We start from the raw sequence: 115,343 nt of genomic DNA, 5'->3' as shown, positions 1-115,343 counted from the left end.
TTCTACCATTTTACCAACTTACCACTACCCTTCTGTTAAGCCCGATGCCCCTACCGTTGTGATCGTAGGGGCCGGACCTGCCGGTTTTTTTGCCGCGCTGCGGTGCCTTGAGTTGGGGCTGAAGCCGGTAGTGCTGGAGCGCGGCAAAGACGTGCGTAGCCGCCGCCGCGATTTGGCTGCTATCAACAAAGAGCATGTGGTGAACCCAGATTCAAATTACTGTTTTGGTGAAGGCGGAGCTGGCACTTATTCTGACGGAAAACTGTACACCCGCTCTAAAAAGAGGGGCGACGTGCAACGGGTATTGCAAATTCTGGTGCAGCATGGGGCAACTACAGACATTCTCTTTGATGCCCACCCGCATATTGGTACCAATAAATTACCTGTATTGATCTCTCAAATAAGAGAATCAATTTTGCAGGCTGGCGGTGAAATACACTTTGACACCCGCGTCACCGATTTTGTGCTGGACCGCCAGCACATGAAAGGGGTTGTTACGGCTTCTGGCAAAACATTTGAGGGCGAAGCGGTTATTTTAGCCACCGGCCACTCAGCCCGCGACATCTATGAACTGCTCAATGACAAGAAAATACTGATCGAAGCAAAACCCTTCGCCATGGGCGTGCGGGTAGAGCACCAACAAAGTTTGATAGATAGAATTCAATATCACTGCGCCGACGGCAACCGAGGCGATTATCTGCCTGCCGCCAGTTACGCGCTGGTGCAACAGGTGGCATACAAAGGCCATGAGCGCGGGGTTTTCTCTTTCTGCATGTGCCCCGGAGGGTTCATAGTGCCAGCTGCCACCGCCCCCGGTGAAGTGGTTGTGAACGGAATGTCTCCTAGCCGCCGTGACTCCCGTTTCGCCAACTCAGGGATTGTGGTGGCAGTAAACCTGGAAGATATGGATTTGAAGCAGCACGGGCCTTTGGCTGGGCTTAGGTTGCAACAGGCCATGGAGCAAAAAGCTTGTGCTGTGGCGGGCGGTACTCAGGTGGCACCAGCCCAGCGTCTACAAGATTTTGTGAAAGGCAAAGTATCTTCCAGCCTGCTGGAGACTTCTTATCAACCAGGTCTGGCCAGCGTAGACATGCAGGAGGTATTGCCTCCCATGATTGGGCAAAGGTTGCGCGGCGGATTTCAGGAATTCGGCTACAAAATGAGAGGCTACCTGACCAATGAGGCGCAGATTGTAGGGGTTGAAAGCCGGACCTCCTCTCCTGTTCGTATTCCCAGAGACAAAGAGACGTTGCAGCACCCACAGATTAAAAATCTGTTTCCATGTGCCGAAGGTGCGGGTTACGCTGGTGGAATTGTATCGGCGGCCATGGATGGCGAACGCTGTGCGGAGCAGGTGGCTTTGCTTATCAAACGTTAACTTATCTTCATCAAACAAGTATAAATACTTAGCAGGCATAACTGTTTTAGGCCTGTTTTAAGAAAAATAGCCCAAAAAGATGAAAAAGACAGTGGTAGTTGGGGCGTCTGATAACCCCACCCGTTATAGTTATAAAGCCGTGCACCAGCTTAAACGCTCGGGGCATGAGGTAATTCCGGTGGGTATAAAAAAAGGGGAAGTGGCTGGTTTACCTATAGAAACTGAAAAGCCAGAGGTAGAAGGCGTAGACACCGTTACTTTATACGTGGGGCCGCAGAATCAACCCAGCTGGTATGACTACATCCTTTCCCTGAAACCCAAGCGTATCATTTTCAACCCCGGCACAGAAAACATAGAGCTGGAGCGCAAGGCAAAGGAACAGAACATAGAGCCTGTGTACGGCTGCACCTTAGTTATGCTCTCTATCGGGAATTACTAAAGAATCACTAAAAAATATTAATAGAATCAGCTCTGCTGTTTTCGGTCTGTTTTAAGAAAATCAGGCTGAAAACAGCATTTTTTGTTTACCCTGTTTTCTCCCTTTTCTGCAGGCGCTGCTTGTTTTGCTAATGATAAGCTCTCTTATTAGATAGCAGTGTTCACTTTTTAAATTTATTTTATTTCTCTATTCCTATTGAGAATCTCAAAATCAACCTGCCTAAAATTTTGATTATTATATGAAATTTATATATTTGTGCAATCGATTGTACATTTTGCGCAAATAAACAATCGAAAATCGTAAACTTGGTCCTCCACTGGAAGAACTTAGTGGTGCTATGGTTTGCATGATATTGATTTATACCTCTAGATATTACATTCTAATTTTTACCTCTAACAAACAGTACCATGAAGAAAAACTTACCCGCAGTAAAAACAAGTTTCAGGATGATGCTCAGCAGAAGCGCCAAAACTTTGGCAGTGGCAGGCTTTTTAGGACTTGGATTCTCCAGTACAGCATCAGCACAATGGATGGTGTATAAAGCAAATGAATTGCCAAATGCTACCTCAGAAAATGTTTTCAAAACGGCAAGTGTAAATATTGCGGCAGGTCAGCCAAGTGACAGCCCTGTTATAGTAGAATCTGAGAATTCCATTGTAGCGGACCCAGATGACGCCACCAACAAACTTTTGAGGTTTAGAATAGAGAGCCTTCCGCACCATAGCTTTTTGTGGCGCCAAGATTTAACAGATCCCACCTCGGCGGCTACTGTAGTGGTGCGAGCCAAAGGTATGGCAGACATTGAAAGAGCTTTTGAGCTGGATTTAGACTTTGGCGGGCTTAGAGAAACCATCTACATCATCAATCCTACTGAGGAAAATGCTAACGGTAAGATTACCTTCAACGAAGCACGGAAGTCTAACTCAGAGTTGAGCAATATGGAATTAGCCATCAACCCCACCGAATGGCACACCTATCGCTTCACAAAAGATGGGAATGCGGTGAAAGTTTATATAGATGAAAACAATACGCCTGCTTTTGAAGTTACAACACCAACCTCTACTTCCGGTAGAAGCTATTTCAGAATTGGAGACGGGTCTAGCGGACAAGCCAATGGTTCTTTCATTGACTGGATTGTCTGGGATGTTTCTGGGGCTTATACTCCAGAGCAAAGAGCCGTTCCGGGCGCTGATGTACTTTTTGTTAAAGGAGACATGGAAAAAGCCGGCAGATTAACTGTTTTCCCTAACCCCACCACTGACCGTTTTGCAGTAAGCCACCCTGCGGCCCGTAAAGGTGCTACCATTGAAGTGTATGCCGCCAATGGTTTAAAAGTTGGAACCATTGCCACAGATCAAGGCGCTACTTCTACTAATTTAGATTTGGGTACTAAAGACAATGGCCTTTATACAATAGTATACACAGACGGTACTCAGCGCAGCTCTTCCAGAATCATTAAGAGATAAGCGTCTTTACATTGATTAGAAACTATCAAAAGCTACGTCACCACCCGGTGGCGTGGCTTTTTTATTTATTTTTTCGGCCTCTCAGAATCTAGCATGTTTCCTAACTGGGGGTTTGCTTAAAGAGCCGTAATACAAGTGGTTAAGATGGAGGAGAATGTAAACCTCTTAACATTTGCTTTTCTACCGGAACATTAAACTTCGCTGTTCGTTCTTTAAGTATTATAGTATTTACACTATGTTTGGGTAAAACGCCTGATATATTTAATATGGTTGTATGCTTCTAGCTATACTTTCTGGGTTTATTCTTGCCATTTTACTTCCTCTGCTTAAAAATATTCTGAGAGGAGGGCTGTTCATCCTGCTCTCTGCCTTGCCCCTCTCCCTTTTTGTTTATTTTCTATCATGGTTGCCAGAGGTGAAGGCAGGTGGTGATTTGCTTTTCTCTTACCAGTGGGTTCCTTCGGCCAATGTCAACCTTAGTTTCCAGCTTGACGGTTTGGCCATGTTGTTTTGCTTGCTCATTACAGGCATTGGCTCACTTGTATTTATTTACACGTCCTCCTATTTGAAAGGTCATCCGTACCTAGGCAGGTTTTATGGGTACCTTAGCATGTTTATGGCCTCTATGTTGGGTCTTGTGCTGTCTGACAACCTCCTTCTAATTTTCATTTTCTGGGAGTTAACCAGTATCAGCTCATTCTTTCTCATTGGTTTCAACAATGACAGCGAGGCATCTAGAAAATCAGCTTTATTAGCGCTGAGCATTACCGGTATTGGTGGCTTATTTTTACTTGTTGGTTTTGTGTTGTTAAACCAGGCTGGTGGGCATTACAGCTTCACCGCACTATTGAATTCATCTCCAGACCTGGCCTCTCACCCCATGTACGGCTGGATTCTTTTTTTCCTCTTCATAGGGGCATTCACGAAATCAGCACAGTTCCCGTTTCATTTCTGGCTTCCCGGAGCCATGAAGGCCCCCACCCCTGTTTCTACTTATCTGCATTCTGCCACCATGGTAAAGGCGGGTATTTATTTGTTGGCAAGGTTTACCCCTGTGTTAGGAGAAACTGTCTGGTGGAACGGAACACTTACCCTGGTAGGTGGCGTCACTATGCTCTATGCCGTGATACATGCTCTTTTCAGAATAGATCTGAAAGGAATTTTAGCATATTCAACTATTTCTGCTTTAGGTTTGATCGTGTTCCTGTTGGGTATTGGTACACCTGAGTCTTTGTTAGCGGCAACAGTATTTATTTTAGTACATGCTTTATATAAAGCCACCCTGTTCCTGGTTACCGGAATAATTGACCACGAAACCGGCACCCGTGATGTAACCCGATTGGCAGGACTTAATAAAGTGATGCTGCCAGTAGGCATAGCCGCTTTTATGGCTGCTCTTTCCAACGCTGGTATTCCGCCCACTTTCGGGTTTCTTGGTAAAGACCTTATCTATGACGCCACCCTGCGTAGTGGTAGTTTGTTTGTGCTGTTAACTGGCGCCGCAGTTGTGACTAATATCTGTCTATTGTTCACGGGTTTTAAGGCTGGTATAAGTCCGTTTGTTGGTCCGTTGCCCCAAGAGTTTAAGCAGGTGCATTTGCCGAGCCCACTCATGTGGATTCCGCCCTTATTGCTGGCTTCGTGCGGCATTGTTTTTGGCTTATTCCCTTTTCTTATTGAGGGGAGTTTATTGGTGCCAGCGGTCTCGTCTCTGCTCTCCACTGCCCCAGACTTTCATTTGCAGCTATGGCATGGGTTTAACATAATACTACTGCTAAGCACCATTACCATAGGGTCTGGAATATTCCTGTTCTACTACTTACAATCATCTGAAAGTAAATTAGCGTGGGTTTCTCGTTTTGAGCCTTTTTCTCCTAAATCGGTTTTGGTGGGGATGGCGAAAGGATTTGCTCTGTTTTCTGCGGCATGGACTAATTTATGGCAGAACGGTAAATTACGGCATTATGTATTTACGATCATGGCTTTTCTGACCGTCTTGCTGGCCGTGAGATTCTTACAAGGCATAAGGTTGAACCTTAACCTTCAATCTTTGTCTGATCTTGCTTTCTATGATGTAGCCGTTCTCCTTATCATGGCCACCTCTATTCTCTTCGCTGTCTTTACCAAGTCCAGGTTACAGGCCTTGGCCTCAGTTGGTGTTATGGGATTCTGCATCTGTCTTATATTCCTGTTCTACTCGGCCCCAGATTTGGCCATGACCCAATTCTCTATAGACACACTCACCGTTATTTTGTTTGTGTTGGTGTTGCAGAAACTTCCGGGGTACATTAAAGAAGAGTCTAAGGCTATTATGTGGCGCGACGGAATACTGGCTTTTTGCTTTGGTACCTTAATCTGTATACTGGCTCTGGAAGTGCTGCAGGAGCCATTACATCGTGAAATATCTAAATACTACGCAGAGAACGCGTATACCATGGCCAAAGGAAAAAATGTGGTAAATGTGATTCTGGTGGATTTCAGAGGATTTGACACCATGGTAGAAATTACTGTTTTAGCCATTGCGGCTTTAGGAGTGAGCGGACTGTTGAGGCTAAGTACAAGAAAACCTGAAAACAAATAGTATGAGATCATTGATATTTAGAACTGCTGCGGGTTATCTTCTTCCCATTTTGCTGCTGTTTTCAGTCTTCATCTTGCTGAGGGGACATTATTTGCCTGGCGGGGGGTTTGTGGGAGGCCTTATAGCTTCTATTGCGTTTGTGCTGCACTCTATTGCCAATGGCATTGAGAACACAAAGAAGATTTTTAAGTTTCACCCCAGAATTTTGATGCCGATGGGCTTATGCCTGTCTTTGTTCAGTGGTTTGTCACCCTTACTGGTGAACAAGCCTTTTATGACCGGGTTGTGGTTTAAAGAACCTTTCCCGGTGATAGGTATGGTAGGCTCAGCTCTTTTCTTTGATATAGGGGTATATTTAGTGGTGATAGGCGTGGTGCTAACAATCATCTTTACTATTCTGGAAAGTATCTGATATGGAAATTTTACTATCCTTTATCACTGGCTTTCTGTATGCTTCAGGCATTTACTTAATGCTCCGCCGAAGCCTTGTGAAGATGATTTTAGGGTTGATTTTACTGGGTAATGGTGCGAACATGCTTATCTTCCTTTTAGGGCGGATGGTGAAGGGAGAGCCACCCATCATTCCGGATGCGGCCAAAACCTTAGCCGGAATTTATGCAGACCCAGTGCCGCAGGCTCTTATTCTTACGGCTATTGTTATAAGTTTTGGTTTGCAGGCTTTTGCCATTATTCTGATGGAGCGTGCTTATAAATTTGTTCAGACAGATGACCTGGACCAAATGAATTCAACAGAAGAAGATATATGAACCCTTTGTACATCGTTTTACCGGTAGCCTTTCAGCTTTTTACCGCAGTAGTGCTCTTGTTCTTCTGGAACAAAACCAATCTGCAGCGGGGCTTGAGCGTGGCGGCCAGTATCACGGCACTGGCCCTGGCAGCTTGGTTGATGGCAGCTGTTTTACAAGACGGTATTTTGGTGATGCAGGCAGGGGCCTGGGAGGCTCAATTCGGTATCTCGTTTGTGGCCGATGCCTTCAGTTCTACCATGGTCTTGTTAACCTCTTTAGCTGGTTTGGCGGTATCTATCTTTTCAACAAGCGGTATTAGAAGTGCGCGGGTGCAACTGGGTTTCTACCCGGTGTTTCACCTTCTGCTCATGGGCTTGAACGGGGCGTTTCTTACCGGTGATATTTTCAACCTATATGTATGGTTTGAAATCATCATCATCGCTTCTTTTGTCTTGATAACATTGGGGGGGGCAAAAGACCAGCTGGAGGGATCAGTAAAGTACGTTACCATGAACCTGTTGGCCTCTGCTATCTTCCTAACGGCCATAGCTATTTTATATGGTCTGACAGGAAGTTTGAATATGGCTGACCTTTCTATACAGGTGGCTAATATTGAGAACCGGGGGCTCGTGAATATTACCGCTCTTCTGTTTCTGGTTGGCTTCGGAATAAAGTCTGCTATTTTCCCGCTGTATTTCTGGTTGCCCGCTTCCTACCACACTCCACCAGCAACAATCTCTGCCATTTTTGGTGGTTTACTGACCAAGGTCGGAGTCTATGCTATGATCAGGGTATTTACGCTTATCTTCATTCCAGACGAGTTTATGCTGAACCTGCTCATCTGGATTGGCGGACTAAGTATACTTTCAGGAGGGGCAGGCGCATTGCTTCAGAACAACATCAGGCGCGTGTTTTCATACCTTATTATTTGCCACATTGGTTATATGATAGCTGGTTTAGGACTATATACCGAAGTAGCTTTGGTGGGCGCTATTTTCTATCTGATTCATGATATTGTGGTGAAGACTAACCTGTTTTTAATAAGCGGCTTAATCTATAAAATAAAGGGCTCTTACAACATGAAGCTATTAGGAGGCATTTACTCCTCTTTTCCCCTACTGGCATTGATGTTCGCCATTTCTTTTTTTTCGTTAATAGGCATACCACCACTTTCTGGGTTCTGGGCAAAGCTTTTCCTGATTGAAGGAAGCCTAGACACCGGCCAATATATGGTGATTGCCTTTATTACTTTAGGTAGTTTCATTACGCTCTTTGTCATGGCTAAAATGTGGCTTGAGATAGTCTGGAAGAAAGAGGGCGCATTGCCAGATAAACAAAGTAGCACGGCTTATTTAGCGATGCCGTATGCAAAGCGGTTTGCACTGGTTTTCCCTATTGTGCTGCTATCGGGGGCGCTCTTGTTTATAGGCTTCGGGGCAGAATTCATTTTGGCAGTAGCCAAGCAAATTGCTGCTGAACTGAAAGATCCTTCTGCTTACCTGGGTGCTGTGTTGAAGAGAGGTACTATTTAGAAAATAGAAATGATAAGAACCAAGTTTTTAAACAACCTCTTACTCTCGTTTATCTGGCTAGCCCTGACGGGCAGCTTTAACTTGGGTAACTTCTTTTTTGGGTTTCTGCTGGGGTATGTTATTATCTGGATAATGTCTGAAACCCGCTGGGCCAATATGTACCTGCAAAGAGGTTTTTTGATTATTTCCTTCATTTTTTACTTTCTATACGAACTTGTAAAAGCCAACTTACAAGTTGCTTATGATGTGATCACCCCTAAGTTTTACATGAAACCTGGTATTATTCGGGTACCACTTACCGCTAAGTCTGATTTAGAAATAACTTTGTTGGCCAACCTTATTTCCCTTACCCCTGGCACCCTCAGCTTAGATGTGTCAGATGATCGGAAAGTTTTATATGTACATGCCATGTATGTGAAAGACAAGGAAAGCTTTATAGAAAGCATCAAAAACGGATTTGAGAAAAGGCTACTAGAGATATTAAGATGAACGTTCACGACTACCTGTACTACGTAATCCTTCCGGTGCTGATTTTATCTGTGCTGCTCATCTTTATTCGCTTTCTGAAAGGACCGTCTCTATCTGACCGGGTGGTCTCCTTAGACTTATTGATTACCACAGGCATTGGCATAATAGCTGTTTACAGCATTATAACAGACCAACCCACCTTTTTAGACATAGCTCTTATTTTAGCCTTGATCGCTTTTTTGGGTACGGTTGCCTTTGCCTTTTTTATAGAGAAAATTAAAAAATAATGACCGACGCCATCATTATCATCTTCAGTAGCCTAGGTGCTTTATTTATTTTATTAGCGGCCGTAGGAGTACTAAGGATGCCAGATTTGTACCTGCGCATTTCTGTTACTACCAAAGCGGCTACCTTGGGCATTGGTTTAGTTTTGATAGGCTGTGCCGTTTATTTCAATGACCTGTCTATTACTACAAGAGTCTCAGCTATTATTATCTTTTTGCTTTTAACGGCCCCAGTAGGTGCGCACATGATTGGCCGGGCCTCCTACTTTACTGGAATAAAGCTTTGGAACAAGTCTTTTTACGATGATTTAAAAGGAAAATACAGAGAAGACCACTGCCTGAAAAGTTTTGAAGAAGGCGAGCCGGATGATAGTATAGAAGGTTCAGTCAGAAACAAATAAATCTGTTGCGTTAGCTCCGGTTTAAATGGTAGTTATTTGAAAAGTATGCGAGACTTGTTTTCTGCTTGTCGTGTCGTTTGGAAGAAATCTTTCTGTACAATTATCCTCAATTAAGGCGATACGTTATCAAACTTAAGTTTTGTCTGCTAAAACATTAGAGTCATAAACAGTAGCTTGCGCGGGTAAAGTATCTCGCAGCACACCGATTCTAATTAAAGTACCTTATCGTACCAAAGCCCTTGTTCTGTAGGGAATCTACCACTTCCTCTTTAGTTACTTTGTATAGACAGTGGGCAGTTCAGGTAGATGTTCATTATTAAATATTTTAGAATCCCTCCTTTTCATTTAGTTATGGTTTGGTTATCATTACTTTGCCATCAAACCTTATAAAATGAAACGGTTACTACCTCTTCTTTTCGTTTTTCTGTGTTGCCTTGTTGTACAGGGGCAAACTTCCAGGCATTTAGTTACCCTAAATTTAGTACATGAGGAAAACAGGCCTTACACAAGGTATGTTAGCAGTATACAGCAGGTAGTATTGGACGGAATTGAATCCGGTGCTCTTTCACCTCTTGCCATAGACTATAATACAAATACTGTTAAAGCCATTTCAAAGGAGAGGATTGAAGAACTAATGATTACTCCATTGCCGCCAGAGCAACAGGAAGACGCTTGGACAGGAGAGAAACGAACGCACTACAGAAAAGCAGCGCATGATTTTCGGTTTCTCATATTGGATATATCTAAAAAAGAAGGTAAAACAGATAAGATAAATTATGCGGCCTTAGGTTACATGCACCCTGAATCTAGTGTACCTGTTATAGCCTTTTATGTAGCTTATCCAGATTTAGAAAAGTTACTTGACCAAAATAAAATTCTATGGTATAGTAATTCTGGCCCTTTCCTTCTAAAGGACCAGGTGCTTCACACCCCTGATACGTATATGTCAGCCACACTGGATAGTTATTTCCCTGAAGGTACTTTTGGATTCTACTTCCAAGTTACCAGAAACAAGAAGGGCTATCCAGACAAATTGCAACAGTACAGCCGCCAAGATTTTGCCCTTGTCAAGGAAGAGCCGATTGAACAATATTCTTTCTCTGGTAAAGAAGGAGAGGTTCTTTATATGACTACGGCGTTGGCCCAAGAAAAATATAGTGCAGAAGATATACTAGATATCAGAACAACTGTGGCAGAAGCCAGAACTCAAGCCAAATCATCTGCGCCACCCAAAAACTTGATGGTTTATTTAACGGATGAGATTATTTTGAATCATCCTGACAATGCACATTTACACAACAATGGACAGGAACTGCCTACCCTTTTGCTTAACGCTGCAAAAAATGGTCAATTGAATATTTATTCTAGCGATTCTCTCTCCAGAAAAATGACAATAGCAGAACTATCTAAAAGTTTAAAGCTAGAATCAGAGGGGCTGATACTAGGAGACGAAACTCAGGAAGAAGTTTCAGAAGAATTAGAATTACTGGGAGCACAATTAACCATTGTACCCATTACGTGGCAAGTCTACTTTAACAGAAAGGGAATAGAGACAAAGAGAGTACCTTACGCCATTGGTATTGTTGCCCCATCAAATCTTTTTCCTTATGGTTTAGAAAAAAGCATCGCTTATTTTTCTTTTGAAGAAGTTTATCATTTACTTAAACAAACCCCTCAAGCTAAATACTCAAATCCTGTTCCGGGTCATGTGCTCAATGATTTACTGCAGCAAAATTTTGTCTCCTTTTTCTATAAAGCCACTCCCCTGCGTGTTGCTTCCCCTAAAAAAAAGAAGTATCCCTTAATTAAAATTTAGCTAGAACAAGAGCATCAATATCTTCAGAGTTTTCGGGCTGATTTAAGAAAAACAGCCCGAAAACCATTTTACTCCTCCTCCACCAGTAAGCCTGCGGCTTTTAGCTCTTTGTAGCCGCCCAAATTGTAGACCTTTTTGAACCCGGCCTCTTTCATGAGCTGCATGGCTTGCCCGCTGCGATTTCCTGTGGCACAGTACAAATAATAGGTTTTCTCTTTATCCCATTGTTTTATATCTGTTACAAATTGCCCACTTCGCCAGTCTGAATTTTGGGCATTTGCCAGGTGGCCGGTATTAAATTCAGCTGGCGTTCTTACATCTACCACCACTCCTGTGTTCTGATGTTGCTGGTTCCTGTATTTCTGCGGTGACAAACTGGTGAACGGCTGTTGCTGACAACCTATGGTTAACAGCATGAAGCTAAAGACCCCTGCAACCACTATTTTCTTCATCTTGTTCTTCTTGTTATATGACAAGTTTTAAAATTACTTTATCTTGTGCATTACTCCCCTAGTTAAGAAGAAACAGTTCGGTAATGCCCTCTAAAGGTATTACGCACCAAGCCTAGTTGTACTACTGAATACAAATTTATTTTCACCAGCTTATTTTAAATTGTAGGATTAAAGTATTGTGTATCAGTGTGGTATTTTTTTTTGATAAAGGATTTACATCGATTAACAGTAGAGTTTTTTTCTTTTTTCACATGATCAGGCAACCGTTTTTAGACCCCGTGCATCTATCATTACAAACAGGCACAAATTATAGTTTTAATTTATACCACCCGTGAACGAGTTAGATCTGGTAAAAGCACTGCAGAAAGGTGATGCCAAAGCCCAGCGCTTCTTGTACGAACGTTATGCCGGCCCTATGTTGGGTGTGTGCATGCGCTACCTCAAGAACGAAATGGATGCGGAGGAGGTCATGATCAACGGGTTCATGAAGGTGTACCAGAACGTTGACCGATTTGAGCAGAAAGGCAGTTTTGAAGGGTGGGTACGCCGCATTATGGTGAATGAAGCCCTGCAGCACCTGCGCAAACAGGAAATCATGCACATGTCCATTGAAAAGGAGCATAATTACCTAGCTTCTGAAGACGCCACTGCAGACAGTGACATGTCTGCCGAGGAAATGATGGAAATGCTGCATGACCTGCCCGCCGGGTACAGAGCTGTTTTTAACTTGTATGCCATTGAAGGGTACTCGCATAAAGAGATAGCAGACATGCTCAACATCAGCGAAGGGACTTCAAAATCTCAGTTAAGTAAAGCAAGGGCAATGTTGCAGCGCATGCTGGCCCAGCAAGGAGTAATGATTGCCATCTAAAACAGACAAAGACATGAGCGCAGAAGACTTAGATAAATTATTCAGAGACAAACTGAACAACAGACCGGTTGCCCCTAGCAATGATGCCTGGGAACGTCTGCAGGCCCGTATGCAACCACCAGTACAGCAAGAGGAGAAAAAGCCAGTGATGTGGTATTACTCTGCCGCGGCTGCAGTGACTTTGTTACTTGGCGTGGGCTTCTGGACGATGAACCAGGGTACCGATGGATTACAGTCGCAAGGTACAGTCGCCACCGTGCAGGAAAAACCATCACATTCAACGGCCCCAGTACAGACTCCTGCTATGCCTGAAATGACTGAAGAGAAAAAAAATTCAGATACTCAGGCAACCGTCAACTTCCCTGCTGCATCTTCATCACAAACGGCCATAGCTGCTAACAGTGGTAATGCTACTAGAAGAACCAAAACAGTTTCTTCTGCTGCTAATGGTCAAGAAGAGGTAAGCTCTATGAAGAAAGCAGAAAATATGGTAGTAATGCAGCCACAGCCGGCACAAGAAATGGTAGCCTCTGCTGTTACTCCTTCAAAAGGACAGGAAGTAACTGCTGACTCAGGTGCCCCACTGGAGATCATAGTAAAACTAGACAACTCACAGGCATATGCCGTAGCACAGGCCTCTCCGGCTGAATTTGAAGAAACAGAAGCAGAGAAAGGAACAGGCCGTGTCTTGAAAGGAATTTTAAAGCAGGTGAAAAACCTGAGAGACGGTGAGAAAATCAGCCTCTCTGAATTAGGAATAGCCAAACACACTTATGCGCTTGAAACCAGAATAGGTAACAAGACCATCTCCAAATCAATAGAACTGTAAAAAGACCAAAGAACCCTTAAAATCCAATTTCCATGAAACGTTTGTTTGCCCCGCTAACGGCCATCATAATGGCTGCTGGAATCGCTTTGCCTTCTCGTGCTGAAACGAAAGTCAATTTTACTCCTCCAGTACAGGATACTCTTATTGTCAAGCTTAAAAACGACGCCAGGGTACTGGTAGTGGTGAAAGACTTGAAAGATGTGAAAAGTCTAAAATCGCAGAGCATCGACTCTATCATTACCATACTGGAAAAACACGTAGATCAGATAGAAAGAGCAGGGCAAAGTGCCGCCAACAACCCTGTCACTGTCACTATAGATAGACAACAGTCTCAGACTGGTGAAGATGTCAATATCACCATCACTCAGGCGAACAGCGATAAAAAGCAGATCATTAATAAAGAGATCAAAAATGTACGCGTAGGTGTTGACATTGAAGAGGAAGAGGACAAAACCACCATTGGTGTTAAAATAGGAAAAGACACCACCATGATCGCTGAAAAGAAAGAAAAGAAGGAGAAGGAACGCTACAGCAAAAATTCTCATGACATTCAGCTGGACTATGGTGCTGACAGATGGGTAAACACCTCTACCCCCGAAGGCGGAGTAGGTGTAAAGTTCAGACCTATTGCCTCTCGTTACTTCAGCATCAACAACAAATGGCATCACCGATTAGGAGGTAAAGGCAGCCCAGCCCGTGTTTCTTACGGATTTAGCTTTGAGTTCCACAACTATATGTTCGATGACAACCAAATGCTGGTTGATGATGGTGACGGTGCCAGAATAATTACCGCTGAACCTTTGAACCTGGAGAAAAGCAAGTTGGCCACTACCACGTTTAGCATTCCGCTGGAGCTTTCATTTAACGTGAAAAACAAAGATGGCAATACAGCCTTCAGAATTGGCGGCGGTGGCTACCTTGGCTACATGATTGGCAGCAAAACAAAAGTTGTTTACCCAGAAGGTGGAGACACTAAAACTGTGAAAGTGAAAGATGACTTCCACCTCACCGATGTTCAGTATGGCGTTTCTGGATTCATTGGGGTGAGAAGCATGGACATCTTCGCCAAATACAACCTGAATGACATGTTTGAATCAGGCTTCGGCCCTTCAGGAAATGCTCTGGCCGTAGGTATCAGATGGAACCTATAAGTAGCATAAGAATTCTTTAGTTGGTTTGTTAGGTAAAGGGAGCTTCAGCTGAGGCTCCCTTTCCTTTTACACCTTGCAGAAATTGTCCTGAAAATCAGTGAATACAATCAGGTTGAATTTCTCTTTTAGGGCTGATTTTTAAAAATTAGCCTTAAAAGCGAAATAGCGAGGCTCATTGAAGAACCCCGCTACTTTTATTTCATTGTTCTAGTCAAACAATTCACTCAGGAAAGACTTCTTCTTATGGTGTTTGTGCTGACCTTTACCATATTCACCGTACCCATACTTTTTATAATCAGAGTCGTAGTTTTCCTTCTTTGAATAATGGTCGGCAGAGCGTTCAATGATTTTTTCCAGCTCGCCTCGGTCTAACCAGATGCCACGGCAGTTGGGGCAGTAATCAATTTCTATTCCTTGCTTCTCGCTCATGAGAAGGGTTTCTTGGCAGGCGGGGCATTTCATAGTTCCGTATGTTTAGTAGGTTGAACAATTATCAGGAGATTAATCCTTTACTAGAAACGCCCTCTAAAAGAGACTTAGTATAAATGAATTGAATGGTTACAGACTTCTGTAAAAGTTATCTAGCAAAATGGCGGTTGCGGTACCCACATTCAATGACTCGGCCCCACCCCTGCCTGGTATGTGTACTGGTTTTGTCACCAGTTCCATTATTTCTTGTCTAATGCCATGAGCCTCATTGCCCATAATTAACACACCTTGCGGTAATAATGACAACCGGTGAACGTTTTCACCTTGCAATGCTGCTCCGTACACCTGAGTGTTTTGGGGCCTTTTTTCTAAAAACTGCAGTAAATCAACATAATGAGGCGTTATGCGGGTAAAAGAACCCATGGTAGCCGCAATAACTTTTTGATTGTAGAAATCAGCGCTGTTTTCCGAAAGAAAGATGTCTTTAAGACCATACCAATCTGCTATGCGAATAATAGTACCTAAATTGCCCGGGTCCCTTACTTCATCCAGAGCCAGTACCAAATCATTTTCTGGCCAGGAATAAGCATGGGATGGTCGCATTTTAGCCACAGCCAAAGCCGCGTTGTTACTTTCCATGCTTCCGGCTTTAGCCAGATCTTCGGCGGTAACTATATGAAGGGTAAAACCTTTCTGCAACAGGTGGGTATGCTTTTGTTGAAATGACTCCGTAACAAGAACTGTCTCTACCTCAAAACCTGACTGCAGCAGTTCTACTACGCTCTTTTCACCTTCTACCGTGAACGCTTGGTGAAGCAGCCGATATTTCTTTATTTGCAGTGACCTAATGTACTTCAAAAGTCCTTTTGAGATCATAATCTTACTACGTTTGACGCCACGATTTTACGTATTCGGCGCGGTATTAACAATGCTGTGCCTGGGTATGGGCTGCTCGCCTACCCGCCACTTAGCAGAAAAAGAGCGGCTTCTGTGGAAAATTGACCTGGAGGGAGTAGACCAAACCAATAAATCTGAAATTGTTCCCCTATACCAGCAAACTCCCAACCGAAAGGTCTTGGGTTATCCTTTGTACCTGAACCTGTACTACTTAGGCAAGCGCTTCTATAACCCAGAAAAGATCAGGGAGAAAATAGCAGAGATAAATAATGAATACAACCTTAAGCTTCAGAAAGCCGGAAGCGACTCTGTAGAGGTTGACCGCTTGATTGAAAAAAAAGAAAGAAAATTAGCCAAAAAGCAAGTGAAACTGGAAGACGGCAACTGGCTAATGCGTACTGTTGGGGAACCACCAGCCATTTTCGACTCTCTAAAACTGGTTCATACTGAAGAACAGATAAAAATTTATTTAAATGCGGAAGGCTTTTTCCGGAGTACGGTGACTTCCTCAACTGAGACCAAGAAAAAGAAAGTCTTTGCCACCATCACCATTCAGGAAGATAAACCCTATATTATTTCCCAGCACACCTATGAGTTAGCTGACACGGCACTACTAAAACTTCTGAAGGCACCGGAAAACCCAAGTCTGATACAAGTAAACAAACGCTATGACGAAAGCGTGATTACGATGGAGCGTGCCCGCATAGAGCAGCTCTTGAAAAATAGCGGCTTTTATGATTTTCGGCAACAGTTTGTCACCTTCACCGCAGACACCAGTTACACCGACTATACCGTTAGATTAAAAACATTAGTCGCCAATCCCACTGATACTTCTCTACACAAGATCTATTCTTTGCGCAACGTGTATTTTTATTCTGATGCAGGATTGAACAGGTTTGGATTGACCAGAGACACAGTGACCTTGGGTGATGTGCATTATTTAGCTTACAACCAGCGGGTGAAGCCAAGGATATTGAACCGGAAGATCATACTTAGGCCGGGTCAAACCTATTCCGCCACCAGAACTTTGAACAACCAGCGTATTCTCTCCAACATGGACATGTTCAAGTTCACCACCATCAGCTATACCAAGGTGGCAGATTCAGTGGCACTGGACAATCCTAGGTTTGGCTTGCTTGATGCTCAGATCAATACGTTTCCCCTACCTCGGTACCAGGAGACCACTGAAATAGGTGGTACTTTTACAGAAGGAATTCCTGGCCCTTACGCCAGTATTAGGTTTAGGGTACGAAACATTTTTGGGGGCGCTGAAATTTTTGACATAGGCGGCAGGGCTGGTTATGAAGGGCAGTACCAGGCAGGTGAAGCGAGAGCAGGTAGACGTACAGAGATTGGTGCGGACATGGGGGTAACTTTCCCGCAAATTCTGATTCCTTTCCGCACAAATGACATCCTGATCCGCTATAACCCCAGAACTCGCTTTGGGGTTGGCTATACGTATGTAGACCGGAATGAATATACGCGTACCAATTTAGATTTTACCTATGATTATATCTGGCAAAGGCTGAACATTCACCAGTTTATCTTCTCTCCTATTGATATCAACATAATCAGTACCCCGCGTATATCACAAAGCTTTCAGCAGGAACTGGATCGATTGGCTTCTTTGGGAAACCCGCTACGGCAAAGTTTTAACAATGCCTTCGTCTCTTCCATTAATTTCACCAGCCTATACAATACCGCCAATTACAACCAAACAAATGATGCCAAGCTTGTGCGCATATTTTTGGAGTCTGGTGGTTTTCTGGGGCAATATTTAGCAGAAGCTTTCAACAACCTGGCAAGTTATAAATTTGCCAAAGCCAGCCTTGACTACCGCCGGTACCACCCCGTGGGGCTGACCAGCATGTTTGTGTACAGAGCCAACGGCGGGGTAGCAAAACCTATTGGCGGATCATTGGTTTTGCCGTATGACAAGCATTTTTTTGCCGGTGGTTCCTCAAGTGTGAGAGCATGGCTTCCACGCCGCCTGGGCCCGGGTTCAAGCGCCCGCATCAACAGAGAAACAGGTGAATATATTCATAGCTTTGAGCAGCCAGGCGAGATTTTACTTGAGTTAAATTCAGAACTGAGGTTTAGGATGTTCCGGTTTGGTAATACTAACGTTAATGGCGCCCTATTTCTAGATGCCGGTAACATTTGGTTATTTGAGGAAGGGCAGCAAGACACCAATTCCTCTGAAATAATATATCAGCCCGGAGGGGAGTTTGCTTTTGACCGCTTCTATAAAGAGTTGGCAGTGGGCACTGGTTTTGGGGTAAGATTAGACTTTACTTTTGCCATATTACGTTTTGATATTGCTACCAAAGTTTATGACCCTGCCCGTCCGGAGGGCAACCGCTATATCTTGACCACCTTTGAGCCAGGTAAACTGTTCAGCACCAACTCACAAACTACCTTCAACTTAGGTATTGGGTATCCGTTTTAAGCCTTTATTTATAGTTGTTCGTTATTAGTTGTTCGTTATTCGAGATCAAAAATCAACGATCAATAAACCAATTAGAAAACGAGTAACGAATAACGAACAACGAAACTAGTACTCCAGCAATTCTGTAAGGGCAGCCAGCACTTTGTCTGCATTTGGGAGCATCATTTTCTCCAGTTCTACATTCAAAGGCACAGCCGGCAGGTTTTCAGCACCAAGCGTGAATACAGGGGCATCTAGTTTGGTAAAACAAGTGCGGTTTATTCTTCCGGCTAATGACTCTGCAAACGAATTAAGTAAAGGTTCTTCGGTGAGGACTAACACTTTCCCGTGCCGTTCTACAGCCTGCTGCACCATTTCAAAATCCAGAGGGTTCAGAGTACGTAAGTCCACTATTTCTACTGAGCCGGGCAATTGCTTGCTTGCTGATTTTGCCCAATATACGCCCATTCCGTAGGTAATGACAGCCAGTGAATTCCCTCTTCTCACCTGCTCTTCGCTTGCCTGCTGCACAACGTTTCCTTTGCCGAGCGGTAGCACATAATCCGCGTCAGGTTCAATTGTTTTGGCTTCCTCGGTACCAGGTACTTTTGACCAATACAAGCCTTTGTGCTCCAGCATGACCACAGGGTTAGGGTCCAGAAATGCTGCTTTCATCAGCCCTTTAATGTCAGCGGCGTTACTTGGGTAGACCACTTTTATACCTCTGATATTTAACAAGGTTGATTCTACGCTGCCGGAATGGTAAGGACCTCCCCCGCCGTAGGCCCCAATAGGAACTCTAATGAGAGACTGAATTGGAAACTTGCCCATGCTCAGGTAACAGCTCTTAGACAGTTCTTCTACCAACTGGTTGATGCCCGGCCATATGTAATCAGCAAACTGTATCTCAACAATGGGCTTTGCCCCTACGGCAGACATTCCGGCGGTTGACCCTATGATATAAGCTTCCTGAATGGGTGTATTAAATACGCGGTGGTCACCGTACTTCTTAGCTAACAGAGCTGCCTCGCGGAAAACTCCACCTAATTCGCCTCCCACATCCTGGCCATAAAACAGAGCCTCAGGGTATTGTTTCAGAATCTCGTCCACTGCATGCAAGGCAGCATCTACCATGGTAGTTTTCTCGCCTTTCAATGGGCTTCTCTGGCCTTTTTCTTCTACCACCGGGGTGGGTGCAAACTCATGCAAATGAAAAGATGCTGGTTCAGGATCCGCTGCTAGCTGCGCTTTATCAAACTGTGTTTGCACCTCATGCCTTACCTGCTCTTCCAAAACATACAATTCTTCTTCAGCAGAACCAGTTGCCAGTAGCTGCTGCTTTAAAATTGGAATAGGGTCTTGCAGGGCGTGCTCTTGAAGATTGTCTCCGCGGTACCACTCGCGCCTCACGCCGGAGGTATGGTGACCTAACAACGGACATGTTGCATGAACCAGCACTGGTTTTCTTTCTTGGCGGGCAATTCTAAAAGCCTCCTGCATTCCCGTATAAGAATGGACAAAGTCTGCCCCGTCAACCCGTAGCCTTTCCATGCTTTTAAAACCGGCTGCATACTCATAGGCATCCATGGCGCGCATTTCTTCGGCCCTAGCCGATATTCCCCAACCATTGTCCTGCACCAGAAAAATAATAGGTAGCTGCTTTAGAACGGCCATCTGGAAAGCCTCAGCCACTTCTCCTTCCGTTACTGATCCGTCTCCTAAAGAACATAGTACAACCCGACCCTCTGACGAGTCTTCTAAACCGGCTGTTTCTAAATACTTCAAGGCATGCGCCATGCCCGTAGCTGGTATGGCCTGCATACCGGTAGCGGAACTTTGGTGCGGAATAACCGGAAAACCAGCACGACGGAGTGAAGGGTGGCCGTAATAGGTCCTGCCCCCGCTAAAGGGATCGTCCGCTTTAGCCATGAGTTGTAGCATTAGCTCATAAGGCTTTAGGCCCAAACCTAAAAGAATAGATTCATCGCGGTAGTAAACAGAAAGAAAATCTCTTTCTGTTAGTTGGAAAGCAGTGGCTAATTGTATAGCCTCGTGGCCTCTGGAAGTACTGTGTACATATTTACTGGAGATGGCCCTGTTTTCTTCAAATATGTCTGCCATTGATTTGGCAGTTACCATTAATTTATAGGCTTTTAGAAGAAGGTCAACGTGTACTTGAGTAGGGGTCTCTACAGTAGCTGGAGTCATAAGCTAACATTTGTTTGTCATCTAAATTACGGGTAAAACCGCAGAATGCAAAATTCTAGAACAGATGAGGTATCAATGTGTTTTAGACCTATTTTTGCCAAAACAGCTCAAAAACAGGCTAACTTTATACGCATGAAAGAGAAAATAGAACAATGGTTCAAGAATTTTCAGGAGCGACTAAGCTCGGCACTGGAAAACTGTGATGGCCAAGCCCGCTTTCAGGAAGATCTTTGGCAACGCCCGGGTGGCGGCGGCGGGGCTGCAAGAGTCATTCAAAATGGAGCTGTTTTTGAGAAGGGCGGTGTCAACTTCTCTGCGGTAGAAGGGGTGTTGCCGGAAAAAGCGGCCAAGGCTCTTCTGCTGCCGGACCCGAATTTCTTTGCTACCGGTGTTTCTGTCGTCCTGCATCCTGAGAATCCGCATGCGCCCATCACCCACATGAACGTGCGCTATTTTGAAGCCGGTAACGGAGAGGCTTGGTTTGGCGGCGGCATTGACCTCACGCCTGTTTATGTAAATAAGCCGCAGGTGCGTTTCTTCCATCAGGAGCTCAAGAAAACCTGTGACCGATTTGACGCTACTTACTATCCAGAATTCAAGAAATGGGCAGATGATTACTTCTACATTCCTCACCGAGAGGAAACAAGAGGTGTGGGCGGCATCTTCTTTGACCGGCTCTCTGCTACCCCTGAAATAAGCATTGAAGATCGGTTTGCCTTTGTGCAAGCCGTTGCCGAAACCTTTGCCCCTACTTATACCGCCATAGTAAATGAGAACCGTTATCTACCTTACAGTGAGCAGGAAAAAGAATGGCAACTGATCAGACGGGGCCGATATGTAGAATTCAATCTTGTGAATGACCGGGGCACCAAATTCGGATTAGAAACAAACGGACGCACAGAATCTATTCTTATGAGTTTGCCGCCATTAGCCAGTTGGCACTACAGCCATTCTCCGGCTGAGGGAACAGCAGAAGCTGAAGCGTTAGCATCATTCAGAAAAGGTATTGACTGGGTAAACCTTCCTTGATCATGGAAAAACTAAAATCTTTTGACCAGTCTCTTTTTGTTGAGCTGAACAGCCACCACTCCCCTTTCTGGGATGCACTCATGGTGTTCGTCTCAAATAAATATGTATGGTTCCCTTTTTACCTGTTGTTGGTTTGCCTGCTCATTTACTTTTACCGCCGCAGGGGTGCTTTAATGGTGCTTACACTGGCAGCAAGCGTAGGTCTGGCAGATTTTGTTTCTTCAGGTATTTTTAAGCCATTCTTTGAGAGGCTCAGACCTTGTCATGAAGAGGTGCTGGGAGCAACTATTTTTGTGGTGGACGGTTGCGGTGGGCGCTACGGATTTGTTTCGTCACATGCGGCAAATTCATTTGCCATAGCCGTATATGTCATTTTTTTGCTTAAGCCAAGGCAATGGCTCCTAAAAGTGTTTTTGGTGTTTTGGGCGGTTCTTATTTCCTATAGCCGTGTTTATCTGGGTGTGCATTATCCCGGAGATATAATGGTTGGAGCCATTATTGGCTGTTTGGCAGCGTGGCTAGGTCTTTATTTGTATAAAATTATTAGCCAGCGCTACTCATATTGGCTTACTTGATTTTCTGTTTTTGTCCTTAATTTTTAAATACAGGCCAAAAACAGGAAATTATTTATTCAACAGCCGTGCTACGTATTTACCAATGATATCAAACTCTAAGTTGACTTTGTCACCAGGCTTTACAGACTTTAAATTGGTGAAATCATAGGTGTAAGGAATTATAGCCACCGAGAAAAAATCTGCACCAGATTCTACCACAGTAAGGCTTATGCCATTTATACAAATGGAGCCTTTTTCAACGGTTACATTTCCGGCAGACTGCGGTTCATACTGAAAACGGTACAACCAGCTTCCTTGTTGGTCTACTACTTTCTGGCAAATACCAACCTGGTCTACATGCCCCTGCACAATGTGTCCGTCGTACCGGCTACCGGCAAGAAGGCAACGTTCCAGGTTTACAAAATCACCTTTTTTTAGCTCTCCTAAATTGGTGCGGTTTAGAGTTTCAGCAATGGCGGTAACGGTATAGGTATCACCGTCTAGAGCTACCACTGTTAGGCATACGCCATTATGCGCCAGGCTCTGGTCAATTTTCAATTCTGAGGTAAACGGACACCGCAACACAAAGTGTTTGTTGCTCTGCTCCTCTCTCATCTCAACAACCTCTCCTATTGCTTCTATTATTCCTGTGAACATTTTCTTAAATGTGTAATGATTAATGAGCAATGATTATTGGTAGTTTTACTTCAATGCTCATTATTTTTTTAAAAAAAGGAAATGAAAAGTTCAATGATTGTAAAGAGAACAAGCTTAGGTAATAATCATTACTCATTGTTCATTGATCATTACAAAAACTACTTCCCTCTTCCCTCAATAATAATTTTGATGGTGTACATAAGTACTCGAAAATCCATGGCTAGAGACATGTTTTCTATGTACAAGATGTCGTATTTGAGGCGTCTGACCATTTCCTGCACATTTTGGGCATATCCAAACTTGACCTGCCCCAGTGAGGTGATGCCTGGTCTTACGCGCTGCAAGTGGCGGTAATGAGGGGCTTCCTGCATAATAAGGTCAATGAAGAACTGTCGCTCTGGGCGTGGCCCTACAATGCTCATGTCACCAATCAGCACGTTGAAAAACTGCGGAAGCTCATCGAGCCTCACTTTGCGCATAAACCGCCCAATTTTAGTCACCCTTGGATCTGTGTCAGAAGAAAGCGCCGGCCCCATTTTCTCGGCATCAGTATACATGCTGCGGAACTTGTAGATCTGGAACGGCTTACCATGTAAACCTACCCTTTCCTGCGAGAAAAAAATAGGCCCCGGCGAAGACATTTTGACCATAAAACCCAGAAAAGCATACAGCGGTGAAAACAGTACCAACACTATGACGGCGGCACTTAAATCAAAGGCTCTCTTGAGTATCTGCTGCCAAATAGGCATCAGGTCGCGCTTAATTTCAATAAGCGGGCTTCCGAACAAATGCTGCACCTTCACCGATCCCAGTAAAATCTGGTACACATCGGCCAAAATACTGATGCGCACATTCTCCCCTTCCAATGAGCTTAAAATTTGTTCAATGAGCTTGTGCTCTGATGGCTCAATGGCAATGACAACCTCTTCAATCTTATGCTGCTGAATAACTTCAGGCAAGCCTCTAAAAGAACCCAGGCATGGCAGTTGCTCCTGAAACGAGTCGGGTTGGGTTGGTTGACTTTGCACAAATCCCAGAAACTTGAGCCCTAAGTGGTGGTTGTTGCTTTTTACCTCTTCATACACCTCGCGTGCGTTAACGCTTGATCCAACCAATACAGAGTTGAAAAAGACTTTGCCGTCTTTCACCAATCTCTTCAGGTGAAAAAGCGCAATCATCTTAAAAACTACCGCCAGTAAAAAATGGATAATAAAATACGAGACGATGGGTTTGAAGTAAAGTTCAGTATTGAGCATGATGGGGTCTTCCACCAGAAAAGCTATCAATACAGCCACTGCCCCACTAAAAGAGATGGTGCCTAAGTTCAAAAATTCCCTGAACCTGGAGAGCCGGAATACATGACGGTAGCGTCCAAGTAACGCATATAAAATCACCCAGAAGGAAGCAACTATTAAAGATCTGCCCACAATAAGGGGAATTTTGATTCCGGCAGCCTCAAAGAAGAAGTCGTAACGGGAGAAGTAGAAAACCAGCCATGCTAAAAATGCCGCCACAAAATCGGCGAGCACAATTTTATAAACATGTACATTTCGGTTGAAGCGCATTCTTAATGATTAACCAGCTACTTTTTTAGTAAAGCCCGTCTTTCCATCTGCAAAGCTACAAGCAAAAATGAAATACCGGCAGATAAATTAAGACTTCAGCAGTAGAGCGATGCTAAATTTACACCTTAAACAGTCATAAATAATTTTAAAACCGGCAAAAACGAATTAAACAGACCCTGATACCGTGGGAATTTCTATTTTTGCGCGCGTTTCAGCGTATTGCCCCAAGGTATCGCAAATAGTTGCAGAGAATAATGATGTATGTTAGAAGATAGTTACAGGCACAAAGGCATGCGTAAAAGCCTGGTGCGCGTTGTGCAGGAAAAAGGGATAAAAGATCAACGGGTACTCAAAGCCCTGGAGCAGGTGCCACGTCATTTCTTTTTTGAAAAAGCGTTTCTGGAACAAGCCTACCAAGACAAAGCCTTTCCTATAGGCGAAGGACAGACTATCTCACAGCCTTATACAGTTGCCTACCAAACAGAACTGCTGGAAGTACAACCATCAGATAAAGTTTTGGAAATAGGCACAGGATCTGGGTACCAGTGCAGTGTGCTGCTACAGCTCACCCCCCAGGTGTACACCATTGAGTATAACGAAGTGCTGTACCATAAGGCGCTAAAGCAATTCAAAATCATGGGGCTACAGCCCCACACATACCTGGGCGACGGTTCTGAAGGGCTGCCGCAACATGCCCCCTACCATAAAATCATTGTGACCGCTGGCGCACCTATTATCCCCAAAACGCTTCTAACTCAGTTAACCATAGGCGGAAAATTGGTAATACCGGTAGGAGATACCGGAGTGCAGAAAATGCTGCGTATTACCCGGGTAGACCAAGAAGAATTCACCAAAGAAGAGTACGATAACTTTAAGTTTGTTCCTCTTTTAGGAAAACAAGGCTGGAAATAGAAAGCTACGGCTCTGTTCACAGTACTGTTTAATTAGTTTCTCCCCTTTGGGGAATGAGGTGTATCTTTGCACTTTAAACACACAACACCGCATGCATAAGCAAAAGCTAGCTAAAGAATCTTATGTGCAGATGACCGAGCTCGTGCTGCCCAATGACACCAACACCCTACATAACTTAATGGGGGGTAAAATGATGCATTGGATGGACATTGTCTCGGCCATTGCTGCCCAAAAGCACTCAAACCGTATAGTTGTTACAGCCTCGGTTGATAATGTTTCTTTTAAAAAGAGCATCAAGTTAGGTAACGTGGTTACCCTTGAGGCGAAAGTGACCAGGGCCTTCAGTACTTCCATGGAGGTACATATCAACGTGTGGGCAGAGGATATTCCTTCCGGGACAAAGGTGATGTCAAACGAGGCGTTTTTTACCTTCGTGGCTCTTGACCAAAACGGAAAACCCACAACAGTTCCTGAAGCCGTACCTGAAACGGAAGAGGAAGTAAGACTGTATGATGGTGCCTTACGTCGGCGGCAATTACGCCTGATTTTAGCCGGCAGAATGAAACCGCATGATGCCAACGAGCTGAAGTCTATCTTTAATCTGTAGTTCTGTTTTTAACCTATTTTTGGGAAAACACCTCAAAAACAAATGAGCCATACGCCAGCCGATCTTCCATTCTTGCAGCACCTTTACGCTCAAGACACCCTGTACCTGATTCCGGAAGAACAGCCTTTGGCAGATTCACCAGTACCTTCTACCGCCGCTGTGGTGGCTCCTGAACAGCAAGTGCAAGTATCACCTGTTGTGAAGGAAGAAATTGCGGCACCCGCCGTTGCAGATGTACCGGCTATTGAATGGTTGGGGGAAGCTTTGAAAGGCACCTACCTTTTATTTGATGTACCTAAAAATGTTTTCCCTCAATTGCCTAATCACCCTTTCTTGCAGAAAGTACTGGCTGCCGTAGGTTTGGCATCTTTAGAGGTAAAATTCGGGAATCTATCGAACCAGCTGACGCACAACGTGAAGGTTATAGCACGGGAGCAGCAGGCACGGCATATTTTAGTTTTTGGTGAACATTTGCCTATTGAAAACTTGCTTAAGCTGGAACCTTACCGAATGTACAAATTAGATGAAACTCGGTTTGTTCGGATTGATTCCCTTTCTGATATTGAGCAAAGCAATGAGTTGAAGAAGAAATTGTGGGATGTTTTACAGAAAATATTTCTTCAGTAGGCATTCGATAGATAGGCTCATTCCCAAATCTATTTATGATACAAAAAGAAAGGCTGCCCATATGGGCAGCCTTTCTTTTTGAAGAGTGTACAGTATCTATTTCAGCAGTGACGCTAATTTCTCTTCCAGTGCGGCACCTCTTAAGTTTTTGGCAATGATTTTACCTTCTTTGTCTAATAAAACCGTTTGAGGAATAGCGGTTACGCCATACAATGAGGCAGCGCTGCTCTCCCACCCTTTCAGGTCAGACACATGCGGCCAGGTTAATTTATCTGCTTCAATAGCTTTTAACCACTTGGCTCTGTCTTGGTCTAAACTCACTCCAAAAATCTCAAATCCCTTGTCTTTGTACTGGTTGTACATACGCACAACGTTCGGGTTTTCCTGACGGCATGGTCCACACCAGCTGGCCCAGAAGTCAATCAGCACATATTTACCGCGCAGCGAAGAAAGGGCAATTTCATTTCCGCTGGGAGAAGCTAGCTTTATGTCTGGAGCCACACTACCCACGGCAGTAGAACGCATTTTTGACAACTTCGCCTCCAGCGATTTGGTGTATTTTGAATCTGGCAGGTTGCTCTTAAATGCTTCGGCCATGCTGTCTACAAAAGCAAACTCTTCGTCTAAGTTCAGAATATTACCCGCCGAGTACACGGCCACCACAGAATTAGGATTTGCTCTAATGAAGGTCTTCATCTGTTGCTGGCTGCTCTTCTGCATGCTCATGAACTCTTCCTGCAGGCGTCTCATCTCAGCCTCATTGCCAGCCTCGGCAGCTACCTGAAACTGAGTGTTCAGGCTGGTTGCCTTGTCTTGCATGCCTTTCATGATAGTGTTCAATTGCTGAATTAGCTCAGAGTCTCTTGACCCTTTAATGGTGTAGCTTTCCGCAACACGGCCAGAATCGGCAGTAATTTCAATGCTGCTGTTATCTACCACTATCATGATGCCTTCTTGATTGTCGAACGCCAATTTATAGATAGCCGGTTCCTCCACTCGCCCCTCCATGACAAAGGTTCCGTCCTGGTTGATGGTGGCCGTATCTTTCGGAACGAATGACTGTTCACCTAGCTCGTCCAGGTACACCTGACCTGTGGTCATGTTGTTGATTTTACCGGAGATGCGGTAACTTTTATCGGTATCGGCGGTGGTTACGCCTTTCTTTTGGCAGGCCCCAAACACTGTCAGTGTCACAGCGGCCATCAAGATTTGCTTTTTCATGTTTTTCTATAGATGAGCCTATTTATCTAAGCTCTCTTTCAATAGTTTATTTGCCAACTTAGGATCGGCTTTCCCCTTGGTTTTCTTCATTAGATCCCCCATGAACATACCCACTAAAGAAACTTTGCCTCCTTTATATTCTGCTACTTTCTGAGGGTTAGCCGCCAGTATTTCATCAATCATCTGCTGCAAGGCTCCTTCATCTGATTCCTGCACCAGATTCTGCTCTGTGGCAACCTGCTGGGCAGTTTTGCCTGGGTTCTCTAGTAAATACGGGAAGATTTGCTTGGCGGCTACGGTATGGCTCACTTTGTTGCTGCCTACCAGCTCAATCAGCTCCGCAATTTGCTTTGCCTGAAGCGGGAAAGCTCCTATTGACAGCGTTAGCTCGTTCAGGTAAGACTTTACCGGACCGCTCATCCAGTTAGCAGCTGCTTTGTAGTTCTTGGTCTGCTGGCACAGCGCATCAAAATACAAGGCTATGCCTTTCTCGTCGGTCAGCACTCCGGCGTCATAATCAGACAAGCCATACTCTTGGGTGAAACGCTTGTACAGCTCCTGCGGCAAAGCGGGCATTTCTGACCGCACCTTCTCCAACCATTCCTCAGAAATTACCAGAGGTGGCAGGTCGGGCTCAGGGAAATAGCGGTAGTCGTTCAGGGTTTCTTTGGAGCGCATGCCGGTGGTGGTGCCGGTGTTGGCGTCAAAGTTTCTGGTTTCGGAGTATACCGTTCCGCCTTCTTCTAATATAGCAATCTGCCGGTCTATCTCGTGTTCTATGGCTCGCTGCACGTTCCGGAAGGAGTTCATGTTCTTCACCTCCACCTTAGTGCCCCACTTGTCAGCGTCTTTGCGCATGACAGAGATGTTGGCATCGCAACGGAGTGAGCCTTCTTCCATGTTACCGTCACAGATCTCCAGGTACATGACCAGCTGCTTGATTTCCTGCAGGTAAGCATAGGCCTCTTCTGAATCACGGATGTCTGGCTCTGACACAATTTCAATCAATGGCGTACCGGCACGGTTAAAGTCTACCAAGGTCTCCGTTTCGCCAGCTAAGTGCATAGACTTTCCGGCATCTTCCTCCATATGAATGCGGGTAATGCCAATGCGTTTCTCCCTGCCCTCTTTTGTTTTGATCAGGACGTGCCCTTTGGTACAGATTGGCGTTTTGTCCTGGGTAATCTGGTAGCCCTTCGGAAGATCTGGGTAAAAGTAGTTCTTGCGGGCGTACAGGTTGTGGCGCGTAATATCAGAGTTCGTAGCCAAACCCATTTTAAGGGCCATCTCCACCACTTTTTTGTTGATGCGCGGCAAAGTGCCCGGATGCCCCAAGGTAATAACGCTGAGGTTAGTATTGGGCAGCATACCGTACTCAGTAGAGTCAGCGGAATAAGCTTTACTCTCGGTCAGCAACTGTGCGTGTACTTCCAGACCAATAATAGCCTGGTATTGGGAACGGATGTCTTCGTTCATGTTTGTATTTGTCGTATCAAGTATCGCGTAGCAAGTATCAAGACTTTTCTACACGGTTCTGTTTTGGGTCTACTTTCTGAAAAACAGCCGAAAATCGGCTTTTTTTTACAGACTCCTTACTAAAAAGATTTTTTGCGAATTTATCTTTCTGTGGCGCGTAAGTAACTTACAAATTATCATAAGTTACTTAAGCGCCACAGTTAAACTTAATTGACTAAGATATTTCTGTTTTCAGGCTGCTTTTCAGAAAACAGCCTGAAAACGGAGGTAATTATTGAATTAGTGCCTCAGCTTTAGCCAAGGCCGCCTCTAATCCTGAAACTTCTTTACCACCGGCTGTGGCGTAGAATGGTTGTCCGCCGCCGCCGCCTTTTATTTCCTTGGCCAATTCTTTCACCATTTGCACGGCGTTCAGGCCCTTTCCTGAAACTACTTCGTCTGAGAGCATAACGGCTAGTTGTGGTTTTCCGTCTACATCGGCGGCTAAAACCAGCACCAGGTTGTCTACCACGCTGCGCAGGTCAAAAGCAAGCTTTTTAAGGTAATCAGCGTTGCTCACTTCTACTTTGGCAGACAAAAAGTTAACACCATTCACTTCACGTACTTGTGACGCCAGCTTCTCTTTTTGGGCTGTTACCTGCTTTAATTCAAATGCCTCTAACTGCTTACGGAGAGCAGTGTTCTCGTCCTGCAGTTTTTCTATGGCTTTGCCGAATTCCTTCTGCACGCCCAGCACCTGCTTCACCTCCTCAAATTGAGAAATCTGCTGGTCTACAAAATCTTCGGCTACATCTGCAGTCACGGCTTCAATACGTCTAACGCCCGCGGCCACGGAGCTTTCGCTGACAATTTTGAAGAAGCCTATGTTACCTGTGTTTTGCACGTGAATACCGCCGCAAAGCTCAATGCTGTATTCTTTGCCGAACGTAATGACCCGCACAAAATCACCGTATTTCTCACCAAACAACGCTGTTGCTCCCATTTGCCTGGCCTGCTCAATGGGCACGTTGCGCTGCTCGTCTTTTTCAATAGACTCCCGTATGCGCTCATTCACGATCCGTTCCACCTCACGCAGTTGCTCCTCAGTCACTTTGGTGAAGTGCGAGAAGTCAAAACGCAGTAGCTTATCGCTTACCAAGGAGCCTTTCTGGTTCACGTGGTCACCAAGAACCTGCTTAAGAGCAGCGTGAAGCAAGTGCGTAGCCGAGTGGTTCTTCTTAATAAGGGCGCGGCGTTTGCTGTCAACTTTGGCGGTAACCGGAGCATCTAAATCTTTAGGCAATTCATTGGTGATGTGCAGAATCAGGTCGTTCTCCTTTTTCGTGTCAAGCACTTTCACTTTGCCACTAGCTGATTCCAGAAGACCGGTGTCACCTACCTGTCCGCCGCTTTCGGCGTAGAAAGGCGTGCGGTCCAGCACCACGTGGAATTCTTTTTTGTTTTTGGCGGTCACCTGACGGTAACGAACAATACGGGCCTCAGTGGTTTCAGCATCATAGCAGATGTTCTCCGTTTCCACATCAGGCTGCAGAATCACCCAGTCCCCTTGCTCAGTGGCGGCGGCGTTACGTGACCGGTTTTTCTGCTGCTCCATTTCTGACGTAAAGCCAGCCTCGTCAATGGTAAACCCGTTTTCTTTGGCAATGAGCGCCGTTAAATCCAGCGGAAATCCGAAGGTGTCGTACAGTTCAAAAGCGGTTTTACCATCAATGGTGTTGCCGTTCGTTTTAAAGGTATCGTTCAGAGACTCCAAACGCTTCAAACCGTTCTCAAGAGTACGAAGGAAAGCATTCTCTTCTTCCTCAATCACCCGCTGCACAAAAGCCTGCTGCGCTTTCAATTCTGGGAACACATTCGCCAGTTGGTCAGCCAATACCGGAACAATGGTATTCAAGAACGGCTTCTTGAAGTTCAGATAAGTGAAAGCATAACGAACGGCACGGCGCAGAATCCTGCGGATCACATAGCCCGCTTTGTTGTTGCTCGGCAACTGGCCATCGGCAATGGTAAAGGCAATGGCACGGATATGGTCGGCGATTACTCTGATGGCAATGTCTATTTTTTCATCGTCGCCATACGTCACACCGGCCTCCCCAGCAATGAATTGAATCATAGGCTGGAAAACATCGGTGTCATAGTTCGATTGCTTGCCCTGAATGGCCATGCACAAACGCTCGAAGCCCATGCCCGTATCTACGTGTTGTGCAGGTAGTTTTACCAGAGAGCCATTGGCCAAACGGTTAAACTCCATGAATACGTTGTTCCAAATCTCCACCACCTGCGGATGATCGTTGTTCACCAAATCCTTGCCAGGTATTTTGGCTATTTCCTCGTCTGAGCGTAAATCCACGTGTATCTCGGAACACGGGCCGCACGGGCCTGTATCGCCCATTTCCCAGAAGTTGTCTTTCTTTGAGCCGTAGAGAATCCGCTCTTCACCGCCCAATATTCTTTTCCAGATATCGAATGCCTCTTGGTCAACGGGCAGATTTTCTTTTTCATCTCCCCCAAACACGCTCACGTACATGCGTTCTTTGGGCAGCTTGTACACCTCAGTCAATAACTCCCAGGCCCAAGGCAGAGCTTCCTGCTTGAAATAATCGCCGAAGCTCCAGTTGCCCAGCATCTCGAACATGGTGTGGTGATAGGTGTCGTAGCCTACTTCCTCCAGGTCGTTGTGCTTGCCAGATACGCGCAGACACTTCTGGGTATCAGCCACTCTTGGTGAAGGCGCAGGTTTGTTGCCCAGAAAATAATCTTTGAATGGCGCCATGCCCGAGTTAATGAACATGAGCGTTGGGTCGTCTTTCACCACAATGGGAGCCGACGGTACAATCTGGTGGCCTTTAGAGGCGAAGAAATCTAGGAACTGCTGGCGTATTTCGGCAGAGGTCATGTATCTAAATAATTGCTTTGGTATAAGTGGCGCAAGGTATTGTAAATGCGAAAGAAAAAGCGAATTTTTGCCCCTCCATTGCTCCTTGCCGCATTTGCAAAAGTAAGCTTTTTTAGCAAATAGCAGGTGCTTGTATGGCGTTTTCAGCCTGTTTTTCAGAAAATAAGCCAAAAACAAGAGAGTCCTGAGTTCTGAGTCTTGAGTCCTGAGTCGGCACAAGAATTTACCAGACTCAGAACTCAGAACTAAAGACTCAGAACTTCAAGAAAAGTGCCTTACAAAGAACGAGACATAGAAAAACAATACTACAGCATTGGCGAAGTAGCCGCCATGTTTGAGGTAGCTCCTTCCCTGATTAGGTTCTGGGAAACGGAGTTTGATATTCTGAAGCCCAAGAAAAACAAGAAAGGCAACCGCCTGTTCTCTCCAAAAGATATTGAGAACCTGCGCTTTGTGTACCACCTGGTGAAGGAGCGTGGTTATACCATACAAGGTGCCCGCGAAATGCTCAAGACACGCGGTGTGCAGGTAAAAGAGAAGTTTGAGATGATCCAGAGCCTGGAGAAGGTCAAAGAATTCTTGATCAGCATTAAATCACAACTGCCTTAGGCCCTGGCGGGCTAGTCCTGAGTCGCGAGTCGTGAGTCTTGAGTCGGGATTAATATTCAGCAATACAGTTATAATCTCTTTTATGTTTTGGGCCTGTTTTCAGGAAAACAGACCTAAAAGACCCTCATCAACTCTCGCCTGTTTCTTGCCGTACTAAAATTTCATGACTCAGGACTCGCGACTCAAGACTCAGGACTCAAATCCGAAGGATTTGCTTTACCAGGTGGCTTTACCGCTGATACCGCACGTGGGCGGAGGAACGGCGCGTACTTTGGTAAAAGGGTTTGGATCTGCTGAGGCCGTGTTTTCTGCGTCTCAGGAAAGATTAGCCCAGTTGCCTCGTGTAGGAACCACAGTTCTCCGGAACCTTCTCTCCTATAAATCCTCAGCTTTGCGGGAGGCTGAAGAAATAATCAAAAAAGCGGAAGCCGAAGAAGTACAACTGCTGTATTACACCAATCCTGCTTACCCTGACCGGCTCCGCGATTTACCCGATGCCCCACTCCTGTTGTATTACAAAGGCACCGCTGATTTGAATGCGCAGAAAGTCATTAGCATTGTAGGCACGCGTAAAAGCACCGAGTATGGCAGAATAGTTACGGAACGCATGGTGCAGGATCTGGTGCAACATGAAGCGCTGGTGGTAAGTGGTCTGGCCTACGGAATAGACATTATTGCGCATCGTGCGGCACTTAAAGCTGGTGTACCCACCGTTGGTGTGATGGCTAACAGCGTAGAAACCGTTTACCCTACCCAACACACCCGTGATGCGGAGAAGATGGTGCAGAATGGCGGCTTACTTTCTGAGTTCCCCTTCGGCACCAAGCCTGACGCGCCTCGTTTTCCTTCCCGCAACCGCATTATTGCCGGCATGTCTGATTGTACCATTGTGGTTGAATCTACGAATAAAGGAGGTTCGCTTATTTCAGCGGATATTGCCCACGGCTACGACCGAGAAGTAATGGCAGTGCCCGGCCCCATTACTTCTGAAACATCGGAAGGTACAAACCAATTAATTAAAAGCCTGAAGGCAGTGCCTTATACAAAACATCAAGACTTGGTAGAGCTCCTGAACTGGGATAAAGCACTGGCACCCGGCGCTGTTGCAAAAGCAGAACCAACTCTTGATTTAACCGCTTTCTCGGAAGACGAACAGAAAGTTCTGCAGGTGCTGCAGCATGCTGGCCCTACGCACATTGATGTATTAAGCCGCAACACCGATTTTTCAATGGGTCAATTGTCTTCGGTTCTGTTTACTTTAGAGATGAGCGGGATGATAAAGGCTATGCCAGGTAAATTATATGGATTAGTTTGATTTCCAATTCCTAATTAATAGAAGTGTTCCTAATCTACAACGGCCAATCTATACAAGAGTCTGAACTACGGCTGCCGCTCTCAAATCGGGCGTTCCAGTACAATGACGGTTTTTTTGAAACGATTATTCTGAAGGACGGACAGGTAAGGTTTTGGCAAGAGCACCTGGAAAGAATAAAGGAGGCTGCGGCGGTATTAAAAATTGATCTGCCTGCTGAGCTTTTGAACAATGATTTTCCGGAGGTAGTGAAGAAGCTTGCAGCGCAGAATAAGGGTGGCGCCTTTGCCAGAATAAAGCTGAAAGTATGGCGTTCTGGAGCCGGACTTTATACCCCAGAACAGAATCAAGCTGATTGGCTTCTCACGGCTCAGCCTACTCAAGAACTAGCCATGGCGCCAATCTCTGTAGATGTCTGCCAATCTATTCGCACTATACCCTCTCCCTTTTCCTCTTTCAAAGGCATAAATTCTCCTGTTTACGTGTTGGCAAGCCAAGAGAAAACGGAAAGGCAGCTAGAAGACCTAATATTGCTTAGTCCGCTCGGGCACGTGGCGGAACTGACCTACTCTAACATCTTTTGGCTAAAAGATAATACACTCTATACACCAGCCTTAGAAACAGGTTGTTTAAACGGAATCATGCGGAGGAAACTGTTAAGATGGGCTACTCAAACCAGCTTTAAAATGGAGGAAGGTTTGTTTGTACCCCAGGCTATACACGAAGCAGAATTAACCTTTGGAGGAAACGTGACCGGCTTCAGAGTCATCAATTCTCTAGAAGGAATAACCCTGTCAGTAGATAGCAGCTTGTTTGAAAGGATAAGTCAAGTGCTTCAGTAAACAACTGTCACAAAACTATCTGTTTCAGGTCTGTTTTCGCAAAAACAGCCCTGAAACAGATAGTTTATTTAGTTGGCTCGTTCGCCAGCCAAACTCTGATGAAATTTCCACCTAGTATTTTCTCTACATCCTTTTTCTTGTACCCTCGCTCCAGCAGTGCTTTCGTGATGAGCGGATATGTACTTACATCTTCTAGACCAGAAGGTGCTGAAGTAATACCATCATAATCAGAGCCCAGCCCCACATGATCAATTCCCGCTAGTTTTACCACGTGGTCAATATGATCTATCAGGAGTGAAAGCGGAGGGTTGATGTTGGCAGATTCTGTGGGGTATTTTGTGAACAGTGCCTGCCTTAGCTCCATTCCATCCATGCCTTGCTGGCGCATTTCCTTTATCTCGGCATCGTGCTTGGTCATAAAGGTGCGAAGCCTTTTGGTGTAGGCACTGTCCAGAAATTCTGAAAAGAAGTTGATATGAATGACACCTCCGTTGTTACCAACGGCTTTGATCTGGTCATCTTTAAGATTGCGCGGGTGCGGGCTAAAGGCATAGGCTGAGCTGTGCGATACCAATACAGGTTTGGTAGAGGTTTCAATGGCGTCCCAGAAGGTTTGCTCCCCCACGTGCGACAGGTCCACCATCATACCTAATTCGTTCATGCGCGTCACCACCTGTTTTCCGAAATCGTTTAGGCCTTTCTTTCCGTTGTAGCCACTACCCTTGGTTTCATCGGCGGCCGATGAGGCCCAGGAAGTGCTGTTGTTCCAGGTAAGCGTAAGGTAGCGCACACCTCGGGCATACAGTTTGTTCAGGTTGTCGAGGTTGTCTTCTATCATGTGTCCGCCTTCCACTCCGGTAAGAGCGGCAATTTTATTCTGCTTCACTGCTTCCCGCATTTGAGCCGGAGTGTACACCAGTTGCAGCTTCTCAGGATTTCTGCGCACAATGGCCTCTAGGGAATCTATCTGGTCATTCGCGAATCTAAAGGCGCGGCCAGGGCCGTACGTTTCGTCACTGAAAACCGCAAAGAGCTGTACATCCACTCCACCTTTCTGCATGCGGACTAAATCTGTATGTGCCTTGCCTGTTAAATCATGCTCTACCGAGTGCCCCTCCATGACCACCTGTGACAGCACATCGTTATGGGTGTCTACCAGAATGGCTTTTTGGTGAAGTGTTTGATAGTTAGTGGTGCAAGAGGCGAGCAAAAGAGCAGAAGAAAAAAGGAGGGCAGTTGAGCGGTTCATGGCAAACGGTTTGAGAGTAGTAGTTGGCAATATAAGGCAAATATTTTTTCAAATTTGAGCTTACTAACTACCCACACTTTCGATTTCTTACAGAAAAACAAAAAGCCCCTCCACTAGTAGAGGGGCTTTTTTGCATAATGCTTTCAAAAGGAATTAAAAAGTTTAGCTTTTTTTAGGTGCAACAGCTTCTCCTTTTTTTGCTTTCTTTTTTTGCTTCAGTTTGTCTGCCATAACATAAACTTCACCAAATTCTTCTGAGAACTTCTCGGCGTCTGAGAGAACTGCATCAATTTTTGTAACCGGATTGGTTCTGTTATGAACAAACTCTTTTATCTCGTCCCAATAGATTGCTCCAATTGCGCTAACGCATGATAGAAGTAAATAGGCGACAAGACGGGTAGCGGCGGCATCACTGTCTTCAGTAGTGAAAACCATTAAAAATAGACCAGCGAAAAATGCGAACGCGATCAGATTGGGATAATGCTTATTTTCCATTTAAGTAAGTTTAAATGTGACCAACAATAATTCTTCAAAACACACAAGCACGTATGGTATTCCCCCTCCTTCTTATACTAGCATAAATTCAAAAAGTTGTTGTTTTGTTACATTTTTAATATAAATACCTTTTATATATGCTATTATTTTATAAAAATATTAACAATAAGCTTCAGGCACTATTTTGAACTTTTATGTAACTATTAATCTATGTGTGATAGTTAAAAAACTGAGTTGCTACCAAATCAACAGTATAATCTTGCACAGGTTCGTAAGAGGGAAAGAGTTATATCTAATCTATTACTTTTGTCACAGACCATTTCATAAACCCATAGCCATGAACCTGACCCAACGATTTCGACCTTCCCTGGCTTTGCTCACTGATATGTACCAGATCGCCATGGCTCAAGGCTATTGGAAAAATAAAATGCATGAGCAGGAGGCGGTCTTTCATTTATATTTCCGGAAGAATCCTTTTGAGGGTGGGTACACCATTAGTGCTGGCTTAGAAGATGCCATAGATCTCTTACAGCAGTTTAAATTTGAACAGGAAGACATTGCCTACTTACAAAGCCTGACCGGCAGTAAAGAACAACCGCTGTTTGATGAAGGCTTTCTGGAGTATCTGAAAAACATGTCTTTTGAGTGCGATGTGGAAGCCGTACCGGAAGGAACCTTGGTGTTTCCCAATGAACCTTTGCTGCGGATAAAGGGTCCCATTCTGCAGTGCCAGTTGCTGGAAACACCTTTGCTCACCATCATTAATTTTCAATCTCTTATAGCCACTAAGGCAGCCCGTATAGTTGATGCAGCCCAAGGCGACAGAGTTATAGAATTTGGCATGCGCCGCGCCCAAGGTCCTGACGGGGCACTGTCTGCCACCAGGGCAGCTTTTATAGGCGGCGTGGTAGGTACGTCAAACGTATTGGCGGGGCACCTGTATGGAATTCCGGTTAAAGGCACCCACGCCCATAGTTGGATTATGTCCTTTAAAGAAGAACAAACGGCTTTTGCTGCCTATGCCCAAGTCTTTCCGCACGATTCTATTTTTCTGGTAGACACCTACAATACCTTAGAGGGAATAAGAAAAGCGGTAGAAGTTGCCAAGCAAATGCGGGAAAACGGCAGTGAGTTAAAGGGCATCAGACTAGATTCGGGTGACTTGGCCTATTTGAGCATTGAGGGGCGGAAAATCTTGGACGAGGCTGGTTTCCCTGAGGTTTCTATACTGGCAAGTAATGATTTAGATGAATACCTGATTCAGAGTCTAAAAACACAGGGTGCCCGGATTGATACCTGGGGCATAGGCACCAAATTGGTTACGGCTTTTGACCAACCCGCCTTAGGTGGTGTCTATAAATTGGCTGCCTTAAAAGATGCTGAGGGAAACTGGGAGTTCAAGGTGAAGCTGTCAGAACAGTTAGTAAAAGTTTCTACTCCAGGTGTGTTGCAGGTTCGCAGGTTCTATAAAAACGGCGCCATTGTGGGTGACATGATTTATTCTGAACCTCTGGGCGTGGAAACACCGGCAACCATGGTGCACCCCAATGACCCTACCCAGCGGAAAATCTTTGCCGCAGACTGTACTTCAGAAGATCTGTTGGTGCCCATTTTCCAGAAAGGACAAAAGGTATACTCCTCTCCTTCTTTAACTGAAATACAGAATCGCACAAAGCAACAGCTTGGGCTGCTGCACGAAACGTACAGAAGATTTTTAAATCCTCATGCTTACAAGGTAGGGTTAGAAGCTAAATTACATGACCAGAAAATGAATCTGGTAATACATCTCAGAAAAACAGAGCAGCAGAAAAACCATGACTAAAGCCCAGTCTGTTATACAGATATACTAAATTCAAAAGCACCTGTTTTAGCGCTGTTTTATGAAAAATAACGCCAAAACAGGTGCTTTCTGTAGCCCTTATACGCTTATTGCTTCACCTTTTAAAATAAGATTTTCTACTTTAGGCTTAGGTACTCGTAAGTAAAAGGTGCTGCCTTTCCCCACTTCACTTTCAACCGTGATGCTGGCATTAATACTTTCCAGCAGTTCGCGGCATAGCAGTAAGCCCAAACCAGTTCCTTTTTCGTTTAAAGTACCGGCGGTGGAATAGCGTTTTTCAGTAAAAAGGAACGACATCTCCTTTTCTGTCATGCCTTTGCCAGTGTCTGTCACGTTTATAATCACCTCTTTTTCCAAATCCGTAGCGCCTATGGTTACACTACCTCCTGCCGGAGTAAATTTAATGGCATTCATGACCAGGTTCCGGACTACAAAGTTTAGCCGTTCATGATCACTGGTAATGGCAACAGACGCGGGTACTGCGTTAAACAAGGTAATCTGCTTTAGCTCGGCGCTGTGCATCATCTGGGTGACACTTTCTTCCGCTAATTGTTGCACGTTCAGCTGCTCGTAGGTAATACTGGCTCCGGCCATTTGGGATTTAGCCCAAACCAACAGATTGTCAAGTAAATTGGTGGCGTTGTCATAGTCTTTGCCCAGCATCTGGAACAGCCTTTTAAACTCCTGATCATTCATTGAGTTATTGTCGGCTAAGTAAAAAAGAGCTTGTACTGAAGCGAAGGGGCTTCTTAAATCATGAGAAATGATAGAGAAGATTTTGTTTTTGAACGCGTTCAGTTTTTCAAGCTCATCGCGTTGCTGCCGCACCAGGCGTTCTTGCTTTTCAATTGAGTTTTTTTGCTCATAAATTTCATGGTTTTGCCGCTTCACCTTTTTGTTTATTACCTTTAGAGCCCTGTTGCGGGACCGCAGTTTAAACCAACTGAAAGACAGTACAAAAAATAGAGACAAAGTTGCTCCCCAGGCTATCCAGTTTAACTGCTGCAATTTGGCTTGGTGAGCCAATTCTTTCTTGTCATGCTCCTGCTCAGCTAAAAGCTTCTGGTTTTCTAGGTCCCGTTTTTCGGCTTCATATTTAGCCTCGGCCTCGGCCACCAGTGCTCTACGCCTGTTTGAGTGGAGGGTATCTGTGGCGTAAGAACGAATTAACAGGTTTTCATAGGCGTATCTGTAATTCCCTTGCAATGCATATATCTCATGCACCTGATCAGCTGACAAGGCCACATCTAAGGTAGAATTGATTTTTTGAGCTAGAGAAAGACTTCTTTTAGATGCCTCAAGGGCTTTGGTGTAATTCTTCTGGTAGCGGTAAACGTCTGATATATCTCTGAGCACATTGATTTCCCCTGGCAAGTCTTCCAGCTCCCTGTAAATCAGAAGGGACTTGTTCATATTCTCCAGAGCCTTTTGTAAGGCTCCAGTCTCGGCATTCAATCCGCCTATGTGCTGTAGAGATACCGCATATCCCCTTTTATCATTCAGCTCTTCTTTGAGCGCAGCTGCTTTCTGAAAATATGGCAGGGCTTCTTTAAACTCTTGCCTGCTCTTGAGCACACTGCCAATGTTATTGTAAAAGCGGCTTAATCCTTTTTTATCATTTATACGCTGGGCATACGTAATCCCTTGCTTATAAATTGACAGTGCCTTGTCTATTTCGTTGTTCCTAAAATAGGTGTTGCCCAAGTTCACGTAAGAATTGACCACGCCTACTGAATCATTAATCTGCTCTCTGATTTTGAGGGCTTGCTGGTGGGCAGTCATGGCCTTGCCGTACTCTGACGTGATTAGGTAAGCAACTCCCCTATAGTTCAGCGCTTGAGCTCTTCCTTTCAGAAAATTTATTTTTGAGGCTAGTTTCTCGGCTTCTACTGATGTCTCTATGGATTTTTTTGGATCAAATTTAGTATACTGTTCACCTATATGGTTTAAAAGTACCACACGGCCTGAATCTGAAAGGGTCCGTTCTAATTCATTGCGCAAACTGTCTATAACTGACTGCTGCGCAATGGCATCTCCCCCCCAGCACAGCAAAAGTGTGGTTAGAAGTCTTTTCATGGTTTTTGTTGTCTGTCTTAATCTCTACTAATCTATATAAAAATACTTTATTATATAGATAATGACGGATTATGATAAAAAAGAATTAGAAAAAAAGGGTGTTTTAGACCCGCTTTTTGGAAAACAGGCCTAAAACACCCTCTTAAAGTAATTTATGCTAATGAGTAAATTAATCCTTGTTTTCCAGTAACTGCTGGCTCTGAATGATTTTTCCGCCTTTCTGCAGTATGTCTGCCTTAGCCTTTTCAAAACCGCTTTGGTCTATTGCACGTGTGGCATCTTCAATGAAGTAGGTTGAAAAACCTTCTTGCAAAGCATCTTTGGCACTGAAATAAACGCAGTAGTCGGCGGCAAGGCCTACTAAGTATACCTCTTTCACACCTTTCCCTTTCAGGTAGTCGGCTAGAGCGGTAGATTTCAGGTGGCCGTTGTCATAGAAGCCGCTGTAAGAATCAATTTCCGGGTCAGTGCCTTTCCTGAAAATGGCTTCTATTTGTTTGGAGTGCAGCTCCGCCGGAAAATCCGCTCCCCTGCTCTCCTGCAGGCAATGGTCGGGCCACAGCACCTGGTCTAGTCCCTTGAGTTGGGTAAGTTCAAATACATTTTTTCCTGGGTGCTGAGAGGCGAAGCTTTTATGGTTTTCTGGGTGCCAGTCTTGGGTTGCCACTACCAAATCAAACAAAGGCTGCAATTGGTTGACAACCGGTATAATGGCATCTCCTTCCGGAACGGCCAGTGCCCCGCCAGGTAAAAAATCATGCTGAATATCTATGATGATGAGTGCTTTCATGAAGTAAAAAATCTGTTTTGCCAGTTAATAATTGAAACGTTATTGCTGTTGTACGGCCTTTCTCAGCTGAGGAAGCAGGGCGTACAAGTTATCACCCGGACAGGCGGTAGAGGCGTTGTCTTTGTGCCCCGAAATCTTGTCAGCCGAAATATTCCAGCGCTTGGCTACAGCTTTAATTAAATTTACCAAGTTCTGAAACTGTATTGGTGTTACCGTTTCCACCTGGAAATTGCCTTCCAACACAATCAGAACATGTCCGGTGGGGTCATAGGGAGTGTTTGAGTCTCCGGTGTACTTCAGCTCTCGTCCTTCACCAATAGTACCGTCTGCGGTGATGTAAAAGTGGTAAGGAATATCAGCCCACTGTTCTTTCATTCTACCATCGGCTAAGGGAGCTCGCTCCTGGGAGAATTTTTGCAAGCCCTTTAGTTTTTCCTGCAGCGTTTTCTGGGGCGCCTGCTTTACGGCAGTGTGGTGAATCGTGATTTTAGTAGGAGAATGCTCTTTCATGGGCAGCACCGGAGCCGCCGCTCCCCACTCTGCCCGTGTAACAATAGGAACACCTTTGGGCAGAGAAACCTCCTTGGCAGACCGGCATGCGGTGAATACTAAGCAGAAAATAATTAGAAGGCGGAGAGAATAATTACGCATGAAGATTAAGGTAAGGCCGTAGAATTTTTAACGTACTTTCTGTAATAGAAATACCAAATAATGAGAACGATTAAAAGAAAGATGAAAAGAAACAAAAATGTTCCTGGTGGCTCTTCTTCTGAAGCTTCATTTTCTATTCTAATATTGGTGGCTCTTGACCAGGCTATAAAAGCGTCTGCCATGGGCAGGAGTCCGAACAAATATTTTTTTTCTCCTCCGTGACTTACACCAAAGCCAAACGCATGAACAATCTGGTATTGTGTTTTGCTGAGTTCCTCGTCACCGTAAATAAAAAAAGTACCGATAGAAACAATGGTAGCCGGAAATCCTACTCCCATTATTACTGGTCCAGAATCCACATCTCCCACTCCATCAGTACCTGTTGGGTATTCGCGCACCATGAGCAGCCCTAAAGCAGTAGATAAAAAATTATCTTTAAATAGTGCGTACTGTTGCTTGCCAAAGGAAGGGTCAATTTCTGCTAATAAGCGCAGCATTAGCGTGAGAGAACCTCCTCTTGCGCTTTCTAAAGTCTTTCCAGTATTGGCCTCCACCCTGTGAGGCAACAATCCAGTTTCTGGGTCTAAGTTATCTTTAACCTTATTCAGCCACTGCTGTATTACCGCCTGATACTTTGGTGGATATAGCTTGTCATGAATAGCAAGTGATGCCATGGCCAAAAACATATCTGCAGGCCAAGCTTGCCCGTGATAAGACTGTAAAAAAGGTGAATTTGCTTCCTGAAGAGCCTTAGCTACAGCTTCGCATTGATTTATGAAAGCCTTCTTAAGGTGTTTCTCCTTTTCAACTGGAGAATTCAAACTTAAAAGTTTGCCCAAAAGATAATTTTTCCAGCCTGCGTAAAAGATTCCGTATTGAGGTTTTAGGTAATCTGAAAAGGTGCTTTTCCCTCTCTCTGAATCTAGTGCCTGATAGGCATATAGAGCCTCAACCGCAGCTCGTACTTGAATATCTTTATCCTGAGGTGAAGCAAGTGCTACTTCCGCCCAAGAAAGGCCATACAAGGCATGTACAAAAACATACCCTTCCGGAAAGATTCCCTGCATTCTTCCTCCTAAATCCTTTTGCTTTAGCTCTGCCTCAAGGTAATTAAGTTGTAAAATGATTTCTTCTCTTCGTTCTGGATATTCTGGTGCAGGTGAAAGTAATCGTAAATTAATAGTACCGATGACCAGCGTGATTCCTACTGCAAAAAACAAATAGATATATTTCATACTGGAGCGTCAGCGTCGAAACTTTTTCAAATTTACCATTTTAGGCATGTTTTCCTTAAACCAGGCCTAAAATGGTAAACCACTAGCTGCGCACTTGTCCGTCACCGCGTACTACCCATTTGTAGCTGGTCAGTTCCTCTAGTCCCATTGGGCCACGGGCATGTAGCTTTTGAGTACTTATTCCAATTTCAGCACCAAGGCCAAACTGAGCGCCATCGGTAAAGGCGGTAGAGGTGTTGGCATATACAGCGGCGGCATCAACCGAATTCAGGAACTTTTCGATAACTGTTGGGTCATCTGCCACAATTGCTTCGCTGTGTTTAGAGCTGTATTTTGTAATATGGTCAAGAGCGTCATCTATACTTGCAACTGTTTTTATTGCCATTTTCAACGAAAGAAACTCTGTGCCAAAATGCTCTTCTGTTGCTGTATGCAACAAATGATCAGGATAGTTGTCTGCCAAAAAATCAAAGGCAGGTGCATCGGCAAAAATCTCAACGTTAGAGCCCGCCAAGGGTGCGACCAGCTCTGGCAACTTTGAAAGTCTGTTCTGGTGGAGTAGCAGGCAATCCAACGCATTGCAAACACTCACGCGGCGCGTCTTGGCATTATAAATGATTTTTTTGCCCTTCTCCAGATTAGCCGAGGCGTCAAAATACGTATGCACTATGCCGGCACCCGTTTCAATAACCGGCACCCGTGCGTTTTGCCGCACATAGTTGATCAGCGACTGGCTACCGCGAGGAATAAGCACGTCTACAAAATCAACGGCCTGGAGCAAGGCCTCGGTTGCTTGTCTATCAGCTGGCAACAGGGTGGCAACAGCGGGTTCAACACCTGCTTCTATCAGTACCTTTTGAATAACTGAAATAATGGCTTCATTAGAAAAGGCAGCGTCACTTCCTCCTTTAAGAATACAGGCATTTCCTGTTTTAAAGCAAAGCGAGAACACATCTAACGTCACGTTTGGGCGCGCCTCATAAATCACTCCCACTACACCAAGCGGCACCCTTACTTTTCTTATATGTAGTCCGTTAGGAAGTTCCTTTTGAAGCAAGACTTGCTTTAAAGGCGACTCTAACGCAGCCACATTTCGTACATCTTGGGCAATGTCAGAAAGCCGTTCAACAGTAAGTTTCAGACGGTCATACTTAGGGTCATCTGGAGACATGCGCGCTAAGTCTTTCTCGTTTTCAATTAGTATAAAAGGTGTTTGAGCCACAACCGCATCTGCCAGCATTAAAAGTACCTGGTTTACTTTGTCAGGCTGTAATAAACCTGCGGTGCGGCTTGCTGCCTGTGCAGCCTCAAATACGTTATTATAACTCATGGGAATGGTACAGATGTAATAGAGATATGCGATTAAAAATAAACAGGAAAAGTGATCCTTATCTTAACTCACTTCAGGGTTAAGGAAAAGGTAATCATAGTGCACCAGCGGTTTCTGGTTTTTCTGCCCCAGCCTCTCCTGTGCTTTGTCTGAACCGTATTCGGCAATACCCACCCCAAACATTTTCGCCTGCTCATCTACCAGCTTCAGAATATCTCCTTTCTTAAATTCTCCGGTTATGCGCGTAATGCCTACGGGTAACAAACTCACGGCTTTTTCTGAGGCACTCAAGGCCGCTTTAGCCCCTGCGTTTACCTGCACCTCTCCTTTGGCGTAGTTGCCGGAATGCGCGATCCATTTCTTTTTGCCGGACGCTGATTTCTTGGGAATAAAGCGAGTATGCACCACCTGCCCCAGCAGGACTTTCTGTAGAACATTTTCGGTTTTCCCGTTGGCTATGTGCACCGTAATTCCGAGCTGCGCCACTTTCTGCGCCATATGGCATTTGGTGATCATGCCGCCCCGGCCAAACTGCGACCGCTGCGTAGAAACGAATTCTGCAAAACCGGTGGTGGCATGGCCAATCTCCTGAATAACTTCTGACTTTTCGTCTCTGGGATCTCCGTTGTAGATACCGTCCACGTTAGAAAGAATAAGCAGGGCATCGGCATCTAACATGGAAGCAATCAGTCCGGCCAGTTCGTCATTATCGGTGAACATAAGCTCCGTGACCGATATGACATCATTCTCGTTTACCACCGGAATAATATTGTTCTGCAGCAACACCCGAAAGCAGTTCTGCATGTTCAGGTAGTGGTTTCGGTCTCTGAAATCTTCTTTGGTTACAAGCACCTGCGCGCACACCAGCCCGTGCGGCCCAAACATAGCCGAATAGGTGTTAATGAGCTGCACCTGCCCTACTGCCGCCAGCAACTGTCTTGTGCTTACCGCATCGGCTTTCTCTGAGACAGAAGTAAGGCTTCGGCCGTAAGCCACGGCACCGGAAGACACGACAATTACCTCTTTCCCTTCTTTCTTAAGGGCGGCCACCTGATCTACCAGATGCTGAATACGCGCCACGTCTGGCATGCCGTCGGGCTGCGTGAGCACGTTCGATCCTATTTTTAATAAGATTCTCTTGTAGGAAGCTGACATTTTACCTCTAAAGCAATGAAAGCGTAATTTTAAAAATTAACCGCATTTTGCCTATTACTTTAGAATAAAATAGCGTATTTATTGAAAAAAGTCTGCCTAATCAGCTTCTGCAATAGAAGATTCTTATTTATTGATGCCGAATTGCTAACCAGAAGAATGAGCCGGTTATACCCAACCTGTTTTAAACCTATTTTCTATAAAAGAGCTCAGAAATGAAATGAGTAATGATTAATCATTGTTATAAGAGTCTGCGCATGGACAGGAGCCCCAGCAGCGGCCCGATAGCCAGGAACATGAACTGGTATTCCGCTTTTACATACACCTGTACGCCTTGTAGAAACTGGATGCTGACAATGGTAATTGCGAAGCCGATGCAGTTGACAATGGTGAGTGCCGTTCCTTTAGTTTGACTAGGGGCAGCCTGTGCCACTAACGCAGAAAACTGCGGTGAATCCATAACCACTGTAAAACCCCACACGAGTAAATAGCCTAGGAAGAGCGGCAAGGACAGCGTGAACAGCCAGGGCGAAAGCAGGCAGCAAACCATGGAAATTGCTAGACCTACAAACGCTGTACGGGCGCTGCCAACTTTTTGCGACACGTAGCCACCCGCCACACAAGCCACTGCCCCTACTGCTATTATGGCAAAAGCCCACAGCGGAAACGACAACTCCTGCCCTTTGCTGTTGTTGACCTGGTATAAGGCCAGCATCACCGGAATATACGCCCAAAGCGTGTACAGCTCCCACATGTGCCCAAAATAGCCAAAGGCTGCCGCCCTGAATTTTTTTTCTTTGAAGATTTGAAAGAAGGTCGAAAAGTTAGGTCTGGCTCCCTTGCTTCGGTAAGGACCGTCGGGCACCAGCAGGTACAGCGCTACTCCGCCTACCACCGCCAAAGCAGAAGTACCTAAAATCACATAGCGCCAGGGCAAGTCCTGGGTCAGGCCCCTCAGCAAGTGCGGAAAGGCAGTGCCTAATACTAAAGCTCCTACCAGATAACCCAAGGCTTTGCCAAGTCCTTTCTGGTGATAATCAGCCGCTATCTTCATGCCTACCGGATAAATGCCCGCCAAACAGAAGCCCGTAAGAAACCGCGACAGCAAGAGCGTCGAAAGACCTTCGGCCAGCAGGAGGCTCAGGTTACACCCCGCCCCGGCTACGGCGCAAACCAGAAACACCTTAGAAGGAGAATACCGATCGGCGATGGCCAGCACGGCAAACAGCAGCGTGCCCAGAATAAACCCCAACTGCACCGCCGAGGTCAAGTGGCTGAGTGAGCTGGCTTCCAGCATAAACTGCGGAATCAGACTCGGCAGCACCGCATTACCCGCAAACCAGAGGGAGGTGCAGGCGAATTGGGCTAGAACGATGGTGGGGAGGATGTTTTTGATATATCTAGTAAAATGATTTCTAACTGATGTTGGTGTTATCTTTATTGAAGTCTCTGTACTTTTAAGAAAAAAAATTAATTTTCATTATAGCCAAACCTTCTACTTTGTAGAACCTCTTTCCACCAATTTTCCCTTGCAAGAATTATCTGATCATCAGTAGTTGATTTAAATATATCTAATATTGAGTACGCAAAATTTCGTTTAATATAGTCAAAGGTTAATTTTCTAAGGCCGACATTTCCTCCATGTCCAGTATTTATATATGATTTCCAACGTCCTAATATCATATTTTCCCCATAAGCTGATCCTACATATTTTTTCCCATTTGATATATCCGTTAGAAGGTAAACACCTTTTTGGTTTTGAAGGGCAGTTTTCCAAGTATCTTTCTCTAATACACGACACATTTCTCCCCATGTGATATTAACTTTATCATAACCCGGGAAAATATCATTATCATATGCATCAGGTAAGATCTGTGATATTTCACAATCGTTAATTACTGATTCAGCATTACGAATCATTGTTTGTGCTGTGTTTTTGTATTTTACAATTACACGCCCAAGATATTTTTTAAACTCAGGTAAAGTTTCGTATTCAAAACCAACTCCGTTTAGCACATTTAAATCCTTAGTAATTCTGCCTATATGAAACAATAACCAGAAATCTTCTTTAGGCTTTATTCTAACTAAACCTATTGTTAATTGTCCGTTTTTAAATGATTTTTTATTCTGATAATTCCAATATTGTCCTTCTAGCATCACTTCAGTTCTTCCATTTTTGAAATCTTCTATAGGATTCCAATTATGCCGAAACATCAGATTAAATCTAATTTTTACATTGTTTAAGTTATCAAGCCTTAAAATTTCATTAAGTTTTATGCTTTCCATTTATCAGATTAAATTTTGGATTTGGAATGGCTTTATGTTAAAGGTTTTTTGATAGTTTTCACTATTAGTATTTCTTACTACCAACCTTATAGAAGAAAGGTGGAAACTCTCCTTTAACTAAATATTACACCGCCACAGGCGCCTTAATCCCCGGCCACGGCTGGTAATCCTCCAGCGTGAAATCCTCGAAGTCAAACCCGAAGATGTCTTTCACCTCCGAATTAATCTTCATCTTGGGTAGCGGGCGCGGCTCACGGGTAAGCTGAAGTTCGGTTTGCTCCAGGTGGTTCGTGTAGAGGTGCGTGTCGCCGCCGGTCCAGATGAATTCGCCAGGTTCCAAGTCGCAGACTTGGGCTACCATCATGGTGAGCAGCGCGTAGGAGGCAATGTTAAAGGGCACGCCTAAGAAGACATCAGCGGAGCGTTGGTAGAGTTGACAAGAAAGTTTGCCCTCGGCTACGTAGAACTGGAAGAAGGCGTGACACGGCGGAAGCTTCATGTTGTTCACTTCGGCCACGTTCCAGGCACTCACAATCAGCCGGCGCGAGTCGGGGTTGTTCTTAATTTGGTTAATGACCTGCTGGATCTGGTCAATGTGACCACCGTCGGGTGTGGGCCAAGAGCGCCATTGGGAGCCGTACACCGGCCCGAGGTCGCCGTTCTCGTCGGCCCATTCGTTCCAGATGCTCACGCCCCGCTCCTGCAGCCACCGCACGTTCGTCTCGCCGCGCAGAAACCACAGCAGTTCGTAAATAATCGACTTGAGGTGCACCTTTTTGGTGGTCACCAGCGGGAAGCCCTCCTGCAAGTTAAACCGCATCTGGTAGCCAAACACACTGAGAGTACCGGTGCCGGTACGGTCTTCTTTCTTCACGCCCTTGTCCAGAATATGGCGCATCAAATCGAGGTAAGCCTGCATTTTTAATAATTAGGAATTATGAATTGGTGCATGAAGATAAGGAAAATCTAAACGCACGGGGAATTGGTGAGGGGAAAGATTGTGTACCTGTGCCCTTGTTTGTGCCTACATTATAATAGAAAACGTGCTAGCTTTGTGTTTTAGCCCTCTTTTTCGGAAAACAAGGCAAAACAGAAAATGCTTCACTCCGCTTGTACGGACAGGGCTTGACCTGTCCCCCTGCGCTGGCCGAAGTATTTGCGTCACCCACTAAGCTTCCTCGTTAGATCCCTCGGCTTTGCTCAGGATGACCTCAGAAAGAAGGATCTGGAATGCGTGAGCTCTCCTGTGTAAACATCCCCCTTCGCCCCCTTCAAAGGGGGAATCAGCTTTTAGCCAGCGACTAATCTTTTACAAGCGGTAAGGCTGAAAGATTCTCCGCCCCGTCTCCTGTTTTTTGCCTATTTTCGCTAAAACAGCCTAAAAACAGAACTAGAGTTTTGGCAGCATTGGTGTCGCGACCATTCCTAATTCTTAATTCCCAATTCTTAATTTAAAAAAGTGTCTGCTACTTTTAAAATATACTCCTCCTCGGCCGGCTCCGGCAAGACGTACCAGCTCACGAAAGAGTACCTGAAACTGGCGTTGCAGAGCGAGGAGCCTTCTTATTACAAGAACATCCTGGCCATTACCTTCACCAATGACGCGGCGCAGGAAATGAAGACGCGTATTCTGGGGGCTTTGCGTGGTTTCAATGATGCAGGGCTGAATGAGAAGGAGAAAAAGAATAGCAACCACCTGCTACTTAACATAGTAAAAGAAATAAAGTCAGAATATAAGCAACCTGAACTAACGGAGGAAGAACTAAGGGTGCGGGCGGCGAAGGTGTTCGACCACCTCCTCTTCCACTACTCTGAATTTGCAGTAAGCACCATTGACTCGTTTGTGAACAAGGTGGTGAGCGCCTTTACCACCGAACTGAAACTGCCCCACAACTTTGAGGTGGACATGGACGCGCAGACGCTGTTGAGCACCGCCGTGAGTCTGCTCCTGAACAAGGTGAACACGCAGGAAGAGAACCGCCTGCTGGCCGAGACGCTGCAGCAGTACGCACTGGACAAAGCCGAGGAAGGCAAGAGCTGGAATGTGCTGCCCGATGAACTGGCGGACTTCGCGCGGAACCTTCTGAACGAGCAGACCTATGAACACTTACTTGACATAGGGCAGCTTACCCTGCAAGATTTCAAGAAGATACGCTCTGAGCTGTACACGCAGAAGGTAAACGTGGAGAAGCAGATTCAGACGCTGGCGCAGGAGGCCGTTAATTTGATTCACCGCCATGGTATTATGCCCGAGGATATGGCAAATGGCAAGACGGGTATCTATTCCTACTTCAATAAGTGGAACAGCGGCTTTGACATTACCATCGCCAATAAGAACGCCGACAAAACGGTGGCCGATGACAAATGGACCAGTGCCAAAGCCAGCACAGGCGCCAAAGTGGCCATTGACCAAATAAAGCCGCGGCTGTCTCAGATTTACCATGCTATTGAAGACCTGAAGGAGCGCGAGACGCAGAACCACATCCTCATCTCGGCCATGCTGCCGCACCTCTACAAGCTGAGCGTGCTAAGCGAGCTGGACCGCTGTATTCAGGAAATTAAGCTGGACAAGAACCTGGTGCACATCTCGGAGTTCAACAAGCGGATCACAGAAATTGTGCTGCAGGAGCCTATTCCGTTTATCTATGAGCGGCTGGGTGAGCGGTACCAGCATATTCTCATTGACGAGTTTCAGGACACTTCGGTGCTGCAGTGGAATAACCTGCTGCCGCTGGTGGAGAATGCCTTGGCCGGAGACAATTTCAATATGGTGGTAGGCGATGCCAAGCAGGCCATCTACGGCTGGCGCGGCGGCGAGATGGAGCAGATTCTGCACCTGCACCGCAACCAAACCGAAAACCTTTACCAGAACTCCCGCTTTGAGGAGAACGTGGCTCCGCGCTATGACACCCTCCGCTGGACCCTCTCGCCCGACAACCTGAACACCAATTACCGCAGCGCTCCTGAGATTATTCAGTTCAACAACGAGCTGTTTGAGTTCATCAGCCATGCCAATCCGCAGTTCCCGCTGTTGCAGGCCATTTATGACGACAAGTTCAAACAGAAATCGCCAGAAGGAAAAGATGTTGGTAAAGCACACCTCCAGGTTTTGTTTACGCAAGACGAAGTGACACCTTTTAAAGTTGACCTAGACGCCTGCCGCCAAACCGAAGAAATCTACGAAGGTTACGCCGAAGAGGACCTCCTCTCCTATCAGGAAAGCACGTTGCAGCTGGTCTTGCAGATGGTGCAGCAGGCCCAGGCCGACGGGTACGCTCCGCGCGACATTGCCATCCTGAGCCGCACCAACCGTAACAGCAAGCTTGTGGCCAACTTCCTGAAGCAGAAGAAGTATGACATCATCTCACAGGACTCGCTCTCGCTGCAGTTCGCGGAGGTCATCAACCTTATCATTGCATTCTTCCGAATTCTGAACCAGCCCGCCAACAGCCTGGCGCGGTCGCAGGCATTGTACCTGGTGTACAAAGTAGTGCACCAGGAACTGCCAGACAATGCCACTACGGGTAAAATTGCCGCCCTGGCGGTAGAGCCGAGCATTGACCCGTTCTTCCGGTTTTTGCAGGAGCAAGGTTTTGATTTGGCGTACCGCGATGCGGGAAACCTCTCCCTCTATGAGCTCACCGAGAAGCTGATACGGGTGTTTGATTTGCTGGGCAAGAACAACGAGTGCGAGTACCTGTTCCGCTTCCTGGATCTGGTGCTGGAGTACACGCTCAAGTACAGCAACAACCTAAATAACTTCCTTCAGTACTGGGATTTGCACAAGGAGAACTTAAGCATTAATACACCCAAAGACCGCGACGCCATCACCATCACCAGCATCCACAAAAGCAAGGGCTTGGATTACCCCGTGGTGATTGTACCGTTCTGCGAATGGAGCCTGGAGCCGCAGACCTCGTCGTTGCTCTGGGGCACGCTGCCCGAGAGTGTGGCCGCGGGCGGAAAGCTGCGCACAGCGGTGGTGAACCTGAACAAAAAGCTGGAGCAGACGGCCCTGCACGAGCAGTACGCCCAGAAGCTGGAGAAGACCTTTATTGAAAGCCTGAACATGCTGTACGTGGCCCTCACCCGCCCTGTAGACCGCCTCTACCTCATTTGCAAGGCTCAGGATTTCAGGAAAGGCGGAGCGCAGAAGAACGTGAGCTACTGGCTGTACCGTTACCTGGAGAGCAAAGAGCTCTGGCAAGAAGGCCAATTCTGCTACCAACTTGCTAAAGGCGCGCCGCAGGCGGTGAGTCATAAAGTTCTTTCAGAGGATGTGTACGTGCTGGACAAGTTCACCTCCGCCGACTGGGCACAGAACCTGAAGCTGAAGCAGCACGCGAACAACGTCTTCGATTTTGAGACCCAGCAGGAGCACCGCCGCTGGAACCGCAAGCTGCACTACGCCCTCGCCCGCATCACCTACGCCGAGGAAGCGCCCAAAGCGCTAAGGCAATTGGTGCACCAAGGCATCATCTCGCAGCGCGAACTGCCTACCCTCACTCAGATGGTGAACCATGTGCTGCAGCACCCGCAGATGCAGCGCTACTTCAGCCGCGCCGTTACCGTGGAGAACGAGCGCGAAGTGCTGGATGTGCGCACCAACCGCTATAAACCTGACCGCATCGTTTTCGGGGAAACAGGTGACGTGACGCTCATTGACTATAAATTGCCGCCAGCCAAGGAAGAATACACGGAGAATCTGAACTCCTATGCGACACTGTTCCGGGAGTTGGTGTTCAGCAAGATTACGTGCGTGGTTTACTACTTTGAAGAGGAGCGCGTGGACGAATGGGAGTTTTTGGGTGATGTGGCGAAGTAGAGGTAACGAGCGGATTCGAACTGCTTCTGGCTTGATTTAATTTTTCTCTGGCGCAAGCGTCCGCTTGTGTCCGCACGCATTGCAGAGCTTTTTGCTCTTTATGCCGTTTTTGGTCAAATATTGCTAAAAAAGGCCAAAAACAGATTTAGTTTTTAATCAGCAAACAATGCGCTAATGTAAAAGCCCAGAAATAGAAAGACCAACAATGCGTGCGGACACAAGCGGACGCTTGCGCCATGATCATGAACTATATTCTTACTATTCATGCATAAACGCTGACTATCTTCCTAATGTAGCAGCCGTACATGTTTTACATGAGCAGGAAATACAAGTTCAGGGATAATGAGAAGCTGTATTTTGTCAGCTTTGCCGTAGTGCACTGGATAGACGTGTTCATTCGGAACGAATACCGTCAGGTATTGCTCGACAGCTTGCGGTATTGCCAGGAGAAGAAAGGGCTGGAAGTCTATGCTTACTGCCTTATGACCAGCCATGTTCATTTGATTATTAGTAGCCAAGGCAAGCCTCTAGCAGAAATTTTGAGGGACTTCAAAAGCTTTACCTCTACCCAACTAAGAAAAGCCATTACTGAGAATCCGCAGGAGAGCCGGAAAGAATGGATGCTCTGGGTGATGGAACGGGCAGGAAAGCGCAATGGTAACAACAAAGGCTTTCAGTTCTGGCAGCAGCACAACCACCCGATTGTGTTGAACAGCAATTTTCTTATTCAGCAAAAGTTAGACTACCTGCACAATAATCCTGTAGAAGCTGGCTTTGTAGAGCAACCTGAAGATTACATTTACAGCAGCGCTCGTGATTATGCTGGAACAAAAGGATTGCTCGATATACTGTTGATTGAGTAAATAAGGTAGTAGAGTGATTCTGGAATGCGTGCGGAGATTTTTACTATTGAAATTACAGACAAGCCAATAGTTTGACAAGGGATGATTTTAAAGCTCATTTGGAAGTTGAAGGTTTTGAGTTAGTTGACTATTGGACTGATAAAAATGATTAAAAACTAACAAATAAGGTCTCTAGCGCAAGCGTTCGCTTGTGTCCAAATGCATTCCTGATCCACTTCTTCAATCTTCCTGTTTTGCCCCGGTCTCTCAATAACAGGCCAAAAAAGAAATTTCCTATACAATTAAACAATGCACTAAAGCAAAGGCCCGCAAAAAAAGAGACATGCGTGCGGACACAAGCGGACGCTTGCGCCATGTTCTTTTACATATTATCTCTAGCTGAAGAACTGCCAAATATTTGTCCCAAGCCTGATGCAGAGGCTTTCTCCTTAGCTACAGATCAATTTACCTGTGTTTTATTCATAAGACAATTAGGCTTAAACAAGCGTTAGCTTAATAAAAATTTATCGGGTAAATCCCTCCATTCACCGAGCAAACTGCCCCTATTTTAGTTAGCATCCTGTTTTTGTCCCACAAAATATGAGGTTAGTCGAATCTCCTGAATTGACCTCTTCATCGGCCATACCTTTGTATTGTTATAAGGCATCAAGGCAAAAGAGAAGTTTCTTCACTAAAATGAAACAATTAACTAAAACTCCTTTCAGAAGCATCATTAGAAGTGCAAATTTCACCCTAAAAAACTATATTATATTAGTTTTAACTGCTGGGCTAGTTGTTTTTGCCTTCAATGCCAATGCCCAAACCACTTCTTTAAATTGTAAACTTACCAGCCAGTGTTTTGAGATCACCTACAACAGTTACATTAAGAACAGTAATAACACTGTGACTCTTAATTTTTCTGTTAAGACCAATTGTGCCTCATCGCTTAGCTATATAGCTTTTCAGCTACCCTCAGGCGCCAAGGCAACTAATGCTAAAAATTCTAATTCAAAATTCACCTATTCTGTAGAGAACTCTACTTTAAGCCCCTTCAACTCCATTAAATTTGAAGCTATAAACGCTGAAGGTTTCAAAAACGGCGCTACTGACAATTTCTCTTACACAATTACCGCCGCGCAATTTTCTCAGCTTTCAAATATTTTAGTAGAAGCCAAAGCTTCTACAATTGTTGGAAGGGTAACATTTCTGCCCCAATCCTGTGCTCCCGTACCTTTAAAGGTGGCAGGTCCAGAGCTGATGGAAGCAAAAAGTACGGTAACTTATACAATTGAAAAAGCTGATGAAACAGCCACCTATGAATGGACTGCTCCTGCTGGCTGGGAAATAATTTCGGGACAAGGCACAAAATCAATAACGGTGAAAGTAGGCGAGCAATCAGGCGAGATAAAGGTCAGGAACATCAACAACAATAGCGTAGGTTCTTTACCTGTGACCAGTTATTCTGTACTGCCTCCCACTTTACCAGTTTCTTTGGTTTCATTTACCGCAATTAACCAAGGGGGCAAAATAGTCTTGAGCTGGGTAACTTCTTCTGAAAGAGATAATAAAGAGTTTGTAATAGAGCGTAGCAATGACGGTATCAATTACCAACCAATTGGAACTGTAAACGGAAATGGCACCACCACTACTACTCAGAAGTATTCTTTTTCAGATGCTAGTACTGCTTCTGGCACAGTGTACTATCGTATAAAGCAAATAGATTTTGACGGTGCCTATGAGAATTCTAAAACCATCTCTGTTAAGTCAATAGCTACTCCCACAACTTTCAAAGCTAATGCGGCTTATCCAAACCCATTCCAATCTGAACTATCCGTTACATTGTCTACTGCCTTAAAAAGTTCTGTTTCTATTTCTTTGTATGACTTAAATGGAAAACTAGTGAAAGCAGAAACCGCTACAGCATTAGAAGGAACAAACCAGTATAAGCTGCAGAATCTTGAAACATTGGCCAAAGGAACCTATATCTTAAAAGTCAATCAGGATAACCAAACCTCCACACAAAGAGTAGTAAAAAGCAATTAATGATGCTACGTCCATTAAAAACGGGTGACATTTCTAATTCTCCTCTTACCTATTAAAGCTACAGGTGTTTTTAGCAAATCTTCTTAGTAATAAATAACAACACCTCTATCAGCTGCTCCCGCTAGATTTTTTAATATATGATACTGGGGTGATAAACGAACAAACGGTAAAAGCTCACATACTGTAACTGGCCACTAAAAGAGCAACTTCCTGCTAAGTCTTTTTTTTGCTTAGTAGGAAAAGAAAAGAAAGCTGCTAAGGTAAATTGAAGTTCACATTTAGACCTATTTCACTACTTCCCGCTTCATCAGGAAGTGTTTGTACGCTCTGCTTCCCTCCTTCTCCATATACACTTCTACTAATTCCCAGCCCAGGCTACTCATAAAATTCAAAGCATGAATGGGTGAGTTAAATACCATAGGCTTGCCATCTTCCCCTTTCAGGCTCTCAGGCATAACTTTGGGCTCTTGTCCGTAATCAATAGCAATAGTAATTCCTTTCCATAAATGGTTTAAAATCTCCACATCACAGTATTCTTCTGTTCTAGGGGCTGGGTTCTGCTGTGCCCAGGAGGAACTTATTCCTGCCATTATAAAGAGACAGACCAGCAACATTTTAAATAAATAGCTTTTCATATTTCTGATTGAATCTAGTGTAAGGTTCTCTGCCATTTGCTACCAAGATAGATGTTCTTTTACATTCTCATGTTATTCTTCAGATAACCATTTTATTAAGAAGGAATAGAAGCTGTATTCAGGCATGACATATTCCTTTATCTAAGATTTAGTTTCTGCCGATATGTCAAAACAATTTTAGGTTGTTTCTCCGTATCCTAAGGAAGCAATAAAAAGATGTATGACTAGAAAATATACCTCCGCCGCTACTAATCCTGATGTTGTTTTGATTGGAGCCGGTATCATGAGTGCCACTTTGGGCGTAATGCTCAAGCAACTTCAGCCGGAACTAACCATTGAAATATATGAACGCTTAGATGAGGTGGCGGCAGAAAGCTCTGATGCCTGGAACAATGCCGGCACAGGCCATTCTGCTTTCTGTGAACTGAACTACACCCCTGAACGCCTTGACGGATCCATAGACATTTCAAAAGCCAACGTGATTGCCGAATGGTTTGAACAGTCGCGCCAGTTTTGGGCTTTTCTGATAGAGAAAGGCATTGTGGAAGACCCCAATGTTTTCATTAAGCCCATTCCGCACATGAGCTTTGTGTGGGGACAAGACAACGTCAATTTTCTCCGGAAGCGGTACGAGGCCATGGCCACTTCCCCCTTATTCAAGGGAATGGTATATTCTGAGAACAGACAGGAACTGGAGCAGTGGTTTCCGCTGATCATGCAAGGCCGCGATGAAAAGGAAAAGTATGCCGCCACCCGCATGGACATTGGCACCGATGTTAACTTTGGCTGTCTGACCAGGCATTTGTTTAAGTACCTGAAAGAGATGGGTGGTGTCACACTTCACCTCAACCATGAAGTAAGAAAATTAAAGCAGAAAGATGACGGTCTCTGGCGCGTAAAAGTAAAAGACCGCAGCTCCGGCGAAAAGAAACTGGCGCGGGCCAAGTTTGTATTTATCGGCGCCGGTGGTGGAGCTCTGCCTCTGTTACACGCGTCAGGCATACCAGAAGGGGAAGGATTTGGCGGCTTTCCGGTGAGTGGGCAGTGGCTCAGATGCACCAACCCTGAGATAATTGAGCAGCACCAGGCAAAAGTTTATGGTAAGGCATCGGTTGGAGCGCCCCCCATGTCGGTTCCGCATTTAGACACCCGCATGATCAATGGCAAACGGGCACTGCTGTTCGGTCCTTATGCCGGGTTTACAACCAAATTCTTGAAGAAAGGATCGTTCCTGGATCTGCCGCTTTCCATCAACGTTCAAAACCTGAAGCCTATGCTGGCGGCGGGTTACAAAAACATACCCCTCACCAAATACCTGATCAGTCAGGTGCTGCAGTCAAGAGAAGACAGATTAGAAGCACTTAAGAATTTTGTACCTACTGCTCATCCAGATGACTGGGAGCTGGAAGTGGCCGGGCAACGGGTGCAGGTGATTAAAAACGATCCGGTGAAAGGAGGAATCCTGGAATTCGGAACGGAAGTGGTTTCTTCCGCCGATGGTTCTATTGCCGCTTTATTAGGGGCTTCGCCTGGTGCTTCCACTGCTGTCTCCATCATGGTCAAGCTGCTGAATACGTGTTTCCCGGACAAAATCAATTCACCGGAATGGCAAGGAAAGCTGAAAGAAATGATTCCGTCTTTAGGTACTTCTTTATTGGAGAACCCACAGATCTGCGCTGAAGTAAGAGACTACACCAGCCGAGTGTTGGAACTGAACGAGGAGCACCCGATACAGCAATAAATTAATCTAAAAATCCACCTGTGCGTTATAGGGCTGTTTTTCAGAAAACAGCCCTATAACGCATATTTTTTTATAGATTACCCAGCTTTCGAATGGATATTATGCCTTAAACCTCTGCACGTGCCAGAATTTATTAGACTAAGATATTATGCACGTAAATCCCTAATAATGAGATAATAATTTTAAAGAACATGCCGCAAATAATTAGGTACTGATTATTATCTTGAGCCCATCTATCAATTTTACCATGGAAACAACCAGCACTGAGATGGCATCCACTTCTCCTCCGTCCCCCTCACCTTTTGCGCAAACCTTTTTCCACGGAACAAAAGCTGTCCTCAAATTGGGTGAGCTGATACAACCTGGATACAATTCTAATTTTGGGCAAGGGAAAAATGCGAAGCACATCTTTTTAACCGCCACCTTAGACGCCGCTATCTGGGGCGCTGAACTGGCGCTGGGCGAAGGACGGGAAAGAATCTATTTGATAGAACCCACTGGTCCTTTAGAAGATGATCCTGATTTGACTGACAAAATATTCCCGGGAAACCCTACTAAATCTTATAGATCTCAGCATCCTTTTAAAGTAGTAGGCGAAGTGACGCTGTGGCAAGGCCATCCAAAGGAGCAAGTGCAGGTCATGAAAGAAAGATTAGCGAAATTAAAGGAACAAGGAATTTCGTCCTTGAATGAAGAATAAAACTACAGCTGTTAGGTTTGCAAAACCTTCATTCCAACATCTTTTCTCCTTCCCTTCCTCGTTTACTACTTTTCTGTACCTTTTACCACTGCAGCTTCAACGTATGACTACCTTTCTTAAGTAGATCAAAAAATCTTTAAAAAAATTATGAAGTTAAATAACTACATATAAATTTGTAGCCAAATAGCTTCATAATGAATTTAAGACGAGACGTATTTCAGGCCATTGCAGACCCTACCCGAAGGGCGATTCTGCTGTTGCTGGCTAGCCAGTCTATGACGGCGGGAGCCATTGCCGCCAATTTTGACACTGCCCGCCCCACAGTTTCCAAGCATTTGCAGATATTAACGGAGTGCGAGTTATTGGCCCAGGAACAGAAAGGCCGCGAAGTGTATTACCACCTCAGTGTCGTCAAAATGAAAGAGATTGCCGATTTCTTGGAGCCCTTCCGTCAGCTCTGGGATGACCGGTTTAACAAGTTGGAGGCGGTTATGAAGGCGTATCAATCCAAAAAATAACCTATGGAACCCAAAACTCACCTGACCGCCGAAGAAGGCAAGCAGGAAATCTTCATTACCAGATCCTTTGACCTGCCGCTGGACCTTCTCTTTAAAGCTTACACAGAGCCTGAACTAGTGGAGCAATGGATGGGAAATAAAGTGCTGAAACTGGAGAACACACCCCACGGTGGGTACCAGTTCGAGACCCGTGACGCGCAAGAAAAAGTTTTGTTTCGAGCCAACGGAACCATCCATTCGTTCGTGCCCAACCAGAACATCACCAGAACCTTTGAAATGGAAAACACACCGTTCCCGGTGCAACTGGAGTTTCTGGATTTTGAAGCAATCACCGATGAAAAAAGCAAGCTTACCATGCAAATGGTTTTTAAATCAGTTGCTGACCGGGACAACATGCTGAAATTACCTTTCGCGCAAGGCATCAACATGGCCCACAACCAGCTGCAGACTATTATGAGCAAAGCTAAACCAGCTAACCTATGAAAAAGAGCGACAAAATCATCTACTGGGTTTCCACAGTCTGGCTTTGTTTAGGCATGGCCTCTACGGGAATAGTGCAGCTGATCCAGCTGGAAGAAGAGGCGAAGAAGATGAGCGACTTAGGCTTCCCGCTCTACTTCCTGCCCTTGATTGGCATCTGGAAATTACTGGGTGTCATGGCGGTTCTGCTCCCCCGCTTCCCGTTGGTGAAAGAGTGGGCGTACGCGGGGTTTTTCTTTTTAATGACGGGTGCTGTTGTTTCACACCTTGCCCACCATGATCCGTTCGCGGAGTTATTCGGCCCAACCCTGCTGCTGGTGCTGACTGCCGTTTCCTGGTACTTTAGACCAGCCTCCAGAAGAGTGACTTCCACCCTTACCCTCGATAACGCATGAACCCACATGTTGACAAGTACCTCTTAGATGGTTGTATGCGCTGCCCGTACGGCGGCACCCCCCAATGCAAAGTGCATACCTGGCAAAGGGAGCTGGTGCTGCTCCGGCACTTGGCGCTGGAGAGCGGCCTCACCGAGGAAGTGAAGTGGGGCGTACCGTGCTACACTCTGGGTAACAAAAATATTTTCATGGTTACCGCCTTTAAGAATTATGCCGCGCTTAACTTTTTTAAAGGCGTATTGTTGAAAGACGAAGCCAAGCTTCTCACCGCCCACGGTGAAAGCTCTCAGTCGGCTCGTTCCCTCCGGTTCACCAGCCCAGACCAGATTCTGCAGCAGCAGGAGCTTATTAAAGCCTATCTACAAGAAGCTATAGAAATAGAGAAGGCGGGATTAAAAGTGGAATTCAAGCAGAACTTGGAACCCGTGCCAGAAGAGCTTATGGCCACCTTTGAAAACCACCCCGACCTGAAACGCGCCTTTTACAGCCTCACCCCCGGCCGGCAACGCGGCTATATCCTGTTCTTCTCCCAACCCAAACAAACCCAAACCAGGTTCAGCCGCATTGAAAAGTGCAGAGAAAAGATATTGAAAGGAATTGGCTTGCACGACTAACACTGCGTTTAATTAAAAATTATGAATTAGAAATTAAAAATTGGGAATTTAAACTTCATAACCTTAACATGAGAGTCTTCTATATACCTAGATATTGGTAAGACAATTCTGTTATAAACTATCCCCGTTCCCTCTTTGTCATCATGCAAGGACCTTGTGGGCCAATCAGGAAAGCAGAATTATAACGCCGTCGCCGCCCCTTTCCAATTCTCATTTTTATTCCTCTGTTTTTAGCCTGTTTTTCAGAAAATAGCTCCAAAACAGTATTTCTTATGCGAAAGAAATCAAGTCATTATTTGAACCCCTCCGCACGCATTCCTGTTTTTGACCTGTTTTTGGAAAAGAAAGCTCAAAACACGGAAACAAGCGGACACTTGCGCCATTGGGTAATCTTTGCCTCACCGCATAGAACCTCTTTAGCTTTTTAGGAAGAGAAAGTACATCAGGTCCGGGAAAAAATTATATCCAAAAAAATGAAAATAAATTATGAAACCAAAAAGTTGCGCATATATTTACAACCGATTAGTTTCATAAAAAAAGAAGGCGAAATGAGGAGAGACATTTTTCAGGCAGTGGCAGACCCTACGCGGCGGGCCATCATCGTCTTGATTGCCTTACAGGCCATGACTCCAAATGCCATTGCTGAAAACTTCAACACTACCAGGCAAGCGGTGTCTAAACATCTGCGCATTCTCACGGAGTGTGAACTGGTGAAGCAAGAGCAACGAGGCCGTGAAATTTACTATTCGCTGGAGGTGGAGAAAATAAAGGAAATAGACCAATGGATAGAGCAATTCAGGAAGATTTGGGAAACCAAGTTCAATCAATTAGATGTGTTATTATCAACTATTCAAAAAAATAAAAAATGAACAGTGTATTAGCCTTCGACTTCACCGTGGACAAAACCACCCATTCTATCTTCATCACCAGGGAATTCAACGCCGACCAAGCCTTGGTGTGGGATGCCTTTACCACCCAGGAACTGCTGGACCAGTGGTGGGCGCCTAAACCTTGGCTCTCCAAAACCAAACACATGGACTTCAAAGTGGGCGGAAGAAGATTTTACGCCATGGTAGGCCCCGAAGGGCAGGAACATTGGGCCCTTCAGAAATACACCTCCATCAGCCCGAAGACCAATTTCAAAATGCTCAATGCGTTTGCCGACAAAGACGAAAACCCGCAGTTGCCAGGCTCTGATTGGGACTTCAATTTCAGTGAGCAAAGCGGCATCACAAAAGTGAGCATCACCATCTACAATGACTCGTTAGAACGCCTGGAGCAAATGATAGAGATGGGCTTTAAAGAAGGATTCACCCAAACCCTGACACATTTAGAAGAGTTATTGGCCTCCCTGCAAAAATAGGAAATGGAAACTACAGCCTTGTTCGCGTACAGCACCCTTGCTTTAGGTATCCTATCTATTCTCTGTCTCGTCTCTTTGCACGTGGTCAGCAGGGAATTCAAACCCAGTTTCAGGATGGTGAGTGAATATGCCCTAGGCAATCACAAAGGACTGCTCACCCTGTTCTTTCTCTGTTGGGGGTTCTGCTCAATCTCCGCGGGCATGATGCTGTGGCCCGAAGTGACCAGGGGTTGGGCCACCGTTGGCGTGGTGTTGTTATTTGTCACGGGCGTGGGCGCTATCATGGGCGGACTGTTTGATGTAAAGCACAAACTGCACGGGCCTGCCTTCGGGGTGGGACTGCCGTTCATGCCAATTGGCGCCTTGCTCCTTTCCTATCATTTAATCCAGATACCCGAGTGGCAAGAACACAGCTTCGCTCTTTTGTTTTCGGCGCACGCCATCTGGGTGAGCCTGGTGCTGATGGGGGTTTCTATGTTTCTGTTATTTTCAAGCCTTAAATCAGCGGGAATTGTGTTCGGGCCAGACGCGCCGCCGCTGGCAGAATTACCGAAGGGTGTGATTGGGGTAAATGGCTGGGCCAACCGTCTGCTGGTGCTTTGCTACCTTCTTTACCCTGTCTTACTGGCAAAACTGTTTCTAACCATACAATCATCATAAATAATAAAATCATGTCCTTTCAAGCGTATATAGACAACATTGAAGCCAAAACCGGCAAGACGCCCGCAGACTTCAAAAAGCTAGCCGAGGCAAAAGGCTTCCTCCTGGAAGGGAACCTGAACCCCGCCACCAAAGCCACAGAAATCACCAATTGGTTGAAAGAAGACTTCGGGTTGGGGCACGGGCATGCCATGGCCATTTATGCCACGTTTAAAGGGAAGACGGAATAACAAAGACATTCAGTTCTCTCAAAATAAGTAGCCTTTCCCCGTGTAGCGGTAGTACCCGCAGGTACACACGCTATACGGGGCTTCTTTTTGTCTTCCCCACCTTTTGTCATCCTGAAAGGACCTTGTGGGCGAACCAGGTAAGCATACAAATAGCGCTTTCCCTTCCACTCCCAAAATCATTTCCCGCTGCTGTTTTTAGCCTCTTTTTCTGAAAACAGGCCGAAAACGGAATATCTTTAGGGGAAGGAAAGCACGCCGCTTTTCCCAGAAAAACACCTCCCCTATGAAAACCGAAAAAGAGAAAATGCTCGCGGGCGAGCTCTACAACGCTCTGGACCCGCTGCTGACCGAAGAACGTACGCAGGCGCGCCTCTTGCTCAAGGCCCTGAACGAAAGCCGCGAAGACCAACCCGAGGAACGCCAGCGCCTCCTGCGGCAGCTCCTCCCCCACGCCGCTGACGGCCTCTGGATTCAGCCACCCTTCTACTGTGACTACGGCTACAACCTCACCCTGGGCGAAAAGGTGTTCTTCAACTTCAACTGCGTGGTGCTGGACGTGATGCCCGTGACCGTGGGCAGCCGCACCCTGTTTGGCCCCAACGTGCAACTCTACACCGCCACCCACCCTATGAATCACCAGGAACGGGCCAGCGGACTGGAGTTTGCCAAACCCATCACCATTGGCGAAGACGTCTGGATTGGCGGTGGCGCAATTATCTGCCCTGGCGTGACCATTGGCGACCGAACCGTGATTGGCGCCGGCAGCGTGGTCACCAAAGACATTCCCTCAGATGTGTTTGCTGCGGGGAATCCTTGTAGGGTGCTTAGGGGGTTGGAGGGGTAGGAAATAATTTATTAATATTTTACAAATTGTTTCTAATATAGTTATTACTATATAGTATATTCGGTAGTGCAGTTGAGTTTACCATCCGGTTTTGGTAGTATTAACGTAATAACTACTTTAGTATCTAGTTATGGCACATTAGAGACAACAGCTAAGAATATATGAAACAGAAAATCCAATTACCTGCCATTCATGATAAAGACTTAAGAAAAGTATTAGATAAATTTGGTCTAAGCAATTTAATTGACGATGGCAAAGCCAATTGTCATAGCTGCTCAAAGCAAATAACCTTTGATAATTTATATGGATTAAAAGTCTTAAATCAAAATATAATTATCTTTTGTGATGAACCAGAATGTATTGATAAATCTTCAAAATAAATATGGATAAGATTGTAGAATTATTTCTAAAATTTGGGTTAATACCTGCCTGTCTATTAATAGCCTTATTTTTAATTGTGCAAGATCCTGATAGGGCGGTAAAATTAAGGGTCGTAATAATTGAGCCGTTCTATAAATTGTTTAAATGGTTTTCTTAAGAATATATTTCTTCTAAAGTTTCGTCTCAAGCTAATGAGTTTTTAAAATCCAGTATTTTCTCACAACTAAGCCATGCGGATAGATATGACATCAAGGTAAAATGGGTACAAGAACCCAATGATCCAATATTATCAGAGAATGGAACATTAATACTTAGATTAAAGGAAGATGATGACCAAACTAAAAATATATTATCTGCAGTGCATACAGCACTTCCTCATGTATTATGTCCACTGATCAGAAAAAACATTAATTCAACTTGTAATAATTCAATTGATTTGGTTGTCCTGAAAAAATTATCAGAAAAGCTAGGTAATCATGGCCGAATGACTTTCAAAAGATATTTTTTAGACCCACAAACAGAAGTAGATATAAAAATCAATGAATTAATAATAAAATTACAAAATTTAGATCGACATGGATTCCTTATGCCAATTTTTTTAAATGAATTAGAAAGCCTTAGTGAGGCTCTTTTCGCAAATAATGATAATCAAGATTATTCTGACCAAGTAATGTCTTTTTTGGAGTATCTATTAACAATCATTAACCGAGAAAGAGGTACTGAAATACAACTACTTTATCTAGTTCCACCTTTCAAAGTAAGTACAATTTTGTTAGCTAAAGCACATAGAGCAGATAAGGAAGGACTAAAGCCATATCTAAGAAGGTTGAAAATAAATCTTGATAAAGGAAGTGAAAGTATATATATTATTTCTTTTCCCCCTGCATTTCATTTTTTTGATAGACTTTTAAGTGCATTGGATGGGTACGAAAGAGTCATTATTAAAAAGCATGTTAAAACAACTTATCAAAATGATTTTAGTAGCGGTGAAAGTAATTTGCGAATCTCCGTGCTTTCAAGAAATGATATTTTTAATGATGAAACGTTTGAAGATAAATTAAATTATTTGAATCTTAAAGAAGGTTCAAAGGTAAAAGGTATTGTTGAAGATATTTCTCAAAATGAATGTTTAGTTAATGTTCTTGGAATAAATTCTTATATAACAAAACAAGAATGTTCTTGGATTCAAATCGATAATTGCAATGAAGTTTTATCTATTGGCCAAGAATATGATTTTGTAATCACAAAAATTGACAAATCTTTAAGCTTACTGTATTTGACTCTAAAAAGCGAGGACGAAAATCCTTGGCATTTAATTGAACTTCCTAAAGAAAAAGATGTGATTGATGTCTTTATTAAGTCAAAGGATAATTTAAAGTTAAATTGTGTTTATAATAACAAACTTGAAGTTTATATTTTAAATGAAGAAACTTCATGGTTTTTCCTAACAGATATTCAATTCCAAAGCTTAATTGGAACAACTCAAAAAGTAAAAGTCGTTCAAAAAGAGGACGCTCTTCAACGAATTTTTTGCAGTATTAGACAACTTGACAATAATCCATGGCCTTCAATACATTCTAGCTTGAAGGTAGGTATGGAGTTTAATGCAAAAATTTCTGGTATAACACCAAACTTCATTCAGGTTCAGTTACCTAACAATTATATAGGAATTGTTCCTAAAGATTCATTAGAAAAGGCAGGATACGAATATAAAAATTTTCACCAAAATTTGGTTATCGGTCAAGGTCTAGATGTATATGTGTCCAAAGTTTTTATCGATAAGCAGAGAATCAGACTTGACCTTCTAAGAAATAAAAATTAACGGATTATAACAATTTATATTAAAAATGCCTGCCTTCAGAATATAAATTGAGTGCAGAGCTATAAAACCCGCATGGAATTTAATTGTAAATTATTGTCATGCTGGCGAGCCACCCGAGGATAGTGACGCTCTTTAAAAATTGGCACTTTTTTATAAGAACCGTTGCCTGTTTTCCCCCTCTTTTCCTAAAACTAGCCCAAAAACGTAGTATCTTTACTTTCCGCGCCAGACCATAAGATACTACACCCACATGTACTCGTTCCTGCGGCAGACCGCCGAGCATATTTACCAGACCTACGCAGACCGCCTCAGCGACCTGTGCATTGTGCTGCCCACCCGTCGGGCTACGCTGTATTTCAAGAATGCCCTGGCGCAGGCCGCGCCCACGGGTATCTGGTCGCCGCAGATTTACTCCATGGAAGACTTTGTCTGCAACATGGCCAACGTAGAGGTGCTGGAGCCGCTGCACCTGCAGCTAGACCTCTATGACCTCCTGCTGCGGGTAGACCCCAAGCTGGACTTCGACCAGTTTGTGGGCTGGAGCGCCACCCTGCTGGAAGATTTCTCCCGCCTGGACATGGAACTGGTAGACGCGCACAAGGTATTTGAGTACGTGAGCGAGGCCAAGGCCCTGGAGCGGTGGGACCCGGGCAAACCCGGTAGCAGCGCCCCCACCCCCAACGTGAAGCAGTATTTCCAGCTTTGGGCCAACCTGGAGCAGACCTACCATGCCCTGCAGGCGCACCTGCAGAAAAACAAGCAGGCCTATACGGGCATGGCCTTCAGAATGGTGGCCAACCGCATCAAAGACATTGCCAAGAGCGAGCAGGGCCCTTACCGTTACCTGTTCGTGGGGTTGAACGCCCTGAGCCGCGCCGAGCAGAAAATCATCCAGACCCTGCTGGAAGCTGGCAAAGCCGACGTCTTCTTTGACTCAGATGACTACTACATGGCCCCCGACGCCGATAAGCGGGCGGGGCATTTCCTCAAGCGCTACAAAGCCAAATGGCCGCTACCTGAGTGGAACTGGCAACAGAACCTCCTGCTCTCAGATACCAAGGAAATTAACGCCATTGGGGTGGCCAACGCCAGCATGCAGGGCAAGATTGCGGGGCAGCTCCTGCGCGAAATCCGCCAGCAGGACCCCGCCGCCGAAATCGCCATCATTTTGCCCGATGAGACCCTGCTCCTGCCCGTGCTGCACTCCATCTCAGACGAAGTCACCGATTACAACGTCACAATGGGCTTGTCGTTCAAGGGAACGCCCCTGTTCAACCTCATCGACCTGCTCTTTGAGGTGCACCTCACAGGCGTGGTACAGCCAACTGATACGGGTTACAAAATCAACCGCTACCACCACCTGGCCGTCACCAAGCTGCTGCAGCACCCGTTCCTGCGTCGCTATGAGCAGTACCTCAACAGCCTGGCCGAGCGCGAAGCTGATTTAGACCTGTTCCAGCACGTACTGGACGAGATGGTGGCCCGCAACAGCGTTTTGCTCACCGCCGAGGAACTTATCAAGCTGGGCCGCGAGCACCCCATGTTCATCACCCTCTTCAGAACCTGGAACGACTGCACCGACCTTATTGACACGCTCTACCAACTGGTAGATGCCCTGGGCCGCATTTACCGCGTAGAATCGGAGAACCCCATTGAAACCGAGTACCTCTACATTCTCTACACCATCGTGAAGCGGCTGGACACGCTCTTTGACTGCCGCGAGCACAAGATTTCGGTGCGCAGTTTCAAGAAGTTCCTCTACGAGCAGATTGGCAACACCAAGCTTCCGTTCAGCGGCGAACCCATCTCGCCCACGCAGGTCATGGGGATGCTGGAAACCCGCGCCCTGGACTTTGAGAACCTCATCATTCTGAGCGTAAACGAAAATGTGCTGCCCCAGCCCAAGAAACAGACCTCCCTATTTCCGTATGATGTGCTGCGCACCTTCGGGCTGCCCACCTACGCCGAGCAGGAAAGCATCACCTCCTATTATTTCTACCGCCTGCTGCAGCGCGCCAAACGGGTGAACCTGCTCTACGTGCTGCCCTCAGACACCTACGGCTCCGGAGAAAGGAGCAGGTTTATCCTGCAACTGCAGCATGACCTGGCCCTGCGCAACCCCAATATTAAATTTAGGGAACTCACCGCCGTGGTAGAGCAGCTGGACACGAAGGAATACGAGCCCGATATCATCATCCAGAAAGACGAAGAAGTGCTGTTCAAGCTGAAGGAACAGCTGAGGCGTGGTCTGTATCCTTCGCACCTGAACCAGTTTGTGAACTGCTCCCTGCAATACTATTTCAGCCGCATCGCCAAGCTGGAAGAAGTAGACGAGATAGACGAAGCCATCGGTGCCGACACCTTCGGGACTATCGTGCACCAGGTGCTGGAAGACTATTTCAAGCCTTATGCCGAAGAAGGAAACCCCATAGAGCGGGCCGATGTGGAGCGCATGCTGGCGGGGTTGGAGACCAAAGTGCAGCAGGAATTCAAGCGCGGCACCCTGGGCAACCTGCCCGAGCAGGGTATGAACCTCATCCTCTACAAAGTGGCCGTGCAGCTGCTCACCCGCTACCTGCAGGGGCTTCTGGAGTCAGAGGAACTGCCGCTCTATATTCTGCAACTGGAAGAAACCCTGCTCACCGATTTAGACGTCACCCTGCCCTCGGGCGAAAAAATTACCGCCCGCATTGCCGGCAAAGCCGATAGAATTGACCTGAGCGGCACTACCCTGCGCGTGATTGACTACAAAACCGGCAAAGTGGAAGCCCGCAACCTCAAGGTGAACCCCGAGGAACTGGAAACCACCCTCCTCCACGACCGCCACCTGGACAAAGTCCGCCAGCTCTGGCTTTACCGCTACATCCTGGCCAAGGAAATCCATAAAGGCAGCTTATTGGAGAGCAAAGTCCTGAACCTGCCCAAAAGCCACTATGACTTTGAAGCGGGCATCATCTCCTTCAGAAACTTGGGCGCTGGCGTGTTGACTTCAGAGTTGCCCTTTGTAGACGCCGCCGGTGCCCCCGCTGATTTCGTGGAGACTTCAGAACGATTGTTAAGGGAGCTGGTGCTGCGGATGCTAGATACAGAGGAGCCGATTAGAAAGACCAATGATTTGGAGACGTGCCAATACTGCCCGTACAAAACCATTTGCGCAAGGGGTTGATTAGGTGCTGATGGATGGCGTAAGGTATTGGCACAGACACTAGCAGGTCTTGGGTAGTCCTGAGTTCTGAGTCTTGAGTCCTGAGTCTCAAAAATCAAATAAGTAGGTACCACCCTCCTTAGCGTTTCCTGCGGGAGCGGGCAACGCAGAAGCCGAAGGCGCCGAGGCGCTTAGCGGACGCACGAGGTACAGGTTCAATATAGCAGTATCCGCCGAAACAATGAAACAGCGCACATTGGCCAGGTGGTAAATTATTTGAAGCCCTTACTGTTTGAGCGGCAGCGAGTTTAAGGGCTTCTTGATTCTTTTGGTTACTTTTCTCATCAAGGAGAAAAGTAACAAACCTCTGCAGAAAGAGACGCAGCTAAAGATTAAGGAGAAGCGGTTGTGGGGGGGCAACAGCACTGGAGTTGTTGGTGAGAACACACAACAACGGCGAAGGGTAAAGCGGTGGTGGGTGCAAAAGTCTTCGTTAGATCCCTCGGCGATGCTCGGGACGACCGCAAAAGGGTAAGATTAGGAATGCGTGGACCGGCAGGTGTAAACATCCCCCCTTCGCCCCCTTCAAAGGGGGAGTATCAGAAGTGTAGTATGTGGCATTCGCCTCAGGGTAGTTTAAAGCCAAGGGACCAGCAAACTACGTATTTTAATTAAGCACTTTCTCGTTAGATCCTTCGGCTAAGCACAGGATGACAATACCAAAGAAATCTTGTTTTGGCCTTCTTTGACAAAAACAGCTCCAAAACAGAAAAGCTCTTCTCCTACCATTTCAGGTAAAAGAAGAGCTTTTCTATAAAAAATCAGCGGAAGTTATTTCACTACCAGAACCCCATCCGCTACAATCTCAATGTCTTTTTTAGGCTCCGTGATAGCGGCAATTTCTTCTTTGCTCTTGCCTGCATCTTCCGCGAAGTGCTTCAGACGCTCCACTGAGGTTTCCTTTACTTTGGCCACACCTTCTAACACCACCGTCTTCCCTACAATGTCTTGCGGCATGAAGAAGGCGTAGTCGGTGAACTTCACCATGATGGGTTCGCCGTTGGTGCGGGCCACTTTCATAAAGCAACCTTTCTTTTTGCAGACCTCTACCACGGTGCCCTCTACCTTGCCAGTGAAAACAGAGTCGGTAGCTAATTTCTGGTCTAGCTCCGGCATTTTGATCGCTTTCTTGGCAGTTACTTTTTTACCGTAGGTAACCCCTGCCTTCGCGGATGGAATGTCTTTTTGCGCGAAAGAGGCTGTGTGCAGAAGAAGGCCAAAGGCCAAAAGAAGAAATACTTTCATATGATTGGTAGCAAATTTTAAAGAAATAGATGTAGGTACAGTCTTGAATAGCAATAATTTACCAGCAAATATAGATGTTTTAGAAAATAGTTCATCATGTTTTGTCCGCGAAACCATTAAAGTTTAATGCCTCAGGAACGGGCACTGCGATAAGCTGCTTAAGCTGGCTTCGTCGTTTATGTTAGTTGAAGAAACATTTCTGATGATGAATTTGCTTTTGGGGTACGTTGGCATTCGGCGCAGACTATAGCTCAGGTTTTGCTCTGGCACCTCGTACTCCATAAATTTAGCCATAAAGATCATGCTTACTTTCATGGCTTCTATGGTAATCCATTCGCCTGCGCAACGGTGTCCGGTCGTATGGTTCCCGCCACCCTGCGGAATGAGATCAAACGCACTCCCCTGCCAATTCTTGAAGCGGTACGGGTAAAACTCCTCCGGGTGCTCCCACAGCTTTGGGTCGTGCAAGGTGCCATACACATCTAATAAGACCAATGTGCCTTTGGTAAACCAGTGGCCTCCCCAGCTGAAATCTTCCTTCACCCTGGCTCCCACAAAAGGCGCAAACGGGAAATAACGTCTTACCTCCTGCACAAACAACTCTGCATAGCCCTCCTCTCCATCGGCTATTTTCTGCCGGGCCACCGGGTGCTCATGTAAAGCCAAGGCTCCAAAGGCAACATAATAAGCAATGGCCACAGTAGGCCTGATCAGATTTATTATTTCACGGGCAGCCATCACATCATCCAAAAGGTTACCTTCCAGATCCTGATGAAAAGCAATGGCCTGTGCCGGCTTCCCTTCCTCTACGGTTAACTCACCTTTTCTAATTTGTGCCACCAGGTTTTTGATCCAGTTCTCTGTGCGGCTACGGGCGCGTCTGCCCCTGAAGTGCCGTAACCCCACCGCCCCAAAAGCGTCTACCATAGCGGCGCAATCCTGGGCCCGCAACCTAGCTTCCTCTTCCCGCAGCGGTATTCCCACCCACTCGCAGGCCACGCGGCAGAACAGTTCCTGCGCTTCTTCAAACAGCACTACCTCCTCCTGCTTTTCCCACTTATGAATAAAGGCTTTCCAATGTTTTTGCAGAAGGCGGTTAAAGGTGTGTAGCCCATCAGGAGACATAAAAGACATGAACATGCTCTTTCGGTGACCATGGGCATCGCCATCCATGGTGATGATGGCGTTCTCCCCCAGCAGCGTTTTTTGAACCCACTTAGGAACAGCACCTTTGCGGACGAACCTATCCGGATCATAAAACACTTTAGCCGCCTCCGGTCCGTGTAGGCACACCACGTTCTGTAAAAGCAGTCTTGTTAAGAAGATATTAGATTGAAACCGACTGACACGATGGTTGATGAATGGAAAACCTTCTGCCAGTAGTTTAACTGAATTATCAAGTACTTTTTCCTGAGGAACTGATGTCATGGGGTGAGTGCATTAAGTTATACTGCCCATGTGAACACTTGTTAGAGCACCAACACGGCTTTAAAACCTACGCACTACAAATTGACTGGTTCTTAAGAAATAATTAAAGTTTTGTTAGGGTAACGGCACACTTTAAGACAGGCGCTTCATGTGGCATGAGTTGAAAGACCTAGGGAAATACAGTCTTTGCTGTTTTTTACTTCTTCTCAGAAAAGGAGGTCAAAAACACTAGGCTTCCTGCTGCAGGGGCAATACCCGGTGCAATACTTTTCTGCTAGAGAAATACACAGCCAGCCCGAAAGGAATAAAGCACATAAACCATGCTATTATACCGAGCAAATTAGCAAACCAAACCTGCTGCAAGGCGGCAAGCCAATCTGCTTTAAACATTAGACTTAGTTTCTCCAGTGAAAAAGGAATAGGCGTGACCGGAAATAGTGTTTGTCCAAGTTCAACGAAAGGTACATACAAAGCCAACTGGAAAGGCTGCATCAGGTAACCCAACAATATTGTAAACGCCACATTCAGGCGAAGCCGTAAAGCCCAGAAGGTACAGAGCAATGTAGTTCCTCCAAAAAAAGGAATCATGCCGAAGCCCATGCCTAACGTGATGGTCAGGGCCAACTGGTGCGGAGTAAAGCCCTGCTTCGCCAAGGCCATGAGGGGCTCCCATAGCTTCCGCCGCAAAAACTTAATCACACTTAAATTTACCCGTAAAAACACGTCCATTATCTTAAAAGCTTCTCTTAGGCTGCTGCTGTTTCAGCTTACGCAGGTAACGCTAAAAGTTGCTGTTTCATCCATTAATCAGTAAAAGAATTTTGTTAATTTTTTTCCCTGAACAGTTAGATTCATTTTAGCAGCAACAAGCAGGTTTTGCTCTACTTTTTGCACCCGCTTATTCAGGTTTAAAATCAATAAACAGTAGCTACTATTAATACTGAGAAAGTTAAAAAGTAACCAACAAGTTTTAGCAATTCTTTGAGACCTGTCATTGTTCTCTCTTTATAAGACAGCCAACCTCTTTGCTAACCCTATTACCATTGCGAATATTTTTAGAAATGGGCACTCTTCTGTATCTTTAACTGTTGTTTCCGCTCAACTAATATGTTTCTAATGGATCTTCTGCTGCCTGTTCTTTGCTTTTTAGTGGGTGCCCTTGGGGCATACTTTTTTCTACAGTCAAAGCTGGCTGCCGTGCAAAAGAACATACAGCAACATGAGCTGGACAAAGCTTTTGCCATAAAACAACAGGAAGTAGCGCAGCAAGAGGTTCAAAAACTGCAAGACCTGCTCCGCAAAGAAAGCAGCAAGGTAATGGAACTGCACGCAGAGGTAACCCGCGCCGAAAATGATATCTACCACCTCAAGCAGAAACTTGCTGATGAACGCTCTGAACTGACCCACTTGCGCGAAACATTTATGCAGCAGTTCACGCAGGTAAGCAATCAGGTGCTGGTAAACAATGCCGAACATTTCCGGAAAGCCTCTGCCGAAAATCTGGAGCAAGTGTTGTCGCCGTTGAAAGAGCGGATAAAGGAATTTGAAAGCAAGGTGGAACTGACGTACGAGAAGACCCTGAAAGACACCACCTCTCTTAAAGAACAAATCACGTATATGGCCAGCCTGAACCAACAGATGAGCCAAGATGCGCTAAACCTCACCAAAGCACTTCGGGGCGAAAAGAAAGCTCAGGGCAACTGGGGTGAATATTTGCTGGAAAACCTACTGGAGAAATCAGGCCTAGAGAAGGATGTGCACTACCGGCGCGAGCAGGTTTTGCAGCACGATGATTCCAAGATCTTCCGCCCCGATGTGATCATTGACTTACCTGACAATAAGCATTTGATCATTGACTCTAAAGTAAGTTTAGTAGCCTATGATGCGTATTGCAACTGTGATGACGAGGCTCAGCAACTCCTCCACCTAAAGAGCCACATTCAATCACTCAGAACGCACTTTGTAGATCTTAGCCGAAAGAATTACCAGCACCTGCACGGTATCCATTCCCCTGATTTTGTGCTGATGTATATACCTATTGAACCGGCGTTTAATCTGGCGGTGCAGCAGGATCGTGATTTGTTTCTGGAAGCACTGGACCGCAACATCGTGTTTGTGACTACCTCTACCCTTTTGGCCACCCTGCGTACGGTGGCCAGTGTCTGGAAACAGGAAAGCCAGAAGCGGAACGTGCTGCGCATAGCAGAGGAAAGCGGAAAGCTCTATGACAAGTTCGCCAACTTTCTGGAAGATCTGAAAGACATAGGCGTGAACCTGGACCGTAGCCAGCAGAAATATACCGCTGCTATGAACAAGCTTAGCGAAGGCAACGGCAACCTGATCAAAAAAGTAGAGCTGCTCAAGAAATTGGGGGCCCGCACCAGTAAGACTATGGAGACACAATGGCTACAGTCCGCAGCTCCTGACCCTACAGATGAGTTGGCTTTTACCGCAAGTGAAGTAGACGAAGCATAGTATCCGTTTTTAACTTGTTTTTGAAAAACAGGTTAAAAACAGTTATTCAGCAGCAGGAAGTGGTAGTAGTTTCAATTGGTGACAGTAGCTTGCTGTAGCTTTTGTAAGTTTTCCTGTACTTTTCCCCACTCTTCCAATTCTTCTTTTTCAGTAGGTTTTGGTTTGGCCATGGCTTGATAATACTGTAGAACAGTTTCTTTTAGTGGCTTAGTCAGGTGCTTGAATTCATTTTTAGCTAATTTTTCCAGTAGCTCTGCAAACGTTTCATCTGTTTTGGTATAGGCATCTGGTTCACTGGGCTCACCCGTGTCTAAAACCTTATTTTCAAATGTTTGCTTCCCTTGTGCTACTCTGTTCAGTGCTGCATTGTACCGTTTAGAAGTCTCATTGAAACTTTCCATAAATACTTTTTCCGCCTCTGGTGTTGGGGGCTTGAAGGCTAATGTTTGACTAGGCCCAATCTTGGGTAAGATCCGGAGCAGCCAACTTAAAATACGCTGGAATAAATTAGGTTGCTCATATTCGCGTCCCCATGTTTTATGAAACTCGGCCCTCCTCAATCTGTAATGAAAATTCCGTCTGGTCATACTGGGCTGAGAAGACTGAATTTCTTTTGCTTTTAAGTTCCAGGCGGCTTTGGTTAAGTCAGGTATCAGGTTTCTGACAGAGTACCTGAAGGTAGTAATAGCGAGTTCTAAACTTACGAAAATGCTTTTCAGCTCCAGACCATAGGTTTTCAAAAAGGCTCTTTCCAGCACTTCCTTACTTACCTCAAAACCAATAAAGTTTCTATAGGCATCTGAAGCATAGTTTCCGCGGGCTACCTGTAACACATCAAATCCGAATTCCATTTTCACGTGCGCCGCAGGATTTTCCTCGTAGGTGATCGTGTCGCCGTGTTTAACCTTTAAATCAGGATATACCATGGGCACTGCTACATTGGTTCCTATTGGGTGGCCGTAGTTGTCTGCGTAGTAATGGGCCAGCGCCCCAAGAGCAAAGGCATATTCATGAAGAGTTTTTGATTCCGTAATCAGTGCCTCAATAAAATCTCCGCTTCTCACATAGTGGGTTAAATCTGTAAAGAATGTATTCCCGAACGGGAAGTAGCCCATGTCTTGTATGATAGCTCCTCCGTATGCGTGTGCATAGGCAGTCAGCAGCTCTTCTTCGGTAGCTTTCGGAAACTTTTGCCGCAGAGCCGGTACAATGGATTTATCCCATGCCACATCAATAATAGCCTGGTGCGTGAGAACACCGTAACCTGCACTTTCTCTGGCCGTCAACAAGAGCAGCGGCAGTAAAACTATTAAAATATGTTTTCTCAAAGTGCTCATTGATCTTCTTTACTTCTTTCTAAGCATTTAGAAAAGACTGAACTCACAGCCGTAAACAAGCTATCATGGATATAGATCATTAGAAAACAAAAAACAGGAGGGAAATACCTCCTGTTTCTGAGTTCATCAAATTAAGTGGAGTTGACGATATCTATTCATTAGTAATTCGCTTCAACTCCTGGTACATCTATTAGAATAAAAGAGCTATCTACTGAGGCTTTGATGCGTAATGCATCAATGTCTGAGGAGCGAACCTGGTCGTTCTTATGCACCTGCATTCCGTTCACAAACAATTCGCCGGAAGTTACATATAGCAATGCTTTTCTGATAGGGAACGTATTGAAGTCAATTCCTTTACCCTCTTCCAGATTTGCATGGTAAATGGTAGAGTTGGAATTGATGTATACTACATCTTCCAATACCTTCTGCCCCGTTACCAATGGAATCAGCTCATTTTTCTCTTTCAGAAAATCAATCTTTTTCTGCTCGTAACTTGGGGAAAGCTCTTTCTTATTAGGGAAAAACCAAAGTTGGTACAAGTGCACCTCTTTATCAGTTTCATTCTGCTCTGAATGACGTATGCCCGTACCGGCGGTCATACGTTGTACTTCTCCGGCATGTATGGTGGTATGGTTTCCAAGGCTATCGGTGTGGGTGATTTCTCCCTCCAGCACAATGGTTACCACCTCCATCTCAGAATGGGGATGCTCCGGAAAACCGTTATTGCCTTGTATATAGTCATCGTTGAACACCCTAAGCGGACCTAGTTGTACATTATTCTGGTCATAATATTCAGCAAAAGAAAACAGGAAGTAAGAATTCAGCCACCCGTGAGAGGCATGGTATCTTTCTGCGGCGGGTATGATTTTGAGCATTGTTCATGAAATTGATGGATAGGTATAAATACGTGCACCTGTACCGGAGGTTCAGATATAATCATATTCAAATATAGCAATAAAAAGAAAAGCCTGTTTTGAGCCTGTTTTTCGAAAAACAGACCCAAAACAGGCTTTTTAAGATCAGGAATATTAGCTAGAACGTAGTCAGCTTCTTATTTGTCTGACTTTAACTTGTGTACTTGCTGCTGTAAGTCTAGCACCAAAGAAGTCAGTTTGTCCAGAGAGATTTCAGCCATAGGGAAAGTGGTGCTAATGTACGCTTTTGCTTCCCAAAGCTCTACCACATCTTCTAAGCTAACTTCATAGGGTTCGTATGCCGGATTATCAGAGTGCAACCTAAGGGCGGGTTGATTTTTTTGCTGGTAAATTCTTTTGAAGACAATCCCTTCTTGCAAGCTCACCACAATGGCAGGTGTACCATCTTTAATTTCCTGCCATCTTTCCACATACCTACCCACTATAACAGTACCAGAGGGTATTGGCAACATGGAATCACCTTTGATCTCAAACGCTCTGTAGGTACCAGGAGCCTGAATCATGGGCAAACGGAACTTAGGAAGTTCTTCCATAAATTCAGGATCTGCGTATCCATTCAAATAACCGGCACTGGCTTTATAAGGCACCAGTTCAATGTTTTCACGGTCCTGAGAATCTACAGTAATGGAAAGCACTTTTACGTTTGAGGCTTTCGCGCTATTACCGGCTTTAAGATTATTAGGTAGATTCGGGTTTATTAGCTCATCTACGGAAAGCTGAAAAACCTGTGCCATTTTCATGAGCGTGACCAATTTAGGCTCTGCCCTACCTTCTTCATAGGCACCTATCAAAGATCTTTTGATCTCTAACTTTTCTGCCAGCTGTACCTGGGTCAGGTTATACTGCTTTCTTAAATATTTAAGATTTGTGCTGAGCATAGACTCTCTTGCTAAATGTATTGCTCCATAAAAGTACTAATTCGTTAGCAAAAAACTAAACATTTTGGCATTTAATATTAATGAGAACCTATAGCTGATAATTTCACATGCATTTATCTTCTTTAAGGCAAGATTTAACAGAAATAGAATTATTTATATGCTGCTATATAGAAAGATAAATATAAATATTCCGTCAGAGTTCAATAAAAAAATATTTAAGTTATTTATTCAGTTATTTGAACCAAACATAAAAAGGGCGGGTTACGAGACAGAATAAACGAAAGATTCATCTTCGTATTTTATTCATGCTTTTTCTTTAACTATTAAAATGTAAATCTATGAAATCAGGAAAGTTTAAGAAAGCAGTGTCTTTTTTTTGCACTAGCCTCCGTTTTTACAATGGCCGGTTGCCAAAAAGACGAACTTTTAGAATCAACCTCCCCCACCACCCCCACTGATCCAACTACAACTTCTAGAGCCGTAAGCGGTAAATATATTGTTGTATTCAAAAACGGAGAAACTGCCTCTGCCCAAGCTATCAGAGAGCGTGTTTTAGGTCAGAATAACATTGGCCGCGAACGCGTGAAAGAAGTTTTTGAAGGACTTGCCGACGGATTCACCGGCGATTTGACGCCAGAGCAAGTAGAAAGCCTGAAGCAGGATTCTGATGTTGCTTACATTGAGCCTGAGCAAGCTGTATTATTAGGTAAACCCGCTAAAAAATCTAATACTACCACAGATACATATACCTCTACTTCCACAACTACCACCACCACAACTAGCACAACTTCAACCCAGACTATTCCTTGGGGCGTTGCCAGAGTAGGTTATGGTGACGGTACCGGTAAAACAGTATGGGTAATAGATTCTGGTGTAGACTCAAAGCACCCTGACCTGAACGTAGACGTAACCCGTAGCAAATCATTCATCTCAGGTACTACTTTTGAAGATGAGTATGGACACGGTACAGGCGTTGCCGGTATCATAGGTGCAAAAAACAATAACATAGGTGTAGTTGGTGTTGCTGCCAATGCTACCATTGTTGCCCTGAGAGTATTTGACGCGAACGGTGCTGGTACTCTTACCCGTATCTACTCTGCCTTGAACCACGTGTACAAATATGGCAAAGCCGGTGACGTAGTAAACATGAGCTTACGCGTTGATGGATCTACTTTGTTAGATGACTTGGTTAAGAAAACTGCCGCCCGTGGTATATTCATTGCCGTGGCATCTGGTAACAGCTACATTGACTGCAAAAACGATTCTCCTGCCCGTGTGGTAGCTCCTAACGTATTTGTTGTTTCTAACATGACGCAAACTGGTACTTTTAGCTTGTCTTCAAACTTTGGTCAGTCTGTGAAGTTTGCCGCCCCAGGTTCAAACATTAGAACTACCTGGAAAGGTGGTAGCTATGCAACTGGTAACGGAACTTCTTACGCTGCCCCTCACGTAGCTGGTATTCTAGCTTTGACCGGCGGAAGAGTAAATAGCCAAGGCTACGTGACTGGTGATCCAGATGGTAAGCCAGACCCAATCGCTCTTAAATAATTTTATTCCATATTATATTTTTCAAACAAAAGCCCGCTCAATTGAGCGGGCTTTTCTTGTTTTAGACTTGGTTTTCAGAAAAAAGGCCTAAAAGGCTAAATACTACATTTAGCGGTTTACTGCTTCTTTCTCCCTGTTGTATCTTCCTATGGCCAATCTGATTTTACCATAGTCAATTTCCCCTTCCAAATAATCATATATGGGTTTCATGGCGGTGATTTGGTTTGTCTGTAAGATACCTTCCCGCACCCGCTCATATTCCCAATCAGAAAGATATGGCTTCAGATCTACGTCATAGCCTTGCTGGTACAATGTAGCCAAGTGAGAAAAAATAGTTGTCATTTGCACCTGTCTCTGTTCAGATATTTCTTCCAGCGTTTTACCCTGTCTAAGCAGCTCATACGTAACCAAATGGGTTGTGCCTTTCAACCGTGCCTGTTGCTGATCGGCCTGCTGGGCAAGAAAGCCCAGAATGGCATTGATGAAAATTTCGCCGTACTGCTCATATTTTGCCTGGGCTACCCCTGAAATAGAGAGAAAGGCAGGTTTATTCGTTGGCCGCATCTCTACAATTTCCTGCAAGGTATTGTCAGTGAAAACCACGTACGGCGGAATGTTTCTTTCAGCTGCCAATTCTTTTCTTAACTGGCGCAAATGCTCAAACAAAGCATTCTCCACGGCGCTTCTAGATTTACCTTTGGTGCGCTTTTCTTTCTCTTCCTTCGGATCAATAGGCTGAAATTTAACCAGCTCCACCTGTTTCCCGTCAAAAAGAACTTCTTTGCTGTTGGCGTTGAGTTTTAACGCCCCATGCTCATCATAAGCAATATCAAGCAACCCTTTGTTAATGAGTTGGTGAATATACCTTTGCCATTCCTGCGCCGGCACATCACGGCCTGCCCCAAAGGTCTTTAGTTTATCATAGCCCTTGTTAAGAGTCATCTGGTTGCGTGAACCTCTTAAAATATCTACTACCTGAGCAGAAGCTACTGTTTCTTTTGTACGTGCCACTGCCGACAATATCTTCTGCGCCAACTCTGTTCCGTTGAATGAAGTAGGCGGGTTGTCGCAGATGTCACAGTTGCCGCAATCTTTCTGATATTCCTCCCCAAAATAATGCATGAGCGTTTTACGACGGCAACTGGTACTCTCCGCGTACTGCTGCATGCGGTCCAGCTTGGCCAACGACAAAGCCTGCTCTTTGCTATTTTCTCCGCCTTGCGTGATAAAATCGCGCAGTGTCATTACATCTCCCAGACTATGGAATAACAAGGCCTCTGCCGGAGCTCCGTCACGACCTCCGCGACCAATCTCCTGGTAATAGCTCTCCAGATTTTTAGGCAGGTTGTAATGAATGACCCAGCGCACGTTAGATTTGTCAATGCCCATCCCGAAAGCAATGGTGGCACACATAATCATCACGTTGTCTTGCAAGAACTTCTCCTGCACTTTCTCTCTGTCTCGCGCCGAAAGGCCGGCATGGTAATAATCTGCGTTGTAGCCTTTCTCCTGCAGCTTACGCGCCATTGTCTCCGTAGCTTTTCGGCTAAGGCAGTAAATGATGCCTGGCTGAAATGGCCGTTCCTCCAGAAAATCAAGAATGGCCTCCATTCTTTTCTGCCCTGGCTTTACCTGCAGGTAAATATTAGGTCTGTCAAAAGAAGAAATAAATACCTTTGGATCTTGCAGATACAGCTGCGTCAGAATATCGCGCTGGGTTAATCGGTCAGCGGTGGCGGTCAGGGCAATAACCGGTACATCAGGAAACTGCAGCTTCAGATTTTTGAGCTGCAGGTATTCTGGTCTGAAATCATGCCCCCAGGCAGAGATGCAGTGAGCCTCATCAATAGCAAAAAGATTTATTTTCAGGCTCTTCAGAAAAGAGAAAAATCCCGCTGATAATAACTTCTCTGGTGAGACATACAGCATTTTCAGTTTTCCGTCATAGCACTGCTGCTCTACCCGCTGCTGCTCTGCTGAGGACTGTGAACTATTTAGGTAAGCCGCCTGCACACCATTGCTCAGTAATGCCTCTACCTGGTCTTTCATGAGAGCTATCAAGGGAGATACTACCACACTAATACCGGGCATCACCAGCCCCGGCACTTGATAGCAGATAGACTTGCCACCTCCGGTAGGCATTAACACCACTGTGTCGCGTTTTTCTAAAACGCTGGTGACAATTTCTTCCTGGCCGGGTCTGAATTTATCATACCCAAAATACAGTTTCAGTACCTCCCTAGCTTCCCTTATTCCCATTTTGCTGCTGTTTTTACAAAAATACCGCAAAAACAGAAGTTTTTCACGCCTTTTTTAACCACAGACACACAAAAAAAGCCCAGAATTTATTCTGGGCTTTCTCCTCTAACACTGGTATAAATCAATCAGTGATTGCATCAATTATTGCCGTTACTATGGCTAAAACCAAACTGAAGATGATGGCATTTAAAAATCCGTTCACCTCAAAGGCAGCCCCTAAAATAAAGTCGGCGAGGTAAAGAATGATTGCATTGATAACTAGCAGAAATAGCCCTAAGGTTAGAAAGGTAACGGGTATAGTTAAAAACACCAGTATAGGGCGCACCACAGCATTCAGCAAAGCTAAAACCACAGCCAGTAAAATACCGCTCACTATTCCGTCTAATACAATGCCCGGGAAGAAATTAGCAAGGAATAAAGCGGCAATACCTGTTAAAATGATCTTTAGAATAAAGCCCATACAACTGTAGGTTTAAATTAATCTACTGATTTAAGTCTACCTTGGGATACGGCCATCCAGTTACAGAGTTTGAACAGAAGACGGGCACCTACGTTCCCGTTCCAGTCACTTTCACCAGGAGCTACTTCACAAAGGTCAAAACCAATAATTTCCCTACCTGATTTCACCAAGGCCTTGATCAGGTATACCGCTTCCTCAAATTCAAAACCACCTGGCACCGGAGTACCAGTAGCAGGACATAGTTTCGGATCTAATCCGTCTATGTCAAAGCTGATGTATACTTTTTGTGGTAATTGCGCTATGATCTTTTTACACTGCTTGCGCCATGAAGTACCTTCATACATGGCAGCCTTTATTTTGCTGTCGTAGAAGGTGGTAACTCTGCCGTTGCTTTGATCCACTAATTCCGCCTCGGCCTGGCATAGATCTCTGATGCCTACCTGCACTAGCTTTTTTACCTGTGGCAGTTTTAAAGCATTGTACATGATAGAGGCATGCGAATAGGGAAAACCTTCATACGCCTTGCGCAAATCTGAATGTGCGTCTATCTGCAGTATGCCAAATTCACTGTTTCTATCGGCTAGGGCGTGCATGAAACCCAGAGGGGTACTGTGGTCTCCACCCAACACTCCTACTAGTTTCCCTTTGTCCAGCAAAGCTCCTGTTTCAGTCTTTGACCAATCCAGCAATTGCTCGCCTTTGCGGTTTATTTCGTCAATGGTCAGCTTAAACCGTTCTATTCCTGTATTCTCTCCAGACTCTAACCATTTGATGTAGTGCTCACTCTTTTCGCGCAGCCGTCTACTTTCTGAGGCCCAATTCTCAGGAATTTCAGGCATGTGTATGCCCAAGTGCCATACATCCGGAAGCTCCGGATCAAACACATCTAATTGGGGAGACGCATCTAACACAGCTGCCGGACCTTCGGCAGTACCTGCATTATATGACACAGTTACTTCCCATGGAATAGGAAAAACTACTACCTCTGATTCTTCTTCGGTGAATGGAAGCCCAAACAAATTACTTCCTACTTCGCCCACTCCGTTTTGGTCAAAAGAGGCAATTTTCGTGCGCTTTGAATCGCACATTGACTTAAGGTTAAGGTTCATGCTTTACGCTTTAACAGCCAGTAAATCTTTAACATAATTAGGTAAGGCAAAGGCCGCAATATGAATTTCCTCATTATAATAACGAAGACCTTGTTCGCGGGAGAAACGGGCAGCAGCCTCGGCATCAAACTGCTTTGGGTGTGCCTGCCCTTTGGAGCTAAAGGAGAAGCTCCAGGTGCCGGTTGGGTAGGTAGGAATTGCGGCCAGATAGCAATGTACATTGTTCGCTCCGAAGATTCCTCTATAGGTGTCGTAAATTTCTACAAACACCTTGGTGTTAAATCTGGGAGATTCACTTTGGGTGATCATGATGCCATTGCCTGTCAGGCAGCGGTACACCTGAGAATAAAATTCAGCTGTAAACAATCCTTCCCCTGGTCCTACCGGATCAGCTGAATCAACAATTATCAAATCAAAGGCCTCATCAGCGCATTGTTGAATATATTTTATACCATCTTCCACTAACAGCTTTAGCCTTGGGTGATCAAAGGCACTGGCCGTTTCTGGCAAGTGAAGCTTACAGGCTTCAATAACTAAGGCGTCTATCTCTACCAATACCACTTCTTCAATAGATTCATGACGCAACAGCTCCCGAACAGTGCCTCCGTCTCCGCCCCCAATAACCAGCGCTCGCCTCACGTTACCATGACTGAGCACGGGTACGTGAGTGATCATCTCGTGATACACGTATTCATCTTTCTGCGTACACATGACCATGCCATCTAGCGTAAGCATATTGCCGTACGCCAGCGTTTCAAATACTTCTACCCGTTGATAATCCGATTGCTTCTTGTATAGTTGCTTTCCGGTGTGCTTCAGCGAGAGGGCAATGTTTTCGTCACGCTCGGTAAACCAAACATCGCGGGTGAAGGTAGGCAAGGTTTCTATTGACTGTCCAGTATCACGAGCCTCTACGGTAAAATCTGTACGCTTCAGAAGACTCTGCTGGCCTCTGCGGCACTCCATAGAGGAACCGTGGCTAGCTTTAAAGGCTTCTTTCAGGTAGTTGTATGACACCCAAGGATCTACTGATTCACCACAGGTAAATAAGTCTACCGCCGCATATCCGTATTCAGGCCAGGTATGAATAGCCAAGTGACTCTCCTGAATTACCACCACCCCAGAAACGCCATAAGGAGAAAAATGATGAAAGGTACTGTTGATCACTGTAGCACCAGCCGTTTCAGCGGCACTCACCATGCTATTCTCAATGTGTACCACGTCATTCATCAGCTCTGGTGTGCAATTGTAAAATTCAACCAGTATGTGTCTTCCTAAGGCGTTCATAAATATTTTTTAAAGGAGGTTATTCTAACAGACGCACAAAACAACAAAAAAGATACTGTATTGGAAAATAAGAAGCAGGTGGTGTTTTAGGCTTGTTTTATGAAAAGCAGGCCTAAAACAATTGTAGTGGGTTGTGACACAAACAGAAAGGAGCCGCTTTTAGCGACTCCTTTCTGCTGTATTTATGGGAACTTCAGGTGAAGTTTTCTACTGGGTCAGGAAATTGTAAGACCTGATAATGTCCAGAATTTTGATAAAGGTGTTGGTGTCAAAGAAAAGAAGCAAAGGCAACTCCACCATTTTAGAATTATTGGTAAACTGAGTGATAACAGTAAACACCAACGGTTTAAAAAGAGGGTGTTCTGTGAATATACTCTTCAAAGATTCGGCAATATCGTGCTTAGGCGCTACCGGAGGTGAGCCGTATATGTTTGATTTTAGAATATTTGCCAGCTGCGTCACCAATGCCCCGGTTATGATATTGCTTACTTCCAGCAACAAAGACTCCTGCATCATGTTAAGCGAATCGCCTAACTCAACCTTCATACCCAAGCACACATTTGATAACTGCTGCACATGCATTGGAGAAAACAGCATCAACGTAGAGCCATTCAATTCGCCTTTTATGTCGGACTGAATGATAGTGTGCGAATTTTCATACGCCCGCACAATGTCCAAAAGCTTTTCGGGCTCCATTAATTGCAAGTCAGGCACTTTCAGCATAACACGGTCTTTGGCTATCACTGCAAAAGAATCTGCAGCGCGCGCCAGGCCAATGTTGAGGATCTCCTTGATGATATCCCGCTCTAGTTCATTTACTTGAAGCTCCATGAATCAGGCTTTTAAAAGTTCTTTTTTCCCAACTTCTCTTATCTTCTGGCAATAAAGTAGCGAGTAATGGCTGCCACATCCAGTACCAGACAAACCTTGCCTGACCCTAAAAGCGTTACCCCCGCGTAAATATCAATGGTGTTCACCGGTCTGCTGAGCGACTTGATCACTATGTCTTGCTGCCGAAGCAGCTTGTCAACTATCAAACCCAGTTTACGGTTGTTGTAAGTTACTATAATGATGTTCTGCACGTCTCCCTCCAACGCTGTTTTAGTACCATTGTAGGTATCTAAATCATTATTGAAGAGCTCCCGCATGTGCACAACGGTAATGGTTTCTCCTTTGATGTCTGTTACCAGCAGGTTACCCACTTCATGCAGTTTTTCTGTAGGCAAAGACAACACAGAATCTGTGTGCATGAGCGGAATAGCATAGAAATTTTCTTCTACCTGGCACAGCAAAGCTCCTTTTACAGCAATAGAAGTAGGCAGATAAAGAGTAAACGTAGTGCCTACACCTTTCTTAGAATCTACTTTAATTCTACCGCCAATTGAGTCAATGGCATTCTTTACCACGTCTAAGCCCACTCCGCGACCAGATACCTCTGTTACTTCCTTGGCCAACGAAAATCCTGGTTCAAACAAGAACGACAGAACCTCTGTGTCTCGGAGATCGCTTACAGCATCGGCGTTTAGAAAGCCTTTCTGCACAATGGCTTTACGTACCTCCTGCTGATCTATTCCCTTGCCGTCATCTTTCAGCCTTAGAATTACAGTATCACGGTCGTTCTGGGCTGACAGCTCAATGTTTCCTTGTGGTGTTTTCTTATTCTTCTTTCTAACGTCAGCTTTCTCAATTCCGTGAGAAATAGCATTCCGCATTAAGTGAAGCAAAGAGTCAGTGATAATCTGAAGAATATTCCGGTCAATCTGAATGTCTTGACCAGATATTTCAAGATTAATTTCTTTTTTCTCGGCAACGGCTATATCTCTGACAATGCGGGGGAATTTATTGAACAGAGAACCCACGTTCACCAAGCGGGCATCCATGACGCTGTATTGCAGTTCTTCCGTTATACGGTATAAGTGGGCACTAACGTTTTTCAGGTCGTCATTGTCCAGTTCCTTACTTATAGATACTATGCGGTCTCTATCAATGATCAACTCCCCAACCAAGTTTAACAAATGATCCAGCTTTTTAATCTGGATATAAATCAGATCGGAAAGCGAAAGATTTTTTGAGGTATAGTATTTCTGAACTTTGTTGAGTTCTGTATTATTATCTGTTTGTGTATTGATGATGATGTCGAGGTTCCGGAGCAAAGCAGGACTAGGCTCTATCTCTTTGGCACCATCCACATTTGAAATCAATTCGCCCAGCATGTCAATACCGTCAAAGAGAACGGTAACCACTTCATCTGAGAAGCTAAGCTCTTTGTTGCGGATCATGCCAAAAGCCGTCTCCAGCTTGTGAGAAACATCCGCAATCACCAGATAACCTATTGCTTTTGCATTCGCCTTCAGGTTATGCAACAGACGAAAGATTTCAGCCAAGATCTGCTCATCTTCCGGGGTCTTCTCCAGCTCACTGATGTGCCTGCTGAGAGCATCATAATACTCAAGCGCCTCGGCTACGAATATTTCTTTGTATTCCTGCTCTCTCGACTTCATCCGGCCACGTAGGTTTGGAGCAACTGGCTCTGGTTACGGTCTTCAACAAACCTCTGGATGATTGAATTAATCTGCCCTAAAGCAAAAACTCCGCTTACAGCTCCACTATCAATGGCAGACTTAGCCATGCCGAATATAGATGAGGTCTCTCTGTCTTGGGCAATGACTACTCCCCCGTTTTTTCTTATTTCAACAGCTCCGGCCGTACCATCACTTCCCATACCTGTTAATATAATGCCCAATGCATTGTGCTTAACACAATCTGCTACACTTTCAAATAGAATGTCAACAGACGGAGTGTCAAGGGCGGTGGCCAGTTCTAGCTCTAGAAATAGTTGGTATGGGTAAAAAGGTCTCTTTTGAACACGTGTGTTAGTTCCGCCCGGGGCAATGACCACAGTGCCTGCCTTCAACTCCATACCCTGATAACCTTCTACCACCTGCCAATTGGTTGCCTTTTGCAGACGTTTTGCTAAAAGCTTCGTGAATTTCTCTGGCATATGCACTGCCACCAGCACCACGGTTGGTTTACTTACCTGCAAATCTCTAATAAGGTATTCAATAGCGGTTGACCCTCCTGTAGAAGCTCCCACCGCCACCACACATAATGATGAATGGTTGTCGACATCAGGTGAAGGTAAAGATGATTGGGGCCGCGTAAAGAAATCTGAAACTGTAGGCTTATTCAACGGAAATTGGTAGCTTAGTGAAGTATGTTTCTGCACTAGCTCTTTCAGTTTTAGCAACAGCCCTGAAGCAGCCAATCTGAAAACAGCATTCTTATCTTTCACAACTTTATCCTGCTCCGGCTTCACCACTTTCATATGTCTGTTCAGTGGATTCGACAGAGCAGACATTTCCTGTGATACCATTAGCAACAAAGCAGCGTCTGCCCAATACACTGGTTTGAAAGCTGGCATATTGCCGCTTGAGGTCAGACCGGTGTGGGTGACAATAATATCTGGGCGGGAAGCGAATGCTTTATACAGCAGTTCCTCCTTTGTTTGGGCAGTATCTACCACCTCCAGATTTGGCTCGGCATCAATCATGCCGGACAAAACCATTCTGGAGCGGACAGAGGTATCCCCTATTAAAACCCTGAATTTTGTTTTTTGCGCTTGCTGCACTGGTAAGAAAGGTACTTTGGTTTCTTGTTAATCTTCTTTGAAGGCCTGATTTAGTGCCTCCAGCACTTTGTCTTCAGAAAATGGTTTGATGATGTAGTTCAGGGCACCATACTCTGAAGCTTCATTCATGATCACCTCCTGGCCTACTGCGCTTACAATTACCACCTTAATGTCTGGATTGTCTTGTTTGATTCCCTTCAGAACATCAAGCCCGGTGTTGTCTGGCAGAATAACATCAAGCGTCACCAGATCCGGAATTTTTTCCTTCGCCATTTGTAAGGCGGTTTTTCCGTCTGGCGCCTCGCCCACCACATCATACCCTGCATCTAACAGCATGTTCTTTAACATAGTGCGCATGTAGAAGGAATCATCTACAATCAATATTCTTTTTTTCTCTGTGATTTCCATAATAGTTCAGTTCAGATGTTAGCACTATGATTTCAATTCCATGATCTCATCTGAGGTCAAAATTTTGAAAATATCTAACACTATGATTAGCCGGTTTTCATATTTACCAATGCCCTCAATGAAATTCTCACTGATGTTGAAGTCTTGTACAAAAGAAGGCGCTTTGTCTAAGCTAGATAAGGGCAGAGACAATGATTGCGGTACTTCTTTCACTATAAAGCCCATTGTATAATCCTTGGCTTCCATCACCAGTGTATAGGTGTGCCTGCTGTCTCTGGCTGCGCTGGTTATATTAAAGCGCTCTTCCAGATCCATGATGGCTATAATGTCACCTCTGATGTTAGATACTCCTTTTATGAAGGAGGGAGTTTTAGGCATACGGGTGATTTCAGGGGTAATGGTCACTTCCTTTACCTGATCTATGCGTACACCGTATTCCTCCTCGCCTAACCTAAACACAATCAGGTGCACTCTAGCCTCAACCGCCGCATCCCTTTTTTCTCGTGCGTTCTGTGGTTCCATTATTCCTGGCCTTTGCTCTTAGTTTTTTTTGGTGTAGTTCTTTTAACCTGCTCTTCATTTGACACTTCGTCCGCCGATTCTAAAGAAACTGGCTTCTTGCGTATCGGTGACAGTTTCCGGGCGTTGCTATTCGGGAAAACAATGTTCCCATTGATCAGCTTAAAGGCAGAAATACCTACTTGCAAGTCGTCGGCGATATCGTTTAGGCGTTGGCTCGAAGTAGTCAGTTCTTGCATGGATGCTGACAGCTGTTTAGCTGTACTTGCTACCTGTTGCGTACCAGAAGCCGTTTGCTCGGCAATGGCAACCACTTCTTCCACATATTTCACTACGTCTCCAATTGAAGTTTTCTGTACTTCGGTAGACTCTAAGATGTCCTGAGCACTGCGAAGTGTTTCACCGCTGGAAGTAGCAATGTTTTTGAAGGCTCCTGAGGCTTCGAATGTTGCGTTCTTTCCTTTTAAAACCCGTCCTTCCATGGTGGCAATCGCAGCGGCGGCAGACGACGTATCTTTTTTCACATCTTCTACCAGCGTAGCAATCTCACTGGCTGATTTTCTAGATCCTTCCGCCAGTTTTCTGATTTCCTCGGCAACTACCGCGAAACCACGCCCTGCCTCTCCGGCACGGGCCGCCTCAATAGCCGCATTTAACGCAAGCAAGTTAGTTTGTGAGGCTATATCAGTAATTACACCCAATGATTTAGAAATTTCCTGGCTGCGGGTACTTAGTACTTCAATGGTTTTGGAGGTAAGAGCCGCAGAAGATGAAATTTCTTCCATGTTGCGCACCACCTCGGCCACTGTCTTTAGACCCAGCTGGGAAGTTTCCTCACCCATTACCGCCGAACGGTTCACCACGTCTGCTTTATTGGCTGTTTCCTTTGTAGCTTTCATGATTTCCTCAATAAGCTTAAAGGCTTGGTCGGTTTTCAACGCTTGGTTTTGCGCACCCTCTGCCATCTGTTGCATAGCTAAGGCCACATCAACCGTAACGCGGTTCATCTCTAACCCTTTGGCTGCCATTTCTTCAGAAGAGCTTCCTACAATAAGTGAACTGTCGTTGATTTCTCCCAAAAGCGCGTTCAGGTTATCTACCGCCAAGTTCAAGGCATTTGACATGGACAGAATATCACCGGCGGTATGAATTTCTACTTTTTGAGTAAGATCACCCTCAGAGATTGAGCGCACAACACGAGACACCTCAAGTACCGGCGTTACAATTGATTCTAGAAGGTCATTAAGGGTATCTACCAGTTCTTTCCAGCTTCCGCTTACACCATGTACTGTAGCACGCTCAGTCAGTTTTCCTTCCACACCCGCTACTCTTGCCACACGGCTAACTTCACCAGCTAAGCGGTTTAGGTCTTCCACCATGCTGTTGATGGTGTCTGCCAGATCGGCTAGCTCGCCTTTTGCTTGTAAGGTCAGTTTCTGGGTTAAGTCACCTTTAGATACCGCCGTTACTACTTTCACGATTCCCCTTACCTGAGTGGTCAGGTTTGAGGCCATTACGTTTACATTATCAGTAAGGTCTTTCCAGACACCAGCTACATTTGGTACAGATGCCTGACCACCTAATTTACCTTCGGTACCCACCTCTAGCGCCACACGGGTTACCTCACCTGCGAAGATGTTCAGCGAGTCCACCATCTGGTTCAGGTTGTCTTTCAGCTCAGCCAGCTCACCACGCACATTCACAGTGATTTTCTGGCTTAAGTCACCTTTCGCCACGGCGGTCGCCACATTAGCTATATCCCGTACTTGCAGCGTAAGGTTAGACGCCATGGTGTTTACATTGTCAGTCAATGCTTTCCAAACACCCCCTACGTTAGGCACAGTCGCCTGACCGCCCAGTTTACCCTCTGTACCCACCTCTAGCGCCACACGAGTTACCTCACCGGCGAAGATGTTCAGCGAGTCCACCATCTGGTTCAGGATGTCTTTCAGTTGCAGGATTTCTCCCTTTACATTTACTGTCATCTTCTGGCTCAAATCTCCTTTTGCCACTGCGGTTGCTACGTTAGCAATGTCACGCACTTGGCTGGTAAGGTTAGAGGCCATAGAGTTCACATTGTCCGTAAGGGTCTTCCAGGTACCAGCCACATTAGGCACAGTTGCCTGTCCGCCCAATTTACCCTCGGTACCCACCTCTAGCGCAACTCTGGTTACCTCTCCGGCGAAGATGTTCAGAGAGTCCACCATCTGGTTCAGGATGTTTTTCAGCTCTAAGAGCTCTCCTTTTACATCAACCGTAATTTTCTGAGTAAGGTCACCTTTCGCTACCGCAGTTGCTACGTTAGCAATGTCACGTACTTGCAGGGTCAGGTTAGACGCCATGGAGTTCACATTGTCTGTGAGTTCTTTCCAGGTACCACGTACTTTTGGTACACTAGCCTGACCACCTAATTTACCTTCGGTACCCACTTCTCTCGCTACCCGAGTTACCTCGTCAGCGAAGATATTCAGTGAGTCCACCATTTGGTTAAGGTTATTCTTCAGCTCGGCTAATTCGCCTTTTACATCTACTGTGATTTTTTGGCTTAGGTCACCTCTTGCTACCGCAGTAGCCACGTTGGCAATGTCACGAACCTGGCTAGTTAAATTACCAGCCATATTGTTTACGTTGTCGGTAAGGTCTTTCCAAACCCCACCTACGTTTGGCACATTGGCTTGACCACCTAAGATTCCCTCGGTACCCACTTCACGCGCCACACGGGTTACCTCACCTGCGAAGATGTTCAGTGAGTCCACCATCTGGTTCAGGTTGTCCTTTAACTGGAGGAGTTCACCTTTAACATCAACTGTAATCTTCTGGCTCAAATCACCTCTCGCTACAGCGGTCGCAACATTAGCGATATCACGTACCTGAGAGGTCAAATTGCTGGCCATGGAGTTTACATTGTCGGTCAATGCTTTCCAGGTACCGGCTACATTCGGCACGTTGGCTTGTCCGCCCAGTTTACCCTCGGTACCCACTTCACGGGCCACTCTGGTTACCTCACCTGCGAAAATGTTCAGGGAGTCCACCATCTGGTTCAGGTTGTCCTTCAGCTCGGCCAGCTCTCCGTTCACATTCACCGTGATCTTCTGGCTCAGGTCACCACGGGCAACCGCAGTAGCCACGTTGGCTATATCTCTTACTTGCAGCGTCAGGTTAGACGCCATGGAGTTTACATTGTCTGTCAGAGCTTTCCAGGTTCCGGCCACATTAGGCACGGTTGCCTGTCCGCCCAATTTACCCTCGGTACCTACTTCCAAGGCCACACGGGTTACCTCACCGGCGAAGATGTTGAGCGAATCCACCATCTGGTTCAGGTTGTCCTTCAGCTCTGCCAGCTCGCCTTTCACATTAACAGTAATCTTCTGGCTCAGGTCACCCAAGGCTACCGCTGTTGCTACGTTTGCGATGTCACGCACTTGCAGCGTCAGGTTGCTAGCCATGTTGTTTACGTTGTCAGTGAGGTCTTTCCATACACCGGCAACATTAGGCACGTTGGCCTGACCACCTAGCTTACCCTCGGTACCCACTTCACGGGCCACTCTGGTTACCTCACCGGCGAAGATATTGAGCGAGTCCACCATCTGGTTCAGGTTGTCCTTCAGCTCCGCCAGCTCTCCGTTTACGTTCACCGTGATCTTCTGGCTCAGGTCACCACGGGCAACAGCAGTCGCCACGTTGGCGATGTCACGTACTTGCAGCGTCAGGTTAGACGCCATGTTATTTACGTTGTCAGTAAGGTCTTTCCAAACACCCCCTACGTTAGGCACAGTTGCCTGTCCGCCCAGTTTACCTTCGGTACCTACCTCAAGAGCCACACGGGTTACCTCACCGGCGAAGATGTTCAGGGAGTCCACCATCTGGTTCAAGGAATCCTTCAGCTGGAGAAGCTCACCGTTCACGTTTACTGTAATCTTCTGGCTCAAATCTCCTCTCGCCACCGCAGTTGCAACATTAGCAATGTCACGCACTTGCAGGGTTAGATTAGAAGCCATGGAGTTTACATTGTCTGTCAACTCTTTCCAGATACCGGCTACCTTTGGCACGTTGGCCTGACCACCAAGAATACCCTCGGTACCCACTTCACGACCCACTCTGGTTACCTCGTCCGCAAAAATATTGAGCGAGTCCACCATCTGGTTCAGGTTGTCTTTCAGCTCGGCCAGCTCTCCACGCACGTTTACTGTGATTTTCTGGGTCAGATCACCTTTCGCCACCGCCGTTGCCACATTGGCAATGTCACGGAGCTGAGAGGTAAGGTTGCTGGCCATGGTGTTCACGTTATCGGTAAGGTCTTTCCATACACCACCAACGTTTGGTACTTTTGCTTGGCCGCCCAGTTTACCCTCAGTACCCACTTCACGGGCCACTCTGGTAACCTCGTCACCGAAGATATTCAGAGAGTCAACCATTTGGTTGATGTTCTCCTTCAGTTGGAGCATTTCCCCTTTCAGGTCAGCGGTTACTTTCTGGTCAAGATTACCCTGGGCTACCGCCGTCGTTACTTTTGCAATGTCACGTACCTGAGAAGTCAGGTTAGACGCCATCGCGTTCACATTATCTGTCAGCTCTTTCCAGATACCAGCTACGTTAGGTACACTTGCCTGTCCGCCCAGTTTACCTTCAGTACCCACTTCCAAGGCAACACGGGTTACCTCACCGGCAAACAAGTTTAGGTTGTCAATGGTGCGGTTAATGGTCTCGGCCATGATCTTGAAGTCACCAGACACCGGAATCTGGAATGTCTCGTCCAGGTTACCTCTGGAGATATTCTTCAATACCTTGCCCACCTCCAATACCGGAACGGCTATGGAGTCTACCAGACCATTGATATTGTTGATCATGTCTTTCCAGAAACCGGAAGCGTTCTCAGCAGAGGCACGGGCTTTCAAGTTACCCTCAACCCCAGCTACTTTTGAGATACGAGACACCTCGCCCCCCACACCACCAATCATCTCCACCATGGAGTTGTAGGCTTCGGCTATTTCTGAGAAGATGTCGTTGTTCTGCTTGGTTAAACGAACCGAAACGTCTCCTTTTTTGAATGCGTCAAGTGCATACAGCACCCGGTTCAACTGATCATTTATATAGTCAGAGCTCTGCATTCTGGAAGAATCACGGGGGGTGTTGCTTTTTCTGGCATTGTCATTGTCGTTGTCTGGGCTTAGCAATGTCTTGACAACTCTGCCAGATCCTTTTTCCATGGCTTTTCCTCCAGGCCGTACTTTTGATCCTGGGGTTGGCTCTGTGGACGCCTCTGTCTTCACTGGCTGCTCGGGAGCATCGTTCGCCTGCATTTCTGGAGCTGCTGGGGTTGGTTTAGCAGCCTCTGGAGCAGGGTCAGGAGTATTTCCTGGCTCGGTTTTCCCAATCAGTTTGTCCTTGTTCAGTTTTAAGTTTTTACCTAAAGCCATCTTATCTATGATTGAAGAGCGTTATTTTCTTATTGTTAAAGCAAATAAATGCTAAACATGCTAGTATTAACCAAGCCAACTTGCTAAAAGGTTTCGCAACAATTTTTAAAGTTTTGAAACTGCAAACTGTCTTTATTTTACAGTTATAAATTCTTTGGCCAGACCAATGTAGTCTTTTGCGCCATAAGAGGAAGCGTCATATTCAATGACACTTTTCCCAAAAGAAGGCGCCTCTGCGAGCTTCACGTTTAACCTAATGCGCTGCTGAAAGATATACTCGTCTATATTCTCTTTCAAATAATCTTCTATCTCTGAGCTAAGCTTCCGGCGTTTGTCATACATTACCACCACTATTCCTTTCACCTTCAACTTTTTGTTCAACGTACCTTTGATCTGTTGAACGGTATTCAGAATTTGACCTAAGCCCTGTAATGTCAGCACTTCCATTTGAAGCGGAATCAGCACTTCATGTGAGGCAGCCAAGGCATTAACCGTAAGCAATGACAAGGAAGGAGGACAATCTATTAATATATAGTCGTAGCCTTTTGCCCCGCTTAACATCTGCTGCAGAAACTTTTCTCTTTCTTCCTGGCTAACCAGAGAAATCTCTATATCTACCAACTCATTTGAACCTGGGGCCACAAAAAGGCCGTTGCGCTCTTGTATGCATTCCGCCAGTGAGTGCTGTCCGGTAAATACATCAGCGAGAGTGCAGGCTGGTTCCGTTATTCCAAGAGAGTAAGATAAGTTGGCTTGAGGGTCAAGATCGATCAACAGTACGCGTTTACCCAAATGCTGAAGGGCACTTCCCAAATTAATGGTAGTGGTGGTTTTGCCGGTGCCCCCTTTTTGGTTGATGACCGATACGATAGTTGCTGCCATAGGTTACGCTAAATGGTATATTTTTTTTCAGAGATTTCAGGACCTAATTTTTGAAGCCATTCTAACTGCTACTATTCAACCATTTCTCTCCGCTAAAAATTTAAATCTGTACCACCTCTAGAATCTCCAGATTCGCTAATCTACAAATTAATAAATATAAGAAAAGCTTGTTTTTGGCTTGTTTTCAGAAAACTAGCTTAAAAACATATAGTTAGGCCCTGTAAAAATTTGTAAGCTTCCCTTGGCCACTCTTCACTTCTTCCCAAGTTACGGCCTGAAACTGAAGGAGGGCTACATTGGCAGGCTCAAAAGAAATTTCTTCATTTGCCAACAGTGACCCTAAAATAGAGATGGTAGGATTGTGACCTATTAATAGTAGTGTGTCTACCTGCTCGTCTACATCCTGCACCAGATGTAACATGTCTGTTTCTGAGCCGCTGTAGATCACCTTCTCGTGTTGCACCTTAACAGGTTTTGCAAAGCTCTCCAGTACCTCATGGCAGGTAGCAAGGGTACGAACGGCGGTACTACAAAGCACCAGCTGAGGCACCAGCTCATGCTTTTTCATCCAGATGCCAGCTTCACCGGCATGTCTTTCTCCCAGTAAAGTTAACTCACGGTCATGATCTGTCTGACCAATTAATTTTTCGGCGGCATTAGCGTGCCGCATCAATAGTAGATTCTTCATTTAGAGGCAGGCTTTAAACTTTTTTATAGCTCTAAGGTATATTCTTTTATGGCAAATGACCAACGATCAAACCTCCATTCATTTGCATTGTCTCAAAAAATTACGTCATCTTTGAAAAAACTTTGGGTACAGCCCACTCCTTTTACCCTATGATTAAAAACTTAGTGATAGTAGAGTCCCCGGCCAAAGCAAAGACCATTGAAGACTATTTAGGCAAAGATTTCGTAGTGAAGTCAAGCTTTGGACACGTGCGCGACCTCCCTAAAGACAACAATGCAATTGACATACAAAATGGCTTCAAACCTACTTATGTGATAAACCCTGATAAAAGGGAAGTCATAAGCCAACTAAAAAAATTAGCCAAAGAAGCCGAAACGGTTTGGTTAGCATCAGATGAGGACCGTGAGGGAGAGGCTATCTCCTGGCATTTGGCTGAGGCTTTAAACTTAAACGAAGCAAAAACAAGGCGTATTGTATTCAGAGAAATTACCAAAAACGCCATTTTAAATGCCATTGAGCATCCGCGCACTATAGATGTGAACCTGGTGAACGCGCAGCAAGCCCGAAGGGTATTGGATCGTTTGGTAGGTTTTGAGTTAAGCCCGGTGCTCTGGAAAAAAATTAAAACGGGTCTTTCTGCCGGACGGGTACAGTCTGTTGCTGTAAGGCTGGTAGTAGAGCGAGAGCGCGAAATTGAACGGCACAAGGCAGAATCTGCCTATAAAGTTACCGCGCACTTTGATGCTGGCGGTAAAAAATTGGAGGCGGAATTAAATACCCGCTTCAAAACGCAGGAGGAAGCCGAGAATTTTCTAAAACGTTGCATCGGCGCCTCTTTTTCAATAGAGAGCTTAGAGAAAAAGCCAACTAAGCGTAGTCCAGCTCCGCCATTTACTACCTCTACCCTGCAGCAGGAAGCCAGCCGCAAGCTGTATTTCTCTGTAGCCCAAACCATGACGGTAGCGCAACGGCTTTACGAGGCTGGTAAGATCTCTTACATGCGTACTGACTCTGTGAACTTGTCACAAGATGCCATGCAGGCTGCCGCGGCTGAAATTCAGCGCACGTTTGGTCAAGATTATGTAAAAAACAGGCAGTACAAAACAAAGTCTAAACAAGCCCAGGAAGCGCACGAATCTATCAGGCCAACAGATTTTGCCGCTGTAACGGTGAGCGATGACCGTAACGAACAGCGTCTCTATGATCTGATTCGCAAGCGAGCTATTGCCTCTCAGATGGCTGATGCCGAAATTGAGAAAACCACAGCCACCATTTCCATAAGCGGGCAACCGGAGAAACTAGTCGCTACCGGGGAAGTTGTTCGATTCGAAGGCTTCCTGAAGGTATATACAGAATCTACCGATGATGAAGAGATAGCCGATGATGATGTGAAAGGGATGTTGCCCCCTTTGCAGGAAGGCCAGTCGCTCAACATGCAGCGCCTGCAGGCAACCGAGCGTTACAGCCGCCCTGCCCCACGTTATACCGAGGCAAGCCTGGTGAAGAAATTAGAAGAAATGGGCATAGGCAGACCGTCTACCTATGCGCCTACCATTTCTACCATACAAAAAAGAGGCTACGTAGAAAAAGACAATAGAGAGGGAAAAGAAAGACCCTACCATGTGCTGACGTTGGAGAAAGGAGAAATCTCTACGCAGAAGAAAACCGAAATGGCTGGCGCGGAGAAAGCAAAGCTCTTCCCCACTGATATTGCCATGGTGGTTACTGATTTTCTGGTAGCACACTTCGAGAGCGTGATTGATTATTCTTTCACAGCCAAGGTAGAAGAAGAATTTGATGAGATTGCAGCTGGTAAGCAGCAGTGGGATAGCATGTTAGAAACCTTCTACTCAAGCTTTCATAAAACCATTGAAGCCTCCGCTGATGTAGAGCGGTCATCGGTCAGCGGTGCCCGTGAACTAGGTACAGACCCCAATACCGGTAAGAAAGTAATAGCCAAACTAGGACGCTTTGGCCCCTATGTACAGTTGGGTGAAGAAGTAGAGGAGTCAGAAGAAAAGCCTGTTTATGCGAGCCTACGGAAAGGCCAGTTTTTGGAGTCTATCACTTTAGAGCAAGCCTTGGAATTGTTCAAGTTACCAAGAGTGGTGGGTGAATATGAAGGCAAGGACATGAAAGCCGCTATAGGGCGTTTTGGGCCATACATACAACATAACAGTAAATTTTACTCACTTCCCAAAACGATAGATCCCCTGCTAGTCACAGAGCAGGAAGCCGTTGAAATAATTGAAGCCAAACGCAAAGCAGACGCTGAAAAGCTTATAAAATCATTTCCTGAAAACCCAGAGGTAACGGTATTGAACGGCAGATTCGGGCCTTACATAGCAGTAGGTAAAAAGAACGTGAAGATTCCTAAAGGTCAGGAGCCGTCTGAGCTGACTTTGGAAAGATGCCTGGAACTGGCAGAGCAGACTCCTGATAAACCTGCCAGAGGTGGTTTCAAGAAAAAATCGGCCTCAGCAGACACGCCAGCGGCGGCAAAAAAGACACCGGCCAAGAAAACAGCCGCAAAGAAAGGTACTGGCACTAAGAAAAAATCTTAACAGATAATCACTGAATATAAGACTTGAGAAAAAAGGCTTTTACTCTGTCTACATAACGCTTCTGTTTTAGGCCTGTTTTTCTTAAATAAGGCCTAAAACAGAAGCGTTATTTTTTTAACAAGTATAATGAACCTCCTTTAAAATATTTTTCTAGCACTTATCATCAAGAAGTAATGAAGCAGAAAATTGTAGTTCTAACAGGTGCCGGCATTAGTGCTGAAAGCGGGCTGGCTACTTTTCGTGATGCTAATGGTCTTTGGGAGGGGCATGATGTGATGGAGGTAGCCTCGCCTCAAGGATGGAGAAAGAACCCTGAACTGGTACTGGAGTTTTACAACCAACGTCGGAAAAGCGCTTTAGGTGTTGAGCCTAATGCAGCACATAAGGCCTTGGCAGATCTGGAGCAAAAGTTTGATGTGCGTATTATTACTCAAAACGTAGACAACCTGCATGAGCGTGCTGGCTCTTCTAATATTTTGCACCTGCACGGCAAATTATTTGAGAGCCGCAGCACCAAAGACGAAAACCTTATTTACCCAATGCAGAGCTGGGAATTGAAGCTGGGAGATGTATGTGATAAAGGATCACAATTGCGCCCAAACATTGTGTGGTTCGGAGAACCTGTGCCCCTCTTTGATAAAGCGGTAGATGAAACTATGGCGGCCGATTACCTACTTGTGATTGGAACCTCTTTACAGGTATACCCTGCTGCCGGGCTTTTGTCTTATGCACCGCACGACACGCCTATTTATCTGATTGATCCGAATGCTCCTGCTGTCAGTCACCGCAGAAATTTAACTATCATTCAGGAAAAAGCGACAGTGGGCGTTCCTGCATTAGTGCAGCAGTTATTAGAGCAATAAAGTACTCAAGTTAATAGGTCTTGTAAAGATTCAATACGATCAAAGCCCTCTACTCTGGCAGCTCCCACTCCTGATCTGCATTATACCATAGCTCCTGCCCTCTTACCTCCAGCGGCGACTTCAAATTGTTGCGGTACAGCTGCCCCGTTCCTAAACCCTGTGGAAGTGGGTTGTCAAAATCTTGCGAGAACTGGGCAATGGCATTTAAACCAATATTAGATTCTAAGGCAGAAGTTAGCCACCATTTGGTCTGAAGTGTGTCGGCTACTTGTATCCACTCCCGCGTGGAAATCAAACCGCCTAATAAAGTTGGCTTCAGAATAATATAGGCAGGCTGTAGGGTTCGTAGCAACTTCCACTTGTCTTCATGGTTCACTACCCCTATCAGTTCTTCATCTAATGCAATGGGAATTGGCGATTCTTCGCAAATTTGCTGCATAATATCTTGCTGCCCCGGCTTAACTGGCTGCTCTAGAGAATGAATTGAGAAGCGGGCAAGCTGTTCCAGTTTCTTCAGAGCATCTTCGGGTGTGAAAGCACCATTGGCATCCAGGCGCACCTCCAACTCTTCAGGACCGGCAATTTTTCTTACCTCTTCCAGAATGTTTAATTCCTGTTCAAAGTTAAGACCGCCAATCTTTAGTTTAAGGCAACTGAAGCCTTGCTTCAGTTTCTGCTCAATCTGTTCCCGCATAAACGCGGCATCTCCCATCCAGATGAGTCCGTTTATTTTGATGCCTTGCTCTGATCTACTAAAGGGGTTGTCATAAAGCATACGCTTGGCTCCCCTGAAATAATCTACCCAAGCTGTTTCCCAGGCAAAACATATAGACGGCCACTCTATCAGGTATTGCCAATAACTTCCTTTCCGGTCGTCTTCAATTTCCTCTATCTGTAAACTGTTAAAGTATCCACAAAGCTGTTGCAGCTTCTGAGTGAAAGCTGGAGAAAAGTCTGGGCTCAGACCCGGCAAAGGAGAACATTCTCCCCACCCCTGTTTCTGGGGCTCTTTAGTATGGTGCAACCGCAGATAATGCGCCTGATGCGTTTGCATTGCCCCCCTTGAGGTGCGGGCATTAAAAGTAAATTCCAGCTGGCGAGAAAATGGTGTTAAAACAAAGGGCATAAAGCAGATTCAGCTTGTGAATGTATAACCTTTACGTCTATTTTCTGTTTAGGAAAGATAAAATTCAAGATCAAATGCTCTCAACTCACCACAGCTACTTAGAGCTGTTGCTCTCCCGGTACCAGAACATACGTCAACAGACCCTTTCTATTTGCGCACCGCTTACTCCCGAAGACACGGTGATGCAGCCTATGGTAGATGTAAGTCCTCCTAAATGGCACATGGGGCATACCACCTGGTTTTTTGAGACTTTCATTTTGGCTCCTCATGTGAAAGGCTATAGACTCTTTCATTCCCAATATGCTTTTCTTTTTAACTCATACTATAACAGCATGGGCAGCAGGGTTGCCCGTTCAGACCGAGGTACTTTGTCCAGGCCACCATTACAAGACATTCTGGAGTATCGCCGGCACGTAGACCAGTGGATGGAAAAAGCTCTGCAGAATGAGGAGCTGCTTAAAAATGAGGAAATAACTGCCGCCATAGAACTGGGGCTCCAACACGAACAACAACACCAGGAACTGCTGGTTACTGACATAAAATATATTTTAGGGTGCAATCCGCTAATGCCTATTTACCACGAGCAGCAAAATTCTGTTTTAGGTGAGTTTTCAGGAAAACAGCCCCAAAACACATGGCTTACCATACCTGAGGGAATTTATACCATTGGCTACCAAGGTGAAGGTTTCTGCTTCGACAATGAATTAAACCCGCACAAGGTTCTTTTGCCGGCTTTTGAGGCCAGCTCTTGTACCGTTACGAATGGGGAATATATGGCGTTCATTGATGATGGCGGGTATAGTGACTTCAGATATTGGATGGATGAAGGGTGGGCATTAGTTCAGCAGCACCAATGGCAAGCACCGTTGTACTGGTTTCAGCAGGAAGGCGATTGGTACCATTTTACCTTGCACGGAGTAGAAAAAGTAAAGGAGAATGAGCCAGTCACCCACATTAGCTTCTATGAAGCCCAAGCGTATGCCAACTGGAGCGGGCACCGTTTATTAACCGAATTTGAGTGGGAAGTTTTAGCCCAGCTTCACGCCAGCCCCAGTGCCAAAGGCAACTTTTTAGAATCAGGAAAGCTGCAGCCCATTTCGGCCTCTTTTTCTGAAAACGCACCTAAAACAGCCCACCTGCTGGGAAATACTTGGGAATGGACCAACAGTGCTTATCTGCCATATCCGGGTTATTCTGCTGCCCCCGGAGCCTTAGGTGAATACAACGGAAAGTTTATGGTGAACCAGATGGTATTACGGGGCGGCTCCTGCGCCACCCCAGAAAGCCACATACGTTGTACATACCGTAATTTCTTTCATGCAGACAAACGTTGGCAATTTACCGGCATCCGTTTGGCTAAAAAATAACGTACGACTTTACTATGGCAGAGAATACACAGACAAATACCATCATCAACCTGCTTCCGCCTGACCTGAGCAAAGATGAAGGACTGGCGAAAGATGTGGCAAACGGATTGTCACAGTATCCTAAAAAACTGTCTTCAAAGTTTTTTTATGATGCCCGTGGCAGCCAGTTGTTTCAGCAGATCATGGAACTGCCTGAATATTATCTCACTGAGTTGGAGCACGAAATTCTGGAAAGGCAGCGTAAAGAAATTTTATTCGCCTTTGGCACCCAATCTCCTTTTCAGTTGATTGACCTGGGAGCCGGTGATGCCTTGAAGACAAAACTACTTATCAAAGAACTGGTTCAGTCAGAAACTGATTTCACCTTTGTACCGCTTGACATTTCAAAAGACCAGTTGCAGGAGCTTTTGCAGGAGCTAAGCCAGACGTATCCGGATTTAAAAGTAACGGGCTTGGCGGCGGAATACTTCCAGGGCCTTAAGTGGCTGAATGAGCACAGTACAGACCGAAAGCTGGTGCTATTTCTTGGCTCTAACATAGGTAATTTTGTACCTAGCAGCGCACAGCAATTCCTCTGCCAGGTACGGGAAAGTCTCTCGCCTCAAGACCGGTTTTTATTGGGGGTAGATCTAAAAAAAGAACCGGAAAAGATTCGCCAAGCCTATGACGATGCTGCTGGTGTTACCTCCGCTTTTAACCTGAACCTACTGCACCGAATCAACCAGGAACTACAGGCTGATTTTGATCTGGACAAGTTTCAGCATTTTGCTGAATACGATCCTATTGAGGGAACCATGCGCAGCTTCATCATTAGCAAAGAAGATCAGGAAGTGCAGGTTCAGGCTCTAAACAAAACCTTTCACTTTGATGCCTGGGAGGCTATTCATACCGAGAACTCTTATAAATACACCTTAAAACAGCTGAAAGAAATGGCTTTGCATTGTGGTTTGAGAATAGAAGATGTGTTCACTGACGCAAGCCACGGTTTTGCAGATGTTCTTTTAAAACCTGTATAGCATAAAGATTTTTTCTACCTAAAACTATCAATTTGTAAAACCTCTTCTTTACTTATCTAAAGCCATTTCCATGGATATTATTCCAATGCACTTGGGCGTAGCTCATTTTAAAACTCCTCAAATAGCCATTGATGCTATGCAGGAAGCTTTGGTGAGCCAGGAAACCTATTATGGACCAAATGAAGGAATTGCGGAGCTTCGGTTGGCAGTAGCGCAGCGGTATTTTGAAGACGATGGAATCCCCGTTCCGGCAGAACAAGTTTTGATTACCCATGGCACTAAACATGCCCTGCATCTGTTCCTGCAAAGTTTTTTACAACCAGGTGATGAAGTAATTGCCCCTGCACCCTTTTGGTTTGCTTTTCCTGAGATGGTTAGTCAAGCCGGGGGTAAACTGATTTCTCTTCCGCCTAACCCCGAAGAAGATTATGCTCTGCCTCTTTCTGCCATAAAAGAGCACCTCTCACCTACTACCCGGCTTTTACTTCTAACTAACCCTGGCAACCCTACAGGAAGAGCATACTCTCTTAAAGAGCTTGAGGCTGTTGCCCAACTTATGGAGCAACACGCTAGCCTGCACGTTTTGTCTGATGAAATTTATGACGGGTTAGCTTTACATGGCACCATCAAAAGCTTCTTGCACTTTGAGCACCTGCGCCATAGAGTTACGGTAGTAAATGGTTTCTCTAAATCTTTTGCCATGTCAGGTTGGCGCATTGGGTATATCATTGCGCCATTTCCTGTGCTACAGAAGGTGAATGAGTTACAGCAGAAAATTATTTCTGGGGTTTCGCCTTTTACTCAGGTAGGGGCTGCGGCGGCATTACGGCACCGGCACCAAATTTGGGAGGGATTTAAAAATGAACTGCTCCAGAAAAGAGAAAAAGTAGCTGCAGTGTTACAACAATTGCCCCAGCTTTCTTATGTTTTGCCAGATGCCGGTTACTATTTTACGATTGACATAAAGGGTTGTCTAGAAGAACATAGTCCTGCCTCTCCTTTTAAACTAGTAGAAGAATGGGCCGCCGCCCTTAAAGAACAGGTAGGGCTTGAAGTGCTTCCTGGCACAGCCATGGGCATGCCCACGGCCGTTAGAATGTCTTATGCCTTACCCGATTATGTATTGGCTAGTGCTTTAGACAGGCTCTCAGCCTTTGTAAAGCACTAGCCATCTTGTTTGAATTCAATCAAGTAGCTAATCTTTGTTAACTAGTGTTTTAGATCTGTTTTCGGTAAAACGGGCCTAAAACAACTACATTTTTATACTCTAAAATTTAGTCAAGACATCACCATGGAGAGAGACAAAATAGGCGTAGCTTTGCGGCCTCATTTTATCTTTTTATTGCCGCTGTGATTTTCTCCTCCGTATACCGTCAACACTATAAACACACCTTCTGGTTAGCTTATCCTGTGGTTCTAAGCCAACTGGGTCATATATTGGTTAGTGTGGCCGACAGTATCATGGCAGGAAGAATTGGTACCCCGCAATTGGCTGCGGCTTCTTTAGGTAACAGTATATTCACCATTGTTTTAGTTTTTGGTTTAGGCATTTCATTCAGCATCACGCCAATGGTAGCCCGCGCCGATGGCCGGAAGAACCATACCCGCATTGCCTTGATTTTACTCAACGGAGTTGTGCTCAATACCTTAATTGGAGTACTTCTGTTTCTACTGTTCTATGGCCTATCCCCACTCATCAGGCATCTTGACCAGCCAGAGCATGTGGTTAAGCTTGCCATTCCTTATGTGAATGTGCTGTTCTTATCTATGGTACCCTTAATGGTGTTCCAGGCTTTTAAGCAGTTTGCAGAAGGTCTTTCGCTTACAAAGGAATCCATGTACATTTCCATCTTTGCTAACGTCTTCAATGTAGGTTTGAACTACGTGCTCATTTTTGGCAAGCTAGGTTTTCCGGCCATGGGCTTAATTGGCGCCGCTTGGTCCACCCTCGTATCCAGAATTCTGATGGCCGTTTTGATGGGCGGATTTGTGATATTCTTCCCCCGCTTTAAGCGTTACCGGAACTACCTGAAAAAACAGAGTTTATCATGGGCGCACATGTACCGGATGTTTAAAATAGGAATGCCTATTTCCCTGCAGATGATCTTTGAAATGGGTGCCTTTAGCTTCTCTGCCATTATGATTGGTTGGTTAGGGGCTACAGATCTGGCCGCACACCAAATAGCTCTGAATGTGGCGTCTGTTACCTACATGATGGCGAGTGGTATATCAGCGGCAGCCACCATACGGGTGGGAAAGCTTAGGGGATCTGGTGATTTGGTAGCGGTACATATTGCCGGCTACAGTAGTCTGGTGATGGGAGCTTTATTTATGGCCGGCAGTGCTTTGGTAATTATACTTGCCAAAGATCTAATTCCCTTGATATATGTAGAAGACCCAGCCGTGCAGGCATTAGCAGCCCAACTGCTGGTGATTGCAGCTATTTTTCAGCTATCTGATGGAGTGCAGGTGGTGGGCTTAGGTGCTCTCAGAGGTTTGGAAGATGTAAAAGTACCTAGTATGATATCACTTTTCTCTTACTGGTTTCTTGCGTTACCCATAGGGTACACCTTGGGATTTTGGGCTGGTTTAGGGGCTACAGGAGTATGGTTGGGGCTTTTTACCGGTCTTACCGTGGCGGCCTTGCTTCTTTTTTTCCGCTTCAGAAAATTTGTTCCTGCATAATTTTTTGTAAATTAATAGCTGTCAAAGAAACTCCTTTTGGTTAGAAGTGTGTTACCCGAATAGCTATGTCACTATCCTTTATAACCCTCTGGTTTAGCGTACTCTTTCTTGGTCCGCTCCCGGAAGCTGAGCCCAAATCTGTTACAATTGAAATTCCGGCTGTAGCCGTGAAATCTTCTGCCTTCATACCCTGGAGTGTGCAGAAAAAACTGACATGGGAAGACTTTTCCGGTGAACCGTCGCCTGAAAACCACCACCACGCCCTCACTTCCACTAATATGGAAATGAAAGCGAAGTGGGAAAACAATCAGCTTAAATTTAAGGTTGATGCCGTCTTTAATCCTGCAGAATCGTGGACGAGAAACAGGAATTCCTCTGCATTGCTGGCCCACGAACAACTTCATTTTGATTTGACAGAACTTCACGCCCGTATGTTGCGCAAAAAATTGTCTGAGGTTGCTGCTCAAGGCGGCCGCGGCTCTATTAACTTAAATAAGTTTGCGAATCAAGCCTTCGAGAACTGGCACAAGGAGCAAGAGCAGTATGATCACGAGTGCCGGCACGGGTTAAATAAAGAAAAGCAACAAGAATGGATTGACTCTGTTGAAGCCCGTTTGCTTGAGTTAGCAGAATATGCCAGCTAAAGGTGGCCAGTTACCAGTTATCAGTAAACAGTGATAGTTTGCAGTAGCCTCTGTTTCAAAAATATTATATCAAAAAAGAAAGAGCCGCATATTTTATGCGGCTCTTTCTTTTTTGGCTTGATTTAAATTTCTTTATAAACTACTACTCGTATTGATTCACTAGTCACTATTTACTGCTTACTGTTTACTGCTTACTGTTTCTCAAGGTCTTTTGAGGCTGGACCAAACACTACTATCCCGAAAGGATCAAATCGTGAGCCGTGACAAGGGCAGTCCCAAGAGTTCTCCGAATGGTTCCACTGCACAATACAGCCCATGTGCGTGCAAACGGCAGAGCATTCATGGCGCTTCCCTTCGGCATCACAGTAAACCGCTACTTTACTCAGTCCTTTTTGTACAACGGCACCTGTGCCAGGTGTGATGCTCTCATCTTCTTTACCAGCAGGTTTCACCCAATCCAGATATTGGCCCGCCACGTTCAGGTTTTCTTTTAAATATTCTTTGGCAGATTCTGAGGCAAATGTGACACGGCCGGGGTCGTAAAGCTTCTCCCACGGATTTACTCTGCCACAGATCAAGTCACTGATCAAAATACCGGCTATGGTACCGTGTGTCATGCCATGGCCAGAATCACCGGTAGCAATGTAGGTGTTCTTGCTGTTATTTGGGTTGCGGCCAATAAATCCTATAAAGTCAACGGGCTCCATCACCTGACCAGACCACCTGAACACCACCTCCTGTGCCATCGGAAACTTCTTCCTAGTCCATTCTTCTAAACAATCATATCGCTCATTTTCATCTCCAGAGGCCTGCCCTGTTTTGTGATCTTCACCGCCCACTATCAATACCTCTGATTCGTTTTCCTCCTCTCCTGCCACTGAGGCCAACCTCACATAATGGTATGGATCAGAATCATCCCAATAAAGAGCGGCCGGAACACTTCCTTTAGGCACCTTTACTCCTACTACGTAGGTTCTATATGGCGCTTGTTTGGTATGCATGGTCACAAAATCATTGACAGGCGTATTCGTGCAGACCACCAAATGGTTGGCGGTCACTTGGTGTCCGGCATCTGTTGTGACACTGGCTACTACTCCTGAATCAAAGCTCTTGACATGGCTGTTTGTAAAGATCTGCCCCCCGTGGTCAAGTACATAACGAGCCAATGAACTCACATACTTGGTGGGGTGAAACTGACCTTGATCTGGAAATACCAGGCAAGGCCCGTCGCTTATATTCAGAAGAGGACACTGCTTCAATTTCACCACTTCCTTCAGTCCCAGCTCATGACAAGCCTGTAGTTCCTGGTCTAACTGATCTTCCGTGTCTGTAGCCCCTAAGAAAAGGTAACCGGGTAAACGCATGAAGTCACAATCAATGTCTTCATCTTCTATAATTTGCTCAATTCTTTTTATTGCATCTCTGTGGCTTTCATATGCTAATAGGGCGTTGGCTTTACCTAAAGTTTTGATAAGCGTATGGAAACGATCATCTAAGGCCCATGATAAATGGGCAGTGGTACGTCCTGTTTCACCACCGCATATTTCCCCGGCGTCTAACACTACCACTCTTTTACCTTCTTTGGCTAAAAGATAGGCAGTGGTCATGCCAGCAATTCCCGCGCCTACAATACATACATCAGTGGTGATGCTTTCGGTTAGGGGTTGTGTAGCAGGAAGACTAACGCCAGGCTGCCAAACCGACAAGGTGGTTCCGGTATTGTTTTTCATAGCTGTCTGCGGGAAGAATTAAAATTACTATATATAGTTTTGCTTTAATTCTGTACGCAACAACAGGGGCTAAGTTTCTAATGACCTTGCCTGTGCTTTTTCAAGCCCTTATATTGGCTATAAAAAAAACTAGTATGGAACAGACGATTAGCTGGGAACAGTTTATGCAGGTGGAGCTTCGTTCAGGCACAATCATAAAGGCAGAGGAGTTTCCGGAAGCCCGTAAACCGGCTTATAAGCTTTGGGTTGACTTAGGAGAATTAGGAATAAAAAAGTCAAGCGCACAAATCACCAAACGCTACACGTTAGAAGAGGTAGTGGGGCAACAGGTTATCTGTGTCACTAATTTTCCGGTGAAACAGATTGGCCCCTGGCGGTCTGAGGTATTGGTCACCGGTTTTGAAGACGAAGAAAAGAATATAGTATTGGCTCAGCCACAGGCCAAAGTACCTAATGGACAAAGACTCCTGTAGCTGCCAAACTAGACTTTTTAAATCTGTTTTGAGCCTGTTTTATAGAATTTAAGGCTAAAACAGGATTTCGAAAGCCCTACTGACCTTGCGTAAATCCAGGAGCCACTGGTTTGGGTTGCGCTACAGTATCTTTTCCGGTCATTTTAGCTTCTTTCAGGCTGAGGCTGTCTAAGATCCGTTCATATATTTTGTCCATAATGTCCGGATGCTGAACATAATAGTCATAACTGTACTTGAAGGAACTATCAGTAAGGCCATGCTTTTTCAACAGATCCTTATGCGCCTTCTGGTAAACCATCCGTGAGGTGTCTACATGATGGTATGTGCGGTTCACAATAGCTTCTGTCAAATGAATGTCCAGCATCAGGCTGGTCATGGCATCTTCAGAAACTACATCGGCAGGTTTATCATCTTTAGGGCCGCAGGCCAACAGCACCACTGGCATAAAAAGCAGGCACAAATGTTTTCTCACGCGGTTGTCGGTAAGTTTAGGTAATTTTAAGACGCAGCACAAACCTACAGGAGGCATGAAAGACTTAGTCAGGAAGCTACGAAAATACGAGATACAGATAAGAAAGGCAATTGACTCCCAAATGCAGGGCGATTTTAAGTCTGTCTTCAAAAGCTCAGGTCTTGAGTTTGATGATGTGCGGGCGTACCAGTACGGAGATGATGTTCGTTCTATAGACTGGAACGTAACAGCCAAAGGCCATGGCACATTTGTCAAGACATACCGCGAGGAAAAAGAGCAAAATGTTTTCCTGCTTTTAGATGTCAGTAGCTCACAGGAATTGGGGGTGCCGGGTGCTCAAAAAATGGACATCGGCAAAGAGATTTCGGGCATTTTGGCTCTGGCAGCGTTGAAGCAAGGAAGCCAGATTGGCATGATTTGCTTTAGCAACGTGAAAGAACGTTACCTAAAGCCTGGCAAGGGGAATGAACATGCCTATGCCTTGATCAAAGCATTAGCCGAGCTACAGCCTCAATCTACTAAAACAGACATTGGAGCTGGAATAAGACTTGCCCTAAATGTGGTGAAACGCAAAAGCATTATCATTCTTATCTCAGATTTCATTGACCTGAATTATGAGCGGGAATTAACCATGATTGCCAAAAAACACGACCTTATTGTCTTGCAACTCATAGACAAACGCGAAATGGAATTTCCTAAGCTCGGCATCATTCCGTTGCTGGACAAAGAAACCGGAAAAACCATCTGGATGAATACTTCTTCCAAAGCTTTCAGGTCAAGATACCTTGCCCCCTACGCCCAGAACCAGGAAAAACTATCTAAAATTTGCCGCCAATACCAAGCCGATTTTTTACCGATTCTTACAGACCAAGATTACGTTCCACAGTTGGTAAACCTTTTCAGGTCACGAAACAAAACCATGAAGCGTAGTGCTTAACTTTGTTCTATATAGCAAAAAAAGAAATTCACGTTTTTAACCTGTTTTCCTTAAAATACGCCAAAAAACGAACCGTCTAACATTTACAGTAAGGCTGTAACTAAAACAATATAACTAAAAGTATACCAGTGCTTTTAGTTGAAAATAAAATATTGAAAAACCTGCTAAAGTCGTTCATCATTACCCTATTGCTGCTATTGCCAGTTCTTGGATGGGCACAACTGCCTAGCGTACGGCTGGAGGGGTACTTTCTGCGCGATTCTGTGGAACTGGGGCAAGCGGTGAAATACGTGCTGTTGTCTCGGCATGCTCCTCAGGCCGAAGTTGTGTTTCCCGATACAACGTTCAAGTTTGATCCCTTTGAGTTAATCCGAAAAGACTTTTTTACCACCCGCACCGTCAAAGGAGTGAGTACAGACAGCACCGTGTATACCCTTCGAACGTTTAAGTTACAACCCGTACAACAACTGCAGTTAAAGGTCCGCCTGTTTCTGTATGGAGACACCCTTGAGTTGCATACCAAACCAGACTCCGTTTTTCTCATACAGAATGTGGCACAGGTAGAGGACCCTCTTGAGCTACAAGCTGTCACGCCGCTACAACCGGTGCCTGAGCAGTTTAATTATCTGTACTGGGGTTTGGGCATTGTAGCCGCATCAGTACTAATTGGAGGTATTTGGGGAATTTTCGGTAAAAGCATTAACACCAGGTATAAACTGTACGTGCTCCAAAAAGACCAGGCGCAGTTTCAGAACAGATTCCAGACCGTACAAGACCGCTTTAGAAGGCTCAAAACGCTGGAACACCTTGAAAGAGCTATAACGCTTTGGAAAAATTATCTCACAAAACTGGAGGATGAAGAAATCAGCTCCTTCACCACCAAAGAAATTACCTCTTTCTACCAGGAAGACGAGCGGGTAAGTAACTCGCTCAGGATTTGTGACCGGGCAATTTATGGAAACATCATTTCAGACGATGAAACTGAGGTGGCCAATGCTTTAAGCCAGTTGGCAGAATTTGCCGCATCACGATACCTCATCATTCACGATTCTTTGCGAAATGTGGCAAGCACCCGCTGATTTTTCTTGGCTCAACCTCAACTGGTTCTCCTGGCGCACCTGGCAATCTTTTGACTGGGCCAATCCGGGGTTTTTATATGTGCTGTTGGCAGTGCCATTTATATTTCTACTCCGTTGGCTTTTACACTTGCGCTTACGGAATAAAATGGATGTAGCCCTGTTTGAAGGAAATGCCAACTGGCATTGGACCAGCATGCTGCGTTACCTGCCAGACATTGTGTTTGGTCTGTTCCTTATGCTGGTAATAGTGGCTTTGGCCCGCCCCCAGCGCACAAATGAAACCATAGAACTATCCGCCGAGGGCATTGACATTGTACTGGCATTGGATGTGTCTGGCTCTATGGAGCTCACCGACTTTAGTCCAAACAGGTTAGAGGCAGCAAAGCGCGTAGCCTTAGATTTTGTGGATGGCCGTGTGCAGGATAGAATTGGGGTAGTAATATTTGCCGGTAAATCATATTCACTTGCGCCGCTTACAACCGATTATGAACTGGTGCGGGAAAGCATACGAAACATAAAATTCGGAATGATACCGGAAGAAGGAACTGCCATTGGAAGTGCACTGGCAGTTTCTATAAACCGGCTCCGTGATTCTGATTCAAAATCTAAAGTGGTGATATTGATCAGTGACGGAGAAAACACGGCCGGCAGCTTAGACCCTGAACTAGCGGCAGAGTTAGCCAATGCCTTTCAGCTGAAAGTGTACAGCATTGGCATTGGCAAAGACGTGACAATTCAGCTACCCAATGATTCTACCGGTGGCAAGCCCATTACGGTTCAAACTGGTTTGGAAGAGAAAACACTTCGGCAGCTGGCAAGCATCACGAACGGTCAATTTTTCCGTGCGCAAGATGCCGGTGCTCTTTCACAGGTTTTTCAGCGCATAGACACTTTAGAGAAAACCGAAGTAAAAGAAGCCCGCTACCGTGATACGCATGATTTCTACCAGGTGTACTTGCGCTGGGCAATTATGCTGCTCCTGCTGTGGCTGTTGCTTAAAAACACATTTTTTACAAATGCGTTGGAAGATTAAAGCAGTGAACAGTAATTAGCAATCAATTAGCAGTGACAGTTTTTTAAACATTAACCTCCCTCAAAAGAAGAATGTCCATCAAAGAAAGCATACTTAATTTCCAGGAAAAGCTAAAAGGTACCTCGTGCCAACTCATAGCTGTATCTAAAACTCACCCAGTAGAGTTGATAAGAGAAGCGTATGAGGCTGGGCAACGTGCTTTTGGCGAAAACAAAGTACAGGAAATGGTGGCAAAGCAACCAGAGCTTCCAGCCGATGTACAATGGCATTTAATAGGCCACCTGCAAACTAACAAGGTAAAATACATTGCTCCGTTTGTTCACCTCATTCAATCTATTGATAGCCTGAAACTATTGAAAGAAGTAAATAAACAGGCTCAGAAAAACGAACGTGTCATAGATTGTTTACTGCAATTTTTCATAGCCGAGGAAGAATCAAAGTTTGGCCTTTCCCTTGAAGAAGCCCAAGAAATGCTTCGCTCTGAAGAGTATAGGGCATTGGAAAACGTGCGTATTTGCGGCGTTATGGGCGTAGCTACTTTTACCGAAGATCAAGCACAGCTAAAAAAAGAGTTCAGCACCCTGCGGGGGTATTTCAAGACCATTCAAGAAGAGTTCTTTCACGGAGCCCCTCATTTCAAGGAGATTTCAATGGGGATGAGTTCTGATTATGAACTGGCAATTGCGGAAGGCAGCACTATGGTTAGGGTGGGCAGTGCTATCTTTGGGAACCGAAATTACCAAAAATAATAAACTTGTGAGCAGTACATGAAGAACAGGCACTGGGTTTCAGCATTGGTAGGGCTGCTTCTGGGTTTGTCGGTCCCGTTTCAGGAGCTTTTGTTTAATGCTATACACTACTATTTTCAGCTGCCCATGTCTAATCCATATACTGGCTGGACTTACTTCATCTTGTTTTTAATGTCTACGCCCGTTACGGTTGCCCTTACAAGGTATTATGATCTGTTTCCTATTGTTACCTTTGACGCATTGCTGATAACAGGTATCATCACACACTTTGCTTTTGTGCTACCCCCCTTCTTATACAGTTCCTTTATCTTCGCAAATGCCAAAGATTTTGGTGCCGGTTCTTTCGGTGCAATAGTAGGCATAGGTATTGTAACATGTTTTGCAGCAGCTGCGTTACAAGCTGTCTTTATTGAAAAATTCTTTACTAAAAAACTGACCCAATGAGTGCAAAGACAATATTGATTATAGGAGCTTTATTAAGTGGTTTAGGTGTTATGATTGGTGCCTTTGGGGCGCACGGATTACAGAAGATGCTAGAGGCCACCGGTCGTACCGCTACCTTTGAAACTGCCGTGAAATACCAGATGTACCATGCTTTGGGGATTTTACTTATTGGCGTATTAATGTACCAGTTCCCGCAAGCAACAGGTCTAAAGCTATCTGGTCTATTCTTTTTGATTGGTATTACAATTTTCTCAGGCTCGCTCTATATCCTTTGCCTTACTGGGGTGAGGTGGATGGGCGCCATAACTCCTATTGGGGGGCTATTCATGATTGGCGGCTGGCTCTATTTAGCGTGGGTGCTGGCAAAAAATCTATAACTATAGTGGCAGCGGTTTACCACTGCCTTTGCTAACTAGTTTGAGCTAAAAGAGAAAGCCATCTTGATTAAACTTCAAGATGGCTTTCTCTTTTAAAGCTATTTTTTCAAAATAAGCCCCAAAACAGCTATTGCGCTGCTTTGATATTAGTCACAATCATGACTTGAGTGCTCCCCTGTACGGCATTTGATTCTACAGTTATGACTTTATTCTGCTGACCTCTCTTGCCGGCGCTGTTAAAACGTGCCGTAATGGAAGCAGACTCGCCAGGCATTACTGGTTCTTTTGGGTAATTGGTGGCAGTGCAACCGCAGGTGGTGCGCACATTAGCGATAACAAGTGGCAGTGTACCATTGTTTACAAAACGGAAAGTATGTTCTACCACATCGCCAGGTTTAATATCGCCAAAGTCGTGTTTCTGCTCTTCAAATAAAATAGAAGCTCCCTCTACTCTTGGCAATACCGCTGCTGTATCGGTTGCGTAAGTGGTAACAGGTGCCGTAGAAGCATTATCTGCGGTTTGGGCCATGGCTGCTGAGCCTGATACTATAAGGAACACTGCTCCTAATACTAATCTTTTCATTTGAATTCAGGTGGGGTAATTATGGTAAACGCACAGGTTAATATTCATCCAGAGCCGGAGCATTTTCCAGCAACTTGGCATTAAAGTTAACTAAAAAAAGCTCTTCTGAGGCACGCGTAGTGGCAGTATATAGCCACCTGGCAAACTCTGGGCCCACCATCTCATCTGTCAGGTAGCCATGGTCAACAAAAACGGCAGGCCACTGCCCACCCTGTGCTTTGTGGCAGGTAAGTGCGTAGGCAAATTTTACTTGCAGCGCATTTAAGTATTTGTCTTGCCGCATTTCAAGTGTGCGTTGCCTTTTGCTCTTGATATGCTGATAATCAACCAGCACCTGCTGGTACAGCTCACGGTTTTTGTCAGCAGGCAAGGCCGGAGACTCAGAATAGAGCGTGTCCAGCATAATTTTAGTGTCCAACTCCTCTTCATCTGGATAGTCCACAAACCTGATGCGAACATCAGCGAATCTCAGACCGTACATTTCTTCGTACCGGATGATCTTGGTGATCTCCACGAAGTCACCATTGGCCATAAACCCGATGCTAGATTCTTTAGGCAGCCAGGTGTAGTTGTTCCGTACAATCATGAGGTAATCGCCAACCCCTATTTCATCTTCGTTGGCTAAAATCTGCCGCCTGATGTGCTGGTTGTACAGGTTCGCGTTCTTATTGCTTCTGCAAATGACTGTTGTATTGTCTATTCCGAACTTGTCATAAGCGTACCGCAACCCGTCTTCCAGCTTGTCTCCTTTCATGTGGTAGATGTCGCGGAAGCCTTTGGTACGGAAAGAAAGGTGCGGGTCCTTTTTTACCAACTCGTTCCGTAGGCGGGTGGCGTTCATTAAAATTCCGGATTCCTCGGCCTGCCGCATCACCTGCTTAAGCTCCATTTCATGTACCTGACATTTAAAGTTGCTTTGCAAATAAGCGGCATCTAAAGACGGACTGATGGATTGATTTACCGGCGGAAGCTGCGCAGTGTCTCCTATGAGCAGCAGTTTGTTGCTCGGTTGCTCAAACACGTAAGACATCAGATCCTGCAACAGGCCATTGTCACCAAAGGCTTTGTCATCAGAGATCATAGAAGCCTCGTCTACAATGTAGAGGTAGTTTTCGCTCTTATTGGGCTGCCGCGCAAAAGCAAGACCCTCGGCATACGGATTAGCTGTTTGCTTGTATATTTTCTTATGAATGGTGGAAGCCTGTCGGCCGGCATAGGTGGCCATGACCTTGGCAGCTCTGCCGGTTGGGGCCAGCAGCACATATTTATATCCGTAGTTCCGCAAGATCTTGGTGAGGGCACTCACAACGGTAGTTTTTCCGGTACCGGCAAAACCTTTGAGCATGAATACTTCCTTCAGTCCGGTTTTGCGCATGATAAATTGATCCAGCTTCTGAAAAAGCAACGCTTGGTCAGGGGTGGGGTCAAAAGGGAAATGCTGCCTTAGCGCGTCTGCTGGGCTCATAGTAAAATCAGGATTTAGCGGCGGAGGCCTGTATAGTAGCCATGGTGGAAGAGGCTTTGGCAATCAAGGTTTTCTGGCCCTGCTCATCTATACTAAAGATTTCAGCCTCGCAAAAGTTCAACATTTTTCCTTGTTTCATCACCCA

General features: G+C 45.3%; 103 protein-coding genes (2 of these 103 cut by a window edge). 57 read left to right on the top strand and 46 right to left on the bottom strand.

Annotated features, from left to right (window positions below):
• The 11 genes from A8O23_RS10800 to A8O23_RS10745 all read left to right on the top strand — a co-directional run.
• Positions 1-1,378, top strand: the 3' portion of a protein-coding gene (locus tag A8O23_RS10800; RefSeq protein ID WP_066620841.1) for an NAD(P)/FAD-dependent oxidoreductase. The gene continues 203 nt to the left of window position 1, outside the view; the window shows 1,378 of its 1,581 coding nt (coding positions 204-1,581); its start codon lies beyond the left edge, outside the window; its stop codon occupies positions 1,376-1,378.
• A gap of 79 nt (positions 1,379-1,457) precedes the next feature.
• Positions 1,458-1,817, top strand: a complete 360-nt coding sequence (locus A8O23_RS10795; protein ID WP_066620838.1) for a CoA-binding protein — start codon at positions 1,458-1,460, stop codon at positions 1,815-1,817.
• Positions 1,818-2,224: 407 nt separating this feature from the next.
• Positions 2,225-3,283, top strand: coding sequence for a T9SS type A sorting domain-containing protein (locus tag A8O23_RS10785; protein WP_082883001.1), 1,059 nt, complete (start codon positions 2,225-2,227; stop codon positions 3,281-3,283).
• Positions 3,284-3,557: 274 nt separating this feature from the next.
• Entirely contained in the window at positions 3,558-5,864 is a 2,307-nt protein-coding gene (locus A8O23_RS10780; protein ID WP_066620832.1) for a putative monovalent cation/H+ antiporter subunit A, read from the top strand.
• A 1-nt stretch (position 5,865) separates the two neighbouring features.
• Positions 5,866-6,276: a Na+/H+ antiporter subunit B gene (locus tag A8O23_RS10775; protein ID WP_066620829.1), complete on the top strand. Its 411-nt coding sequence runs from the start codon at positions 5,866-5,868 to the stop codon at positions 6,274-6,276.
• A gap of 1 nt (position 6,277) precedes the next feature.
• A complete protein-coding gene (locus A8O23_RS10770; RefSeq protein WP_066620826.1) occupies positions 6,278-6,631 on the top strand; it encodes a Na+/H+ antiporter subunit C in 354 nt (117 codons plus the stop codon).
• Positions 6,628-8,145: a proton-conducting transporter transmembrane domain-containing protein gene (locus A8O23_RS10765; RefSeq protein WP_066620823.1), complete on the top strand. Its 1,518-nt coding sequence runs from the start codon at positions 6,628-6,630 to the stop codon at positions 8,143-8,145. The genes A8O23_RS10770 and A8O23_RS10765 overlap by 4 nt, the downstream gene beginning before the upstream one ends.
• A 9-nt stretch (positions 8,146-8,154) precedes the next feature.
• Positions 8,155-8,634 carry a Na+/H+ antiporter subunit E gene (locus A8O23_RS10760; RefSeq protein ID WP_192849042.1) on the top strand — a complete coding sequence of 160 codons (480 nt, stop codon included), beginning with the start codon at positions 8,155-8,157 and terminating at the stop codon, positions 8,632-8,634.
• Complete coding sequence (locus A8O23_RS10755) at positions 8,631-8,900, top strand: cation:proton antiporter (RefSeq protein WP_066620821.1); 270 nt, start codon at positions 8,631-8,633, stop codon at positions 8,898-8,900. Before A8O23_RS10760 ends, A8O23_RS10755 begins: the two co-directional genes overlap by 4 nt.
• Positions 8,900-9,298 carry a monovalent cation/H(+) antiporter subunit G gene (mnhG, locus tag A8O23_RS10750; RefSeq protein ID WP_066620818.1) on the top strand — a complete coding sequence of 133 codons (399 nt, stop codon included), beginning with the start codon at positions 8,900-8,902 and terminating at the stop codon, positions 9,296-9,298. Before A8O23_RS10755 ends, mnhG begins: the two co-directional genes overlap by 1 nt.
• Before the next feature lie 538 nt (positions 9,299-9,836).
• Entirely contained in the window at positions 9,837-11,114 is a 1,278-nt protein-coding gene (locus A8O23_RS10745; RefSeq protein ID WP_066620816.1) for a hypothetical protein, read from the top strand.
• 68 nt (positions 11,115-11,182) lie between these two features.
• Here A8O23_RS10745 and A8O23_RS10740 read toward each other — a convergent pair whose 3' ends face one another.
• On the bottom strand, positions 11,183-11,566 hold the full coding sequence (locus tag A8O23_RS10740) for a rhodanese-like domain-containing protein (protein ID WP_074988359.1): 384 nt from the start codon (positions 11,564-11,566) through the stop codon (positions 11,183-11,185).
• A gap of 331 nt (positions 11,567-11,897) precedes the next feature.
• Between A8O23_RS10740 and A8O23_RS10735 the strand changes: the two genes are divergently transcribed.
• The 3 genes from A8O23_RS10735 to A8O23_RS10725 are packed head-to-tail and all read left to right on the top strand — an operon-like array spanning position 11,898 to position 14,417.
• On the top strand, positions 11,898-12,437 hold the full coding sequence (locus A8O23_RS10735; RefSeq protein ID WP_066620814.1) for an RNA polymerase sigma factor: 540 nt from the start codon (positions 11,898-11,900) through the stop codon (positions 12,435-12,437).
• A gap of 13 nt (positions 12,438-12,450) precedes the next feature.
• A complete protein-coding gene (locus A8O23_RS10730; protein WP_153042161.1) occupies positions 12,451-13,266 on the top strand; it encodes a hypothetical protein in 816 nt (271 codons plus the stop codon).
• Positions 13,267-13,298: 32 nt separating this feature from the next.
• Complete coding sequence (locus tag A8O23_RS10725; RefSeq protein WP_066620811.1) at positions 13,299-14,417, top strand: outer membrane beta-barrel protein; 1,119 nt, start codon at positions 13,299-13,301, stop codon at positions 14,415-14,417.
• 207 nt (positions 14,418-14,624) lie between these two features.
• Here A8O23_RS10725 and A8O23_RS10720 read toward each other — a convergent pair whose 3' ends face one another.
• Both A8O23_RS10720 and A8O23_RS10715 read right to left on the bottom strand, forming a co-directional pair.
• Entirely contained in the window at positions 14,625-14,879 is a 255-nt protein-coding gene (locus tag A8O23_RS10720; RefSeq protein WP_066620809.1) for a TFIIB-type zinc ribbon-containing protein, read from the bottom strand.
• A 96-nt stretch (positions 14,880-14,975) separates the two neighbouring features.
• Positions 14,976-15,722 (bottom strand): TrmH family RNA methyltransferase, encoded by a 747-nt coding sequence (locus A8O23_RS10715; protein WP_066620805.1) that lies wholly within the window; start codon positions 15,720-15,722, stop codon positions 14,976-14,978.
• A gap of 52 nt (positions 15,723-15,774) precedes the next feature.
• On the opposite strand from A8O23_RS10715, the gene tamL reads away from it, so the two are divergent.
• Positions 15,775-18,192 carry a translocation and assembly module lipoprotein TamL gene (tamL, locus tag A8O23_RS10710; RefSeq protein ID WP_066620803.1) on the top strand — a complete coding sequence of 806 codons (2,418 nt, stop codon included), beginning with the start codon at positions 15,775-15,777 and terminating at the stop codon, positions 18,190-18,192.
• A 105-nt stretch (positions 18,193-18,297) separates the two neighbouring features.
• Here the strand turns inward: tamL and A8O23_RS10705 are convergent, their stop codons facing one another.
• Positions 18,298-20,379 (bottom strand): alpha-ketoacid dehydrogenase subunit alpha/beta, encoded by a 2,082-nt coding sequence (locus A8O23_RS10705; RefSeq protein ID WP_066620800.1) that lies wholly within the window; start codon positions 20,377-20,379, stop codon positions 18,298-18,300.
• A 132-nt stretch (positions 20,380-20,511) separates the two neighbouring features.
• On the opposite strand from A8O23_RS10705, the gene hemF reads away from it, so the two are divergent.
• Both hemF and A8O23_RS10695 read left to right on the top strand, forming a co-directional pair.
• Positions 20,512-21,408, top strand: a complete 897-nt coding sequence (gene hemF / locus A8O23_RS10700; RefSeq protein ID WP_066621362.1) for an oxygen-dependent coproporphyrinogen oxidase — start codon at positions 20,512-20,514, stop codon at positions 21,406-21,408.
• Between the two features lie 2 nt (positions 21,409-21,410).
• Entirely contained in the window at positions 21,411-21,983 is a 573-nt protein-coding gene (locus A8O23_RS10695; RefSeq protein WP_153042160.1) for a phosphatase PAP2 family protein, read from the top strand.
• A gap of 48 nt (positions 21,984-22,031) precedes the next feature.
• Here the strand turns inward: A8O23_RS10695 and A8O23_RS10690 are convergent, their stop codons facing one another.
• Both A8O23_RS10690 and A8O23_RS10685 read right to left on the bottom strand, forming a co-directional pair.
• A complete protein-coding gene (locus A8O23_RS10690; protein WP_066620797.1) occupies positions 22,032-22,619 on the bottom strand; it encodes a riboflavin synthase in 588 nt (195 codons plus the stop codon).
• Positions 22,620-22,777: 158 nt separating this feature from the next.
• Positions 22,778-24,184, bottom strand: coding sequence for a sugar transferase (locus tag A8O23_RS10685; RefSeq protein WP_066620794.1), 1,407 nt, complete (start codon positions 24,182-24,184; stop codon positions 22,778-22,780).
• Between the two features lie 291 nt (positions 24,185-24,475).
• On the opposite strand from A8O23_RS10685, the gene A8O23_RS10680 reads away from it, so the two are divergent.
• The 3 genes from A8O23_RS10680 to A8O23_RS10670 all read left to right on the top strand — a co-directional run bounded on the left by A8O23_RS10680 (position 24,476) and on the right by A8O23_RS10670 (position 26,330).
• Entirely contained in the window at positions 24,476-25,096 is a 621-nt protein-coding gene (locus tag A8O23_RS10680; RefSeq protein ID WP_239693382.1) for a protein-L-isoaspartate(D-aspartate) O-methyltransferase, read from the top strand.
• A 91-nt stretch (positions 25,097-25,187) separates the two neighbouring features.
• Positions 25,188-25,703 (top strand): acyl-CoA thioesterase, encoded by a 516-nt coding sequence (locus A8O23_RS10675; protein ID WP_066620787.1) that lies wholly within the window; start codon positions 25,188-25,190, stop codon positions 25,701-25,703.
• Between the two features lie 42 nt (positions 25,704-25,745).
• The gene (locus A8O23_RS10670) at positions 25,746-26,330 is read left to right on the top strand and encodes a hypothetical protein (protein WP_066620784.1); all 585 of its coding nucleotides are present in this window, start codon (positions 25,746-25,748) and stop codon (positions 26,328-26,330) included.
• Positions 26,331-26,426: 96 nt separating this feature from the next.
• On the opposite strand, the gene A8O23_RS10665 is transcribed toward A8O23_RS10670, so the two are convergent.
• The 3 genes from A8O23_RS10665 to alaS all read right to left on the bottom strand — a co-directional run bounded on the left by A8O23_RS10665 (position 26,427) and on the right by alaS (position 31,923).
• Positions 26,427-27,551, bottom strand: coding sequence for a TlpA disulfide reductase family protein (locus A8O23_RS10665; RefSeq protein WP_082882999.1), 1,125 nt, complete (start codon positions 27,549-27,551; stop codon positions 26,427-26,429).
• 18 nt (positions 27,552-27,569) lie between these two features.
• The gene (gatB, locus tag A8O23_RS10660) at positions 27,570-29,027 is read right to left on the bottom strand and encodes an Asp-tRNA(Asn)/Glu-tRNA(Gln) amidotransferase subunit GatB (protein WP_066620781.1); all 1,458 of its coding nucleotides are present in this window, start codon (positions 29,025-29,027) and stop codon (positions 27,570-27,572) included.
• A gap of 271 nt (positions 29,028-29,298) precedes the next feature.
• Entirely contained in the window at positions 29,299-31,923 is a 2,625-nt protein-coding gene (alaS, locus tag A8O23_RS10655; RefSeq protein WP_066620779.1) for an alanine--tRNA ligase, read from the bottom strand.
• A 270-nt stretch (positions 31,924-32,193) separates the two neighbouring features.
• On the opposite strand from alaS, the gene A8O23_RS10650 reads away from it, so the two are divergent.
• From A8O23_RS10650 to A8O23_RS10640, 3 genes are all read left to right on the top strand, one after another.
• Positions 32,194-32,532, top strand: a complete 339-nt coding sequence (locus A8O23_RS10650) for a MerR family transcriptional regulator (RefSeq protein WP_066620777.1) — start codon at positions 32,194-32,196, stop codon at positions 32,530-32,532.
• 163 nt (positions 32,533-32,695) lie between these two features.
• The gene (gene dprA / locus A8O23_RS10645; protein ID WP_066620774.1) at positions 32,696-33,847 is read left to right on the top strand and encodes a DNA-processing protein DprA; all 1,152 of its coding nucleotides are present in this window, start codon (positions 32,696-32,698) and stop codon (positions 33,845-33,847) included.
• A 23-nt stretch (positions 33,848-33,870) separates the two neighbouring features.
• Positions 33,871-34,686, top strand: a complete 816-nt coding sequence (locus A8O23_RS10640) for an aminotransferase class IV (protein ID WP_066620773.1) — start codon at positions 33,871-33,873, stop codon at positions 34,684-34,686.
• 64 nt (positions 34,687-34,750) lie between these two features.
• Here the strand turns inward: A8O23_RS10640 and A8O23_RS10635 are convergent, their stop codons facing one another.
• Positions 34,751-35,935 (bottom strand): dipeptidase, encoded by a 1,185-nt coding sequence (locus A8O23_RS10635; RefSeq protein WP_066621352.1) that lies wholly within the window; start codon positions 35,933-35,935, stop codon positions 34,751-34,753.
• A 162-nt stretch (positions 35,936-36,097) separates the two neighbouring features.
• Positions 36,098-36,430, bottom strand: a complete 333-nt coding sequence (locus A8O23_RS10630; protein WP_066620772.1) for a hypothetical protein — start codon at positions 36,428-36,430, stop codon at positions 36,098-36,100.
• A gap of 337 nt (positions 36,431-36,767) precedes the next feature.
• On the opposite strand from A8O23_RS10630, the gene A8O23_RS10625 reads away from it, so the two are divergent.
• Complete coding sequence (locus A8O23_RS10625; RefSeq protein ID WP_066620771.1) at positions 36,768-38,252, top strand: nicotinate phosphoribosyltransferase; 1,485 nt, start codon at positions 36,768-36,770, stop codon at positions 38,250-38,252.
• A gap of 96 nt (positions 38,253-38,348) precedes the next feature.
• Here A8O23_RS10625 and A8O23_RS10620 read toward each other — a convergent pair whose 3' ends face one another.
• The 9 genes from A8O23_RS10620 to A8O23_RS10580 all read right to left on the bottom strand — a co-directional run bounded on the left by A8O23_RS10620 (position 38,349) and on the right by A8O23_RS10580 (position 48,709).
• A complete protein-coding gene (locus A8O23_RS10620; RefSeq protein WP_066620770.1) occupies positions 38,349-40,346 on the bottom strand; it encodes a tetratricopeptide repeat-containing sensor histidine kinase in 1,998 nt (665 codons plus the stop codon).
• A gap of 169 nt (positions 40,347-40,515) precedes the next feature.
• Complete coding sequence (pncA, locus tag A8O23_RS10615; protein ID WP_066620769.1) at positions 40,516-41,136, bottom strand: bifunctional nicotinamidase/pyrazinamidase; 621 nt, start codon at positions 41,134-41,136, stop codon at positions 40,516-40,518.
• 39 nt (positions 41,137-41,175) lie between these two features.
• Positions 41,176-41,787 (bottom strand): peptidoglycan recognition protein family protein, encoded by a 612-nt coding sequence (locus A8O23_RS10610; RefSeq protein ID WP_239693381.1) that lies wholly within the window; start codon positions 41,785-41,787, stop codon positions 41,176-41,178.
• 5 nt (positions 41,788-41,792) lie between these two features.
• On the bottom strand, positions 41,793-43,022 hold the full coding sequence (locus A8O23_RS10605; RefSeq protein WP_066620768.1) for a hypothetical protein: 1,230 nt from the start codon (positions 43,020-43,022) through the stop codon (positions 41,793-41,795).
• Positions 43,023-43,104: 82 nt separating this feature from the next.
• On the bottom strand, positions 43,105-44,352 hold the full coding sequence (locus A8O23_RS10600) for a glutamate-5-semialdehyde dehydrogenase (protein WP_066620766.1): 1,248 nt from the start codon (positions 44,350-44,352) through the stop codon (positions 43,105-43,107).
• Positions 44,353-44,415: 63 nt separating this feature from the next.
• Complete coding sequence (gene proB / locus A8O23_RS10595; RefSeq protein WP_066620763.1) at positions 44,416-45,507, bottom strand: glutamate 5-kinase; 1,092 nt, start codon at positions 45,505-45,507, stop codon at positions 44,416-44,418.
• A gap of 238 nt (positions 45,508-45,745) precedes the next feature.
• The gene (locus A8O23_RS10590; protein WP_317039543.1) at positions 45,746-46,879 is read right to left on the bottom strand and encodes an MFS transporter; all 1,134 of its coding nucleotides are present in this window, start codon (positions 46,877-46,879) and stop codon (positions 45,746-45,748) included.
• 95 nt (positions 46,880-46,974) lie between these two features.
• On the bottom strand, positions 46,975-47,790 hold the full coding sequence (locus A8O23_RS10585) for a GIY-YIG nuclease family protein (RefSeq protein WP_066620760.1): 816 nt from the start codon (positions 47,788-47,790) through the stop codon (positions 46,975-46,977).
• A 124-nt stretch (positions 47,791-47,914) separates the two neighbouring features.
• Entirely contained in the window at positions 47,915-48,709 is a 795-nt protein-coding gene (locus A8O23_RS10580) for a thymidylate synthase (RefSeq protein ID WP_066620757.1), read from the bottom strand.
• 540 nt (positions 48,710-49,249) lie between these two features.
• Here A8O23_RS10580 and A8O23_RS10575 point away from each other — a divergent pair.
• The 3 genes from A8O23_RS10575 to A8O23_RS10565 all read left to right on the top strand — a co-directional run bounded on the left by A8O23_RS10575 (position 49,250) and on the right by A8O23_RS10565 (position 55,500).
• The gene (locus A8O23_RS10575) at positions 49,250-52,615 is read left to right on the top strand and encodes a UvrD-helicase domain-containing protein (RefSeq protein ID WP_066620754.1); all 3,366 of its coding nucleotides are present in this window, start codon (positions 49,250-49,252) and stop codon (positions 52,613-52,615) included.
• A gap of 314 nt (positions 52,616-52,929) precedes the next feature.
• Positions 52,930-53,478, top strand: coding sequence for an REP-associated tyrosine transposase (locus tag A8O23_RS10570; RefSeq protein ID WP_066620751.1), 549 nt, complete (start codon positions 52,930-52,932; stop codon positions 53,476-53,478).
• A 675-nt stretch (positions 53,479-54,153) separates the two neighbouring features.
• Positions 54,154-55,500 (top strand): T9SS type A sorting domain-containing protein, encoded by a 1,347-nt coding sequence (locus tag A8O23_RS10565; RefSeq protein WP_066620748.1) that lies wholly within the window; start codon positions 54,154-54,156, stop codon positions 55,498-55,500.
• A 284-nt stretch (positions 55,501-55,784) separates the two neighbouring features.
• On the opposite strand, the gene A8O23_RS10560 is transcribed toward A8O23_RS10565, so the two are convergent.
• Positions 55,785-56,135 carry a hypothetical protein gene (locus A8O23_RS10560; protein WP_066620746.1) on the bottom strand — a complete coding sequence of 117 codons (351 nt, stop codon included), beginning with the start codon at positions 56,133-56,135 and terminating at the stop codon, positions 55,785-55,787.
• A gap of 220 nt (positions 56,136-56,355) precedes the next feature.
• On the opposite strand from A8O23_RS10560, the gene A8O23_RS10555 reads away from it, so the two are divergent.
• The 14 genes from A8O23_RS10555 (at position 56,356) to A8O23_RS10490 (ending at position 69,049) form a co-directional block, all read left to right on the top strand.
• Entirely contained in the window at positions 56,356-57,876 is a 1,521-nt protein-coding gene (locus tag A8O23_RS10555; RefSeq protein WP_066620742.1) for a malate:quinone oxidoreductase, read from the top strand.
• 268 nt (positions 57,877-58,144) lie between these two features.
• Complete coding sequence (arr, locus tag A8O23_RS10550; RefSeq protein ID WP_066621345.1) at positions 58,145-58,576, top strand: NAD(+)--rifampin ADP-ribosyltransferase; 432 nt, start codon at positions 58,145-58,147, stop codon at positions 58,574-58,576.
• A gap of 194 nt (positions 58,577-58,770) precedes the next feature.
• Positions 58,771-59,094 (top strand): ArsR/SmtB family transcription factor, encoded by a 324-nt coding sequence (locus A8O23_RS10545; protein ID WP_066620734.1) that lies wholly within the window; start codon positions 58,771-58,773, stop codon positions 59,092-59,094.
• A 3-nt stretch (positions 59,095-59,097) separates the two neighbouring features.
• Positions 59,098-59,577 carry an SRPBCC domain-containing protein gene (locus A8O23_RS10540; RefSeq protein ID WP_066620731.1) on the top strand — a complete coding sequence of 160 codons (480 nt, stop codon included), beginning with the start codon at positions 59,098-59,100 and terminating at the stop codon, positions 59,575-59,577.
• On the top strand, positions 59,574-59,969 hold the full coding sequence (locus A8O23_RS10535; protein WP_066620726.1) for a DoxX family protein: 396 nt from the start codon (positions 59,574-59,576) through the stop codon (positions 59,967-59,969). The genes A8O23_RS10540 and A8O23_RS10535 overlap by 4 nt, the downstream gene beginning before the upstream one ends.
• Positions 59,966-60,583, top strand: a complete 618-nt coding sequence (locus A8O23_RS10530; protein ID WP_066620722.1) for a YdeI/OmpD-associated family protein — start codon at positions 59,966-59,968, stop codon at positions 60,581-60,583. The genes A8O23_RS10535 and A8O23_RS10530 overlap by 4 nt, the downstream gene beginning before the upstream one ends.
• 548 nt (positions 60,584-61,131) lie before the next feature.
• Entirely contained in the window at positions 61,132-61,452 is a 321-nt protein-coding gene (locus tag A8O23_RS10525; RefSeq protein ID WP_066621342.1) for an ArsR/SmtB family transcription factor, read from the top strand.
• Positions 61,449-61,946 carry an SRPBCC family protein gene (locus tag A8O23_RS10520; RefSeq protein WP_066620719.1) on the top strand — a complete coding sequence of 166 codons (498 nt, stop codon included), beginning with the start codon at positions 61,449-61,451 and terminating at the stop codon, positions 61,944-61,946. Before A8O23_RS10525 ends, A8O23_RS10520 begins: the two co-directional genes overlap by 4 nt.
• A 3-nt stretch (positions 61,947-61,949) precedes the next feature.
• Positions 61,950-62,606, top strand: a complete 657-nt coding sequence (locus tag A8O23_RS10515; RefSeq protein WP_074988357.1) for a DUF998 domain-containing protein — start codon at positions 61,950-61,952, stop codon at positions 62,604-62,606.
• An 11-nt stretch (positions 62,607-62,617) separates the two neighbouring features.
• Entirely contained in the window at positions 62,618-62,836 is a 219-nt protein-coding gene (locus A8O23_RS10510) for a DUF4287 domain-containing protein (RefSeq protein ID WP_066620710.1), read from the top strand.
• Positions 62,837-63,119: 283 nt separating this feature from the next.
• The gene (locus A8O23_RS10505; protein ID WP_066620706.1) at positions 63,120-63,680 is read left to right on the top strand and encodes a sugar O-acetyltransferase; all 561 of its coding nucleotides are present in this window, start codon (positions 63,120-63,122) and stop codon (positions 63,678-63,680) included.
• Between the two features lie 161 nt (positions 63,681-63,841).
• A complete protein-coding gene (locus tag A8O23_RS10500; RefSeq protein WP_066620700.1) occupies positions 63,842-64,060 on the top strand; it encodes a hypothetical protein in 219 nt (72 codons plus the stop codon).
• A gap of 359 nt (positions 64,061-64,419) precedes the next feature.
• Positions 64,420-65,883: a S1 RNA-binding domain-containing protein gene (locus tag A8O23_RS10495; RefSeq protein ID WP_153042159.1), complete on the top strand. Its 1,464-nt coding sequence runs from the start codon at positions 64,420-64,422 to the stop codon at positions 65,881-65,883.
• A 250-nt stretch (positions 65,884-66,133) separates the two neighbouring features.
• Positions 66,134-69,049, top strand: a complete 2,916-nt coding sequence (locus A8O23_RS10490) for a PD-(D/E)XK nuclease family protein (protein ID WP_066620694.1) — start codon at positions 66,134-66,136, stop codon at positions 69,047-69,049.
• An 87-nt stretch (positions 69,050-69,136) separates the two neighbouring features.
• On the opposite strand, the gene A8O23_RS21575 is transcribed toward A8O23_RS10490, so the two are convergent.
• The 4 genes from A8O23_RS21575 to A8O23_RS10470 form a co-directional block, all read right to left on the bottom strand.
• A complete protein-coding gene (locus tag A8O23_RS21575; protein ID WP_161486721.1) occupies positions 69,137-69,283 on the bottom strand; it encodes a hypothetical protein in 147 nt (48 codons plus the stop codon).
• 576 nt (positions 69,284-69,859) lie between these two features.
• The gene (locus A8O23_RS10480; protein WP_066620690.1) at positions 69,860-70,333 is read right to left on the bottom strand and encodes a DUF4920 domain-containing protein; all 474 of its coding nucleotides are present in this window, start codon (positions 70,331-70,333) and stop codon (positions 69,860-69,862) included.
• 123 nt (positions 70,334-70,456) lie between these two features.
• On the bottom strand, positions 70,457-71,761 hold the full coding sequence (locus A8O23_RS10475) for a cytochrome P450 (RefSeq protein WP_066620687.1): 1,305 nt from the start codon (positions 71,759-71,761) through the stop codon (positions 70,457-70,459).
• 228 nt (positions 71,762-71,989) lie between these two features.
• On the bottom strand, positions 71,990-72,490 hold the full coding sequence (locus A8O23_RS10470; RefSeq protein ID WP_066620685.1) for a DUF2062 domain-containing protein: 501 nt from the start codon (positions 72,488-72,490) through the stop codon (positions 71,990-71,992).
• 387 nt (positions 72,491-72,877) lie between these two features.
• On the opposite strand from A8O23_RS10470, the gene A8O23_RS10465 reads away from it, so the two are divergent.
• On the top strand, positions 72,878-74,236 hold the full coding sequence (locus A8O23_RS10465) for a DNA recombination protein RmuC (RefSeq protein WP_066620683.1): 1,359 nt from the start codon (positions 72,878-72,880) through the stop codon (positions 74,234-74,236).
• 71 nt (positions 74,237-74,307) lie between these two features.
• Here A8O23_RS10465 and A8O23_RS10460 read toward each other — a convergent pair whose 3' ends face one another.
• The 3 genes from A8O23_RS10460 to A8O23_RS10450 form a co-directional block, all read right to left on the bottom strand.
• Entirely contained in the window at positions 74,308-75,573 is a 1,266-nt protein-coding gene (locus A8O23_RS10460) for a zinc dependent phospholipase C family protein (protein ID WP_066620681.1), read from the bottom strand.
• Positions 75,574-75,731: 158 nt separating this feature from the next.
• A complete protein-coding gene (locus A8O23_RS10455; RefSeq protein ID WP_066620679.1) occupies positions 75,732-76,448 on the bottom strand; it encodes a pirin family protein in 717 nt (238 codons plus the stop codon).
• Between the two features lie 176 nt (positions 76,449-76,624).
• Entirely contained in the window at positions 76,625-77,386 is a 762-nt protein-coding gene (locus A8O23_RS10450) for an XRE family transcriptional regulator (RefSeq protein WP_066620677.1), read from the bottom strand.
• Between the two features lie 399 nt (positions 77,387-77,785).
• On the opposite strand from A8O23_RS10450, the gene A8O23_RS10445 reads away from it, so the two are divergent.
• Positions 77,786-78,934: a S8 family peptidase gene (locus A8O23_RS10445; protein ID WP_074988355.1), complete on the top strand. Its 1,149-nt coding sequence runs from the start codon at positions 77,786-77,788 to the stop codon at positions 78,932-78,934.
• Between the two features lie 108 nt (positions 78,935-79,042).
• On the opposite strand, the gene recQ is transcribed toward A8O23_RS10445, so the two are convergent.
• The 12 genes from recQ to A8O23_RS10385 all read right to left on the bottom strand — a co-directional run bounded on the left by recQ (position 79,043) and on the right by A8O23_RS10385 (position 95,591).
• Positions 79,043-81,193 (bottom strand): DNA helicase RecQ, encoded by a 2,151-nt coding sequence (gene recQ / locus A8O23_RS10440; protein ID WP_066620675.1) that lies wholly within the window; start codon positions 81,191-81,193, stop codon positions 79,043-79,045.
• 121 nt (positions 81,194-81,314) lie between these two features.
• A complete protein-coding gene (locus A8O23_RS10435; protein ID WP_066620671.1) occupies positions 81,315-81,653 on the bottom strand; it encodes a phage holin family protein in 339 nt (112 codons plus the stop codon).
• A 17-nt stretch (positions 81,654-81,670) separates the two neighbouring features.
• On the bottom strand, positions 81,671-82,762 hold the full coding sequence (locus tag A8O23_RS10430) for an agmatinase family protein (protein WP_082882995.1): 1,092 nt from the start codon (positions 82,760-82,762) through the stop codon (positions 81,671-81,673).
• Positions 82,763-82,765: 3 nt separating this feature from the next.
• Positions 82,766-84,049: a polyamine aminopropyltransferase gene (speE, locus tag A8O23_RS10425; RefSeq protein ID WP_066620668.1), complete on the bottom strand. Its 1,284-nt coding sequence runs from the start codon at positions 84,047-84,049 to the stop codon at positions 82,766-82,768.
• Between the two features lie 207 nt (positions 84,050-84,256).
• A complete protein-coding gene (locus A8O23_RS10420; RefSeq protein ID WP_066620665.1) occupies positions 84,257-84,880 on the bottom strand; it encodes a chemotaxis protein CheC in 624 nt (207 codons plus the stop codon).
• 38 nt (positions 84,881-84,918) lie between these two features.
• Complete coding sequence (locus tag A8O23_RS10415; RefSeq protein ID WP_066620662.1) at positions 84,919-86,550, bottom strand: chemotaxis protein CheA; 1,632 nt, start codon at positions 86,548-86,550, stop codon at positions 84,919-84,921.
• The gene (locus tag A8O23_RS10410) at positions 86,547-87,677 is read right to left on the bottom strand and encodes a chemotaxis protein CheB (protein WP_153042158.1); all 1,131 of its coding nucleotides are present in this window, start codon (positions 87,675-87,677) and stop codon (positions 86,547-86,549) included. The genes A8O23_RS10415 and A8O23_RS10410 overlap by 4 nt, the downstream gene beginning before the upstream one ends.
• Before the next feature lie 27 nt (positions 87,678-87,704).
• The gene (locus A8O23_RS10405) at positions 87,705-88,085 is read right to left on the bottom strand and encodes a response regulator (RefSeq protein WP_066620659.1); all 381 of its coding nucleotides are present in this window, start codon (positions 88,083-88,085) and stop codon (positions 87,705-87,707) included.
• A 24-nt stretch (positions 88,086-88,109) separates the two neighbouring features.
• Positions 88,110-88,607 (bottom strand): chemotaxis protein CheW, encoded by a 498-nt coding sequence (locus A8O23_RS10400; RefSeq protein WP_066620656.1) that lies wholly within the window; start codon positions 88,605-88,607, stop codon positions 88,110-88,112.
• Positions 88,607-94,021, bottom strand: coding sequence for a HAMP domain-containing protein (locus tag A8O23_RS10395; RefSeq protein ID WP_204377687.1), 5,415 nt, complete (start codon positions 94,019-94,021; stop codon positions 88,607-88,609). The genes A8O23_RS10400 and A8O23_RS10395 overlap by 1 nt, the downstream gene beginning before the upstream one ends.
• Positions 94,022-94,153: 132 nt before the next feature.
• On the bottom strand, positions 94,154-94,903 hold the full coding sequence (locus A8O23_RS10390; protein ID WP_066620653.1) for a ParA family protein: 750 nt from the start codon (positions 94,901-94,903) through the stop codon (positions 94,154-94,156).
• Between the two features lie 211 nt (positions 94,904-95,114).
• Positions 95,115-95,591 (bottom strand): SixA phosphatase family protein, encoded by a 477-nt coding sequence (locus A8O23_RS10385; protein ID WP_082882993.1) that lies wholly within the window; start codon positions 95,589-95,591, stop codon positions 95,115-95,117.
• A gap of 149 nt (positions 95,592-95,740) precedes the next feature.
• On the opposite strand from A8O23_RS10385, the gene topA reads away from it, so the two are divergent.
• Complete coding sequence (gene topA, locus A8O23_RS10380) at positions 95,741-98,155, top strand: type I DNA topoisomerase (protein WP_066620648.1); 2,415 nt, start codon at positions 95,741-95,743, stop codon at positions 98,153-98,155.
• Between the two features lie 173 nt (positions 98,156-98,328).
• Complete coding sequence (locus tag A8O23_RS10375) at positions 98,329-99,018, top strand: SIR2 family NAD-dependent protein deacylase (RefSeq protein WP_066620647.1); 690 nt, start codon at positions 98,329-98,331, stop codon at positions 99,016-99,018.
• Positions 99,019-99,067: 49 nt separating this feature from the next.
• Here the strand turns inward: A8O23_RS10375 and A8O23_RS10370 are convergent, their stop codons facing one another.
• Positions 99,068-100,144, bottom strand: coding sequence for an o-succinylbenzoate synthase (locus A8O23_RS10370; protein ID WP_066620646.1), 1,077 nt, complete (start codon positions 100,142-100,144; stop codon positions 99,068-99,070).
• Positions 100,145-100,218: 74 nt separating this feature from the next.
• On the opposite strand from A8O23_RS10370, the gene egtB reads away from it, so the two are divergent.
• The 5 genes from egtB to A8O23_RS10345 all read left to right on the top strand — a co-directional run bounded on the left by egtB (position 100,219) and on the right by A8O23_RS10345 (position 105,856).
• Positions 100,219-101,511, top strand: coding sequence for an ergothioneine biosynthesis protein EgtB (gene egtB, locus A8O23_RS10365; protein ID WP_066621340.1), 1,293 nt, complete (start codon positions 100,219-100,221; stop codon positions 101,509-101,511).
• 14 nt (positions 101,512-101,525) lie between these two features.
• Positions 101,526-102,527 (top strand): L-histidine N(alpha)-methyltransferase, encoded by a 1,002-nt coding sequence (egtD, locus tag A8O23_RS10360; protein WP_082882992.1) that lies wholly within the window; start codon positions 101,526-101,528, stop codon positions 102,525-102,527.
• 70 nt (positions 102,528-102,597) lie between these two features.
• The gene (locus A8O23_RS10355; RefSeq protein ID WP_066620644.1) at positions 102,598-103,695 is read left to right on the top strand and encodes a pyridoxal phosphate-dependent aminotransferase; all 1,098 of its coding nucleotides are present in this window, start codon (positions 102,598-102,600) and stop codon (positions 103,693-103,695) included.
• Positions 103,696-103,877: 182 nt separating this feature from the next.
• Positions 103,878-105,212 carry an MATE family efflux transporter gene (locus A8O23_RS10350; RefSeq protein ID WP_317039536.1) on the top strand — a complete coding sequence of 445 codons (1,335 nt, stop codon included), beginning with the start codon at positions 103,878-103,880 and terminating at the stop codon, positions 105,210-105,212.
• 65 nt (positions 105,213-105,277) lie between these two features.
• Complete coding sequence (locus A8O23_RS10345; RefSeq protein ID WP_066620640.1) at positions 105,278-105,856, top strand: DUF922 domain-containing protein; 579 nt, start codon at positions 105,278-105,280, stop codon at positions 105,854-105,856.
• A gap of 191 nt (positions 105,857-106,047) precedes the next feature.
• Here A8O23_RS10345 and A8O23_RS10340 read toward each other — a convergent pair whose 3' ends face one another.
• Complete coding sequence (locus A8O23_RS10340) at positions 106,048-107,586, bottom strand: FAD-dependent oxidoreductase (RefSeq protein ID WP_066620637.1); 1,539 nt, start codon at positions 107,584-107,586, stop codon at positions 106,048-106,050.
• Positions 107,587-107,720: 134 nt separating this feature from the next.
• Between A8O23_RS10340 and A8O23_RS10335 the strand changes: the two genes are divergently transcribed.
• Positions 107,721-108,059: a tRNA-binding protein gene (locus A8O23_RS10335; RefSeq protein ID WP_066621334.1), complete on the top strand. Its 339-nt coding sequence runs from the start codon at positions 107,721-107,723 to the stop codon at positions 108,057-108,059.
• A 76-nt stretch (positions 108,060-108,135) separates the two neighbouring features.
• Here the strand turns inward: A8O23_RS10335 and A8O23_RS10330 are convergent, their stop codons facing one another.
• Positions 108,136-108,531: a DUF4296 domain-containing protein gene (locus A8O23_RS10330; protein ID WP_161486720.1), complete on the bottom strand. Its 396-nt coding sequence runs from the start codon at positions 108,529-108,531 to the stop codon at positions 108,136-108,138.
• Positions 108,532-108,586: 55 nt separating this feature from the next.
• On the opposite strand from A8O23_RS10330, the gene A8O23_RS10325 reads away from it, so the two are divergent.
• From A8O23_RS10325 to A8O23_RS10300, 6 genes are all read left to right on the top strand, one after another.
• Entirely contained in the window at positions 108,587-109,468 is an 882-nt protein-coding gene (locus A8O23_RS10325) for a DUF58 domain-containing protein (protein ID WP_066620636.1), read from the top strand.
• Positions 109,469-109,620: 152 nt separating this feature from the next.
• Positions 109,621-110,547, top strand: a complete 927-nt coding sequence (locus tag A8O23_RS10320; RefSeq protein ID WP_066620633.1) for a hypothetical protein — start codon at positions 109,621-109,623, stop codon at positions 110,545-110,547.
• Positions 110,528-111,580: a vWA domain-containing protein gene (locus A8O23_RS10315; protein ID WP_066620630.1), complete on the top strand. Its 1,053-nt coding sequence runs from the start codon at positions 110,528-110,530 to the stop codon at positions 111,578-111,580. The genes A8O23_RS10320 and A8O23_RS10315 overlap by 20 nt, the downstream gene beginning before the upstream one ends.
• Positions 111,581-111,651: 71 nt before the next feature.
• Entirely contained in the window at positions 111,652-112,329 is a 678-nt protein-coding gene (locus A8O23_RS10310) for a YggS family pyridoxal phosphate-dependent enzyme (protein WP_066620628.1), read from the top strand.
• Positions 112,330-112,455: 126 nt separating this feature from the next.
• Entirely contained in the window at positions 112,456-112,773 is a 318-nt protein-coding gene (locus A8O23_RS10305; RefSeq protein WP_153042157.1) for a hypothetical protein, read from the top strand.
• Positions 112,770-113,150 (top strand): DUF423 domain-containing protein, encoded by a 381-nt coding sequence (locus A8O23_RS10300; protein WP_066620625.1) that lies wholly within the window; start codon positions 112,770-112,772, stop codon positions 113,148-113,150. Before A8O23_RS10305 ends, A8O23_RS10300 begins: the two co-directional genes overlap by 4 nt.
• A gap of 127 nt (positions 113,151-113,277) precedes the next feature.
• Here A8O23_RS10300 and A8O23_RS10295 read toward each other — a convergent pair whose 3' ends face one another.
• The 3 genes in view from A8O23_RS10295 to A8O23_RS10285 are tightly spaced (at most 37 nt apart) and all read right to left on the bottom strand, a layout consistent with a single transcriptional unit that may run on beyond the window.
• On the bottom strand, positions 113,278-113,733 hold the full coding sequence (locus A8O23_RS10295; RefSeq protein WP_066620620.1) for a DUF1573 domain-containing protein: 456 nt from the start codon (positions 113,731-113,733) through the stop codon (positions 113,278-113,280).
• 37 nt (positions 113,734-113,770) lie between these two features.
• Entirely contained in the window at positions 113,771-115,198 is a 1,428-nt protein-coding gene (locus tag A8O23_RS10290) for an ATP-dependent DNA helicase (RefSeq protein ID WP_066620614.1), read from the bottom strand.
• Between the two features lie 7 nt (positions 115,199-115,205).
• Positions 115,206-115,343, bottom strand: partial view of a PaaI family thioesterase gene (locus tag A8O23_RS10285; protein ID WP_317039535.1) — the 3' portion only. Its footprint extends 246 nt past the window's final position; only the last 138 of its 384 coding nucleotides appear in the window; the start codon falls outside the window, past its right edge; its stop codon occupies positions 115,206-115,208.

It is taken from the genome of Rufibacter roseus, assembly GCF_001647285.1.
In the GTDB taxonomy this organism is placed as follows: Bacteria; Bacteroidota; Bacteroidia; order Cytophagales; family Hymenobacteraceae; genus Nibribacter; species Nibribacter roseus.
This window is presented reverse-complemented; position numbering and strand designations above follow the sequence as displayed.

Coding starts and splice junctions, on each gene's coding strand:
- A8O23_RS10770 (WP_066620826.1), top strand. CDS start 6,278: ATGGAAATTTTACTATCCTTTATCACTGGCTTTCTGTATGCTTCAGGC.
- A8O23_RS10630 (WP_066620772.1), bottom strand. CDS start 36,430: ATGGAAAATAAGCATTATCCCAATCTGATCGCGTTCGCATTTTTCGCT.
- A8O23_RS10400 (WP_066620656.1), bottom strand. CDS start 88,607: ATGGAACCACAGAACGCACGAGAAAAAAGGGATGCGGCGGTTGAGGCT.
- A8O23_RS10435 (WP_066620671.1), bottom strand. CDS start 81,653: ATGGGCTTTATTCTAAAGATCATTTTAACAGGTATTGCCGCTTTATTC.
- A8O23_RS10325 (WP_066620636.1), top strand. CDS start 108,587: ATGAAAGACTTAGTCAGGAAGCTACGAAAATACGAGATACAGATAAGA.
- A8O23_RS10520 (WP_066620719.1), top strand. CDS start 61,449: ATGAACAGTGTATTAGCCTTCGACTTCACCGTGGACAAAACCACCCAT.
- A8O23_RS10395 (WP_204377687.1), bottom strand. CDS start 94,021: ATGGCTTTAGGTAAAAACTTAAAACTGAACAAGGACAAACTGATTGGG.
- A8O23_RS10760 (WP_192849042.1), top strand. CDS start 8,155: ATGATAAGAACCAAGTTTTTAAACAACCTCTTACTCTCGTTTATCTGG.
- A8O23_RS10625 (WP_066620771.1), top strand. CDS start 36,768: ATGAACCTGACCCAACGATTTCGACCTTCCCTGGCTTTGCTCACTGAT.
- A8O23_RS10480 (WP_066620690.1), bottom strand. CDS start 70,333: ATGAAAGTATTTCTTCTTTTGGCCTTTGGCCTTCTTCTGCACACAGCC.
- A8O23_RS10370 (WP_066620646.1), bottom strand. CDS start 100,144: ATGCCCTTTGTTTTAACACCATTTTCTCGCCAGCTGGAATTTACTTTT.
- A8O23_RS10665 (WP_082882999.1), bottom strand. CDS start 27,551: ATGAAAAAGCAAATCTTGATGGCCGCTGTGACACTGACAGTGTTTGGG.
- A8O23_RS10795 (WP_066620838.1), top strand. CDS start 1,458: ATGAAAAAGACAGTGGTAGTTGGGGCGTCTGATAACCCCACCCGTTAT.
- alaS (WP_066620779.1), bottom strand. CDS start 31,923: ATGACCTCTGCCGAAATACGCCAGCAGTTCCTAGATTTCTTCGCCTCT.
- A8O23_RS10465 (WP_066620683.1), top strand. CDS start 72,878: ATGGATCTTCTGCTGCCTGTTCTTTGCTTTTTAGTGGGTGCCCTTGGG.
- A8O23_RS10315 (WP_066620630.1), top strand. CDS start 110,528: ATGTGGCAAGCACCCGCTGATTTTTCTTGGCTCAACCTCAACTGGTTC.
- A8O23_RS10755 (WP_066620821.1), top strand. CDS start 8,631: ATGAACGTTCACGACTACCTGTACTACGTAATCCTTCCGGTGCTGATT.
- topA (WP_066620648.1), top strand. CDS start 95,741: ATGATTAAAAACTTAGTGATAGTAGAGTCCCCGGCCAAAGCAAAGACC.
- A8O23_RS10355 (WP_066620644.1), top strand. CDS start 102,598: ATGGATATTATTCCAATGCACTTGGGCGTAGCTCATTTTAAAACTCCT.
- recQ (WP_066620675.1), bottom strand. CDS start 81,193: ATGGGAATAAGGGAAGCTAGGGAGGTACTGAAACTGTATTTTGGGTAT.
- proB (WP_066620763.1), bottom strand. CDS start 45,507: ATGTCAGCTTCCTACAAGAGAATCTTATTAAAAATAGGATCGAACGTG.
- A8O23_RS10765 (WP_066620823.1), top strand. CDS start 6,628: ATGAACCCTTTGTACATCGTTTTACCGGTAGCCTTTCAGCTTTTTACC.
- A8O23_RS10585 (WP_066620760.1), bottom strand. CDS start 47,790: ATGGAAAGCATAAAACTTAATGAAATTTTAAGGCTTGATAACTTAAAC.
- A8O23_RS10730 (WP_153042161.1), top strand. CDS start 12,451: ATGAGCGCAGAAGACTTAGATAAATTATTCAGAGACAAACTGAACAAC.
- egtD (WP_082882992.1), top strand. CDS start 101,526: ATGGCAGAGAATACACAGACAAATACCATCATCAACCTGCTTCCGCCT.
- A8O23_RS10470 (WP_066620685.1), bottom strand. CDS start 72,490: ATGGACGTGTTTTTACGGGTAAATTTAAGTGTGATTAAGTTTTTGCGG.
- A8O23_RS10685 (WP_066620794.1), bottom strand. CDS start 24,184: ATGCGCTTCAACCGAAATGTACATGTTTATAAAATTGTGCTCGCCGAT.
- A8O23_RS10445 (WP_074988355.1), top strand. CDS start 77,786: ATGGCCGGTTGCCAAAAAGACGAACTTTTAGAATCAACCTCCCCCACC.
- A8O23_RS10345 (WP_066620640.1), top strand. CDS start 105,278: ATGTCACTATCCTTTATAACCCTCTGGTTTAGCGTACTCTTTCTTGGT.
- A8O23_RS10460 (WP_066620681.1), bottom strand. CDS start 75,573: ATGAGCACTTTGAGAAAACATATTTTAATAGTTTTACTGCCGCTGCTC.
- A8O23_RS10560 (WP_066620746.1), bottom strand. CDS start 56,135: ATGAAAAGCTATTTATTTAAAATGTTGCTGGTCTGTCTCTTTATAATG.
- A8O23_RS10740 (WP_074988359.1), bottom strand. CDS start 11,566: ATGAAGAAAATAGTGGTTGCAGGGGTCTTTAGCTTCATGCTGTTAACC.
- speE (WP_066620668.1), bottom strand. CDS start 84,049: ATGAACGCCTTAGGAAGACACATACTGGTTGAATTTTACAATTGCACA.
- A8O23_RS10670 (WP_066620784.1), top strand. CDS start 25,746: ATGAGCCATACGCCAGCCGATCTTCCATTCTTGCAGCACCTTTACGCT.
- gatB (WP_066620781.1), bottom strand. CDS start 29,027: ATGAACGAAGACATCCGTTCCCAATACCAGGCTATTATTGGTCTGGAA.
- dprA (WP_066620774.1), top strand. CDS start 32,696: ATGACTCAGGACTCGCGACTCAAGACTCAGGACTCAAATCCGAAGGAT.
- A8O23_RS10570 (WP_066620751.1), top strand. CDS start 52,930: ATGAGCAGGAAATACAAGTTCAGGGATAATGAGAAGCTGTATTTTGTC.
- A8O23_RS10600 (WP_066620766.1), bottom strand. CDS start 44,352: ATGAGTTATAATAACGTATTTGAGGCTGCACAGGCAGCAAGCCGCACC.
- hemF (WP_066621362.1), top strand. CDS start 20,512: ATGAAAGAGAAAATAGAACAATGGTTCAAGAATTTTCAGGAGCGACTA.
- A8O23_RS10580 (WP_066620757.1), bottom strand. CDS start 48,709: ATGCAGGCTTACCTCGATTTGATGCGCCATATTCTGGACAAGGGCGTG.
- A8O23_RS10305 (WP_153042157.1), top strand. CDS start 112,456: ATGTCTAATCCATATACTGGCTGGACTTACTTCATCTTGTTTTTAATG.
- A8O23_RS10690 (WP_066620797.1), bottom strand. CDS start 22,619: ATGTTCACAGGAATAATAGAAGCAATAGGAGAGGTTGTTGAGATGAGA.
- A8O23_RS10535 (WP_066620726.1), top strand. CDS start 59,574: ATGAAAAAGAGCGACAAAATCATCTACTGGGTTTCCACAGTCTGGCTT.
- A8O23_RS10455 (WP_066620679.1), bottom strand. CDS start 76,448: ATGCTCAAAATCATACCCGCCGCAGAAAGATACCATGCCTCTCACGGG.
- mnhG (WP_066620818.1), top strand. CDS start 8,900: ATGACCGACGCCATCATTATCATCTTCAGTAGCCTAGGTGCTTTATTT.
- A8O23_RS10675 (WP_066620787.1), top strand. CDS start 25,188: ATGCATAAGCAAAAGCTAGCTAAAGAATCTTATGTGCAGATGACCGAG.
- arr (WP_066621345.1), top strand. CDS start 58,145: ATGGCATCCACTTCTCCTCCGTCCCCCTCACCTTTTGCGCAAACCTTT.
- A8O23_RS10420 (WP_066620665.1), bottom strand. CDS start 84,880: ATGGAGCTTCAAGTAAATGAACTAGAGCGGGATATCATCAAGGAGATC.
- A8O23_RS10635 (WP_066621352.1), bottom strand. CDS start 35,935: ATGAACCGCTCAACTGCCCTCCTTTTTTCTTCTGCTCTTTTGCTCGCC.
- A8O23_RS10390 (WP_066620653.1), bottom strand. CDS start 94,903: ATGGCAGCAACTATCGTATCGGTCATCAACCAAAAAGGGGGCACCGGC.
- A8O23_RS10295 (WP_066620620.1), bottom strand. CDS start 113,733: ATGAAAAGATTAGTATTAGGAGCAGTGTTCCTTATAGTATCAGGCTCA.
- A8O23_RS10340 (WP_066620637.1), bottom strand. CDS start 107,586: ATGAAAAACAATACCGGAACCACCTTGTCGGTTTGGCAGCCTGGCGTT.
- A8O23_RS10475 (WP_066620687.1), bottom strand. CDS start 71,761: ATGACATCAGTTCCTCAGGAAAAAGTACTTGATAATTCAGTTAAACTA.
- A8O23_RS10375 (WP_066620647.1), top strand. CDS start 98,329: ATGAAGCAGAAAATTGTAGTTCTAACAGGTGCCGGCATTAGTGCTGAA.
- A8O23_RS10500 (WP_066620700.1), top strand. CDS start 63,842: ATGAAACAGAAAATCCAATTACCTGCCATTCATGATAAAGACTTAAGA.
- A8O23_RS10310 (WP_066620628.1), top strand. CDS start 111,652: ATGTCCATCAAAGAAAGCATACTTAATTTCCAGGAAAAGCTAAAAGGT.
- A8O23_RS10385 (WP_082882993.1), bottom strand. CDS start 95,591: ATGAAGAATCTACTATTGATGCGGCACGCTAATGCCGCCGAAAAATTA.
- A8O23_RS10680 (WP_239693382.1), top strand. CDS start 24,476: ATGCGTAAAAGCCTGGTGCGCGTTGTGCAGGAAAAAGGGATAAAAGAT.
- A8O23_RS10725 (WP_066620811.1), top strand. CDS start 13,299: ATGAAACGTTTGTTTGCCCCGCTAACGGCCATCATAATGGCTGCTGGA.
- A8O23_RS10785 (WP_082883001.1), top strand. CDS start 2,225: ATGAAGAAAAACTTACCCGCAGTAAAAACAAGTTTCAGGATGATGCTC.
- A8O23_RS10705 (WP_066620800.1), bottom strand. CDS start 20,379: ATGACTCCAGCTACTGTAGAGACCCCTACTCAAGTACACGTTGACCTT.
- A8O23_RS10540 (WP_066620731.1), top strand. CDS start 59,098: ATGGAACCCAAAACTCACCTGACCGCCGAAGAAGGCAAGCAGGAAATC.
- A8O23_RS10405 (WP_066620659.1), bottom strand. CDS start 88,085: ATGGAAATCACAGAGAAAAAAAGAATATTGATTGTAGATGATTCCTTC.
- tamL (WP_066620803.1), top strand. CDS start 15,775: ATGCTGTGCCTGGGTATGGGCTGCTCGCCTACCCGCCACTTAGCAGAA.
- A8O23_RS10695 (WP_153042160.1), top strand. CDS start 21,411: ATGGAAAAACTAAAATCTTTTGACCAGTCTCTTTTTGTTGAGCTGAAC.
- A8O23_RS10290 (WP_066620614.1), bottom strand. CDS start 115,198: ATGAGCCCAGCAGACGCGCTAAGGCAGCATTTCCCTTTTGACCCCACC.
- A8O23_RS10430 (WP_082882995.1), bottom strand. CDS start 82,762: ATGAACCTTAACCTTAAGTCAATGTGCGATTCAAAGCGCACGAAAATT.
- egtB (WP_066621340.1), top strand. CDS start 100,219: ATGCTCTCAACTCACCACAGCTACTTAGAGCTGTTGCTCTCCCGGTAC.
- A8O23_RS10715 (WP_066620805.1), bottom strand. CDS start 15,722: ATGATCTCAAAAGGACTTTTGAAGTACATTAGGTCACTGCAAATAAAG.
- A8O23_RS10505 (WP_066620706.1), top strand. CDS start 63,120: ATGAAAACCGAAAAAGAGAAAATGCTCGCGGGCGAGCTCTACAACGCT.
- A8O23_RS10780 (WP_066620832.1), top strand. CDS start 3,558: ATGCTTCTAGCTATACTTTCTGGGTTTATTCTTGCCATTTTACTTCCT.
- pncA (WP_066620769.1), bottom strand. CDS start 41,136: ATGAAAGCACTCATCATCATAGATATTCAGCATGATTTTTTACCTGGC.
- A8O23_RS10545 (WP_066620734.1), top strand. CDS start 58,771: ATGAATTTAAGACGAGACGTATTTCAGGCCATTGCAGACCCTACCCGA.
- A8O23_RS10775 (WP_066620829.1), top strand. CDS start 5,866: ATGAGATCATTGATATTTAGAACTGCTGCGGGTTATCTTCTTCCCATT.
- A8O23_RS10720 (WP_066620809.1), bottom strand. CDS start 14,879: ATGAAATGCCCCGCCTGCCAAGAAACCCTTCTCATGAGCGAGAAGCAA.
- A8O23_RS10605 (WP_066620768.1), bottom strand. CDS start 43,022: ATGAAATATATCTATTTGTTTTTTGCAGTAGGAATCACGCTGGTCATC.
- A8O23_RS10490 (WP_066620694.1), top strand. CDS start 66,134: ATGTACTCGTTCCTGCGGCAGACCGCCGAGCATATTTACCAGACCTAC.
- A8O23_RS10515 (WP_074988357.1), top strand. CDS start 61,950: ATGGAAACTACAGCCTTGTTCGCGTACAGCACCCTTGCTTTAGGTATC.
- A8O23_RS10620 (WP_066620770.1), bottom strand. CDS start 40,346: ATGAAAAGACTTCTAACCACACTTTTGCTGTGCTGGGGGGGAGATGCC.
- A8O23_RS10525 (WP_066621342.1), top strand. CDS start 61,132: ATGAGGAGAGACATTTTTCAGGCAGTGGCAGACCCTACGCGGCGGGCC.
- A8O23_RS10555 (WP_066620742.1), top strand. CDS start 56,356: ATGACTAGAAAATATACCTCCGCCGCTACTAATCCTGATGTTGTTTTG.
- A8O23_RS10510 (WP_066620710.1), top strand. CDS start 62,618: ATGTCCTTTCAAGCGTATATAGACAACATTGAAGCCAAAACCGGCAAG.
- A8O23_RS10530 (WP_066620722.1), top strand. CDS start 59,966: ATGAACCCACATGTTGACAAGTACCTCTTAGATGGTTGTATGCGCTGC.
- A8O23_RS10300 (WP_066620625.1), top strand. CDS start 112,770: ATGAGTGCAAAGACAATATTGATTATAGGAGCTTTATTAAGTGGTTTA.
- A8O23_RS10450 (WP_066620677.1), bottom strand. CDS start 77,386: ATGCTCAGCACAAATCTTAAATATTTAAGAAAGCAGTATAACCTGACC.
- A8O23_RS10610 (WP_239693381.1), bottom strand. CDS start 41,787: ATGCGTAATTATTCTCTCCGCCTTCTAATTATTTTCTGCTTAGTATTC.
- A8O23_RS10565 (WP_066620748.1), top strand. CDS start 54,154: ATGAAACAATTAACTAAAACTCCTTTCAGAAGCATCATTAGAAGTGCA.
- A8O23_RS10415 (WP_066620662.1), bottom strand. CDS start 86,550: ATGAAGTCGAGAGAGCAGGAATACAAAGAAATATTCGTAGCCGAGGCG.
- A8O23_RS10335 (WP_066621334.1), top strand. CDS start 107,721: ATGGAACAGACGATTAGCTGGGAACAGTTTATGCAGGTGGAGCTTCGT.